The sequence below is a fragment of the Pseudomonas gingeri genome, from assembly GCF_013385425.1.
Classification (GTDB): domain Bacteria; phylum Pseudomonadota; class Gammaproteobacteria; order Pseudomonadales; family Pseudomonadaceae; genus Aquipseudomonas; species Aquipseudomonas gingeri_D.
Window position 1 is genome coordinate 286,605 of record NZ_JACAQA010000018.1, and the last position, 87,028, is coordinate 373,632.

Genomic DNA, 87,028 nt, shown 5'->3' on the forward strand with positions numbered 1-87,028 from the left:
CGGGTGCTCGATATTGCGCGCAAAGATAATCAACCCGCCGACTTGCGGCTGGCGCAACAACTGGCGATCTTCAGCCGTCAACCAGGTACCGGCGACGTCCACCATCAGGGAGCCTTGCAGGGCAGTACTCATAGGGAATCCTTGGACAAAAGTGCCCATTGCCCTCGCGGACCTGCACGCCAGGCGGCGACAGACAGGCACGGCAACACCTTGCCATGGACAGCGCCAGGCAAGCAGGAACGGGCAAGGGAGGCTTGGAACAAAAAGAAATCAGGCATGGGCGGCAGCTTAGCGGATCAAAGCCGGCGCGCCCACCCGTACCTTATCAAACCTTGGCAGCCGCAGCCGGTGCCGGTGTCGACTTGCTGCGCGGGCGCAATTGCGCCGCCGCCATGGAGGCATCGGTGACACCACTGTCGGCACGCATGCCGGCCGCGAGGAACGGCACCATCAGGCGCATGACCTGCTCGATGGAAGTATTGACCCCGAAGTCGGTCTCGGCAATCGCCCGCAAGGCCTTGATACCCGACATGCTGAACGCCGCCGCGCCGAGCATGAAGTGCACGCGCCAGAACAGCTCGATCGGTGGAATCCGTGGCGCGGCATCGTTGACCAACAGCATATAGCGTCGGAACACCTTGCCGTACATGTCTTCCAGATAACGCCGCAGGTGGCCCTGGCTCTGGCTGAAGGCCAGGCCCAGCAAACGCATGAAGATCGACAGATCGTTACCACTACGCGGTTGTACCACCAGCGCCTGCTCGACGAGGATTTCCAGCAGCTCTTCCAGCCCGGGCTTGACCTCGGGTTTGGCCTGGCGTCGCTCCAGCTCACGGTCGAGGCTGATGCAGAACGGGCCGAGGAAACGCGAGAACACCGCCTGGATCAGGGCCTTCTTCGAGCCGAAGTGGTAGTTCACCGCCGCGAGATTGACCCCCGCCTTACTGGTGATCAACCGCAATGAGGTCTCGGCGAAACCTTTTTCCGCGAACAATTGCTCGGCAGCATCGAGAATGCGTTCAACGGTTTCCGACTGGGCCATGGTTACTCCGCCTGACAAACACTTGTTTGAAACATACGTTTCAGCCCTGGGAATGTCAAGTCTGGCGGTCCGTTCGTGGCCCACCGGTCGAGCATTAAATCATACAAATCCTGGCCTGTAGCCATCCTCGGCGGCCATAGCCCGGAGACCGTCCGGCGGACACGAGAAAAAGGAGGATTGCCAAGCGCCTTGCACTGTATATAATCCCAGTCACTGTATAAAAAGACAGAGCGCTCAACATGATAAAACTGACGCCACGCCAAGCCGAGATTCTGGCCTTTATCAAACGATGCCTGGATGACAATGGTTATCCGCCGACCCGCGCGGAAATCGCCCTGGAGCTGGGGTTCAAGTCACCGAACGCGGCCGAAGAGCACCTCAAGGCCCTGGCCCGCAAGGGTGCGATCGAAATGACCCCGGGCGCATCCCGCGGCATTCGTATCCCCGGTTTCGAAGCCAAGAGCGATGAATCCACCCTGCCGATCATCGGCCGCGTGGCCGCCGGTGCGCCGATTCTCGCCCAGCAGCACGTCGAGGAATCCTGCAACATCAACCCGACCTTCTTCCATCCCCGGGCCGACTATCTGTTGCGCGTCCACGGCATGAGCATGAAGGACGTCGGCATTTTCGACGGTGACCTGCTGGCCGTGCACACCTGCCGCGAAGCCCGCAACGGCCAGATCGTGGTGGCGCGGATCGGCGACGACGTCACCGTCAAGCGCTTCAAGCGCGAAGGCAGCAAGGTCTGGCTGCTGGCGGAAAACCCCGAGTTCGCCCCCATCGAAGTCAACCTGAAAGACCAGGACTTCGTCATAGAAGGTTTGAGTGTCGGCGTTATTCGCCGCTGAAGGAGGCGTCATGCAATTCCAGCAAACCCCACAACATGCACAACTTTCCCTGTTCGAAGCGTTCATGGCGCAACCCCTCGCGCCCCTGCTCAAGGAGGTGGTCGAAGCCCCCTGGAGCACTGAGCCAGAAGTGTTCAGTGAACTGTCGTTGCGGGGCGCTGCCGGGAGTTGCCTGAGCCTGCTGGCACCGATCCTGCGGGAGTTGAGCCAGGATCAGGAGGCCCGCTGGCTGACCCTGATCGCCCCGCCAGCCAGCCTGACCCAGGCCTGGCTGCGGGATGCAGGGCTCAACCGGGAGCGGATTCTGCTCCTGCAACCCAGCAGCGCTCAAAACGCCCAGCAATTGACCTGTGAAGCCTTGCGCCTGGGCCGTAGCCACACCGTGGTCAGCTGGCTGAACCCGCTGAATGCCAGTGCGCGCCAACAGCTGATCAACGCGGCTCGCCAAGGCGATGCGCAAAGTCTGAATATTCGTTTGGGCTGACGGTTTGAACGGCCGTCAGGGCCGGTGCGGCATGCTGATCGCCCAGGGCTTCTCCAAGACAGAGAAACCGACCTGAAACGTCATCCAGCGTCGAACGAGCCTCGGTTTCAATGAAGAACCCGTGGCCCGCCGTCGTCTTTCTCGATTTCACCTTCGGCCAAACGCCCAGCCATCTGCACGCCGACGCTCAACATGGCCTTGGCCACCTCGACGTGCTGGCCCTGCAGGAACGCCTTGGCATCTTCGGAAAAGTTAAGGGTCACCAGAGAACCTTCGTCCTCGGCCCGGCGCAGCTCGATGCGGCCGTCCGGCAGCTCGACAATTTCTAGAAAGGACGTAGGCATAGTGTCAGTTCTCCACGAAAGGCCATTATTGTATCAGTCATCAACGGCACCTCGCAGGAGAACTGAAGCGCTTTCTTTACCACTTGATGAACATCTGACAGATGGAGACTACTTTTTTCAAAGAAAAAGGCGACAAAATAATCGCCCTCTGTTCATCCATATGCCCGTTCAATCACTCAGCACTCGTTGAGCCCATCGCGAAAACGGATCGCCAGCGCCTTCAGGTTCTGCCGCCAGCTCTCCAACTCCTCACGCCCCAGCTCGGGCGCCTCGTCCTCATCCAGGCTCACCGCCACGATCAACGGCTGCAACACGTCGCCCTTGACCTTCCTGGGGGCCTGGGGCGGCAGATACAGTGCAGCATGAGCACTGATCAAGCGGGCCAGCCAGGTCTGCGGGCCATGGGCCAACTCCACCAGCTCGGCCATTTCCGGAATGGCGATCGCCTCCAGCACTTCGCGGGTCAGCAGCAACTCGGCCCGCGGCGCGGCGGCCTGGGGCAGGCGGTAGAAGCCGGCAATCTCATGGCAGAGCCCGAGCAGCGCACCGTATAGATGAAACACCGCGGCTTCGCGCTCGGCCTGGATCAGCGCCAGGGCATTCATCGCCCCGCTCGTCTCGGCCTTGCCCAGGGCTTCCAGGGCGAGGCCGGCGTAAAAAATCTTCTGGTTGGTACGGGTATAGAGTTCGTTGGCCATGACGGCGCGCTCCAGGGAAAAAGGCCACAGGCAGGTCAGTCAGTTTCAGGGATCGACCAAGTTCGCCGCAAGCCAAAAAAGACAAAGGCCGCGTGAAAACCCAAGTTTTCACGCGGCCCCGGTGCTCACACCCGATCAGCGGATCAGGTGCTCAGCTTACGAGCGCTTGTCTTCCACCGTCCATTTGCCGCCGTCGTAGAACGCCTTCCAGCCGGTCGGCTTGCCTTCCACTTCGGTCTGCACGTACTGCTCCTTGGTCTTGCGACTGTAGCGAATGACCGATGGACGACCGTCCGGGTCCTTCTGCGGAGCATCACACAGGAAGTGGTACTTGGGATCGATCTCGTCCTTGTGGGGAAGGATCTCGATCACCAGCGGCGCGCGGGTTTCACGGTTTTTCGGGAACTGGCTGGCGGCCAGGAACAGGCCGGAAGCACCGTCACGCAGGATATAGGTGTCGTTGACCTTATCGCACTTGAGTTCCGGCATCTTCACCGGGTCCATCTTCGGCGGCGCCGCGTCACCGCTCTTGAGCAGCTTGCGGGTGTTCTTGCAGGTCGCGTTGGTGCACCCGAAGAATTTGCCGAAACGGCCAGTCTTGAGTTGCATCTCGCTACCGCACTTGTCGCATTCCAGGCTCGGGCCTTCGTAGCCCTTGATGCGGTAGCTGCCTTCTTCGATCTCGTAGCCGTCGCAATCCGGGTTGTTACCGCAGATGTGCAGCTTGCGCTTCTCGTCCAGCAGGTAGGCGTCCATCGCCGTGCTGCAGATCGGGCAGCGATGCTTGCCGCGCAGCACCAGGGATTCCGATTCACCCTCGTCGTCGGCGGCGATTTCATCCCCCGGCACCAGGTTGACGGTGGCCTTGCAGCGTTCCTTGGGCGGCAGGCTGTAACCCGAGCAGCCGAGAAACACGCCGGTGGAGGCGGTGCGAATCTGCATCGGCCGGCCACAGGTCAGGCACGGGATGTCAGTCATCACCGGCTGGTTGGCGCGCATGCCGCTGTCAGGGCTTTCAGCCACTTCGAGCTTTTTCTTGAAGTCGCCGTAGAACTCGTCGAGCACGTTCTTCCAGTCACGCTCGCCCTGGGCCACGTCGTCGAGATGCTCTTCCATGCTGGCGGTAAAACCGTAGTCCATCAGGTCGGAGAAGCTTTCCGAAAGGCGCTCGGTGACGATGTCGCCCATCTTCTCGGAGTAGAAGCGACGGTTGTGCAGCGCCACATAACCACGATCCTGGATGGTCGAGATGATCGCCGCGTAGGTCGAAGGACGACCGATACCGCGCTTTTCCATTTCCTTGACCAGGCTGGCTTCGGAGTAACGGGCCGGCGGCTTGGTGAAGTGCTGGGTCGGATCGAGCTGGATCAGCTTCATCACCTCACCCTGGGCCATGTCCGGCAGCACATCGTCGTCGCCCGGCTTGCTCATCTGCGGCAAGACACGGGTGTAACCGTCGAACTTGAGGATACGGCCCTTGGCACGCAGCTCGAAGTCACCGGCGGCGACGCTGACGGTGGTCGACAGGTATTGCGCCGGCAGCATCTGGCAGGCCACGAATTGGCGCCAGATCAGCTCGTAGAGGCGCTCGGCATCACGCTCCATGCCCGACAGCTTGCTCGGGTCGGTATTCACATCCGAAGGACGGATGGCTTCGTGAGCTTCCTGGGCGCCGGCCTTGCTGCTGTAGACGTTGGCGTTTTCCGGCAGGTACTTCGCGCCGAACTCGCCTTCGATATAGGTACGCGCCATCGCCACGGCATCAGCCGAGAGGTTGGTGGAGTCGGTACGCATATAGGTGATGTAGCCCGCTTCGTACAAGCGCTGGGCCATCATCATGGTTTTCTTCACGCCGAAGCCCAGGCGGTTGCTCGCGGCCTGCTGCAGGGTGGAAGTAATGAAGGGGGCCGACGGCTTGCTGCTGGTCGGTTTGTCCTCGCGCTTGGCGATGGTGTAGGCCGACGCCTTGAGCTTCTCCAGGGCCGCCATGGCCTGGGCTTCATTCAGCGGCTTGAACGCCTCGCCCTTCTCCCGCGCCACTTCGAAGCGCACCTTGGCGCCCTTGGCGGTGCCGAGGTCGGCGTGGACTTCCCAGTACTCTTCGGGGTTGAACGCACGGATCTCGCGTTCACGCTCGACCACCAGCTTCACCGCCACCGACTGTACGCGACCGGCGGAGAGGCCACGGGCGATCTTCGACCAGAGCAACGGCGAGACCATGTAACCCACGACCCGGTCGAGGAAACGGCGGGCCTGCTGGGCATTGACGCGATCGATATCCAGCTCGCCGGGCGCCGAGAAGGCTTCCTGGATGGCTTTCTTGGTGATCTCGTTGAACACCACGCGCTTGTAGCGGCTGTCATCACCACCGATGGCTTCGCGCAGGTGCCAGGCAATGGCTTCCCCTTCGCGGTCCAAGTCGGTTGCGAGATAGATGGTGTCGGCATCCTTGGCCAGGCGGCGCAGCTCCTCGATCACCTTCTCCTTGCCGGGAAGGATCTCGTAGCGAGCTTTCCAGCCGTGATCCGGGTCGACGCCCATGCGCGAGACCAGCTGCTTGCGCGCCTTCTCCTTCGCCGTCAGCACGGGGGCTTCGCCAACCGCCGCCTTGCCGCGCTTGGCAGCGGGCTCTTTGGTGGCACTCGCCGAACCGCTGGTGGGCAGGTCTCGGATATGGCCGATACTCGACTTCACCACGTACTGGGTACCCAAGTACTTGTTGATGGTCTTGGCCTTAGCCGGGGATTCCACAATGACCAGCGATTTGCCCATGGATCAGAAAATTCCTGAATGCTAGAAGTGAGAGGCGGCCTGCGCCTGACGCGGCACCGCTATATATAGTGGCTACAAGGTGAGGTCAAGCGCAGGGTTCTGCGCGACCTCTCCTCAAGGCCTTGAAAAAAGGCTCGGTTCAGCTTGCACCAAAGCAAAGCGCGGGACCTGTTCGCCGTCAACCTCGACCGACTCCAGGAACATGCTCAAGGGACGTACCCAAAAGCCGTAATCGCCATACAGGGCTTGGTAGAACACCAGTTCCTCGTCGGTCTCGGAGTGCCGCGCAACGTTGAAAACACGGTACTGCGGCCCCTTGTAATGCTGATAGAGCCCGGGTTCCAATTTCATGTATCGGCTCCTTACAAATAAAAATAAAAAAATTCGGAAAAACAAAAGCCGGGGCACCAGGCCCCGGCTTCCTTCGACGAGACGCTTAGACGCGTTCGAAGACGGTGCTGATGCCCTGGCCGAGGCCAATGCACATGGTGGCTACCCCAAGGGTACCGCCATTCTGCTTCATCACGTTGAGCAAGGTGCCGGAAATCCGCGCACCGGAACAACCGAATGGGTGGCCCAAGGCAATCGCGCCGCCGTGCAGGTTAACCTTCTCGTTCATCTTGTCGAGCACTTTCAAATCCTTGAGCACCGGCAGGGCCTGTGCGGCGAAGGCTTCGTTGAGTTCGAAGAAGTCGATGTCGGAGATCGCCAGGCCCGCACGCTTGAGCGCTTTCTGGGTCGCCGGTACCGGACCATAGCCCATGATCGCCGGATCCACACCCGCCACGGCCATGGAACGGATCACCGCCAAAGGCTGGATCCCCAGGTCCTGGGCACGCTGGGCCGACATCACGATCATGCACGAGGCGCCGTCGGTGATCTGCGAAGAAGTCCCCGCCGTCACGGTGCCGCCCTTGGGGTTGAACGCCGGCTTCAAGGCCGCCAGGCTTTCCAGGGTGGTTTCCGGACGAATGGTTTCGTCGTAGTCGAACACCTTCAGGAAGCCGTTCTCGTCATAACCCTGCATCGGGATGATCTCGTCCTTGAACTTGCCTTCCACGGTAGCCTTGTGGGCCAACTGGTGGGAGCGCACGCCAAAGGCGTCCTGCTGCTCGCGGGTGATGCCGTGCATCTTGCCGAGCATTTCCGCGGTCAGGCCCATCATGCCCGAGGCTTTCGCCGCGTACAGCGACATGTGCGGGTTCGGATCGACACCGTGCATCATGCCGACATGGCCCATATGCTCGACGCCGCCGACGACGAAGACGTCACCGTTGCCGGTCATGATCGCCTGGGCGGCGGTGTGCAGCGCGCTCATGGACGAGCCACACAGGCGGCTGACGGTCTGGCCGGCCGCGGTGTGCGGGATCTGGGTCATCAGCGACGCCATGCGGGCGATGTTCCAGCCCTGCTCCAGGGTCTGGTTCACACAGCCCCAGATCACGTCCTCGACTTCGTTCGGGTCGACCTTGACGTTGCGTTCCAGCAGTTTGCTGATCAGGTGCGCCGACATGTCCTCGGCGCGGGTGTTGCGGTGCATGCCGCCCTTGGAGCGGCCCATCGGAGTACGACCGAAGTCGACAATCACGACGTCTCTAGGATTCAAGCTCATATCGTTCACTCTCGCTCTAGTGTGGGCGCTTAACCGAAGAACCGCTGGCCAGTCTTGGCCATTTCACGCAGCTTCGCGGTCGGGTGGTACAGCGCGCCCAGGTCGGCGTACTGATCGGCCAGGGCCACGAATTCGGCGACACCGATGGAATCGATGTAGCGCAACGCACCGCCACGGAAGGGAGGGAAACCAATACCGTAGACCAGACCCATGTCGGCTTCGGCGGCGGTTTCGACAATACCGTCTTCCAGGCAACGCACGGTTTCCAGGCACAGCGGGACCATCATCCAGTTGATGATGTCCTCGTCGGTCACTTCACGCTGCTCGTAGATGATCGGCTTGAGCACTTCCAGCACCGACGAATCGGCGACTTTCTTCTGCTTGCCGCGCTTGTCGGTCTCGTAGGCGTAGAAACCCTTGCCGTTTTTCTGACCCAGGCGATTGGCTTCGTAGAGGGCATCCACCGCCGAACGGCGATCGTCCTTCATACGGTCCGGGAAACCTTCAGCCATCACGTCACGACCGTGGTGGCCGGTGTCGATGCCGACCACGTCCATCAGGTAGGCCGGGCCCATCGGCCAGCCGAACTTCTCCATGATCTTGTCGATACGGACAAAGTCCACACCGGCGCTGACCAGCTTGGCGAAACCGCCGAAGTACGGGAACAGGATACGGTTGACCAGGAAGCCCGGGCAGTCGTTGACCACGATCGGGTTCTTGCCCATTTTCTTGGCGTAGGCCACGGTGGTGGCGACCGCTTCTTCGCTGGACTTCTCGCCACGGATCACTTCCACCAGCGGCATCATGTGTACCGGGTTGAAGAAGTGCATGCCGACGAAGTTTTCCGGACGCTTGAGGGCCTTGGCCAGCAGGCTGATGGAAATGGTCGAGGTGTTGGAGGCGAGGATCGCATCTTCCTTGACCTGGGCTTCCACTTCCGCCAGTACCGCTTGCTTGACTTTAGGGTTCTCGACGACCGCTTCAACCACCAGATCGACGTGACCGAAATCACCGTAGGACAGCGTAGGACGAATGCCGTTGAGCACTTCAGCCATCTTCGCCGCGGTCATGCGACCTTTATCAACGCGACCGACCAGCAGTTTCGCGGCTTCCGCCAGACCCTGCTCGATGCCGTGCTCGTTGATGTCCTTCATCAGGATCGGCGTGCCTTTGGAGGCCGACTGATAAGCGATACCGCCACCCATGATACCGGCGCCCAATACGGCGGCCTGTTTCACGTCCCTGGCGATTTCGTCGTAGGCCTTGGCCTTTTTCTTCAGTTCCTGGTCGTTCAGGAACAGACCGATCAGGCTTTGCGCAGCCGAGGTCTTGGCCAGTTTCACGAAGCCGGCGGCTTCGATTTCCAGGGCCTTGTCGCGCCCGAAGTTGGCGGCTTTCTGGATGGTCTTGATCGCTTCGACCGGAGCCGGGTAGTTCGGACCGGCTTGACCAGCAACAAAACCCTTGGCGGTTTCGAAGGCCATCATCTGTTCGATGGCGTTGAGCTTGAGCTTGTCCAGCTTCGGCTGGCGCTTGGCCTTGTGGTCGAGCTCGCCGGAGATGGCGCGCTTGAGCAGTTCCAGAGCGGCTTCCTGGAGTTTTTCCGGAGCAACCACGGCATCGACGGCGCCGACTTTCAGGGCGTCTTCGGCACGGTTTTCCTTACCGGCGGCAATCCACTCGATGGCGTTGTCCGCACCGATCAGGCGCGGCAGACGGACGGTACCGCCAAAGCCCGGGTAGATGCCCAGCTTGACTTCCGGCAGGCCGATCTTGGCGCTGCTGGACATGACGCGGAAGTCCGCGGCCAGGCACATTTCCAGACCGCCGCCCAGGGCGATGCCATTGATCGCGGCGACAGTCGGCACGGCCAGGTCTTCGAAATCGCTGAAAATCTTGTTGGCTTCGAGGTTGGCAGCGACCAACTCGGCATCCGGCAACTTGAAGTTGTCGACAAATTCGGTGATGTCGGCGCCGACGATAAAGACGTCCTTGCCGCTGCTGACGATCACGCCCTTGACGGACGCATCAGCCTTGAGGGTGTCCACGGCCTGGCGCAATTCGCCTAGGGTTAGACGGTTGAACTTGTTGACGGACTCACCCTTGAGGTCGAACTTCAGTTCGACGATGCCACTTTCAAGAGCCTTAACCGTGATGGCTTTACCTTCGTAAATCATCAACTGATCTCCACGATATGGAAGCTGAACAGTACACGTCGGACGCGAGCGGATGGTACGGCACTGACGTTACCGTCGATGCTACGCCAAGCCGCCAGGCACACCCGCCAACGCGATAGTCGGGATTCTGTTTGGAGCCGTCTGATCAGACAAACGCTCAATTCATACGCCCGTTTGATTTGGGTGTGGACACCTTCACGGAATTCGCGGCAATTGTCAATTGCCGAAAACATTGCGAAAAAAACGACTTCCCGGTCATATTCCGGGCGTGAAAGCCCCCTGGGCACCTGGCTTTATGGCCGCCCATTCAGCGAATCAATAGTGTAGCGGCGAGCGGCCGATCCCGCCTTGCGTCAAGCCAGGGCCTTGAGCACCGCCGCGATGGCCGGCAAGGCCTGGGCATCGCCGCGCTCGCCCCAATACACGGCGATCATCTGCTTGTCCGCCTCGATCTTGTAGGCGTTGTCTGGCAACGTGCGCAAATGCGCCAGCAGCTTGTCATCGGTCAAGATTTCCCGCCATTGGTTGGCCCAGACTCCCGGGGCGGTCTGCCAATAGCACCAGCACGGGCTGTCGGCGCGCAGGCGCGGCCGATGGTATTGCGCACAGGGGCTCGGCGGCTCGTGAGGCAGCCAGTGCGGCCACTCCTGGGGCGCCAGTTGCATGCCCAGGCCGATGCGCCGCGCTTCCATGCGCACGGCCATCATCCCGCTCTGAAGGCGCGATGGACGCAACCAGGCCAGGGGACTCAATACCAGCGCGAGGATTGACACCACTATCCATACCGTCATATCTAACTCTCTCGATTCTTGATGAGCGATGGGTTCGCCGCCGAACCAATCCGCTTGAAACCAGCCATACTTAAAGCTAATGCGATCCTCAGGAGTGCCTTTCATGAGCTACGAACACATTCTGGTAGCTGTCGACCTGACAGAAGAATGCGACCCGGTCATCAAGCGCGCACGCGAACTGTCGGTCAGCAGCGGAGCCAAGCTGTCCCTGGTGCATATCGTCGAGCCCATGGCCATGGCGTTCGGCGGTGACGTGCCGATGGACCTTTCGCAGTTGCAGCAACAGCAATTCGACCAGGCCAAGGAGCGCCTCGATCGGCTGATCGTCAAATACCCGGAGGTCTCGCGGGACAACTGCCACCTGACCTACGGCCAGCCGCGCCAGGAAATCCACCATCTGGCCAAGGAACAGCATTGCGACCTGATCGTGGTCGGCAGCCATGGCCGCCACGGCCTGGCGCTGCTGCTGGGCTCCACCGCCAATGACGTCCTGCACGGTGCGCCCTGCGATGTGCTGGCGGTGCACCTGGTCAAACGCCCGACCTGATCCTACAGGTTCGCGCAAGTCATAAAATATCGGCAACACCAATAAAAAGCCCGGCCCCCACGCAAATGGGGCCGGGCTTTTTTTTGTCACTGGCCGATCATCAGGCGTCCAGCTCGGCCCAACGTTCCACCATCACTTCCAGCTCGACCTGGAGTTTTTCCAGCCCGGCGATGACCGCGGCGGTCTCCGCCGCCGGACGCTGATAGAACCTCGACTCGGCCATTTCGGCTTCAACAGCGGCAATCTGTTGTTCCTTGGCTTCGATTTCACCCGGCAACGCTTCCAGCTCGCGCTGCAATTTGTAGCTGAGCTTTTTCTTCGCCACCGGCTGTTCGACCGCTGCCGCAGGTGCCGGCGCAGCCGCCACTACCGCGGAGTTGAGCTCGGCCTTGCCGGATTTGTTCTCGGTCACACCGAGCAAACGCGGCGAACCGCCCTGGCGCAGCCAGTCCTGGTAACCACCGACGTACTCGCGCACCTTGCCCTCGCCTTCGAAAACCAGGGTGCTGGTGACCACGTTGTCGAGGAAAGCCCGGTCGTGGCTGACCATCAGCACGGTACCGCTGAACGTCAACAACACTTCTTCCAGCAACTCGAGGGTTTCCACATCGAGGTCGTTGGTCGGTTCGTCGAGTACCAGCAGGTTGGACGGTTTGCTGAACAACTTGGCCAGCAGCAGGCGCGCGCGCTCACCACCGGACAAGGCCTTGACCGGCGTACGCGCACGCTGCGGGCTGAACAGGAAGTCGCCCAGGTAGCTCAGCACGTGACGGCTCTGGCCATCGATGTCGATAAAGTCGCGACCTTCGGCGACGTTGTCGATCACGGTCTTTTCCAGGTCCAGTTGATGGCGCAACTGGTCGAAGTAGGCCACGTCGATGCGCGTCCCCTCTTCCACCGTGCCGCTGGTCGGCTGCAGGCCATTGAGCATCAGCTTGAGCAGAGTGGTCTTGCCGGTGCCGTTGGCTCCGAGCAGGCCGATCCGGTCGCCACGTTGCAGGACCATGGAGAAATCCTTGATCAGGAACGGGCCACCCGGGTGCGCGAAGCTGACGTTTTCCAGCACCATCACCTGCTTGCCGGACTTGTCGGCGGTATCGAGCAGGATGTTCGCCTTGCCGGTGCGCTCGCGACGCTCGCTACGCTCCACACGCAGGGCTTTCAAGGCGCGCACACGGCCTTCGTTACGGGTGCGGCGGGCCTTGATGCCCTGGCGGATCCAGACTTCTTCCTGGGCCAGGCGCTTGTCGAACAGCGCATTGGCGGTTTCCTCGGCCGCCAGCGTGGCTTCCTTGTGCACCAGGAAGCTGGCGTAGTCGCCGTTCCAGTCGATCAGGCCGCCGCGATCCAGTTCGAGGATGCGGGTGGCCAGGTTCTGCAGGAAAGAACGGTCGTGGGTGATGAACAGCACCGCGCCCTGGAAATCCTTCAAGGCTTCTTCCAGCCAGGCGATCGCACCGATGTCCAGGTGGTTGGTCGGTTCGTCGAGCAGCAGCAGGTCCGGTTCCGAGACCAGTGCCTGGGCCAGCAGGACGCGCCGACGCCAGCCGCCGGACAACTCGGCGAGGGTCTTGTCGGCCGGCAGTTGCAGGCGACTCAGGGTGCTGTCGACCAGGGTCTGCAAGCGCCAGCCATCGCGGGCTTCGAGGTCGTGCTGGACATGCATGAGCTTGTCCAGGTCGGCATCGGTGACGATGTTCTGGCTCAGGTGGTGGTACTCGGCGAGCAACGCGCCGACCCCGTCCAGGCCCTCGGCAACCACATCGAACACGGTGCGATCGTCGGCCAGCGGCAACTCTTGCGGCAACTCGCCGATCTTGAGGCCGGGCGCACGCCAGACGGAGCCGTCATCGGGCTTTTGCACGCCCTTGACCAGCTTCAACATACTGGACTTGCCTGTGCCGTTGCGGCCGATGATGCACACCCGCTCACCACGGGCGATCTGCCACGACACCTTGTCCAACAACGGCATGGCGCCGAAGGCAAGGGACACATCGCTGAATTTGAGCAGGGTCATGAGCTTCTCCAAAAACCGGGCGCGCATTCTACCTGACTTGAGCCTGGAGGCGGCCGGCAATTTTATCGGCACCTCGGTTCAAGATGACAATTGGTATCAAGTTACGTACGACAACCGGTAAAACGTTCTCCCACGGATGGCAAACAGCTAAGCTATTAGTAATCAGCCGCGGAATTTTCCACGGCTTGTCAGGTTTTATTTTCTCGGAACTCCCATGCGCAGCCGTCTGTTCAATTTTTTATCGTGTCTGCTTCTTTCTACCTGCGCCGTCCAAGCCGCCCAGGCGCTAGAGCTCTCCCAGCAACGCCAGTTTTACGATGAAGCCAAGCGCGCCCTCGCCAACGGCGACTCGGGCCCTTATTTCCGTTACCAGGATGCCCTCCAGAGCTATCCGCTGGAGCCCTACCTGGCCTACGACGAGTTGACCGCGCGCCTGAAAACCGCGAGCAATGCCGAGATCGAGCAATTCCTCGCCGCCCATGGCGACCTGCCCCAGGCCAACTGGATGAAGCTGCGCTGGTTGCGCTGGCTGGCCGAACGCGGCGACTGGCAGCCCTTCGTCAAGTACTACGACCCCAAACTGAATTTCACCGAACTGGACTGCCTCTACGGCCAGTATCAGCTCAGCCATAACCTGCGCGCCGAGGGCTATGCCACGGCGGAAAAGCTCTGGATGACCGGCAAGACCCAACCGAGTGCCTGCGACGCCCTGTTCAGCAGTTGGGCCGCCGATGGCCAATTGACCGAACAGAAACGCTGGCAGCGCCTGAAACTGGCAGCCGATGCACGCAACTATGGCCTGGCCAGCAGCCTGGCCAGCGGACTGACCACCCTTGCGCCCCAGGGACGCCTGCTGATCGACGTGGCGCAGAAGCCGGAACTGTTGAGCCAATCCTCGCGCTTCCTTCCGGCGGATGAGGCCATGTCCGATGTCGTCGGCCTCGGCCTGCGTCGCCTGGCTCGCCAGGACCCGGACAAGGCCATGCCCCTGCTCGACAGCTATGCCGCGAGCATGCACTTCTCCCGTGACGAAAAGGTTGCGATCGCCCGCGAAATCGGCCTGACCCTGGCCCGCCGCTACGACAGCCGCGCACTGGAGATCATGACCCAGTACGACCCGGAGTTGCGCGACAACACCGTGACCGAATGGCGCCTGCGCCTGCTGCTGCGCCTGGGCCGCTGGGAAGACGCCTACCAACTGACACGCCGACTGCCACAGGACCTGGCGACCACCAATCGCTGGCGCTACTGGCAAGCCCGCAGCCTGGAGCTGGCGGAACCGGAAAATCCGCAAGCCCTGGTATTGCTGAAGAACGTCGCCCGCGAACGCGACTTCTATGGTTTCCTGGCCGCGGACCGCTCGCAGACGCCTTACCAACTGACCAACCGCCCCCTGGTGCTCAGCGCACAGGTGATGAACAAGGTCCGCAATACCCCGGGCATACTCCGCGCGCTGGAACTGCATGACCGCGGCCAGGTGGTCGACGGGCGCCGCGAGTGGTATCACGCCAGCCGTCTGTTCAGCCGTGATGAAATGGTCGCCCAGGCCAAGCTGGCCTATGACCTGAAATGGTATTTCCCAGCCATCCGCACCATCAGCCAGGCGCAATACTGGGATGACCTGGATATCCGCTTCCCCATGGCCCATCGCGACACCCTGGTGCGTGAAGCCAAGATTCGCGGGCTGCACTCGAGCTGGGTGTTTGCCATTACCCGCCAGGAAAGCGCCTTTATGGATGATGCCCGCTCAGGCGTGGGGGCCAGCGGCTTGATGCAACTGATGCCGGGGACCGCCAAGGAAACCGCGCGCAAGTTCAGCATTCCACTGGCCTCGCCGCAGCAGGTACTGGACCCGGACAAGAACGTCCAACTGGGGGCGGCCTACCTGAGCCAGGTGCACGGCCAGTTCAACGGTAACCGCGTGCTCGCGACCGCCGCCTACAACGCCGGCCCCGGCCGCGTCAGGCAGTGGCTCAAGGGCGCCAACCACCTGGGCTTCGACGTGTGGGTGGAAAGCATTCCGTTCGACGAAACCCGCCAATACGTGCAGAACGTGTTGTCATACTCGGTGATCTACGGTCAGAAGCTCAACGCACCACAGCCGTTGGTGGATTGGAACGAGCGCTATTTCGACGACCAATAATCTGGTTTTGTAGGAGCCGGCTTGTCGGCTCCTACAGTGACCGCGCCTGTAAAACCCTGCTATTCGAGCACCGTCACCGGCATCCCGACTTCCAGAACACCCTGGCCGTCATTGACCAGGTTCTGCCCGAACATCACATCGCCGCCCTGCTCGCGGTAAGTCTTGAGGGTCGTCAAGGGCTCGCGGTCGGCACTGCGCTCGCCGGTCTGCGGATCGAGGGTGGTCAGGATGCAGCGGGAACAGGGTTTCACCACCCGAAACTCGACATCGCCGATGCGAATTCGCTTCCAGCCGTCTTCGGCAAAGGCATCGCTGCCCTCGATCACAAGGTTTGGCCGGAAGCGCAGCATTTCCAGCTTACGCCCGACCTTCTGCGACAGGTCATCCAGAGAAGCCTGGCCGATCAGCAGCAAAGGAAAACCATCGGCAAACGCCACCCGATCCTCTTCCTTGCCGTAGCCGGCCTCAGTGAGGCGGGCGCGCTCCAACGGCACATGCACCAGGCGGGTCGGCTTGCCGATAAACCCGCTCAGCCAGGCCGCCGCCTCATCGCCGGCATCCGGCACACGCAAGGTGTCGCTCCAGATGGTCACGCCACGCAAAGTGTCGTCCTTGCCGGGCAAGGCCACGTCCAGCGCCGAATGGCCGGGAGCACTCAGGGTCAGGCCGCAGGCAGAGTTCCACAGCGCCGACAACTGACTCATCTTGCCCACCGCGCGCTGGGTCAGAAAGCGCCCACTGGCCTCGTCCACCAGCATCCAGCGCCGATCCCCGGCCAGGCCCAGCTCGTCCAGCGGACTCTGGCGCAAGGCCTCGCCCCGGGCTGATTTCAACGGATATCGATACAGCGCGCTCAGACGCAACATGTCCAGCTCCCGGAGAGACAAAACAGCGATTCTACAGGAGGGCGGGCACGACGGCATTTTTGCGCTGGAACGCGATTTTGTGGGAGCTGGCTTGCCGGCGATGACGCCCACAAAATCAATGCAAGGCTTACCGACCTCATCGCCGGCAAGCCGGCTCCTACAGGTTCAGCGGTGTTTGCAAGTCCGCGGGGATCAGGCGTTATCCAGCATCAACCGCTGACGTACCACATCCACCAACTTGTCCGGCTGGAACTTGGAGAGGAAGTTGTCGCAACCGACCTTCTTCACCATGGCATCGTTGAAGCTGCCGGACAACGAGGTATGCAGGACCACATACAGCCCGCGCAGGCGAGGGTCGTTACGAATTTCGGTGGTCAGGCGGTAACCGTCCATTTCCGGCATTTCCGCGTCGGTGAAAACCATCAGCAGCTTGTCGGTCATCACCGCACCGCCATCCGCCCAGCCCTTGAGCATGTTCAGGGCCTTCAAGCCGTCGCTGGCGATGTGCATTTTCACCCCCAGTTGCCCGAGGGTATCGCGCAACTGGGACAGGGCCACGTTCGAGTCGTCGACCAACAGCACTTCACGGCCACGGGCCTGCTCCATGATCGGGTCGTCAAGCTTTTCACGGGACACCTTGGCGTTGTACGGCACGATCTCGGCCAGGACCTTTTCCACGTCGATGATTTCCACCAACTGGTCGTCCACCTTGCTGATGGCGGTCAGGTAATGCTGGCGACCGGCGCTGGTCGGCGGCGGCAGAATGGCTTCCCAGTTCATGTTGACGATGCGGTCCACGCCACCGACCAGGAACGCCTGCACCGAACGGTTGTACTCGGTGACGATGATAGTACTGTCGGGCCCCGGCACCAGCGGACGCATGCCGATCGCCTGGGACAGGTCGATCACCGGCAGTGTCTGGCCGCGCAGGTTGACCACGCCGCAGACAAACGGGTGACGCTGGGGCATCAAGGTCAACTTGGGCAGTTGCAGCACTTCCTGGACCTTGAACACGTTGATCGCAAACAGCTGGCGCCCCGCCAGACGGAACATGAGAATTTCCAGCCGGTTCTCACCCACCAGTTGCGTACGTTGATCTACTGTGTCGAGAATGCCGGCCATTAATGACTCCTGGGCTTGCTGCTGAAAGTGACATTGAATAGGTTATCGGCGGAGAATATCGGAGCTTGACCCTCCGGCCAAATACCTGCCAAAAGCATTGATGTCACATTAGCATCATGCTTTACTCAGTTCACCCCCTCCTTGTTGCCATGCGCGACCGCAAATGGCAGTCAGAGTTCCCCATACTAGGGGAATCCCCTAGTGACAATCAGGCCCAACCTGATATTCGCGATATCCAATAGCCATTAATGTGACGCCATTCTCATTGCATGAATGGAGTCAGGCTTTTGCTTTCGATTGCAGGACCTCGGCCAGACAGCCCGGTGAACACCTTCACCCATCGTGCTCAAGCCCTCTGGACCGCCGCTTCCGGTGAATTTCTGCGGACCTGCCCGCGGCGCTTTCGGGTGCCCGCCAACTTGCACCTGAGAACGAAATGCAATAGCTGTAATTCGAAACAATCAGAAACAGACTACAGACACACGCGCCCTGTCGGCATTAACTTTAAAACCGTTCGCCCCGTGCGACCTTCTATCGCCTGCCTATGCATTCAAGGAGATAAAGCATGCTGAACGGTAAAGAACGGCAAGCCAGCCTGCCGGAGTTCCTGGTCGAGGCCCAAGCCCTGCAAACGAAAATGCAGGAGTGCTGCCAGCACCTGGAGCTGATCCGCAACGACAAGGACGCCATCGATTGCCTTCTCGTCTCGCTGCACACCCTGGCCATCTGCGCGCAAGGCCTGGGCGTACGCTCCATGGCCCGGTTCTCGCGCCAGATCCACGCCCTCCTGAGCCAGCCCCAGGACCCGCTGAACCTGCATGAAGACGCCTTGCTGGCCCTGCGCAATTGCTTGACGCTGCTGGCCTGGCAAGTCGAATTGATCGACCCGCGTACCGGTCAACTGGGCCTGGACGACGACGAAGAGTCCGAACTGATCACCGCGCTCGCCATCCAGACCGGCCAATATGGCTCCGCTATCACCGAGCCCAGGACCTTCACCCTGATCACCTTCCCCGAACGATCCGTTTGAACCGTTCGCCCTCCTCGCGCCTTCGACCCGCCCTCTTCATACCTAAAAACGACAATAACAACTCCCCTCGAACTTTCAGGTTTCAGGCGATGGTTTTTTAATGCAAAAAGAATAACTAGCGTCTACGCGATAAAGCCCCCCGGAACAGCCATCGGGCTTCAGTTGGAGTAAGCTTGCCCAAGGGTATTTTGTGGAACAAACGTACGATAAAAGTTGACCGCTCGGACATATACCGGCCGAGAGCGACTGCTCCCGAATCGCGTGCTACCATGCCGTTTATTCGCATATGTACTTGTACAGCTTAGTAATTTTGTAAATAGATATCAAAATGACATCATTGCGCAAAGTTTCTCACCCTGACACTGTTTCACCTCGAACGCACACATTAAACCGTACCCGTTTTTCAAACTTGGCCTGTCGGTTGTCCTGACGGTCTACCCGTAGCGAACATTCATCGGCTCCATACGCTATGTACGCCAGCCTCAAGTCATTCAAGCCTTGGCTCCCGTCTCGAAAAAATGCCCGCCGGCTGACAGTCGTGCTATGCGTCAGTTCGGCCATCGCCAGCCTGCTCATCTACAGCACCTGTACAGGCTTCCCGACGGGATTGTTGATCCTCAACCTGGCCGCCCTGGCCAGCGTCTGGCTCCAGCACCGCGACGCCGGCACCTCCATCCAGTTCCAGCCGCAGGAACTGGCCGATCGCCTGCTCCAGGTGCAAGAGAACGAGCGGCATCGCCTCAGCCGCGAACTGCATGATGACATCGGCCAGTTGCTCACCGCGGCCAAGCTCCAGACCCAGTGGTTGCAACGGCGCTTGCCCGACGACCTGCAAAGTCACTGCGAGACCCTGGGCAACACCCTCGACGAAACCCTGGCCAAGGTTCGCGACGTTTCAGCCATTCTCAATCCCCGCCAGTTGACCAGCCTTGGCCTGGAGGCCAGTCTGCGCGCGCATTTGCTCAAGACCCTGGAAAACACCAGCGTGCTCTGGAGCCTGGAGTGTCACCAGCGGCTGACCGGCATCCCCGAGGAGATGGCGGTGACCGCCTTCCGCGTGACCCAGGAAGCCGTCACCAACATGCTGCGCCATGCCCAGGCGCGTAACCTGCTGGTGCGTATCCAGCGCTTGCCCGAAGGCTTGTCCCTGCACATCGCCGACGACGGCCAGGGCTTTTCGCCGGCGCGCAATCCCGGCGAGGCGGGCCAGCGCGGCATGGCCGGCATGGCTGAACGCATTGAACAGGCAGGCGGAACATTGACAGTCACCAGCGGACCCGGCAAAGGTACGCAGATCGAAGCACTGCTGCCCTGGGCGCCACGCGCCCTGGAACGCGCCAGCAAGAATAAGGCTCCATGACCTGCACCCTACTCCTGGTGGATGACCACTCACTGATCCGGGCCGGTGTCCGCGCCCTGGTACTGGATATCCCGGGTTACGCCGTGATCGGCGAAGCCAGCGACGGCGCGCAGTTGCTCGATGCCGTGGAACGGCTGAACCCGGACATCATCCTGCTCGACCTGTCCATGCGCGAAACCGGTGGCCTGGATGCCCTGCGCAAGCTCAAGGCGGTGCGCCCGCAGAGCAAGGTGCTGATCCTGTCGATGCACACCGACCCGCAATTGATCATGCAGGCCCTGGAAATCGGTGCCCACGGCTACCTGCTCAAGGACACCACCGCCACCGAACTGGCCCAGGCCCTGGATGCCCTGCGCGGCAACGAGCGCTACCTGAGCCCGGCCATCGCCCATACGGTGATCAACCAGGCCCTGACCCAGGTCCAGCGCAACCTGCCGGCCGAACGGAGCGCCAACCACAACCTGACCGGGCGTCAGTTGGAGATCCTGCGGCTGATCGTGCGCGGCAAGTCGACCCGGGAAATCGCCAATGGCCTGGGCCTGAGCATCAAGACCGTGGAAACCCACCGTTCGCAGATCATGAAACGGCTGCAGATCTTCGACGTCGCCGGCCTGGTGCTGTTCGCCGTGCGTGAGCAGATCATCAGCCTCGACGACTGAGCAGCGGTGAATCCTCCGGCAGGTGCACCCGCAGGGCCGCCGGACGGACCTCGAAACGCAGGCTGTCGCTGAGCAAGGGCTCACCGTCGAGATTGAGGTACAACCCCTCGGACACCTTGATTTCGACCCAGGGCAGGCGAGCCCGGACGAACAGGTTGTCCAGCCCCCAGCCACCGGCCATCAACTCGCGCAAGGTCGTGATCATCTCCTGGGGGGCCGGCAGGATGCTGATATCGAGCATGCCGTCGTCGACCAGCGCCTCGGGGCACAGCGGGTGCCCACCTCCCGCCTGGCGACCGTTGCCGATGCCCAATGCCAGCAGATCGCCCTTCCAGTGGAAATCCGGCCCCTGCAGCTCGCCATAGGCGACATGCAACTCACTGAAACGGCTGAGGCCGGTAAACAGGTAGGCAGCGCCTCCCAGCAGTTTTTTCAGATCTTCCGAAGTATTGGCGGTGACCAGGCTGCCAAAGCCGCCGGTGGCCATGTTGAGGAATATCTGCTCGCCGACGCCGCCAAGGTCGATCGCCCGCGCCGGGACCTCAAGCAACGCCAGGGCCTGGGCCGGCTCCAGCGGCACACCGGCCGAACGGGCAAAGTCATTGGCAGTCCCCAGCGGCAGCAACACCAGGCTGGCGTCCACTTCGGCATTGGCCAGGGCCTCGGCGACATCGCGCAGAGTGCCGTCGCCGCCGCCGGCAATCAACTGCCGATAGCCCAGCGCCAGCGCTTCGCCGACCAGGCGCCGGGCATCGCCGGCCTCCCAGGTCAGGCGCACCGCCAGGTCCCAGCCCTCGGCCCGCTTGCCCTCGACAGCGGCCCGCACAGCCTCGTTGAGGGCTTGTTTGCCATGCAGAATCAACAATGCCTTGCGCTCGTTCATGAGCCTTGTCTTCCTTCAACGTGACCGTGAAAGATGTTGACCGCGGCCGAAGCAAAAAGACTCTCGATCCATTGAATTTATCTGCTATTTATGTAGTCCTAATACGAAAGAATTAGTCGGATTTTTTTTACAATAAGCCGTCATTTGGCTGTGCAGTCTGCTGTTTCATGCGCTTTACTCAAACCCATAACACCCATAGCAGGAAGCAAACACGAAGCGTCAGGTCGATGAAAATCGCAAGACGACAGTAGGAGGACTCACTTGGATTGACGCTGTTCAATCTGCAAAATGATCAACCTTCAGGGATGGGGTCAGCGCAACAAAGCCTTGGTTTTTCTACTGAAACAACTGCCACGACATTTCGTAATTACCATTCACGATGGTAAGACGGGAGGGGTGTTTATGCGCCTGCAGCCGGTTGACAGCCTGTTACTGACACGACCCAGTATGGTCGAGTACTTCCTGTTCGGCATCCGCCTGATCCATGGCGTGACCGCGATGCTGCCGGGCCTGATGCTGCTGGTATACCTGGGCGAGCAAGATCCAACCGTCATCAAGAGCTACCTCACCCTGCTGCTGTTCTTCGGTTTCATCAGCGTGCTGATCTTCCAGGCGCTGGGCGTGTATGCCGAGACCATCTTCAGCAACCTGCTGCGTTTTCAACTCACACTCTTCGCCTGGTCATCGGCGTTCTGCCTGCTGCTGTTCATGCACCATGGTTTGTCACTGTTCAACTTCCTGACCAACACCGAACTGTTTATCTGGTTTATTTCAAGCCTGATACTGTTCGGTGTCGAACGCCTGGTTCTGCTGACCCTGTTCCAGCAACTGATGCAACGGGGGTTTTTCCTGCAGCACGCGGTTATCCTCGGCGCCACTGAAAACGGCCAGCGCCTGGCCGAATACCTGGCCCAGCACCAGGACATCCGCTCCGGGGTCATCGGTTTTATCGACGACCGCATCGGCCGCCTGCCCAAGACCCTGGTCAACCAGCCGCTGCTGGGCAACTCCAATGACCTGGAACGCCTGATCCGCGAAGAAAAGGTCACCCAGGTCCTGGTCGCCCTGCCCTGGTCGGCGGAAAACCGCATGGACTACATCATCCGCGAACTACGCCGCCTGCCGGTCAATGTGCTGCTGGTGCCGGACATGGTTGCCTTCCGGCATGCCCACAACCGCATCACCGAAGTCGCCAACCTGCCGATGTTCAACGCCTCCGAGGTTCCCCTGCGCGGCTGGTCGCCGATGTTCAAGCGCCTGGAGGACATGGTCCTGTCGAGCCTCGCACTGATCCTCTTGTCGCCGATCATGCTGCTGACGGCCCTGGCGATCAAAATCGATTCGCCGGGCCCGGTGCTGTTTCGCCAGAAGCGCTACGGCTACAACAACCGCCTGATCGAAGTCTTCAAGTTCCGCTCGATGCACCAGCACCAGAGCGATGCCAACGCCGAAACCCAAACCACCCGCGGCGATCCGCGGATCACCCGGGTCGGACGTTTTATCCGCAGAACCAGCCTCGACGAGTTGCCACAGCTGTTCAATGTTTTCATCGGCAGCATGTCGATGGTCGGCCCGCGCCCCCACGCCACGGCCACCAAGGCGGCGGGCATCCTGTTCGAGGAAGCGGTCAAGGAATACACCTCGCGCCACCGGGTCAAGCCAGGCATCACCGGACTCGCCCAGATCAATGGCTACCGCGGCGAAACCGACACCCTGGAAAAAATCGAAAAACGTGTCGAGTTCGATCTGGAGTACATCGAAAACTGGTCGATCTGGTTCGACCTCTACATCCTGTTCCGCACTGTCCCGGCAGTGCTCATGACCCGCGAGGCCTTCTGAATGGGCGTACTCATCCCCTGCATCATCGCCGGTGGCGCCGGCACCCGTTTGTGGCCGGTCTCCCGCGAGGCCATGCCGAAACCCTTCATGCGCCTGCCCGACGGCGAAAGCCTGTTGCAGAAGACCTTCCGCCGGGCCGCCGAACTGCCCGGTGTCCAGCGGGTACTGACGGTGACCAACCGCGAGGTGTTCTTCCGTACCCTGGATGACTACCGCCAGTTGAACAAGGCCGACGCGGCGCTGGACTTCATCCTCGAACCCTTTGGTCGCAACACCGCCCCGGCCATCGCCGCGGCGGCCTTGCATGTGGCCAGGCTCTACGGCGACGACGCGCAACTGCTGGTTCTGCCGGCCGATCACCTGATCAAGGACCTGGACGCCTTCGCCAAGGCGGTCGACAGCGCTCGACTCCTGGCCGAGCAAGGCTGGCTGGTGACCTTCGGCCTGGTACCGACCCACCCCGAGACCGGCTTCGGCTATATCGAGAAAGGCCAGGCCCTGGGCGATGAGGCGTTCCAGGTCGCCCGCTTTGTCGAGAAGCCCGATGCGAAGACCGCGCAGCAGTACCTCAATGGCGGCCGGTACCTGTGGAACGCCGGCATGTTCTGCATGCGGGCCGACGCCGTGCTGCGCGAACTGCGCGAACACGCCCCGGACGTCCTCGAGGCCATGACCGAGTGCCTGGCCCTCAGCCACAGCCGCGAAGGCAGCCAGGAACTTCAACTGGAACTGGATGGCAAGAGCCTGGCCCGGGCGCCGGACATCTCCATCGACTACGCCCTGATGGAACGCTCGCGCAAAGTCGCGGTGGTGCCCTGCCAACTCGGCTGGAGCGACATCGGTTCGTGGCAGGCGGTGCGTGAACTGACACCGGCCGATGCCCAGGGCAACCAGTGCAACGGCGAGACCGTGCTGCATGACGTCAGCAACTGCTACATCGATTCGCCCAAGCGCCTGGTGGGCGGCGTCGGGCTCAAGGACCTGATCATCATCGACACGCCGGACGCCTTGCTGATCGCCGACGGCAAACGCAGCCAGGACGTCAGGCTGATCGCCCAGGAACTCAAGCGCCAGGGCCACGACGCCTATCGCCTGCACCGTACCGTGAGCCGTCCATGGGGCACCTACACCGTGCTCGAGGAAGGCAAGCGCTTCAAGATCAAGCGCATCGTGGTCAAGCCCAATGCGTCGCTGTCGCTGCAGATGCACCACCATCGCAGCGAACACTGGATCGTGGTCAGCGGCATGGCGCGGGTCACCAACGGCGACAACGAGTTCATGCTCGATACCAATGAGTCGACCTTTATCAAGCCGGGCAAACAGCACCGGCTGGTCAACCCGGGGGTGATCGACCTGGTGATGATCGAAGTACAGAGCGGCGAATACCTCGGCGAAGACGACATCGTGCGTTTCACCGATATTTATGGACGGGTTCCCGTCGAAACCAGCAAGACCTGAGACACCTGAAACAGTAGGAGCACCCACATGCGCGGACCCGGGTCCGTCAAGGGGGGTAACCATGCATAAAGGGAAGACTGACCAATGAACAAACTCCTGCTGATCCTCAGTGTTTTATTAATCAGCGCGTGCAGCATACCGGCCAAGGTGGCATTACCGGATAACGACGTCCTGCGCGAAGGTCACCGGGCCGGCGACGCCCTGGCCGGCAAGCCGCTGCCGGACCAGCGCATCCGCGCCGGCGACACCTTGCGTATCGTGCGCAATACCGGTGAAGCGCCGTCCATTTCCGCCTTCACCGCCAACTCGATCTACGAACTGACGCTGTTCATCGTGATGAATGACGGCAGCTTTTCCTACCCCTATGTCGGCAACGTCAAGGCCGCCGGCCTGACCCCCCAACAACTGACCCTGATCCTCGAAGACAAGCTGAAGAATATCTACCAGGATTCGGCCCTGACGGTGAATATCTCCCAGGCCCCGAGCAACACCGTGTTCGTCGGTGGCTCGGTGCGCACCCCGGCCAGCCTGCCGGTGACCACCGTCACCACCCTGGAACAGGCCCTGATCGGCGCCGGCGGTCTGTTGCCGGTGGGCGACAGCCGCAATATCGCCTTGCTGCGCCAGGACGACGACGGTCGCTACAAGACCTACTTCTTCGACTATCGCGACACCATGCTCGCCGGCGCCAGCAACCGCGCACCGGTGCTGCTGCAACGCGGCGACGTGGTGTTCGTGCCCAAGTCCCATGTGGGCAACGGCATCGAGTGGGTCGACCTGTATCTGAACCAATTGATTCCCTTCCAGAAATCCATTGGCATCGGCGCGAACTACAACCTGAACAACTCCACCAGCACTGGCAACTGATCGTTAAGGACAACAGACATGATCAATATCCGCTCCTTCCGAGACTTGTTGCGCCTATTCTTCATCTTCAAGCGCGAAGTGAAAACCACTGTGCTAGTGACTTTCGTCGTCATCCTGCTGGGAGCCTTCCTGTTGCCCAACCGCTACGAGTCCACGGCCCTGCTGCTGGTCAAGCCGGGCCGGGACACCAGCACCTTGCCGATCGAGATCTCCGACCGCCAGGCAACTATTATCCCCAGCGCCCAGCGCGACCCGATCATCGATGAGGAACGCATCCTCACCGGGCGCCCGATCGCCCGGCTGGTAGCCGAGCAATACCTCGACGAGCTGTCCAGGGTACCGCCCCAGGAAGGCTTTATCGCCACCCTCAAGACCCTGGTCAAGAGCACGGTGCAGGGCCTGCTGGATGTCGGTCGCGGCCTGCTGCAACTGCTCGGTCTGGTGGAGAAGCAGACACCGGTCGAACGCCTCGCCGACCAGTTGACGAAGTACTTCAGCGTGACCCACGCCGTGGGCTCCTCGGTGATGGAAATCAGCTTCACCTGGAACGACCCGCAGGTCGCCCAGACCATCGTCAAGAGCTGGATCGAGCAGTATGAACAGGAACGCACCCGCACCCTGGGGCGTAAAAGCCTGTACGCCTTCTATGAAGGCGAAAGTACCGCGACCACCAAACGCATCCTCGACTACAAGAAACAGATCGAGGCCCATCTCAACGAGCTCGGAGCGGTGAGCATCGGCGAGCGCCTGAACGATATCTCGCGCAACCTCAACAACCTGCGCGGCGAGCACCTGAACACCACCCGTGCGGTGGCCTCGACCAAGAGCGGGCTGGACCGGATCAAAGCCCAGCTCGACAGCATGAAGAAAGAAATCAGCATCGGTCGGCAGATGAGCATCAACCCGGACCGCCAGGACCTGCAACAGCGGATCAACGCCAAGCAGATCGAACGCCAGGAAATGCTCCGCACCTTCAAGGAAGGCGCACCGCCGGTGAAGGCCATGGACAAGGCGATTGCCAACCTGGAAGACCTGCTCAAGTCGCAGAACGCGGTAGTCCAGCGCACCGATAACCTGGCGCCGAACCCGGTCTACACCCGCCTGCAGAACAGCTTCGCCGACCAGGAGGCCAGCCTCAGCCGCTTGCAGACCCAGGCCGCCCAGCAGGAAACCCAGCTCAACCAGTTGGAACAGGACCGCCGTCAGGCCCTGGCCCTGGAGCCGGAAATGGCCCGCCTGCAACGTGAACTCGATGCCGCGGAAAAGAGCTTCGCCCTGTACAGCACCAGTACCGAGAAAGCGCGGATCGACCGTGAACTGGACAAGAGCCAGATCAGCAACATCGCGGTGATCGAACAGGCCACCCTCAACGAAAGCCGGGTCTTCCCGAAAAGCCTGACCATGCTCTTGCTGGCCATTCCGCTGAGCCTGGGGGTCGGCCTGCTGGCCCTGTATTTCTTCTATCTGCTGGACCAGCGCATCCACGACGGCGACAAGATCGAGTCACGCTTCGGGGTCAAGATCTGGACCAGCCTGCAAGACATCAGCAACGGCAGCATCCAGCGTCGCACCGCGTTCACTGCCAGCATGTACCGGCTCTATGGGGTCCTGCCACTGGAACAGGTCGCCGAACACGGACTGGCCATCGGCCTGACCTCGGCCCGGCGTGGCGAAGGGGTCAGCTTCGTCATCGAGCACCTGGCCAACCTGCTGCAGGAACGCGGCCATCGGGTCCGCGTCGACGGCCAAGGCCCGGCGCATCCGGGGGAAATCCTGCTGCTCAATGCCGGCGCGTTCTTCTCCAACCAGGAAGCCTTCGTGACCCTGCGCCAGGCCGACCTGATCGCGCTGATCATCGAAGCGGAAAGCACCACCGTACCGATCCTGGAAAATGCCCTGTCGACACTCAATACCGCGTTCAAGCGCGTCGACGGCATCATCCTCAATCGCCGGCGTTTCGAGATCCCCGAGCGTGTACTCAATACCCTGGCCCGCATCCGGAGCCATGCCTGATGCATATCGCCCTGATAGCGCCCCTGCCACCGGAACAGAATGGCATAGCCGACTACGCCGGGCATCTGAAAGCGGCGCTGGAAAACCTCGGGGTGCGTGTCAGCACGCCCCTGGCGGGAGTGGGCAACGACCCGCAACGGGCCAGGGAGCTTGTAGCGCAGGCATCGTGGCAGGGCATCGATCTGGTCCACGCCGAAATCGGGGGCGGGCGCCTGGCCGAGTTCCATGCTTTGAAGGCCCTGCGCGCACGCTTCCCGGCGCTGCCGCTGACCGCGACCTTGCATGACCCGGAACGCCTGGTCTGGCGCCGCGAGCGCTTGCCCTGGCCGCTGTCGCTGGCCGCACGGCTGCCTTCGCCGCTACCACAGATGGCCACGGTGCTGGCCGATCCGCTGTGCCTGTACGAGGAGCGGCAACTGGCCCGCAGCCTGACCCGCCTGGTGACACTCACCCATTCGGGCGGCCATTGCCTGCGCCAGCGCATGGGGTTGCGCAACGAACAGATGGCAGTGATTGCCCACGGTAACCTGGCCATCGCGGCAAAGCCCCTGCCCGCGCTGGAGCCGCTGCGACTGCTGTACTTCGGTTTCATCTACCGCGGCAAGGGCATCGAAGACCTGCTCGACGCCCTGGCCATCACCTTCACCCAGCAACCGGCTTTGCGGACCCGCGTGCGCCTGACCCTGGCCGGGGGCAGCGAGCCGGAGATGGCCTTCGGCCCTTCGGGCAGCTATCTCGATCAACTGCGCCAGCACATCCAGAGCCTTGGCCTGCAAGACAACGTCGACTGGCAACTGGACCTGCCGGCCGCCGAGATCCCCGCCGTAATCCAGGCCCACCACGTGATGGTGCTGCCGTACCGCGAGTCGAGCAAACTCAAACTGCTGGGCAGCCTGCGCGGGACCAGCGGCGCGCTGTCCTGGGCCGTGGCCTGCGGACGCGGCGTCATCACCTCGGACGCACGTTCCTTTGCCGAGGAAGTGTCCCAGGGCAACGGCGTGATTTTCCCCCAGGGCAATGTCACGGCCCTGGCGACGGAGCTGAGCCACTTGTGCGCCAAGCCGGAACTGGCGATCAGTTGGGCCGAACAGGCCAGCGCGATCGGCGCACAGCGGGTCTGGAGCCACACCGCCGAGCGCTTCCTGCAGTTGTTCCAACAGGCCTGCGGAGGACATCAAGATGTGGCGTAGAGCCTTTTTATGGTTCCCGGCCCTGTTGCTGATGGCGCTCGCCGTCAGCCTGATCCCCTGGAGTCCCCAGGTCGCCGCCCAGACGACGCTCAAGGCGCCCCGCGCGGTGGAGTGGAAAAACTTTCTCGGGGTCAACGCCCAGTTCCAGTATTTCGATCCGGACATCTACCAGAAACAGATGACGCAGCTCGATGCACTGGGCCTGAACTGGGTGCGCCTGACCCTGCACTGGTTCATCATCGAACCCGAACAGGGGGCTTTCCAGTTCAGCGAACTCGATGCTGCCATGGCGGCGATGAAGAGCCATGGCTACAACACCGTCGCCTACCTGGTCGGCTCGCCGCCGTTCGCCAGCAGCGCTCCGGCCGGCACCCCGAGCAGCGACCAGTATCCACCGACGGACTTCAAGCTGTTCGCCTCGCGCATGGTCACCCTGGCCCAGCGCTACCCCCAGGTGAGCACCTGGCAGGTATGGAACGAACCGAACATCATCTGGCGGCCCAAGGAAGATCCCGCAGCCTACTACCAGATGCTGAGCACCACCGCCGATGCCATCCGCACCCAGGTGCCGGGCAAAGCCATCGCCACCGCCGGCGTCGCTTACTTCGGCCAGATGCACAGTACCCCCGGCTTGATGCTCGACGCCCTGTTGGGCCAGGGACTGGCCGGCCAGAACATCATCGCCGCCTATCACCCCTATACCCAATTCCCGGAAGGCGACGACGCCGCGGCCCAGGACTTCCTGCTCAGGGGCAATGCCATGAACAGCGATCTGCACGGCAAGGGCGTCACCCAGGTCTGGGCCACCGAATGGGGCTGGTCGAGCTATGACGGTCCCAAGGAAATGCAGGCACTGATCGGCGTCGACGGACAGGCCGACTACACTCTGCGACGCCTGGCACTGATGAGCGCCATGGACTACCAACGGATCTTCCTGTTCAACCTCAGCGACCTGGATCAGCGAACCACCCCGCGCGACCAGCATTACGGCCTGCTCGACCTCAACGGCGAGCCGAAACCGGTGTATAACGCCCTGAAGAACTTCCTCACGGTCACCGGCCCGGCCCTCCAGCCGGCCGACGCCCCGTCGTCGAGCAATGCGCCCGCCGACCTCTACAACATCACCTGGACCCGCAATGACGGCGCCCATGTCTGGATGTTCTGGAGTGCCAGCGGCCAGAGCCTGCAATTGCCCGGTGTGACCCAAGCGGCGCTGTTCGACCCGTTGACCGGCACCCAGACAACTCTGAGCGACAGCACAGCCATTACCGTGCCGCTGAAAACCAGCCTGCAGCTATTGGTGTGGACGCCATGAAAATCCTCTGGACCCTGCCCTACCTGCCCTGGCCCACCACCAGTGGCGGCAAGACCCGGCAATTTCACCTGCTGCGCAGCCTCGCCGCGCGCGGGCATCGGATTACCCTGCTGGTGCAATCGAAAACCGACGTCGACGAGGCTACCCGCCACGCCCTGGCGCCGATTGTCGAACGCCTGATCGTGGTCCCGCGACGCTCGTTACGCAGCCTGAAAACCCTGCTCGGCGTGCTGCTCGCGCCCTACCCGATGCTGGCCACGATCAACGGCCTGGCGCCGCAGTTGCAGGCCCGGTTGCGCACCCTGCTGGAAGAAGACTGGGACGTGATCCAGATCGAGCACAGCTACAGCTTCCAGCCCTTCGAACAACCACTGCTCGATGCCGGCAAGCCTTTTATTCTCACCGAGCACAATGTCGAGTCGGCCCTCGGCGCCGCCAGTTATGACCGCCTGCCAGGCTGGATGAAGCCCTTCACGCAATATGACCAGCGACGCTATCGGCGCTGGGAAAGCCGGGTGTTTCGCCAGGCCGCCGAACTGATCGCGGTGACCCGCGACGACGCCACGGTACTGCGCCAGCAGACCGGCAAGCCGGTGGCGGTGGTGGTCAACGGCGTCGACACTGGCCTCTATGCCGGCGTCCAACCCGACCTCCACGCCCGACGCCTGCTGTTTATCGGCAACTACGAATACAGTCCGAACCTGGACGCCGTCGAATGGGCCCTGGAGGAAATTCTCCCGGCCCTGTGGCTGCTCAATCCGGGGGTCCGTTTCGCCATTGCCGGATTCGGCTTGCCGGATGCCTGGCGCGCGCGCTGGACCGATCCGCGAATCGAATGGCAAGGTTTTGTCCCCGACCTGCGCACCCTGCAAAGCAAAGCCTCGGTGTTCTTCGCACCGCTGCGCCAGGGCGGCGGCTCCAAGCTCAAGGTGCTCGAGGCCATGGCCGCCGGCCTGCCGGTGGTCACCACCGGCCAGGGCGTGTCGGGACTGAAGGTCGAAAACGGCCAACACTATCTGGGCAGCGAGGACCCGCAAGCCCTGGCCCGGATGCTCGCCGAACTTCTCGAACACCCGTCGCGCCTGCACCAGATCGCCGAAGCCGGCCGGGCCTACGTCAAGGCCGAACACGATTGGTCCGTGGCCGCCGCACAACTGGAAGCGGTCTATAACCGCCTCCCCCACCTCAAGGAAGCAGAATCCGTATGCGCATAGGTCTGGATTATCGCCCGGCAGCGGGTTACACCCACAGCGGCATCGGCCGTCAGAACCTGGCCCTGGAGCAAGCCCTGCGCGCCCATCCCGAGGTGAGCCTGCAACTGTTCGGGGTAGCTCCGGAGGATCACCCGATCCGTCGCCGCGTCCACTGTCCGAAATGGGGCTCGCCCTTGTTCGGCGTACACCGTCTGCCGATACGCCTGCGCTTCGAGGCCGGCTTCCTGCCCGGCGCGTTGCGCGAAGCAGGGATCGAGGTCTACCTCTGCAACTTCAACATGGGCCTGCCGCCAGGGCGCAAGCCCGCCGGCATGCGTTATGTGCTGCAACTCCATGACCTGTTCCAGCTGACCCTGCAAAACAGCCACGGTTCGAAACTCAAGGAACGCGTCTACCGGGCCACCGACCGCCTCTCCATCGGCCATTCGGTAAAGGTCGCCGACCGGATCTGGACCCCATCGCAATACACCGCCGACGAACTGGTCAAGTTGTTTCCCGAAGCCCGCGACAAGGTCCGCGTGTTGCCCAACCTGGTCACCGGTTTCGTCGGTGAGGCCGCCGACATCAGCGACCTGCAAGTGCCTGAACGCTACTGGCTGGCCGTCGGCACCCGTGAGCCGCGCAAGAACATCCCCTGGTTCGTCAGCGCCTGGCACGCCGCCCGCCAGCAATCGCCGCAGGTACCGGAGTTGGTGCTGATCGGCGCCCCCGAGGACCTGCCCGCGTCGCTGCAACACCTGCCGGGCCTGCATTACCTGACCGGCCTCAGCGATGCACAACTGCACGGGGTGTACCAACAGGCCGAGCGTTTGTGGCAACCGTCTTATGCCGAAGGTTTCGGTCTGCCGGTGATCGAAGCCCTCAGCGTCGGCACCCCGGTGGCCGTCGCCAGCGGGTCGGCGCTGGACGAAATCACGCCACCGCACAGCCCACGCTTCTCGCCCACTGACGGCCCGGCCCTCAGCGCGCTGATGATCGGTCTGGCAGACGCCCCCGCCGAGGACCCCGAGGCACTTCGGACCTGGGCCGCGGGTTATGGCACCGCGGCCTACCAGGAGCGCTTCAACCACCTGATCGAGGAGCTGAAATAATGCCCTTGGCGCTGCCCATCGCCCTGTTGTTCGGATTGCTGTTCGGCATCCTCGCCTGGCTGCTGCCGCCGTTCAAGGTGGCGGTCGTGCTGGTCGCCATCGGTGGCGTGGTGACCATCATCCGCCACCCGCTCTGGGGCCTGCTGCTGTTCAGCGTGCTCGCCACCTTCCTGCCCTACTCGACGATCCAGATCGGCCTGCGCACCACGGTGTCCGAGGCCCTGATCCTGCTGGTCTGGGGCAGCGTGCTGGTACAAAGCCTGTTCAACAACCTGCCGCAAAAAAAGCCCCTGCTGCGCACCGAGCGCTGGCTGGTGGCCTTGATGTTGTTCAGTGCCTTTCCGTTTATCGTCGGCCAGTTGACGATCAACGCCGAAGGTAACGGCCTGGTGAACTGGATCCGCTGGCTGCTCAACCTGTCGGTGCTGTTCCTGGTGCCCCGCCTGCTCGATCAGCAAAAGGCTCGCGATCAGGTGGTCACCGGCCTGCTGCTCGGGACCCTGTTGCTGTTGCTGCTGTCGATCCCGGTGTTCCTCAAGAACGGCAGCGCCACCGGCATGACTCCGATCCTGGCCGCACTCGGCTATGGCAGCATCGAGGTGCTGGGGGACAGCCTGTCGGCACTGTCCAATCGCATGGGCTCGCCCTGGATGCACCCCAACGCCCTGGGTGGCGCCATGACCCTGCTGCTGCCATTGGCGTTCTGCTACGGGCTGGCCCGCCAAGGCTGGAGGCGCACGCTGGGCCTGGCGGTGGCAAGCCTGGGCGTGATCGGCCTGCTGCTCTCGGGCTCACGCGGGGCGCTGGTCAGCCTGCTGATCGTCCTGTTCTGGATGGCCCGCAAACGCGTGCCCTACGCCGGTCAGGTGATCCTCGCCGGCCTGGTGTTCGGCAGCCTGCTGCTGATGTTCTACCCGCCGTTGCAGGACCGTCTGCTGGGGCTCTTTTCCAGCAACGACGCCAGTACCAATGTGCGTTTCGACGAATACTCACACTTCCCCAACGCCATGGCCATGTTCCCCTTCGGCATCGGCTTCAAGGTCGAGCCGCCCGTGCCCGGCACCGGCCTGTGGGGTATCTCCAACCTGTGGCTGAACTTCATCTACAAACTCGGCGTGCCGGGTCTGGTCCTGTTTGCCGCGGTGATCTGGAGTTGGTGGAGCGACACCCGCTCTTCCCTGGCCGCCTTCCAGTTGAATGAAGACAACGCCATCTGGCTCGGCACTACCTGCGGCTTGATGGCGGCGCTGCTCAGCGGCTTCTTCGACCACTATTTCAGCTTTACCAATGTGCTGATCGCCCTGTTCTGGCTGATGCTGGGCCTGAACCTGCACGAAACACGGCGTCTCAAGCTCAAGGCCACCCCTCTGCCAGGAATCCACCCATGAAACACCGCATATTCCACTCGTTGAACCTGAGGCAGGCACTGCCCGAATACGCCGAGAAGATGGGCGTAGGGCTGGAGGAACTGGAAAGCAGCTACCAGTGGATGCTGGAAAACGACGTGTGTTTCGAACAGCCGCTCAAGGGCAATATGCTGTGTTTCATCAGCTACCTGAACATCGAATCGCGAATCGAGCCGCCCCTGGCCCGGCGGTTCTATGCCTTGCTCGGCCGCGAGGTCAAGGGCGAGCTGATCCCGTTGTACGGGATCAACTGGCCGACCCTGCGCGATCGCATGCTGCGCGGCTGGGAACTGGCCTACAACATACTCATCTGCAAGATTCCCAGCCATACGCTGAGGCTGCTCTGGTTGCGCGCGGGCGGGGCGAAGATCGGCAAGGGCTCGACGGTCTGGCGCAACACCGAGGTGCTGGGGGTGAACAACCTGCGCATCGGCAACGACAGCACCGTCGGCTGGCATTGCCAACTGGATGCCCGTGGCGGCCTGATCATTGGCGACCATGTGACCATCGCCTCCCACGTGCTGATCATTGCCGGCGGCCATGACATCCAGGCCCCGGAGTTCTGGGCGGTCGGCGGGCCGATCTATATCCGCGACTATGCCTGGATTGCCAGTCGCGCCCTGCTCTCGTTCGGTGCCGATATCGGCGAAGGCGCGGTGGTCGGTGGCCAGTGCGTGGTCTCCAAGCCGGTTCCGGCCTACGCCATCGTCGGCGGGCCGGACGCGGCGATCAAGGGCGAACGTTGCCGCGGCCTGAACTACAAGGTGGGCGGCAAAGGCCTGTTCACTTTGTTCCATTGAGCCGCGGGCATGCCTGACTCGAAACTGCTCGGTTCCACCCTGTGGCTGACCCTGGCGACCCTCACCGGCCTCGTCGCCGGGTTCGCCCGCGAGTGGCTGCTGGTCGCCGCCTGGGGCGCCGGCGGGCGCAGCGACAGTTTCCTGGTGGCGCTGTTCCTGCCCGAAGCCTTGCGCATGGCCCTGGCGGCCGGTCTGCTCAGCGCGGCGGCGCTACCGCTCTACCAACAACGCACCGCCACCGAACAAACCGCCTGGCTCGGCGCGATGGCCCCCCGGCTGCTGCTCTGCGGCCTGCTGCTGGCGCTGGTGCTGGGCGTCGGCTCACCATTATGGGTTCGGCTGATCGGACCGGGACTCGACAGCGACGGCTACGCACTGGCCGGGGCCAGTCTGCATTGGCTGGCCTGGTGCGCCCCCGGGTTTATCCTGCATGCCTTGTTCTGCGTGCCCTTGCAGGCTCGTTCACGCTTTGTCCTGGCCGGACTCGGCTCGCTGCTGTTCAACCTGCCGCCGGTGTTGTACCTGGCCTTCCTGCGCCAGGCCGCCACTCCGACCGGCCTGGCCAGTGCTTGCGTACTGGGCAGCCTGCTGATGCCGACGCTGCTGTTGCCGGCCTTGTACCGCGGCGGCTGGAAACCCTGGCAACTTGGCCACGCACCCGGCGCCGTCAAAGAACTGCTGCAACGCATCGGCCCGCTGCTCAGCAGCAACCTCGCCAGCCAGGGCCTGGCCCTGCTCGAACGCATGGTCGCGTCGTTGCTCGGCGAAGGCGCCGTGACCTGGATCAACCTGGCGCGCAAACTGATCAACCTGCCGCTGATCGCCCTGATGAGCCTGAACCAGGTGCTGCTCGGCCTGATGAGCGGCAGCCAGGGCAGCGAACGCCTGGACCTGCTGCGCAAGGGCCTGGCCAGCGCCAGCCTGCTGACCCTGCCCGCCGTGGTCGGGCTGATCGGTGCCGCCGGGGCCCTGGTCAGTCTGCTGCTGCCCCACCAGGCCGCCGACAGCCCGCTGCCGGAACTGCTGGCCTGGTTCTCGATCCCCCTGGTCTTCGGTGCCTGGAACGCCCTGCTCGCCCGCTACGCCTACGCCGCCGGCGACACCCGCCTGCCACTCACCTGCGAACTGACCAGCAGCCTGCTCAATGCCCTGCTGCTGGCGGTACTGCCGTATTTCCTCGGATTGATCGGCATCGCCCTGGCCGCCATCTGCGGGGTGATACTCACCGGCCTGCTGCTGATCCGCCGCCAACAGTTGCAAACCTTGGTACCGTGGCGCAGCCACGCCTTGCTGGGGTTGGCAGTGATGGTCGTGGCCGCGCGAGTCCTGCATCCGCTGCACGGCATCTGGCTGCAACTGGGCCTGAGCAGCCTGTGCAGCCTGATCCTGCTGATTGCCCTGGCGGCGTGGTTGCGCCCCTGGCGCGCCCTGCCCGGCTGAACCTGGAGACCGAACAATGTCGACCCCTCAAGTGGCCGTAGTGATTCCGACCTACAACGGACGCCGCGACCTGGAACGCCTGCTCGACTCCCTGGCGCTCCAGACCGCGACCTTCGACACCCTGATTGTCGACTCCAGCTCCAGCGATGGCACCTTCGAGCTGGCCTGCGCGCGCTGCCCACGGGTGCAACGCATCGACAGCAAGGACTTCAACCATGGTGGCACCCGCCAATGGATGGTCGAACACAACCCCGGCTACGAGCTCTACGTGTTCATGACCCAGGATGCCTACCTGGACGATCCCGACGGCATTGCCAATATCGTCCGGCCGTTTGCCGACGAGCAGGTCGGCGCCGTCTGCGGCCGGCAACTGCCGCACCTGGATGCCACCCCCCTGGCCGAGCACGCCAGGTTGTTCAACTACCCGCCGGACTCCCAGGTCAAGAGCCTGGCCGACGCCCCCCGGCTGGGCATCAAGACCGCCTTCATCTCCAATTCCTTTTCCGCCTATCGGCGCCAGGCACTGATGCAGGTCGGCGGCTTCCCGCAGCATGTGATCCTGTCGGAAGACATGTACGTCGCCGCGAAAATGCTCCAGGCCGGCTGGAAGGTCGCCTACGAAGGCAGCGCCCGTTGCCGGCATTCCCATAACTACAGCCTCGGTGAAGAGTTCCGACGCTACTTCGATATCGGCGTCTTTCACGCCCGCGAGCCGTGGATCCGCCAGCAGTTCGGCGGGGCCGGCGGCGAGGGCCTGCGCTACGTGATCTCGGAGCTGAAGTTCCTCGGCCCCGCCCGTTGCCTGGCCTGGCCCGGCTCACTGTGGCGCAATGCGGTGAAACTGCTCGCCTACAAACTGAGCCAGCAAGAGCGGCATCTGCCCAGGCGGCTGAAAAAGAACCTGGGCATGTACAAGCGCTACTGGGACAGCCCGCACGCCTGATTTGGCAGACCTTCAAACGATGAGGATTTTTCCGATAACCATCAGCGAACAACCCCAATTGACCCAGAGACGAAATAAGGCGAACTTCTTCAAGCTCTTTTTATCGAGCGAATAACACTCTGGACCTGAACCATCGAGGAAGCATATTCACATGGAAGTCGAGCTACAGCACTGCGCGGCACCGCACTTGAGCGCCGCGGCCCACGAGCCGGGCCATCACGACGCCAAACCGCAACGCCCGCCCCGCCATGACAAGGCCAAGACGATCCGTACCCCTGGAGGCGATGCTATGGAACCCCGAATCACAGAGCTGGAAACCCGCTTCGAATACATCCACCGTGACCTCAATGAGGTGCGCAACGATGTGAAATCCATCAAGGGCCGACTCACCTACATAGCCGGCGCCGCGGCGGTCATCGGCGCGCCCCTGGTCTGGATTGCCAACAATCGCATGGACCAGATCCTGCTGCTGCTGACCTCCTGACCTCCTGACCTCACCCGTTACCCGCGTCGCGCCGCCGGGGCGCGCCCGGGAACCTCGCGACCTCAAAGGTTGCGGCCAGCGCCGGGCGGGCTTACAGCGAAATCGGCTTACGTCCGGCAAACGAATGCGCCAGGGTTCCGCCGTCCACCAGTTCCAGTTCCCCACCCAGTGGCACGCCATGGGCGATACGCGAGGTGATCAGGCCTTTATTGGCCAACAGTTGGGCGATGTAATGAGCCGTGGCTTCGCCTTCAACCGTCGGGTTGGTGGCGAGGATGATCTCGGTAAAACTGCCCTGCTCTTCGATGCGCGCCAGCAGTTGCGGGATACCGATCGCTTCCGGACCGAGGCCATCGAGGGGCGACAGATGTCCCTTGAGCACGAAATAACGGCCACGGTAGCCCGTCTGCTCCACGGCATAGACGTCCATCGGGCCTTCGACCACGCACAGCAAGCTGTCATCACGCCGAGGGTCGGCGCACTGTGGGCAGAGGTCGTCTTCGGTGAGCGTGCGGCACTGGCGACAGTGGCCGACGCCTTCCATGGCCTGGCCCAGGGCCTGGGCCAGGCGCGAGCCGCCACTGCGATCACGTTCGAGCAGTTGCAGGGCCATGCGTTGGGCGGTTTTCTGGCCGACGCCGGGGAGTACCCGCAAGGCATCGATCAGTTGGCGAATCAGGGGGCTGAAGCTCATGGCAAAGGGTCCGACAGAACACGAGACGCGGTTTATAGCCGCGCCTCCAGCCAGCGTCCGGGGATCACGCTGGAACACAATTCCTTGTAGGAGCGAAGCTTGGTCCGGCGTCGTTCCGACGAAGAAGCACTCGGACCGCTAAAAGCTTCGCGGCGGTGCGGCGTCCCGACAAGCCACGCTCCTACAAGGTAAGGCAACTGGCGCCTTAGAACGGCATCTTGAAGCCCGGCGGCAGCTGCATGCCGGCGGTCATGCCGGACATCTTGTCCTGGCTGTTGCTTTCAATCTTGCGCGTCGCATCGTTGAACGCCGCGGCGATCAGGTCTTCCAGCACTTCCAGGTCTTCGTCCTTCAGGCTCGGGTCGATGCTGACGCGCTTGACGTCATGACGACCGGTCATCACCACGGACACCAGGCCGGCGCCGGATTGACCGGTCACTTCGGCGTTGGCCAGTTCTTCCTGCATCTTGGCCATCTTTTCCTGCATCTGCTGCGCCTGCTTCATCAGGCCGGCCATGCCACCTTTCATCATGGGAATCACCTCAAGAGTTACATGTACAAAGAGATGCAAGGCAAAGGCCTGGCATCGTTCAGTTATTAGCCCTGGACCACCAGGGCATCGACAGGTTCGATTGTATCGCCACGGATCACCGCACCGAACTGTTGCATCATCTGCCGGATAAGCGGGTCGGCATGAATCGACGCCACCGCTTCGTCCTGGCGTTCGTGGCGCCGACGGGAAGCCGCCTGGGCCGGGGTTTCCTGCTCGGGCTTGATCAGCTCGATGGTCAGCTTCAGCGCACGCCCGTGATACTGGTTCAGGGCGTCATTGAGACGGCGTTGCTGCGTGGCGTTGAACAAGGCGCTATGGGCCGGGTCCAGGTGCAGCAACCAGTCGTCACCGCTGACCGCCATCAAGGTGCAGTTGGCCGCGATGCTGCCGGTCATGCCAGAAACCGGCAGTTTCGGGAACAATTCCAGCCACTCCAGCGCCAGGCCGGTGGCCGGGGCCGCCGCGGGTTGCGGCTCGGGCTCCGGGGCCGGATCGGCGGCGTGCTCGCTGGCCAGTTCGTCGAGATAGCTGTAGGCCGAATCGATATCCGGCTCGATATAGTCTTCATCCAACGGCGGCTCGTCGTCCAGGTCCGGACCCGGCGTCGCGGCCTCCACCTGGGCGGGCGTCGGCTCGGGCAGGGTCGCGGCGACCCACTCGGGCGCATCCGGAACCACGCTGTCCGGCGTCGGCAGCGGCATGGCCGCCAGCTCCGGCTGTTCGGCGACGGTTTCCAGCACCGGTTCGACAGCAGGCTCCTGCAGTATTTCCTCGGGCTCGACCGGATCGTTCCACGGCAGATCCACGACCTCCACCGCCGGGACAACGGGCTCGGCCGGTGGCGGCGCGGCCGCCACGACAGGGGTCACCGGCACGGCTTCGACCGGCGCAGCAACGGGCACCGGTTGCGCGGCAATCGGCGCTGCCACTTCGGCAGGCGCAGCCGCTACCACCGGCGTCTCGGCAACAGCAGCGACCACGGGTGCCACAGGTGCGGCTGGCGCGGCAACGGCTGCGCCAGCCACACTCTGTGCGGAATCAACTGTGGCCTGGCTGATCCCCACTGGCTTTAGCGGCGGTCTCGGCGGCGCCGTACTGTCGGCCGGACGGAACGCCAGCATGCGCAGCAGCACCATCTCGAAACCGCCTCGCGGGTCTGGCGCCAGCGGCAGGTCGCGCCGGCCGATCAAACCCATCTGGTAATAAAACTGCACATCTTCGGCCGGCAGGGCCTGGGCCAGCGCCAACACCCGGTCGCGGTCGCCATGGCCATTGTCGACACCCTCCGGCAACGCCTGGGCGATCGCCACGCGGTGCAGCACATTGAGGATTTCCGACAACACGCCGTTCCAGTCCGGCCCCTGTTCGGCCAGATGCCGCACCGCTTCGAGCAGGGCCTTGGCATCACCGTCGATCAACGCCTGCAACACGTCGAAGACCTGGCCATGGTCGAGGGTACCGAGCATCGCCCGCACATCGGCGGCCATGACCTTGCCTTCACCGAAGGCAATGGCCTGGTCGGTCAGGCTCATGGCATCGCGCATCGAACCGTCGGCGGCGCGTCCCAGCAACCACAGGGCATCCTCTTCGAACGGGACGTTCTCGACCCCGAGCACGTGGGTCAAGTGCTCGACCACCCGTTCGGGGGTCATGTTCTTCAGGGAGAATTGCAGGCAGCGCGACAAAATCGTTGCCGGAAGTTTCTGCGGGTCCGTGGTCGCCAGGATGAACTTGACGTAGGGTGGCGGCTCTTCCAGGGTTTTCAACAGCGCGTTGAAGGAATGGCTGGAGAGCATGTGTACTTCGTCGATCAGGTAGACCTTGAAGCGCCCGCGGCTCGGGGCGTACTGCACGTTGTCGAGCAGTTCGCGGGTGTCCTCGACCTTGGTCCGGCTCGCGGCGTCGATCTCGATCAGGTCGACGAAGCGCCCCTCGTCGATCTCCCGGCAGACCGAGCAGGTCCCGCAGGGGGTCGAGGTAATGCCGGTCTCGCAGTTCAGGCACTTGGCAATGATCCGCGCGATGGTGGTCTTGCCGACACCGCGGGTACCGGTGAACAGGTAGGCGTGGTGCAGCCGCTGGCTGTCCAGGGCATTGATCAGAGCCTTGAGCACATGGGTCTGGCCGACCATTTCGCGGAACGAGCGCGGACGCCATTTACGTGCAAGAACCTGATAACTCATCGATAACCATCGCGTCGGGGAAGCGGAAGACCGCTAATGCTAGCGGAGCAGGGGTAAAAATGCATCCGGCATGGGATGCTAATCTGGTTAAGCTGCACTTTGTGCATGGATTGGCGGCCTTGTGATGCTCCCGCCGGAGAGTTTGATGCGTGCAGTTTTTTACGCCCTGGCCTTGATGACCGCCCCTGCTTTCGCTGCCCCGGCGCCGTTGCGCTTCTCCGTGGCCGACAGTTGGAGCATGCCGATCATAGAGATCGAGCACGGCCAACCGACCCAAGGTATTTTGTATGACCTGATGACCAGCCTGGCCCACCAGGTCGGCAGCCCGGCCGAGTTTCATGTGCTGGCCCGCGCCCGAGTGCAGAGCGCCATGGAACGCGGTGAAATCGATGTGCGCTGCTATGCCGCGCAATCCTGGCTACCGAACCAGTCCGGCGACTATATCTGGAGCATCCCCTTCCTCACCCAGCGCAACCTGCTGGTCAGCAAGGCCAGGCCGCCCAAAGCGATGACCCTGAAAGATCTTGAGCCACAACGACTCGGCACCGTACTGGGCTACTCGTACCCGGCCATACAGGCGCAGTTCGAAAGCGGTCGGTTCATCCGCGACGAGGCGCGCAATGAGCAACAGGTCCTGCAAAAACTTGAGGTCGGCCGCTACGCCTACGCCATCAGCAGCCAATGGGCACTGGACTGGTTCAACCAGACCCGCATGCCGGACCAACAGTTGCACGCGGTGACGGTCGTGCAGGAAGACGCCGTGGGCTGCTTTGTGCGCAACGACCCGGCCCTGCCGGTACAACGCATCCTCAGGACCTTGCTGCGCATGAAAATGTCCGGGGAAATCGACCGGACCATCCACCTCTATACCGGGCATGACGACCAGAGGGACGCGCTCGAATCAGGTGACACTGCGCCATAAGGCCGGTGGCTCGAACGCCTCGACCCAGGCCGGCACCTCGTCCGCCGACATCGGCCGAGCAATGAAATAGCCCTGCGCCACCTCACACCCCAGGCTCATCAGCAACCGACCATGCTCGGCGGACTCCAGCCCCTCGGCAATCACTTCCCGGCCAAACGCACGGGCCAGGCCGATCACCGCCGTGGTCAGGGCTAGGTCATCCTGGTCATGGAGAATATCGCGCACGAACGAGCGATCGATCTTGATGGTCTGGCTGGGCAGGCGCTTGAGGTAACTCAGGGACGAGTAACCGGTGCCGAAGTCATCCAGGGAAAAACGCACCCCCAGCGTCTGGCAGTCTTGCAGGCACTGGCTGACCCGCTGGATGTTCTCAATGGCCACCGACTCGATGATCTCCAGATCGAGCATATGCGGCGGCACCTCGGCGTGGCGCATCAGCAAGGCGCGCAGACGCTCGACGAAATCGCCACGCTGGAAATGCCGGGCGGCGATATTGAGGCTGACCGGCCACTCGTGCCCCGCCTGGCGCCAGGCCTGCATCTGCGCCATGACCTGGTCCATGACCCATTCGCCGATATCGATGACCACATCGGTCTGGGCCACCAGCGGCAGGAACGCCTGGGGCTGGAGCAGACCTTCGTGCGGGTGCTGCCAGCGCATCAGCGCCTCGAACCCGACCACGCTGCCGGTGCGCATATTGACCTTGGGCTGATAGACCAGGCGGAACTCACCATTGGCCAGGGCCTGACGCATCAATGCCACGGTCTGGTGAGTGGCCTTGACCTCCTGGTCCAGGGACACGTCGAACAAATGGAAACGATTGCGCCCACCTTGCTTGGCCAGGTACATCGCCTGGTCGGCATGGCGCAACAGGGTATCGGCGTCCTCGTCGTCGGAGGGAAACAGTGTCACGCCGATACTCGCATCCACATGGACGGTCTGGCCGAGTATCGAATAGGGTGCCGAAATGGCGCCGAGCACCCGTTGCAACGCGGCGTTCAGCTCCTCGGCGTCGTGCACATAACGCAGAATCAGCACGAACTCGTCACCCGCCAGCCGCGCCACCACATCCTCCCCGCGCATGATGCCGCGCAGGCGCTCCGCCACTTCCACCAGGAGCCGGTCGCCGCTGGCATGCCCATAGCCATCGTTGACCGCCTTGAAACCATCCAGGTCGAGCATGCAGACCGCCAGCGGAATGGCTTCGCGTCGGGAAAAATCCAGGGCCTGGTTCAGCAGGTCCGACAGAAACGCCCGATTGGGCAGGCCGGTCAGTACATCGTGCCCCACCCGCCACTGCAGGGTATGCAGCAGACGCAGCTTTTCGCTGACATCGAAACGGATCGACACATACTTGCGGACCTGCCCGGTGGCCTCATCCAGCAGCGGCACCATGGTGCTGTCGACCCAATACAGGGAACCGTCCTTGGCGCGGTTGCAGACTTCGCCTTTCCAGACCCGGCCCTGGGCAATGGTGCGCCACATATCGACAAAAAATCCGGACGGGTGGTAGCCAGAGTTCAAGATGCGGTGATTCTGCCCCAGCAGTTCATCACGGCTATAACCGGAAATCACACAGAATGGATCATTGACGTAGGTGATCCGCCCGTTCAGGTCGGTCTCGGAGAAAATGGCGGCGACGTCCACGACCCTGCGATACGTCTCATCCATGAATCAGCTCACCTGGGCGGCTAGAGGTTGTCCCGAATTCGCAGCACAACCGCGCCTGGCGGCATCGCCTGGCCGTACTTCGACGAAGATCAACTAGGATTAAATGAAGGCCATCATTGGCTGGGACAGGTATTTTTGGCTGTCCTGAGACAATGCGTTGTTCAGGGCTTATGACCGTCACGGCATGGGCACCCAAGAAATGCCTGGATTTCCCGTTTCACAAATATTTCACCGGAAACCGGATCACCAAATACCTGTCCTAAATGCTGATTCTACGAATTACATCACATTATGCAATAGAAGGTGATGAACCATGGCGTTGTCTAATGTAAAGATTTATCGTTAAGTTCTTGATTCTAAATGGGAATTGAGCGATGGAAATTTCAAGTTTGGGTACGGCCATCAGGCGCTACCGCAAGGTAGCGGGGCTAACTCAGGCTGAACTCGGAGAGAAAACCGGTTTTGACCCCAAAACCATCAGCCGCTTCGAAACCGGCAGTTACACCCCCAGCGTCGAGGCCTTGTTCCTGTTTGCCGATGTCCTGGGGGTGAAGCTTAAAGCCTTTTTCACAGATCTGGCTGACGAAGACGAGCAGCGTGCCTACCTGTTCGGCGTCATCCACAACGCTCCCCCGAAGGACCTGGGAAAGCTGATCGCGGCGGTCGATCTAGCCTTGTCCAAGCCTTAGTCTCACGCCTGTCTGTTACCAGGATACGCTCGCCAAATGGCTACACACTGCGCTGCCCCACCCCGCTGCTGCGGGGCTGGGCGGACACCGTGGCGGGTTGCCGCCGCCCTTCCAGATTGAGCGCCAGCACACTGCCCAGGACAATCGCGCCGCCGACCATCACCAGCACTGAAACCCCTACCCCCAGGACCAGCGCCGCCAACAGCATCGCCACGGGCGGAATCAGATACAGCGCAATGGACGAACGGCTTACCAGCGAATGGCTCAGCACATAGGCCCAGGCCAGGTAGGCCAGGGCACTGGGGAAAATCCCCAGCAACAGCACCGCGACATTGACCCGCAGCGGCGCCGCCACCACCTCCTGCGCCAGCCCCGGCGCATAGACACAGAGCAACAAGGTCCCGGCCCAGACCATGTAACACACCGTGGTCAGCCCGCTGTAATGCCCGGAATAGTGTTTTTGCAAGGCGAAATAAAGACTCCAGGACAGCGCCGCGAAGAGAATCAGCAAGGCCCGGGGATCGAACGTCCCCACCCCATGATCGCCCCAGACCACCACCAGGGCACCGGCCAATCCCGACAGCACGCCGAGCCAACGGCCGAGTGACACCGACTCCTTCAGCCAGAAAAACGCGATCAAGGTGCTGAACAGCGGCGTGGACTGCGACAGCACACTCCCCGCCCCCGGACTGACCCACTGCTGACCGTAGTTGAGGCTGATGTGATGGAGGAAAATCGCGAAAAAGCTCAGCGCAAACAACCAGGGCAAATCCCTCAGGCGTGGCAGCGCGATCCCCTTCAGCAGCGCGACCAGCGCCATGAACAGCGAGGCAATCAAAAACCGCAACAGCGCCAGGTGCCCGGGGCTGTAGCTTTCCAGGCCGATATGGATTCCCACGGGCGAGTAGGCCCAGCAGAGGATGACGACAGTGGTGGCCAGAGGGACTTTTAAAGCGGACAGGGCTTTCACGAGCGTGCGATATCCAAGATGATCCGAGGTGTGCGCACAGTCTCGAGCGGCCTGTCAGCCAGAACAATTGATCAATATTGAGTCGAGAATTCACCGGGAGTGAATCATGGAACTGGCGCAACTGCGCATGGTGAAAGCGGTCGCCGAAACCGGCAGCATCGCCCAGGCGGCGCAGCGACTGCACTGCGTACCGTCGAACATCACCACGCGGGTCAAGCAGCTGGAAAGCGAACTGGGTACCGACCTGTTTATCCGCGCCGGACGCGGCCTGAGCCTGAGCCCGGCCGGCACGGTATTCCTCGACTACTGCACGAAAATCCTCGGGCTGGTGGACGAAGCCAAGCGCGCCGTCGACGCCAACACCCAACCGTCGGGCCTCCTGCGCATCGGCGCGATCGAGTCCTGCGCCACCGTGCACCTGCCCGCGCTGCTGGCCGAGTATCAGCAGGCCTATCCCGGCGTCAGCCTGGAATTGACCACTGGCAACTGGTCACAACTGCTGGAAGACGTACGGCAACGTCGCCTTGATGGCGCCCTGGTCGCCGCCGATATCCAGCACCCGAAAATCGCCAGCAACGCACTTTACCGTGAACAGCTGGTATTGATCAGCGCCGCCGGCAGCGGTCCGATCCAGGAGGCCGCCGACCTGCGCGGCAAGACCTTGATCATGTGGCCCAACGGCTGCCCTTATCGCGCGGCCCTGAAAAACTGGGTGCAGCCCCATGACCCGCAGCCGGCCATTGCCAGCTATGCCAGCTGGGCCACCATCATCGGCAGCGTGCATGCCGGTGCCGGCGTATCCCTGGTGCCCGAGGGCATCCTGCAACGTTATGAGCAGTCCGCCAGGCTCGAAACCCACCGCTTCGCTGAACTGGCGCCGGTGGAAAACTGCTTTATCTGGCACAAGGAGACAACTCGCCATCCGGCTCGCGATGCGTTTGCCCGGCTGTTGCAGGAGCGCCTGGAACAGAGGGATCGCTGATCACTCAGCGGTTTTTTCATTGATCTGCGCGACAAGCTTTTCCAGTTGGCGCATCTCGACGACCAGATGGGCAGCGTTTCTCCCGAGAAAACTCCCATGCTCCACCAACAGCAGACCAACGACCTGCACGCCCTTCATGGCGCTGGTCGCTTCGGCCCAAGCGACTTTTTTCTCGAGTTTGGAGTGAAAACCCTCGCTGTCGGAGGGGCCCAACTTACCGACCACATTGCTCAACTTGCTCATTGAAAAAGGCTGGCTGAGCACTTTGCACTCGATCAGAAGGGCGACCTGCCCGGAGGGGTGCAATGCCAATACATCGATTTCCCCGGGTACTTTCTGGCCACTCTCGTGCTCCAGGCGAGACTCCGTGGCTTGCCAATATCCGGAATCACTGACCCCACCGGCTTTCCAGCCGGCCTTGCGGAGCAATTGCACCGCGGCATTTTCAAAAGGCTGCGAGACATGCACGCGAAAGGACTCATCGTCCACAGGAGCCCCGCCATAGCCCACGTAGCGGAAAACAGAGTGTTCAACAAAACAATTCACGGAGTCGACTATGGTCATGACGCTTGTGGAAAATGTCCTGTCATCAATCCGCACGACAGGCCGCTCGACCAACATGTTCGAGGGATAGCTCCTCACTCGGTCCGGGTACCAGGACTCCTGCCAAAAACAGGCTTCGAGAGACTGTTTCGCAAGCACGGGGTCATCACCGAAAGCATCGGTGACAATAGGCAGATCCTCGAATAGCACCACGCCGGCCATGCGCTTCGACCCGGTCGACTTGATGTGACGCACACAGGCCAACAACACCAGCCGGGCATTGAGCCCAATCCAGAATGCCGGGTTCTTTCCGGCCAGCGCAAAGACCGTTCCGGCAAACAATTCAATCGTGGTGGAGTCACGCCCCGACAGGACGAGAGAGACGGCCTGGGAAAACCGCAAGAGGTCCTTCCAGATAACCGCTTTCGAATGTTCAAGCGTTCTCTGGTTTTCACCGTAGGGCGCTGCCATGGCGTTCCAGCGCCCCAACAGCCGCTGGTCAGCCTTGTCTGAAAACTCGAATCCATGGGACCTGAGAGCGACCGCTTGAAAGTTGAAAACCTGGCTGCTCTCGTAGAGCTCTCTCAATTGCTCCCAGGCAATCGCCGCATTGACCAACTTGAGCAACTGGGCGGCGCTTCTATCAACGGCCAACGGTTCCTTGCGATTGGGCCATATGAGCGCGATCGTCGTTTTCAACGACGAGCCACACCAAGGCACCTTCTTGCGCCAGTTCTTCTGGCCGTAATAGAAATCGTCCACCGCCTCGATCAGTGCGGGAATGGCGAGTCTCGGGTCAACCCGGCGCGCCAGGGCATCCAGATCGTTCCTTGCCCATTCAATCGCCGACTGCCATTGCTCATCGCTCTGCAAGAGCCCCAGGCCTTGGGCGGCCAGGCTGTCCGACGTCCTGGAAAAGCAATGACGGCTCCCCGCGATGCTGGCTTTACGCAGCTTGTCGGCCAACTCGCGAGCCTGCTTGTAGATTCGTGAGGACGCCTGGAATGGATACCGTTCTCGTGCCATTTGCTGCCTCGCAATCCTGGCCAAAAACACGCTGTATCAATGGCACCAGAGTGCCACAAATCCATCGTCACACCACCCCAAGCCCCCTGAAAGCGACTACACGCCTTCTCTAGCGCGACCTTCGCCCCTTCAGCTATCCTGCCGACCAAATTAATTCAAAATGTAAGGGACTACGATGAAACATCATCTGCGCCAGCTATTGGCCGCAGTGGCGCTCAGCAGCCTCACTTTGCCTGCCCTGGCCGCCAGCTCTCCCGCTCCGGCGCCGACCGCCAGCACCCCGCCCCACCAAACGACTGAACAATGGCTGGCTACCCTCAAGCAGCAGCACGGTACCATTACCCTGCCCAGTGGCATTGCCACGCTGCAACTCAATGACGATTTCTACTACCTGTCGCCGGCCGACACCGAGCGTCTGCTGACCGAAGGCTGGGGCAACCCGCCCGGTCACAAGACCCTGGGCATGATCATTCCCAAGTCGACCAGCCCGCTGGCGGACAATGGCTGGGGCGTGATCGTCAGCTACAAGAACGACGGGCATATTTCCGACGATGACGCGGCCAAGATCGACTACGCCGACCTGCTCAAGCAGATGCAGGCCGATGATGAGGAAAACAACAAGGAGCGTCACAAGCAGGGTTATGCCGGCCTGTCGCTGCTGGGTTGGGCCGAGCCACCGAGCTACGACCAGGGCAGCCACAAGATGTACTGGGCCCGTGAGCTGAAGGCCGACGATGCGCAACAGACCACCCTGAACTACAGCATCCGCGTGCTGGGTCGCGAGGGAGTCCTGGAGCTCAACGCGGTGGCGGCGATGGCCGATTTGCAGACCATCAAGCTGGAAACGCCGAAGATTCTGGCATTCACCAACTTCACCGACGGCAACCGTTATGCCGACTATGACTCCAAGACCGACAAGCTGGCACCCTATGGGCTGGCGGCGTTGGTGGCGGGCGGTCTTGCGGCCAAGGCCGGGCTGTTCGCCAAGATCGGCGTAATGCTGCTGGCCCTGAAGAAATTTATCGTGGTGGGACTGGTGGTGGTTGCCGGGTTCTTCCGCAAGTTGTTCAAGCGCTAACCCTTGTGGGAGCTGGCTTGCCAGCGATAAACGTCAACGATGACGCGGAGCGCCTGACGCCCCGCTCTCTTGCGACGACAATCGCGCGAGCAAGCCCGCTCCTGTAAAAAACACTCTGAGCGTTTCGGCACAATGGCCGAGCGCAACGGCACAACGACCCGTTCAGTCCCTCAATACACTTGTATCTCCTCTCCCTACCAAGACGAGATCAGCATGAAAACCCGATTTCTCCTCACCGCCCTCACCCTCGGCCTGAGCCTCAGCGCCCAGGCCGCCGACTTCACCCTCACCAGCCGCGACATCGCCAACGGCAAGCCGTTGAGCAGCCGCGAAGTGTTCCAGGGCTTTGGCTGCGAAGGCGGCAACACCTCGCCTGAACTGTCCTGGCAAAATGCTCCGGCCGGCACAAAAAGCTTTGCCATCACCGTCTACGATCCTGATGCTCCGACCGGCAGCGGCTGGTGGCACTGGACAGTCGTCAACCTCCCGACTTCCACCCACGAATTGCCCTCTGGCGCAGGCAACCCTACTGCCAGCCAACTGCCCGCAGGTGCCGTCCAGGGCCGCACCGACTATGGTCAAGCAGGCTTCGGCGGCGCTTGCCCGCCGGCCGGCGATAAACCGCATCGCTATCAATTCACCGTCTGGGCCTTGAAGGTCGATAAACTGCCGGTCAATGAACAATCCAGCGGCGCCATGGTAGGTTACATGCTCAATGCCAACGCCCTGGGCAAAGCCACCCTCACCGCCCCCTACGGACGCTAGGAACCATGAACGCCCCCGCCGGCATCCAGCATCGCCAAAGCCGCATCGGCGCCAGTGTCATACAGGCGCGCCAGCCCCATGCACTGCAACGGGTGCCGATTTTCGTCACCACCCTGTGCCGTGTCCGCCAGGGCGAAAAGCTGATGGGCTGGGATGATCGGCAAATGCGCGTGGGTTCACGGCATCTGATCCTGATGCCGGCGGGGTGCGAAGTGGGGATCAGCAACTATCCCGGGGCACAGGGTTACTACATCGCCGATGCAGTGACCTTTCCCACGGAGCTGTTGCGGGCGTTCAGCGTTCGCTATAGCCAGCAGATCACCACACATCCTGGGCGAACGGCGACGCAGGAGCTCTGTGTACCGCTGGATAGACATACGACCCAGGCCTGGGAAAACCTGCTGGACTGCATCAACGCCGACTCGCCGGATGCCTTGCGCACCCATTACGCGGAAGCGGTGTTGTTGGCGTTGGCCCTGGGCGGTTGGGCCGGCCCGGTGCTACTGGACCGTCGAGATCCGCTGTGTGAGCGCGTGCAGCAGATTGTCATGAGCGATCCGGCACGGGACTGGACCGTTGCCAGTGTCGCAGAGCGCCTGAACCTTGGTGCGTCGACGTTGCGACGGCAGTTGGCGAACGAGGACGATAGCTTCAGCAATATCCTGGAGAACGTCAGGCTGGGGATGGCGTTGCAGTGGTTGCAGGTCACTCCGCGGCCCATCGGGGAAATTGCTGCGGCCAGTGGTTATGCTTCGGCTTCACGGTTTGCCGTGCGGTTTCGCAAGCATTATGGGTTGTCGCCGCGGGAGTTGCGGGCGGTACTTTAGGAACATCCGGTTATTCAAGCGTGGCGCAACACACTTAAACATTTTCGCATTCAGCTCTTGAACGCGGAAACATCTCATCATGCTTGATCACTTGTCCGCCCTCTACTCCATAAATACCATTCTCTCCATTCACAAAATACTACACACCCACTGGCGTTCTTCTTAATGCCGGGTATTTGTGCAACAGCTGGAGATCATTATGAACGGCCACAACCTGACTTTTAGGAACAATCCGATATGGTATGTCGCTCAGCGAGCGATAAACAATGTGTCGTGGTTTATGAAGGACCAAGCGAACAGCACGAACCAACAGCGAAACAGGGTTCTCAATACCGTCAAATCAGGCGCCTTCGACCTGCTGGGTGACGGGCAGGCGAAAGAAGTCATACTGGCACCAACCGGCAACCCCACGCATACCGATCCCTTGGTCACCGCCTACTGGTGCCCCTTTATTCAAGGCAATGTATTGCCTGGTTTTGTCGATATACCACGGCATAATCCACAGCATAATTTTGTATTCACTGCCGCCATGAACGGGTGCGCGCTGGTCACAACAACCTCTCCGGCCGGCAGCAACATGCTCAGGATTTATCATCACCAACATCCAGACAGCGCAACTATCAATCAACTGATCCTGGCCCAGGGACAATCCATTCTTTCCTGCATTGACGCCAGTGACTATTGCCGTAGCGACCAGAAATATCCTGCGCCCAACGCGTTCAACTTTCTGTTCTACAAAGAGGGCAAATGGAAGTATGTCGTGCAACCGCAAATTTTTAATATGCTGACCCATGAGGTGGCGCTGAATCCGGCCATGCAACCGAAGGTCGTGGATGTCTGATATAGCATTTTTCTCCCCACCCTTACCCCCCTGGACATCTCTGATATCACACGAGAGTCGTCAAACGAAGGTAACAGCCTTATAGAACATCCCGCCAGGTTCCGTGTGGCGTCCGGATTTGTGGCACGAGCCAGGGTGCCAAGGCTTCGGATCGAATCTTGAATTTCGGACGTGGAAAATCGAAGCGCCGATCTTGATCTGGCACTTTGACTGATATTCAGGGGGATAAGCTTTGATGGTGGGCGTTATGGAGGCAACCCCACCAGCCACACCCCGGCACACAATGTTCCCGCTGTGGCTGCTTCCTTCCGGATCTGACCAGGTTCACGGGTAATCGTTGCGGGGGGACCGATGGGGTCACCATAACGACGCCCGCCTGACGGCGAGCCGCGCCATTGTACCTAGATAACGAGAAGTTACAACCGCTTGGCGTCGATAAAAATTCGATGAGGGTCAAGTACTTGTCGGCGTCTGGTGTGTGGCGGTCCTCAGTGTGGATCAGGCCCAGCGGCCTGCCAGGGATGGCGGCGGTGGATTCACTGCCGTCATCGCCAGCAAGCTCGCTCCTACAGGGATAGGTCAGGCTGGTAGTGCTTGCTTGTCCAGCAGCTTATCCACACGACTCAAGGCCAGATCGACCAGGTGCACCACGCCCAAGGCCAGCTTGCGATTGGAACCCTGCAGGTTGTCCGCGCACTCGTAAGCCGTGGCTGAGGCGGACTGGAGGATTTCGTCGATTTGAGCCAGGGCGTCTTCGGTCGTCAGCTGTTCGCGTCGACGTCGCGAGACGTTGTCCGGTGGCAGTTCGTAATGGGCGAACGCTCGCTCAATGGCGAGTTGGCTGGCAAGAGACGACAGGTCTTCGGTTGGGGGATTGGGGGTGATCTTGAACATAGTGATGGTCCTAAGTTGCTGAGTGGGAGCCATCACCCGTTCGCTTGCACGCGAATTAGGGTGGCAGCTGTACGCAGGTGTGCAAGACCGGGGCAACATAGGAAACCCGGCAGATCCCGAAGATCTCCCGCGCACAGCCACCATAACGCCAGATTTCAGACACAGAGAATGACTGAAGGCGAGGAGCGACAGTGCGCCTGATGTTGCGAACCGGACTTGCACGTCCACATCACCGATTTTGCGGTGACGGAATGCAGACTAGCCGCCGGTTCGAACAGGCGCAACGGGCTGGGATTTTCTAGGAAATTTCAGGCAAGTGAAAGGGATCTTTCGACAACACCACACCGAGAATTGAGTGGATGCTGACAAGTAAGACTCATGCAGAAACATTGAGCCAACCTGGAGAATCTAACCATGCCCGCAAACACAGTAGTTTTTACTCACACTGACAAGCCCATCAAAGATGAAACGCTACAGTTCAAATCGCCAGAGCTGAGCACCAGCACCTTGAAGGCAATGAAAGAAGCCAGACAAGGTAGCTTGAAATCGTTCGACTCCATAGAGGACTTGATGGCGGATCTGAACGCAGAAGGATGATTTATCGAAAACCGGATGACGCGACCTTGCACTTCATCCAACTCGGCTCAAACAGCGAACTGGGCTTGTAAAAAAACCTCAGGACGCGACCTGCAACACCTCATCCGCCCGGCCACCCTCCTCCTGGATCACCAGGTGGATGAAGTGCAGCTTGGCGATGGTCGCCGGCGGTAGCACAAAGGGGTAGAAGTCCGGCTGTCCCATGCTGCGAGACAGTTCGTTGAGCATGCCCGCCAGTTCGATCCAGGCGTTGACGAACGACAGGAACGCCGGCCCCTCCGGATGTTGCGGGTCGTAGAGCGCGCTCAGGGGAAACGACGGGTAGTCGAAATCCGACTCCTTGGCGCTCATGCCAAAGCCCAGTGCCGTGTCCACCGCATCCATCATGTGCAGGTAATGCGCCCAGGTCTCAGCCCAGTCTTCCCAGGGATGCATGGTCGCGTAAGCGCTGACGAAGTGTTGCGGCCAGTCCTGCGGCGCACCCTGCTGGTAATGGCGCTCCAGGGCGTCGGCATAGCTGGCGCGCTCGTCACCGAACAGGCCGCGAAACGGTTCCAGCCAGTGACTGTTGGCAATCAGTCGATCCCAGTAGTAATGACCTACTTCATGGCGGAAATGGCCGAGCAAGGTGCGGTACGGCTCGCGCATCTGCACGCGGACTTTTTCCCGGTGTTCGTCGTCGGCCTCCTTGATGTCGAGGGTGATCAGGCCGTTGGCGTGGCCGGTCATGGGGGCCTTGCCCTCCAGGTCGACACCGACGAAGTCAAAGGCCAGGCCGCTTTCTTCGTCCCAGGTTTTCGGGATGACTCGCAGGCCCAAGGTGATCAGCTGGGCCACCAGGCGGCGCTTGGCGGTTTCGACCTTGCGCCAGCGATCCGGGTTTTCCGCGATGGACAGGTCGGGGATGGTCCGGTTGAGGGCGCACGCGGTGCACAGGGCGCTGCCGTGGGCGTAGGGAATTACCCAGTTGCAGGCGGCCGCGGTGTCGAGGTTGGCGCAGCGGCGGAACAGGCCTGCGTCGGGGTCGGTGTCCAGTTGCCAGCTCTCTGGGTAGGGGCCGGGTTGGAGGGATGACAGTACACTGCCCTGAGGCTCGTAGCCCAGGGCCGCGGAACAGGCCAGGCATTGGCTGTTGCGGAAGAATACCGATTGATCGCAACGGCAACGCCAGACCTTGCTGTTGCGCGAGGGCTCGCTGACGAAGGGCGCGGCGATGCGGGAACTGAGTTGTTCGAAGAACCGGTACATGGCGATCTCTCCAGGGGCCTGCCTAGACTAGATCATTGGGCATGGTGGTGGGTTCCCTGATGCGGGGAAGAAACATCGGCGGTCGGAACGTGGCTCGCCGCGGAAGATTTGGTGGCCTCAAGGGCCTCTTCGCGGGCAAGCCCTGCTCCTACAGTTTCGTGTCGAATGGAAGTTGTGTGTACGACATAGACCTGTAGGAGCAGGGCTTGCCCGCGAAGCTTTTGGCGGCCTCCAGGACGTCATCGCCGGCAAGCCGGCTTGTGTCTGGCGTGGAGGTTCAGACCTCGATGCCATGTCCTTTCAGGAACACCACGAATGCCTCTTCATCCAGCACCTTGAGCCCCAGTTCGTTAGCCTTCGCCAGTTTCGAGCCGGCACCCGGGCCCGCCACCACGCAGTGGGTCTTGGCCGAGACCGAGCCCGCCACCTTGGCCCCCAGGCTTTCCAGCTTGTCCTTGGCCACATCACGGCTCATCAACTCCAACGAGCCAGTCAGCACCCAGGTCTGCCCCGCCAGCGGCAAGCCTTCCACAGCCTTTTTCTCGCTCTGCCAATGCATGCCGAAATCACGCAGTTGCGCTTCAATCGCCAAGGCTCGCCGGGCATTCTCCGGCTGGGCGAAGAACTCACGCACGGCATTGGCCGGCTTTTCACTCAAGGTCTGGCGCAGATCCAGCCAGTCCGCCGCGATAACACCTTCGACCGAACCGAACTTGGTCGCCAGCTTTTCCGCCGCCGTCGGCCCCACCGAGCTGATATCCAGCTTGGCGATCAGTCCGCCCAGGGTAGTGCTGGCGGCAAACTCGGCGCCCAGCTCCCCCTGGTCCTGCAATTCCAGCCCACGCTCCAGCAGTTCCTTGATAACCGTGCGGTTGTGCTCGTCTTCAAAGAAGCTGTGGATCTCATGGGCCACTTCCATGCCGACATCCGGCAGGTAGGTCAGGACCGACGGCAGCGCCTGCATGACCCGCTCCAGCGAGCCAAGGCTACGCGCCAGAACCTTGGCCGTTTCCTCGCCCACATCGGGAATACCCAGGGCATAGATAAACCGCGCCAGGCTCGGTTTCTTGCTGTCGGCAATCGCTTCCAGCAGGTTGCGTGTCGACAGTTCGGCAAAGCCTTCCAGGTCGACGATCTGCTCGTATGCCAGGGTGTAGAGATCCGCCGGCGAGGCGATCAGCTTTTCATCCACCAACTGCTCGATGGTCTTGTCGCCCAGGCCTTCGATATCCATGGCCCGACGGGAGACAAAATGGATGATCGCCTGCTTGAGCTGCGCACCACAGGCCAATCGGCCGACGCAGCGATACACCGCGCCTTCGCTGATCGTCTCGCGACCCTTGCTGCGCTTGACCAGTTGCGTGCGTTCGACATGGGAGCCGCACACCGGGCAGCTTTCCGGGATCTGCACTGCTCGGGCATTGTCCGGGCGCCGTTCGGTCACGACCTGCACCACTTGCGGAATCACGTCGCCGGCCCGGCGAATGATCACGGTGTCGCCAATCATCAGTCCCAGACGGGCCACTTCATCCATATTGTGCAAGGTGGCGTTGGACACGGTCACGCCCGCGACCTTGACCGGCTTCAGTCGGGCCACGGGGGTGACGGCACCGGTACGACCGACCTGGAATTCCACGTCGAGCAGTTCGGTAAGCTCTTCCATGGCCGGGAATTTGTGGGCAATCGCCCAACGCGGTTCGCGGGCGCGGAAACCCAGTTCACGCTGGGACGCCAGGCTGTTGACCTTGAACACCACGCCGTCGATTTCGTACGGCAGCGCGTTACGCCGCTCACCAATGTCACGGTAATAATCCAGGCACTCACCAATGCCTTTCGCCAATTTGAGTTCGCGGCTGACCGGCATGCCCCAGGCCTTGAGTTGCTGGAGGTTGCCGATATGGGTGTCGGCAATCTCGGCGGACACCTGGCCCAGGCCGTAGCAGCAGAACTCCAGCGGACGGCTGGCGGTGATCTTCGAGTCCAGCTGGCGCAGGCTGCCGGCTGCGGCATTGCGCGGGTTGGCAAAGGTCTTGCCGCCGGCTTCCAGCTGCGAGGCGTTCAGGCGCTCGAAGCCGGCCTTGGACATAAAGACTTCACCACGCACCTCCAGGGTCGACGGCCAGCCGCTGCCGTGAAGCTTGAGGGGGATGTTGCGCACGGTGCGCACGTTGACGCTGATATCTTCGCCGGTGGTGCCGTCGCCACGGGTGGCGCCACGGACCAGGGCGCCGTCCTGGTACAGCAGGCTGACCGCCAGGCCGTCGAGCTTGGGTTCACAACTGTATTCAACTTCGGCGCCGCCACCGAACAGGTCGCCGGTCGGCAGGTCGAGGCCTTCGCTGACCCGACGATCGAACTCACGCATATCGGTTTCTTCGAAGGCGTTGCCCAAGCTGAGCATGGGGATTTCATGCCGGACCTGGGTGAAGGCCGACAGTGCCGCGCTGCCGACGCGCTGGGTCGGTGAATCGGCGCTGACCAGTTCCGGATGCTCGGCCTCCAGGGCCTTGAGCTCGTGGAACAGGCGATCGTACTCGGCGTCCGGAATGCTCGGCTCGTCGAGGACGTGGTAACGGTAGTTGTGCTGATCCAGTTCAGCGCGCAGCTCTAGAATCCGGGTGTGGGCGGCGGTCATGGAGTTCTCTCAAAAGCAAAAAGAGCAGCCGAGGCTGCTCAATATGTTAGTGCGGTAGGAGCCGGTTCGCTGGCGATGAGCGCAAAGCGCTCAGCCATTCAACGCTTCTGGGTCAAGGCGCGACGTTCGAACTCGACGATGCGCTGACGGTAGTGCTCGATGGTCTGGGCGGTCAGCACACTACGCTGGTCATCCTTCAGTTCGCCATTGAGCTCTTGTGACAATTTGCGAGCGGCGGCGACCATCACGTCGAACGCCTGCTTCGGATGACGCGGGCCCGGCAGACCGAGGAAGAAGCTCACCGCCGGGGTGGTGAAGTGGTCGATATCGTCGAGATCGAAGACACCCGGTTTCACCGCATTGGCCATGGAGAACAGCACCTCGCCGTTACCCGCCATGCTTTCGTGACGATGGAAAATATCCATCTCGCCGAAACGCAGGCCGCTTTCCAGAATATTCTGCAACAGCGCCGGGCCTTTGAAACCGTTGACGTCGCGGCTGATCACGCTGATCACCAACACTTCTTCCGCTGCCGGCTGTTCCTTTTCCTGACGCGCCGCCGGCTTGTTGCCTTCCTCGGGGAAGTCATCGTCGCGGCTGCTGAAGCTCGGACCTTCATCCAGGTCCAGGTTCAAATCGCCCTGGCTCGGCTCGCCGCCACGCTTGCCGCGCTTGGACGGCTTCTCGCGGCCTTCACGCGCCGGCATGCTCACGGACGGCAGGTCATGCTCGTCCAGCTGAGGCTCCTTGTGGGTGTCCAGCACACGGGCCGGGCCCAGCAATTCGGCGCTGGTATCCTCGTCCGGCAGGTTCGACAGGCTCCGGTCCAAACGGAACTTGAGCTTGCCCTTGCCACCGCGCATCCGGCGCCAGCCATCAAAAAGAATACCGGCAATGACTATGATGCCGATGACGATCAGCCACTCGCGCAGACCGATTTCCATGTAATCCCGTGCCTCTAAATAAATGGTTCTATGAAGAAAGGGCTGAAACCCCTTTAAAGCGTGGCGCCAACTCTATGTTCTGACAGGCATTTTTTCCCACGCACAAGAAAACTTGACATTAAATTAACACGACACAAGGAAACTTTACACCGTCTGTCGTACAGGCTTGCATTTATAAGTCCCCAAGGATCAGTGCTAGTTCCCACAATGCCCAAGGAAATCCCCTTACGCCTCGAATATCTTTGCCTCAACGGCGGACGATTCAGGCGTCCACCAGGGCCATGGCCTCCTCCACATCCACCGCCACTAGCCGTGAGCAACCCGGCTCGTGCATGGTCACGCCCATCAGTTGATCGGCCATTTCCATGGCGATCTTGTTGTGGGTGATATAGATGAACTGCACCGTTTGTGACATCTCTTTGACAAGTCGGGCATACCGTCCAACGTTAGCGTCATCCAACGGCGCGTCAACTTCGTCGAGCATACAAAACGGTGCCGGATTCAATTTGAAAATGGCAAACACCAGGGCCAGGGCGGTCAGGGCCTTTTCGCCGCCGGAGAGCAAATGGATGGTGCTGTTCTTCTTGCCCGGGGGCCGCGCCATGATGGTGACCCCGGTGTCGAGCAGATCATCACCGGTGAGCTCCAGGTAAGCGCTGCCGCCGCCGAACACTTTTGGAAACAAAGCTTGTATGCCGGCGTTGATCTGATCGAAGGTGTCCTTGAAGCGATTGCGGGTTTCCTTGTCGATCTTGCGAATCACGTTTTCCAGGGTATCGAGGGCTTCCACCAGGTCGGCGTTCTGGGCATCCAGGTAACGTTTACGCTCGGATTGTTGCTGGTATTCGTCGATGGCCGCGAGGTTGATCGCGCCCAATCGCTGGATGCGCGCGGCGATGCGTTCGAGTTCTTCCTCGGCTTCCTTCTCGCTGGCCTCGGCCGTCAGGGTGGCGAGCACGCCGTGCAGGTCGTAGCCGTCTTCCAGCAACTGATCCTGCAAGGTCTTGCGTCGTACGTTGAGGGCCTGCCATTCCATACGCTGCTGTTCGAGCTGGCCGCGAATCAGCTGTGACTGCTGTTCGGCCTGGCTGCGGCGTTTTTCGGCGTCACGCAACTCGCGGTCGGCGTCTTCCAGGGCGATCTGCGCGGTCTTGAGTTCGACGTCGACGCTCAGGCGCTTGTCGAGCAGTTCTTCGAGCTTGAGGCGCAGCTCTTCCAGCGGCGCCTCGCCCTCCTCCAGGTTCAGGCTCAGTTGCTCGCGTTTTTCGCTCAGGCGCTCGGATTGCAGTTCCAGGCGTTCCAGGGCCTGGCGGGTGGAATCATGCTGGGCCTTGAGGGAGCCGAGGCGCACCGCCAGTTGATGGGCATGGTCCTTGTGCTGGCGGGCTTCCTGGCGAACCCGATCGAGGCGCTCGCGCAGGCTGTCGCGCTGGGCCAGCAGCAACTCGCGCTGCTCGGTGTCGACGGCCATGGTGTCGAGGGCCTCTTGCAGTTGCAGGCGGGCCTCACCGACTTCTTCGTGTTCCTGGGCACGCTGCTCGCCCAGTTCGCCCTGCTCTTCATCGAGACGGGTACGGCGCAATTGCAGTTGCTCGGCCTTGGCCTTGCTGGCCGACAGCTTGGCCTTCAGCTCACCCTGCTGGCGGGCTTCGTCCTGCAGCAGACGGCGCAGATGCTCACGTCCGGTTTCCTGCTGGCGCTGGGTGGCGCGCAGGGTTTGCAAGCGGGTTTCGAGGCTGGCCAGGGTTTCTTCACGCTCTTCACGCTCCAGGCCCAGGCGCTGGATTTCCTGACCCCGGGCAAGCACGCCGCTCTCGGCCTCGCTGGCCCGACGCACCCGCAGGAAATGCCGCCCGACCCAGAAACCGTCGCGACTGATCAGGCTTTCCCCAGCCGCCAATTGACCGCGCAGGGACAAGGCTTGCTCAAGGCTTTCAACCGGCTTGACCTGACCCAGCCAGGGCGACAGATCGATATCCGCCTCGACCTTCTCCAGCAGGCTGCCCGGCACCCGGGTGCCGTCCGGCGCCGGGCTGAGCAGACGCAGGTCGCCCTGCTGGAAACCGCCGAGGTCGAGACCGGCGAAATCATCCACCAGCACGGCCTGCAAGTCGGCGCCGAGCACGGTTTCCACCGCCAGCTCCCAACCCGCCTCGACCTTCAAGCCCTCAGCCAGGCGCGGACGCTGCGCCAACTGCTGCTCACGCAGCCACTCGGCCGTGCCGGTGCCCGGATCGAGCGCCGCCTGCTGCAAGGCTTCGAGGGAGGCCAGGCGGCCATTGAGGCGCTGCAAGTCGCCCTGGGCCTGTTGCTGATCCTGCATGGCCTGCTGCAAATCCTGGCGCAGTTGCTCCAGGCGCTCGACCTGGCCTTCTTCGCTGGCCTGCAAATCTTCCAGGGTCTGCTCGCTCTCGGCCAACTGCTCGCTGAGTTCGAGGATGGCCGCGTCTTCCGGGTCCGCCGAGAGCAAGGCGCGCTCTTCGGCCAGACGCCGCTGGCGCTCGGCCAGACGTTCCATGCTGGTTTCCAGCTGCTGGATCCGCGACTGCTGGACTTCGGCCTGGCGCCGCGGCTCGGCCGAGCTCAGGTTGAAGTTGTCCCACTGTTCCTGCCAGCCGTGCATGGTGGTTTCCGACTCTTCCAACGCGGCGGCGGCTTCTTCGGCAGCGGCGCTGGTCACCTCCTGCTCGGGTTCGAGCATGGCCAGCTCTTCACCGAGGGTCGCCAGCAAGGTGCGGTCGTGACCCAGGTGCGATTCGGTTTCCAGACGGGCGCGCTCGGCTTCACGCAGATCGTCCTGCAACTGGCGCAGACGTTGCTGGCCATGCTGGATGCTCTGTTCGACCCGGGCGATATCGCCACCGACCGAATAGAAGCGTCCCTGCACCAGATTGAAGCGTTCGGACAGCTCATGGTGCCCGTCCCGCAGGCGCTCGATGCTGGCGTCGGCGTTGCGCTGCTCGGCCACCAGGGCTTCGAAGCTGATTTCCTGGTTGCCGATAATCGCTTCGCGCTGGCCGACCTGCTCGTTCAGTGCCTGCCAGCGCAGGGCCGACAGTTGGGCCTTGAGCTGACGCTCCTCGCCCTTGTATTCCTGATACTTCTCGGCCGCCTGGGCCTGACGGTGCAGGCGTTCGAGCTGGCGCTCCAGCTCTTCGCGCAGGTCGGTCAGGCGCGCCAGGTTTTCATGGGTGCGACGAATACGGTTTTCGGTCTCGCGACGGCGCTCCTTGTACTTGGAGATGCCCGCCGCTTCCTCGATGAAATTGCGCAGGTCCTCGGGCTTGGCTTCGATCAGCTTGGAGATCATCCCCTGCTCGATGATCGAGTAGCTGCGCGGACCCAGGCCGGTGCCGAGGAAGATATCGGTGATGTCCCGGCGCCGGCATTTGGTGCCGTTGAGGAAGTAGCTGTTCTGGCTGTCGCGGGTGACCTTGCGGCGAATGGAAATTTCCGCGTAGGCGGCGTATTCACCAATCAGGGTGCCGTCGGAGTTGTCGAACACCAGTTCGATGCTCGCCTGGCTTACCGGCTTGCGGCTGGTGGAGCCGTTGAAGATGACGTCGGTCATCGACTCGCCGCGCAGGTTCTTCGCCGAGCTCTCGCCCATCACCCAGCGGACGGCGTCGATGATGTTCGACTTGCCGCAACCGTTGGGACCGACCACCGCCGCCATGTTACTGGGGAAGTTCACCGTGGTCGGGTCGACGAAGGATTTGAACCCCGCCAACTTGATGCACTTGAGCCGCACGCTTAGTCGACCGCCAGGGCAGACAGGACGATGTCGCAGCTACGCTGGGCGTAATTGGCCAGGACCGTGCGGATCAGCGGCAGGTCGCGGGCCATGACGGCGGCCAGCAGTTGCGCGAACAGGGTCAGGTATTCGCTCATTTCCGCCTTGCGCCGCTCCAGCGCCAGGTAATAGGCGCGGCTCATGGCCGGCTGCAGGTTCTCGACGGTTTCCTGCAGGTACGGGTTGTCGGCGAACGGAAAGGCCGCGCGCATCACATTGAAGCTGTCTTCGACGAAGGTGCGGATATCCGCGTTCTCGAAGCTGGCGCTCAGGCGCTGCTGCAGTTGCAGAAACGGCGCGAGGTCGGCCTGCTCCTTCCAGCGTTGGGCGACGGCATTGCCCAGCAGGATGTACAACTCGCTCATCAGGGTGCACAGGCTCTGCACCTTGTGGGCGGTGAGCTCGGTGACATGGGCACCGCGCCGGGGCAGGATGGCAATCAGATGGCGGCGTTCGAGAATCAGCAGCGCTTCGCGTACGGAGCCACGGCTGACATTGAGCGCCAGCGTAACCTTCTGTTCCTGGATGCGCTCCCCGGGTTTGAGGTCGCCGCGAATGATGCGTTCGGCGAGGTGGTGAGCAATTTGCTCGGCGAGGCTGTCCGGCGCCTTGAACGTCATGGTTTTCCTTCAAAATCTTCGATCAGTGCAAGCGGCGCAGTGTAGCGCACTTGATACCGGGTGGCGCAGGGCTCCTGAGGCGGAATTTGGCACGAATCCCGCAATTATTTCAGCAGCTAGACTGGGAGAAAGCGCTCCATGCTTTCAATCGCGAGATTTTCCTGACCCTAAGGTCAGATATTTGTTGACCGAAAAGTCAGATATCACTAGATTCTGCCCATCGGTCAACAACAATAATGAGTCTGCGAGGCCTTCCGTGATCCAGTTTTTACTCAACCAGGAACTCCGCCGCGAGCACGCCCTGGACCCGAATCTGACGGTGCTCGAGTATTTGCGCGAGCACCTGGGCAAATCCGGCACCAAGGAAGGCTGCGCCAGCGGCGATTGCGGCGCCTGCACCGTGGTGGTCGGCGAGTTGCATTGCGACGCTTCGGGCCAGGAGCAGATCCGTTATCGCAGCCTCAATTCCTGCCTGACCTTTGTCTCGTCGCTGCACGGCAAGCAGCTGATCAGCGTTGAAGACCTCAAGCATCAGGGCCAACTGCACAGCGTGCAACAAGCCATGGTCGACTGCCATGGCTCGCAGTGCGGCTTCTGCACGCCGGGCTTCGTGATGTCGCTGTTCGCCCTGCAAAAGAACAGCGATGCCCCGGACAGCCACAAGGCCCATGAAGCCCTGGCCGGCAACCTCTGCCGCTGCACCGGCTACCGGCCGATCCTGGCCGCCGCCGAGCGCGCCTGCTGCAACAAGCCGGCCGACCAGTTCGATGCCCGCGAAGCCGAAACCATCGCCCGCCTCAAGGCCATCGCGCCGACCGAAACCGCGGAACTGAACAGCGGCGACAAGCGCTGCCTGGTGCCCTTGACGGTCGCCGACCTGGCCGCGCTCTACGACTCTTATCCGCAAGCCCGACTGCTGGCCGGCGGTACCGACCTGGCGCTGGAAGTCACCCAGTTCCACCGTACCCTGCCGGTGATGATCTATGTCGGCAATGTGGCCGAACTCAAGCGCATCGAGACCTTTGAAGATCACCTGGAAATCGGCGCCGCGACCCCGCTCTCCGATTGCTACGCCGCCCTCAAGGCCGAGTACCCGGACTTCGGCGAACTGCTGCAACGCTTCGCCTCCCTGCAGATCCGCAACCAGGGCACCCTGGGCGGCAATATCGGCAATGCCTCGCCGATTGGTGATTCACCACCGCTGTTGATCGCGCTGAACGCACAACTGCGGCTGCGCAAGGGCGACAGCACGCGCACCCTCGCGCTGGAAGACTATTTCATCGATTACCGGGTCACCGCGCGCCAGGACAGCGAGTTTATCGAAAGCATCATTGTGCCCCGGGCCGATGCCGCATGGCAGTTCCGTGCCTACAAGGTTTCCAAGCGCCTGGACGACGATATTTCAGCCGTCTGTGCGGCCTTCAACCTGCGCCTCGAAAACGGCGTCGTGGCCGAGGCGCGGATCGCTTTCGGCGGCATGGCGGCGATTCCCAAACGGGCCCGTGCCTGCGAACGCGCCCTGGTCGGCCAGCCCTGGAACCAGGACAACCTGGAACGTGCCTGCGCGGCGCTGGGGGAGGATTTCACTCCACTGTCAGACTTCCGCGCCAGCAAGGAATATCGCCTGCTCAGTGCTCGCAATCTGTTGCGCAAGTACTTTATCGAACTGCAAACACCGCACATCGAGACTCGGGTGACCGCTTATGTCTAACCCTCATGCCGTGGAAAAAACCCAGGCCGAGATGGCCGAACTGTTCGCCCGGGACCTGAGCACCGGCGTCGGTCGCAGCGTCAAGCACGACAGCGCCGACAAGCACGTGGCCGGCGAGGCGGTGTATATCGACGACCGCCTGGAATTCCCCAACCAGTTGCATGTCTATGCGCGGATGTCCGATCGCGCCCATGCGCGCATTCTCAGCATCGATACCGCGCCGTGCTATGCCTTCGAAGGTGTGCGCATTGCCATTACCCATGAAGACATTCCCGGCCTCAAGGACATCGGCCCGCTGCTGCCGGGCGACCCGCTGCTGGCCATCGATATCGTCGAATTCGTCGGCCAACCGGTGCTCGCCGTCGCCGCCCGCGACCTGGATACCGCACGCCAGGCGGCCATGGCCGCGGTGATCGAGTACGAAGACCTGGAGCCGGTGCTGGATGTGGTCGAGGCCCTGCGCAAACGCCATTTCGTGCTCGACAGCCATACCCATAAACGCGGTGATTCGGCCGCCGCCCTGGCCACTGCTGGACAACGTATCCAGGGCAACCTGCATATCGGCGGGCAGGAACACTTCTACCTGGAAACCCAGATCTCCTCGGTCATGCCCACCGAAGATGGCGGCATGATTGTCTATTGCTCGACCCAGAACCCCACCGAAGTGCAGAAGCTGGTGGCCGAGGTGCTGGACGTGTCGATGAACAAGATCGTGGTCGATATGCGGCGCATGGGTGGCGGTTTCGGCGGCAAGGAAACCCAGGCCGCCAGCCCCGCCTGCCTCTGTGCGGTAGTGGCGCGCCTGACCGGGCAACCGACCAAGATGCGCCTGCCCCGGGTCGAAGACATGTTGATGACCGGCAAGCGCCACCCCTTCTATATCGAGTACGACGTCGGCTTCGACAGCAGCGGGCGCCTGCACGGGATCAACCTGGAACTGGCAGGCAACTGCGGTTGTTCGCCAGACCTGTCGGCATCGATTGTCGACCGGGCGATGTTCCATGCCGACAATGCCTATTACCTGGGCGACGTCACCGTCAACGGCCATCGCTGCAAGACCAACATCGCTTCCAACACCGCTTATCGCGGCTTCGGCGGTCCGCAAGGCATGGTCGCCATCGAAGAGGTGATGGACAGCATCGCCCGGCACCTGGGCCTCGATCCGCTGGCGGTGCGCAAGGCCAACTATTACGGCAAGACCGAACGCAACGTCACCCATTATTACCAGACCGTCGAGCACAATATGCTCGAGGAAATGACCGCCGAACTGGAAGCCAGCAGCCAGTACGTCGAACGGCGGGAAACCATTCGCCGCTACAACGCCCACAGCCCGGTGCTGAAAAAAGGCCTGGCGCTGACGCCGGTGAAATTCGGTATCTCGTTCACCGCCAGTTTCCTCAACCAGGCCGGGGCGCTGGTGCACGTCTACACCGACGGTAGCATCCACCTGAACCACGGCGGCACGGAGATGGGCCAGGGCTTGAACACCAAGGTCGCGCAGGTGGTGGCCGAGGTGTTCCAGGTGGAAATCGATCGGGTGCAGATCACCGCCACCAACACCGACAAGGTGCCCAATACCTCGCCCACCGCTGCCTCCAGCGGTGCCGACCTGAACGGCAAGGCGGCGCAGAACGCCGCCGAGATCATCAAGCAGCGATTGGTGGAGTTTGCCGCGCGGCACTACAAGGTCAGCGAGGCGGACGTGGAATTCCGCAACGGCCACGTGCGGGTACGCGACCAGATCCTGACCTTCGAGACGTTGATCCAGCAGGCGTATTTCGCCCAGGTGTCGCTGTCGAGCACCGGCTTCTACAAGACGCCGAAGATCTACTACGACCGCAGCCAGGCCCGGGGCCGGCCGTTCTATTACTTCGCTTATGGCGCGGCCTGCGCCGAGGTCATCGTCGATACCCTGACCGGCGAGTACAAGATGCTGCGCACCGACATCCTGCATGATGTCGGCGCCTCGCTGAACCCGGCCATCGATATCGGCCAGGTGGAAGGCGGCTTTGTCCAGGGCATGGGCTGGCTGACCATGGAAGAACTGGTGTGGAACGCCAAGGGCAAGTTGATGACCAACGGCCCGGCCAGCTACAAGATCCCGGCGGTGGCCGATATGCCGCTGGACCTGCGGGTCAGGCTGGTGGAGAACCGCAAAAACCCCGAAGACACGGTGTTCCATTCCAAGGCCGTGGGCGAACCGCCCTTTATGCTGGGGATTGCGGTGTGGTGTGCGCTCAAGGATGCGGTGGCGAGCCTGGCGGATTATCGGGTTCAACCGAAAATCGATGCCCCGGCGACGCCGGAGCGGGTGTTGTGGGGCTGCGAGCAGATGCGTCAGGTCAAGGCGGAGCAGGTCGCGGTTGTCGAACAGACGACAGAGAGGTGTCTATGAACTACTGGATCAGCGCCCTCGCCGACCTGCAGAACCAGGGCGAGCCCTGCGTGCTGGTGACCATCATCGAAGAGCTCGGTTCGACGCCGCGCAATGCCGGTTCGAAAATGGTCGTCAGTGCCGCCGGCGCCTTCGACACCATCGGCGGTGGTCACCTGGAATACAAGGCCATGCAGATCGCCCGGGACATGCTCGCCAGCGGCCAGCAGAACACCCATCTCGAGCGTTTCAGCCTGGGCGCCAGCCTCGGCCAGTGCTGCGGCGGCGTCACCGTGCTGCTGTTCGAGCCCATGGGCCAGGTCCAGGCAGAAATCGCGGTGTTCGGCGCCGGGCATGTCGGCCGCGCCCTGGTGCCCTTGCTCGCCAGCCTGCCCTGCCGGGTACGCTGGATCGATTCCCGCGAGCAGGAGTTTCCGGCACAGCTTCCCAGCGGCGTACGCAAGATCGTCAGCGAGGAACCGGTGGATGAGATCGACAACCTGCCCGCGGGCAGCTACTGCATCGTCATGACCCATAATCACCCGCTCGATCTGGAACTCACCGCCGCCATCCTCAAGCGCAACGACTTCGCCTATTTCGGCCTGATCGGCTCGAAGACCAAACGGGTCAAGTTCGAACACCGCCTGCGCGAGCGCGGCTTCGACGCCAGCGTGCTGCAGCGCATGCGCTGTCCGCTGGGATTGGCCGAAGTCAAAGGCAAGTTGCCGGTGGAAATCGCCATCTCCATCGCCGGCGAGATCATCGCCACCTATAACGCGAATTTCGGCCAGCACAGCGCGAGCGCCGAACCTATTGCCAAACTGCTGCCGGCTTCTCGCCGCAGCCAGGCCACACACTGAGAAAGACCATGCCTTCGACCCGTACCGCCTACCGCGCCGCCCTCCTGCACAGCCTCGCCGATCCGGCCGAGGTCGGCATCGAGGCCTCCTATGAATATTTCGAAGACGGCCTGCTGGTGGTCGAGAACGGCCGCATCATCGCCCTCGGCGCCGCCAGCGAGCTGCTGCCGAGCCTGCCCGCCGATGTTGAAGTCATCCAGCACACCGACGCGCTGATCACCCCGGGCTTTATCGACACCCATATCCACCTGCCGCAAACCGGCATGGTCGGCGCCTATGGCGAGCAACTGCTGGACTGGCTGAACACCTACACCTTCCCTTGCGAAAGCCAGTTCGCCGACCGCGCCCATGCCGAGGAAGTCGCGGATATCTTCATCAAGGAATTGCTGCGCAACGGCACCACCACCGCCCTGGTCTTCGGCAGCGTGCACCCGCAATCGGTGGATGCTTTCTTCGAGGTCGCGGAGAAACTCGACCTGCGGATGATCGCCGGCAAGGTGATGATGGACCGCAACGCGCCGGACTACCTGACCGACACCGCCGAATCCGGCTACCTGGAGAGCAAGGCGCTGATCGAGCGCTGGCATGGCAAGGGTCGCCTGCACTACGCGGTAACACCACGTTTCGCGCCGACTTCAACGCCGGAGCAATTGACCCTGGCCGGCCAACTGCTGGGGGAATACCCGGACCTGTACATGCAGACCCACATCAGTGAGAACCTGCAGGAAGTGCAGTGGGTCAAGGAGCTGTTCCCGGAGCGCAAGGGTTATCTGGACGTCTACGACCACTACCAACTGCTCGGCGAGCGCTCGGTGTTCGCCCATGGTGTGCACCTGTGTGACGATGAGTGTGCACGCCTGGCGCAGACCGGCTCGGCGGTGGCGTTCTGCCCGACCTCGAACTTCTTCCTCGGCAGCGGCTTGTTCAACCTGCCGATGGCGGAGAAACACAAGTTGAATGTTGGCGTGGGCACGGACGTGGGCGGCGGCACCAGCTTCTCGATCCTGCACACGCTGAACGAGGCCTACAAGGTGATGCAGCTGCAAGGGGCACGGTTGAGTCCGTTCAAATCGCTGTACCTGGCGACTCTCGGCGGCGCCCGGGCGCTGCGCCTGGAGGACAGGATCGGCAGCCTGCAACCGGGCAGCGACGCCGACTTCCTGGTGCTGGATTATCACGCCACGCCACTGCTCAGTTATCGCCTGAAGCAGGCCAGGAATATTGCCGAGATATTGTTCGTCCTGATGACCCTGGGGGATGACCGGACGGTGAAGCAGACCTATGCGGCGGGGAACCTGGTGCATCAGCGCTGAGCGCACCCAGTCTCATCGACAACACATAACCTGTAGGAGCAGGGCTTGCCCGCGAAGCTTTTAGCGATCTCAAGGCCGCCTTCGCGGGCAAGCCCTGCTCCTACAAGGTCCGTATCGGTACACAGTATTGTGGCAAGGCAGAACCGGGCAATTGCCTACAGTTTTGCCGTGGACCGCCCCGGCTTCTTGGCCAGCAACAAGTGCGAGAACACCGCATGCAGGTCATCCGACGCACTCTCTTCATCGAGGTTGAGCTTGCTGTCGATATGGTCCATGTGGTGCATCATCAAGTCCACTGCCAGCACCGCATCCCGGGCCTCGATGGCATCGATCAACTGGGTGTGTTCATCGTAGGAACAGTGCGAACGATTGCCGCTTTCGTATTGGGCGATAATCAATGAAGTCTGCGACACCAGGCTGCGCTGGAAGCTGATCAGCGGGGCATTCTTCGCCGCTTCCGCCAGCTTGAGATGGAACTCGCCGGAAAGGCGGATCCCCGCCCCACGATCGCCACGGGAAAAACTGTCGCGTTCATCGTTGACCATCTGCCGCAACAGCGCCAATTCCTCAGCCGTGGCGTGCAAGACCGCAAGCTCGGTAATCGCCTTCTCCACCATGCGCCGGGCCAGGAACACCTGGCGGGCTTCCTCGACACTGGGACTCGCCACCACCGCGCCACGGTTCGGGCGCAACAACACCACGCCTTCATGGGCCAGGCGCGACAAGGCACGGCGAATGATGGTGCGACTGACCCCGAAAATTTCCCCCAGCGCTTCTTCGCTCAACTTGGTCCCGGGCGCCAGCCGTTGTTCGAGAATGGCCTCGAAGATATGCGCGTAGACGATATCGTCCTGGGTCCCGGTGCGACCGGCCTTGCCGGCACGCGGTTGTTTCTTGAGGGGTTGCAACTGTTCGTTCATGGTCACTCGGATCGGAGACGGCGGCGAATGGACCCCGACTGGCGAACGGCACAGCGGGTCACTGACAAGTAGCGCGTAAAAGCATGGCACATTGTACACAAAGCCGGGTGCCAACACGACTGTACGGCTGTTTGCCGCGCCGGCTGTATTGCAATCAGCCCGCACCTTTACGTTTAGTCTACCCAGACTGTTACCGCTTGTTTCCCTGTACAAGGAATGCCGTCCCATGACCGACCTCACCCAGGCACGCCTGCGCCCCTTGGCCGACACCTCACCTTCCGCCGTGGTCGCCGGTTTTATCGCGATGATGACCGGCTACACCAGTTCCCTGGTGCTGATTTTCCAGGCCGGGCAAGCCGCGGGACTGACCACCGGACAGATCTCCTCGTGGATCTGGGCGCTGTCGATCGGCATGGCGATTTGCAGCATCGGCCTGTCCTTGCGTTATCGCACGCCGATCACCATCGCCTGGTCGACACCCGGCGCGGCCCTGCTGATCACCAGCCTGTCCGGGGTGACCTACGGCGAGGCGATCGGTGCCTATATCACCTGCGCGCTGCTGGTGACGATCTGCGGCCTGACCGGCAGTTTCGAGAAGCTGGTCAAGCGCCTGCCTTCGTCACTGGCGGCGGCGCTGCTGGCGGGCATCCTGTTCAAGATCGGCAGCGAGATCTTCGTCGCCGCGCAGCATCGCACCGGGCTGGTGCTGGGGATGTTCTTCAGCTACCTGATCATCAAGCGCCTGTCGCCACGCTATGCCGTGCTTGCCGCGTTGCTGGTCGGCACAGCCGTCTCGGGCCTGTTGGGCTTGCTGGACTTCAGCGGCTTCAACCTGGAGGTGGCGACGCCGGTGTGGACCACGCCCTCGTTCTCCCTGGCGGCGACCATCAGCATCGGTATTCCGTTGTTCGTGGTGGCCATGACCTCGCAGAACATGCCCGGTATCGCCGTGCTGCGCGCCGACGGCTACAACGTGCCGGCCTCACCGTTGATCAGCGTGACCGGGATCGCCTCGCTGCTGCTGGCGCCTTTCGGCTCCCACGGGATCAACCTGGCGGCCATCAGCGCGGCCATCTGCACCGGGCCCCATGCCCATGAGGACAAGAACAAGCGCTACACGGCCGCCGTCTGGTGCGGGATTTTCTACGGGATTGCCGGGACCTTCGGGGCGACACTCGCGGCACTGTTCGCCGCGCTGCCCAAGGAGCTGGTGCTGTCGATCGCGGCGCTGGCGCTGTTCGGTTCGATCATGAATGGGTTGAGCCTGGCCATGAACGAGCCCAAGGAGCGGGAAGCCGCACTGATCACCTTTATGGTGACGGCGTCGGGGTTCACGCTGTTTTCGGTGGGCTCGGCCTTCTGGGGGATCGTCGCGGGGGTGCTGACACTGCTGATCCTCAATTGGCGCAAGGCCTAGATCCCAAAGCCCCACAAAACCTGTAGGAGCCCGGCTTGCCGGCGATGAGGCCAGCAAGTCTTGCGTCGATCTTGCGGACGCCATCGCCGGCAAGCCGGGCTCCTACAGGGAACGCATTCAACCGGGCCTGAAGGATCAGATCCGGAAATGCCCGACCATCCCCTTCAATTCCATCCCCAGCTGTGCCAACTCGATGCTTGACGCCGCGTTGCCCTGCATCGCCAGCGCCGACTGATCGGCACTGGCGCGGATGCTGGTCACGCTGCGGTTGATCTCTTCGGCCACCGAGCTCTGCTCCTCGGCCGCCGCTGCAATCTGCTGGTTCATCTGCTGGATCAGCGACACCGCCGCGGCGATGCTGCCCAGCGCGCTCTCGGTCTGCAACGCATCGCTGACCGCCAGCTTGACCAACTCGCCACTGCTCTGGATCTGATGCACCGAGGCCTGCGCGGCCGTGCGCAGGGCACTGACCAGGCGTTCGATCTCTTCGGTGGACTGCTGGGTACGCTTGGCCAGGGCCCGGACTTCATCGGCCACCACGGCAAAACCACGGCCCTGCTCACCGGCCCTGGCCGCCTCGATGGCCGCGTTGAGGGCCAGCAGGTTGGTCTGCTCGGCCACGCTCTTGATCACCCCGAGCACCGTGCCGATATTCTGGATTTCCGCGCTGAGGCTTTCGATACTCTGGCTCGCCGAACTGGCCGAATCCGCCAGTTGCTCGATCCGCTGCATGCTCTGGCGCACCACCTGCTGGCCGCTGTCGACCTTGTCGTCGGCGGTCTGCGCCGCCTGGGCGGCCTCTTCGGCATTGCGTGCGACATCGTGCACCGTGGCCGTCATCTGGTTCATCGCGGTGGCGACCTGCTCGGTTTCTTCCTTCTGGCTGCTGACTTCCAGATTGGTCTGCTCGGTAACCGCCGACAATGAATGCGCCGAGGTCGCCAGCTGCTCGATCCCGGCCTGCAGGCCGCTGACGATGCCGCTCAAGCCCGCGCCCATCTGCTGCATGGCCTGCATCAGTTGACCGATTTCGTCGCGACGCCTGACCTCCACCTTCCCGGTCAGGTCACCGGCGGCAATCTGCTGAGCTACCAGGATCACACTGCGCAACGGCGCAACGATCAGACGGGTAATCACCAGCGCCGCCACCAGCCCGACCAGCAAGGCCAGGGCCGACGAGCCGATGATCAGCAGCGAGTTTTTCTTCAGTTCGGCCTGCATCGACTGGTCTTCGGCGGCATAGGCCTGGTTGACCCGCTCGACCACCTGGGCCGCGCGCTCATGCAACTGTTGGTAAACCTTTTTTTCCTGCTCCAGCAGGCCGGTGTATTCGGTGAGCTTGTCACTGAAGCTGGCGATATGACCACTGACCTCGGTCAGCACCGTCTGATAGCCCGGGTCCTTGACCGAGGTCTTGAGTTCCTCCACTTGGGCCAGGGCCTGGTCGGCCTGCTCGATCTTGCCCTTGCTCTGGTTCTCTTCATTGCCTTTGCGGCTCTGGTCGAGGCGCACCCGGGCCTCGTTCATCGCCTGCAACATCAACTGCGAGACATGGCTGACCTGGCCGGCCTGCTCGACAAAATCCTTGCCGTCCTTGCCCTGGGAATCCTTGAGAGCATAGGTACCGTCATCGGACAAACCGGCCTGGAGCACATCCAGGTTGTTGGCCACGCTGGACACCGACCAACTGGCCATTTCCAGCGCCAGGTCCTTGGTCTGGGTCAGTTCGACGAATTCGTCGAACGCCTTGCGGTAGGCACCCAGGGCCTGCTCGACGTCGGTCATGACCGGCACGTTGGCCGCCGATTGCGCCTTGAGGACCTGCGCCTGCGCCAACAGGCCGTCAACGCCCTGATGCAGGGCATCGACGGTCTTGGGATCCGAACGCAGCGCATATTCCTGCTCCAGCAAACGCACCCGGAGCAATTGGCTGTTGAGCGAAGACATCTGCTTGAGCCCATCGAAGCGCAAGCTGATGGTTTGCAAGGACCAGACACCGATCGCCGCCACCAGACCGGTCAGCAGCAATACCAAGGCAAACCCGATACCCAATTTCTTGGCCATACCGAGATTGGCGAAACGTCCTTGCACGGCAGAAATCATGGCGCTTAATCCCCGATTAGAATGCTGAAGGTGCACACGCCCATTCAAGATTCATGCAGATTCGCAATCGGGACGGGTAAAGCACAAGCCTTTGGCGCCGGAATAATGGCCAAAAGCTACATCCGCGTCGCTTTCAGGATGGTCGAGGTCGATTCGGTGCCGCCCAACAGACGGAAGAACTTCTGCGCGCGCAGGTCCGAAGCATAGGCCACATTTATCCTCAGCCAGTCACTGTTTTTACCTTGCGGCATAAAGGCGTCGCCCGGTGCCAGCAGCACCCCCAGCTTGCGGGCCCGGGCCAGGACTTGCGCCAAGGGGTAGCCCGGGCTGCGGGCCCAGATGAACATGCCGCCGGCGGGCTCGGTGAACACTTCCCAGCCCGCCCTCTCCAAGGTGTCCAGGGTGGTGACCCGCTCCACGCTCAGGCGCTGGCGTAGCCGTTGCACCAGCTTGCGATAGGTGCCATTGGCCAGCAGCATGGCAACCACACACTCGGCAAAACGCGAGGCGCCGAGGCTGGTGATCATCTTCACTTGCGCCAGGCGCTGGATCAGTTCGCTTCGGGCACGGACGAATCCGACCCGCAATGAACTGCTCAGGGTTTTCGAAAAACCGCCCACGTAGATCACCCGCTGGGCACTGTCCAACGCGGCCAGTTGTACGCCGGGCCCGCTTTGCAGATCGCTGTAGATAGCGTCTTCGACAATCAGGAAGTCATGGGCCTGGGCCAACTGCAACAACTGCGTGGCCACCGCCAGGGTCAGGCTGGTACCGGTCGGATTATGGTAGAGGCTGTTGATGAACAGGCAACGCGGTCGGTACTGCTGCAACAGCCTGGATAACTGCTCCATGTCCGGACCGGACTGCGTACGCTCCACCTCCAGCAACTTGACGCCTTGCAGCGCGAGCAGTTTGTACAGATTGGCGTAGCCTGGTGTTTCCACCAGGACGCAGTCACCCGGCTTGAGCAGGTGACGCACCAGCAGGTCCAGCGCCTGGGTGACGCCATGGGTTGTCAGTATCTGCTCGGGTGCGCAGGCGATGCCCTTTTGCGTCAGGCGCTTCTGGATCTGTTGACGCAACGCCAGCAGCCCCTGGGGCGTGCTGTAGCTGAACATCCCGTGCATCTGCGTACGACTGACCTGGCGAATGGCATAGGCGATATCATCGCTCTCGCGCCAGCTTTCGGGCACCCAACCGCAGCCCAGCTTCAACTCGCCCAGAGGGTGCTCGCTGAAGGCCCCCCACTCCGCCTCCAAGCCTTCGTACCACTGCCGCTCGCCGTTGTCGCCGGCATCACCGTGGGCATCCGAGACAATAAAGGCCGAGCCGTTGCGCGGTGTCAGCACGCCCTGCGCCACCAGGCGCTGGCAGGCTTCGAGGACATTCGCCTGGCTGAGGGAGTTGTCCTTGGCCAACTGCCGAACCGATGGCAGGCGAGTCCCGGGACCCGCGCGCTGGCAGCGGATCCACTCGATCACGGCGTTGACGATTTGCTGCACGACGGGGACCAGCGCCTGCCGATCAATTTCCAAATCCATTCTGTTTGACGCTCCAACCCATTGTTATTTCTCGTTAAACAGTTAAACACAAAAGCCCGGGGGTCTTGCTTGCACAAAAAGCCTCTTCCCCCCGCCCTGGAAGGCCCGCCCGCCGGGCCCTGAAGACACCGACTGACGCGCGAGGGCGAATGTACCGACCGGATTTCCAACACCGGCGGACATAAAAAAACCCGCCATTAGACGGGTTCCTTGCAAAGGGGCTACGAACCGGGGCGAAGCGTGCGACAACTCAAATCGCGGTGGCTCCGCCGTCCACGGCCAGGGCGTGACCGGTGGTAAAGGCGGCACCGTCGCTGCACAGATAAAGCACCGCGCTGGCGATCTCCTCGACCTTGCCGATGCGCCCGACCGGATGCATGGCCGCGGCGAACTCGGCTTTCTTCGGATCGGCCTCATAGGCACGACGGAACATATCGGTATCGATCACTGCCGGGCAGACGGCATTGACGCGGATTTTCTTCTTCGCGTACTCGATGGCCGCCGACTTGGTCAGGCCGATGACGGCGTGCTTGGAGGCCGCGTAGATGCTCATCTTCGGTGCCGCGCCCAGGCCCGCCACCGAGGCGGTGTTGACGATCGCGCCGCCGCCCTGGGCCAGCATCAGCGGCAACTGGTACTTCATGCACAACCAGACGCCTTTGACATTGACGCCCATGATCGCGTCGAACTCATCCAGGGTGCCGTCGGCCAGCTTGCCTTTCTCGATCTCGATACCGGCATTATTGAAGGCGTAGTCAACCCGCCCATAGGCGTTCACCGCTTGGGCCATGAGGTTTTGCACATCGGCTTCCCGGGTGACATTGCAACGCACGAACACGGCATCGCCGCCCGCGGCGCGGATCAGCTCGACCGTGCCCTCACCGCCGGTAACGTCGAGGTCGGCAACGACCACCTTCAGGCCTTCGGCGGCAAACGCCTGGGCGGTCGCACGGCCAATGCCGGCCGCCGCGCCGGTCACCAGGGCTACCTGGCCGGAAAACGTCATGCTCATGGTTATGTCCTCAATGCAATACGAATGGGCTGCTGTGCTCTCAGTCTAGCCAGCGCGGCAACCGCCGCGGCAGCACTATCAGAAGCCCGGTTAATGGCTTATGCGTTGCAGTGATAAGGTTATGGGGACTTTCATCATTGAAGTGGATCACGCCCTATTCGCCTTGCCTGCAAAACTTGCTGTCTGCGCGATGAGGGTCTATCAACAAGACTTCATTGATCTTCGAGTGCCTGCCATGACCACCCAGAACAATCGCCAATTCCTGCTGGCCAAGCGCCCGGTCGGCCCTGCGACCCGCGAGACCTTCACCTACCAGCAAGTGCCGGTGGGCGAGCCGGGAGCGGGCCAGATCCTGGTCAAGAACGAATACCTGTCCCTGGACCCGGCCATGCGCGGCTGGATGAACGAGGGCAAGTCCTACATCCCGCCGGTGGGCATTGGCGAGGTGATGCGCGCCCTGGGTGTCGGCAAAGTCGTGGCGTCCAACCACCCGGGCTTTGCCGTCGGCGACCATGTCAACGGCGCCCTGGGGGTGCAGGATTATTTCCTCGGTGAGCCGAAGGGCTTCTACAAGGTCGACCCGACACTGGCGCCGCTGCCGCGCTACCTGTCCGCCTTGGGCATGACCGGCATGACCGCCTATTTCGCCCTGCTGGATGTCGGCGCGCCGAAAGACGGCGAAACCGTGGTGATCTCCGGTGCGGCCGGCGCGGTCGGCAGCATTGCCGGGCAGATTGCCAAGCTCAAGGGTTGCCGGGTGGTGGGGATTGCCGGCGGCGCCGAGAAGTGCCGGTTCCTGATCGACGAACTGGGCTTCGACGGGGCCATCGACTACAAGAGCGAGGATGTGGGCGCCGGCCTGAAACGTGAATGTCCGAAAGGCGTGGACGTGTATTTCGACAACGTCGGCGGCGATATTCTCGACACAGTGCTCACTCGCCTGAACTTCAAGGCGCGCGTGGTGATCTGCGGCGCCATCAGCCAGTACAACAACAAGGAAGCGGTGAAAGGCCCGGCCAATTATCTGGCGCTGCTGGTCAATCGCGCCCGCATGGAAGGCTTCGTGGTGATGGACTACGCCAGTCGTTTCGCCGCGGCCGGACAGGAAATGGCCGGCTGGATCGCCAAGGGCCAGCTCAAGAGCAAGGAAGATATCGTCGAAGGCCTGGAGACCTTTCCGGAAACGCTGATGAAGCTGTTCAGCGGGGAGAATTTCGGCAAGCTGGTGTTGAAGGTTTAAAGCAGGGCCGTCTCAGGTAGAACGCATCGCGAGCAATCGGGCATGCGCCGGTTGCTCGCGATAAGACCTTATCAGGCCAGTTCGGCCACTACCGCCGCCAACGCCTGGGCCGGATCGGCCGCCTGGCTGATCGGGCGACCGATCACCAGATAATCGGAACCGGCATCCAGGGCCTGACGTGGGGTCAGGATACGACGCTGATCGTCCTGGGCGCTGCCCGCAGGACGAATCCCCGGAGTCACCAGTTGCAAGCTCGGATGGGCACTCTTGAGCGCCGTGGCTTCCAGGGCCGAGCACACCAGGCCATCCATCCCGGCCTTTTCCGCCAACGCCGCCAGACGCAATACCTGCACCTGCGGATCGACATCCAGGCCGATACCGGCCAGGTCCTCGCGCTCCATGCTCGTCAGCACGGTCACGCCGATCAGCAACGGCTGCGGGCCGCTGCGCTGATCCAGCACCTCACGGCACGCCGCCATCATGCGCAGGCCGCCGGAGCAATGCACATTGACCATCCACACGCCCATCTCCGCCGCTGCCTTGACCGCCATGGCCGTGGTGTTGGGGATATCGTGGAATTTCAGGTCGAGGAACACCTCGAAGCCCTTGTCACGCAGGGTGCCGACAATTTCCGCCGCGCAACTGGTGAACAGCTCCTTGCCGACCTTGACCCGGCACAGTTTCGGGTCCAGTTGATCGGCCAGCTTCAGGGCGGCGTCACGGGAGGGGAAATCCAGGGCGACGATAATAGGCGTCTGGCAGGCGGACATGGGCGGGCTCTCTGGCAAGTCGAAATCGGCGCGCATTGTAGCGGAACCCGGGGCGGACCGGGACCCGGTGATCGGTAAATCTAGTCCCGATGCGCCATAAATGCCCGAGCTCGCACCAAAGCAAGTCGTAACCTTGGCGAACATCGGCGAAACGTCCTCGATACGACAGCTTTTCGCGGATAACGACGCGATCCTGGCGACTGGCACGTCCACTGCAATCTCCTGAACCGAGCCATATCCAAACCGTTCAGGGAGAAAACGTATGAACACACAACTCAAGCCCACGCTGGGCACACTGCACCTGTGGGGCATCGCGGTCGGACTGGTGATCTCCGGGGAGTATTTTGGCTGGAGCTATGGTTGGGGGACCGCCGGCACCCTGGGCTTTCTCATCACCACCTTGCTGGTGGCGACCATGTACACCTGCTTCATCTTCAGCTTCACCGAACTGACCACCGCCATTCCCCATGCCGGTGGGCCTTTTGCCTATAGCCGCCGGGCCTTCGGTGAACGTGGTGGGCTGATCGCAGGGATCGCCACCCTGATCGAGTTCGTCTTCGCCCCGCCGGCCATCGCCATGGCCATCGGCGCCTACCTCAACGTCCAGTACCCGGATCTCGACCCGCGCCTCGCCGCCGTCGGTGCCTATGTGGTGTTCATGGGCCTGAATATCCTCGGCGTCAGCATTGCCGCCACCTTCGAACTGGTGGTGACGGTGCTCGCGGTGGCCGAGTTGCTGGTGTTCATGGGCGTGGTCGCGCCGGGCTTCAGCTTCAGCAATTTCGTGCTCAACGGCTGGTCCGGCTCGAGCACTTTCAGCATCGACTCGATCCCCGGCATCTTCGCCGCGATCCCCTTCGCGATCTGGTTCTTCCTCGCCATCGAAGGCGCGGCCATGGCCGCCGAAGAAGCCAAGGACCCCAAGCGCACCATTCCCAAAGCCTATGTCGGCGGCATCCTGACCCTGGTGTTCCTGGCCCTCGGCGTGATGGTGATGGCCGGCGGCGTCGGCGACTGGCGCCAGTTGTCGAACATCAACGACCCGTTGCCCCAGGCGATGAAAGCGGTAGTGGGCAGCAACTCCAGCTGGATGCACATGCTGGTGTGGATCGGCCTGTTTGGCCTGGTGGCGAGCTTCCACGGGATCATCCTTGGCTACTCGCGGCAGTTCTTCGCCCTGGCCAGGGCCGGTTACCTGCCCGCCTACCTGGCCAAGCTGTCACGCTTCCAGACCCCGCACCGGGCCATCATTGCCGGCGGCCTGATCGGCATCGCGGCGATCTACAGCGACGGCCTGGTCAACCTGCAAGGCATGAGCCTGACAGCGGCAATGATCACCATGTCGGTGTTCGGCGCCATCGTGATGTACATCATCAGCATGCTCAGTCTGTTCAAACTGCGTAAAACCGAACCCAATCTGGAACGCAGCTTCCGCGCACCGGGTTATCCGATCGTGCCGGGGATCGCGCTGGTCCTGGCGGTGGTGTGCCTGATCGCGATGGCCTGGTTCAACACCCTGATCGGCCTGATCTTCCTCGGTTTCATGGCCGCGGGCTTCCTCTACTTCCTGTTGACCGGGCAATCGCGTGCCGCGGCGCCGGCCGATGCGATGCTGACCGGGCTTTAAGGGCTATTCGGATCGATCGGGCTTACAATGGAACCACCGAGAAATCTTTTGACTCGAAGTGGTAAGGGCCGACCTTGCGGATGAAATGCTCATCCGCAAACGGCCCATCTAGGAGAACCTTATGCCCTGGTATGCCTGGCTGATCATCGTCGTCGCCATCGGCTCCATCGTCGGTGGACTGATGATGTTGCGCGACACCGCAAACAAAGTGGAACTGACTGACGAACAGCGTCGGCGCGTCCAGGAACGAAACGCAGAGATGGACGCCCAGGACGCCAAGGATCGCTGATCGTCCATTCCCCCTGGTTATTTCTCCCAGTCCGCCTTGGCGATATGCAAGCCATGCAGGCCTTTATAGGCGGCTCGCTCAGGCGAACTCCAACCTTCGAGCAGTGACGACTCCAACCGATAGACCTCCACCCCCAACGGGCGACAGACGCTGAGCGGGTCCTGGGCTTCAGGGCCCCACATCGGCAGCGAAAGATCACCGCCCGGGCAGGTGGACAGCGCACACAGCAGATCGATTTCAGCGAAAAACTCCAGGTAATCGCCCTTCTGCGCCGGGCAGGCCTTCATGAAATACATGTCGTCGTGATTGAGCCCAGTGCACTGGAAGATATTCAGTACATCGTGGACATCGAATTCGGTCAGGCCATACGGCAGGACGGCGCGGGTCAGGTTCGAGTGACAGTGATGATGGAAGTCTTCCCCTGTCAGCATCTTGTTCACATACGGATCACAGCGCGTCCCCAGAAGATCATGCAGACGTCCGCCATGCTCGTCGATCCCGTAGCCGGCCAAGCTATCGTCGGTAATGGTAACCAGCGGACGGAGGAACGGCAGGTTCGACCAGAGCCGGTCATGGGTGCTGACATGGGCGCCTTGCAACTGACGGGTGCGGGCCGCCCAGAGACGCTCGCGCGGGTCGTTGGCATTCCAGACGTTGAAGTCACCGACCTGTGGGCCAACCGGCGTGGTCACCCGGAAGACGTGGCCGGCCGGCACCTTCCAGGCCCGCCCGGTACGAATTGGCACCTCGAACTGTTCGATCAGCGTACGAGCGCTCTTTTCCTCGCGAATGCGCTGGTAAAACGCGGTATCCACCTGCAAGGCCGAGCCTTTGCTGACCTGATAGGCGGCGGGATAGTCTTTGTACATGCTCAAGATCCTCGATCAGTGATGGGAAGGACGGCTTAAAAAGTCGAGCAGCATCTGCTCGGAATCGTCGAGGTACAGGCTCATCGCCTCCCCGGCGGCGTGCTTGTCACCTTCGGCAAGCAGGTCGTGGATATAACGGTCACGCGCCAGCCAGGGCGCTTGGAAACGCTGCTCATCGGGAGCCGAACAAAACACCAGGCGCAACTGCGCAACGATATTGGTAAAAAACTCGTCGAACAGCGGACTGCGCATCAAGCCGACGATATGTTGATGAAACGCCAGGCTGTGGGTGCCCAGGGCCCGCCAATCCTCGCGCTCGCGAGCCAACTCGGCGGCCTCGATAGACTCGAGCATGCGGTCGGACTGGTATTCGCGCAGGGGTTTGCTCAGGGCGATGGCCTGCTGCTCCAGGGTGCGGCGCACCTGGAACAGATCACGCACCTCCTCGACGCCCAGGCGGCGCACCATCACGCCCTTGTTCCGGACGTAACGCGCCAGGCCTTCCTGGCCGAGCCGATGGAGCGCCTCGCGAATCGTGTTGCGCGAGGCGTTGTAGGTATTGACCAGATCGTTCTCGACCAGCGGCATGCCCGGTAGCAGGCGACCGCCGATGATGTCGGCGCGCAGCTCCAAGGTAATCTGGTCGGCCAGGGACAGTTGTGTACTCATGATCATCACCTTGGATTGTTCAACAATCGTAGAGCAATGGGTAATCACTATTCATGCCAGATCCTTGGTTTCGACTTTTCCCCATTAGCGGTATGCGCCCTTGAAAAAACATGACAAATCGCCTACATGTCACGGTTATCATGGCTTAACGATTCGGAGAGCCCGCCATGCGGTATTCACAAGACCACAAAGCCCAGACCCACGAACGCATCATCCGGGAGGCCGCCGCACGCTTCCGACGTGACGGTATTGGCGCGACCGGCCTGCAACCCTTGATGAAGGCGCTGGGGCTGACCCATGGTGGCTTCTACGCGCACTTCAAATCCAAGGATGAGCTGGTGGAGAAGGCGTTGCAGGAAGCGGCGGCCGAACTGGATGTGCATTGCGATACGCTGTTCAGCCAGGACAAGCCGTTGCAGGCCTTCATCGACAGCTATCTGTCCGAGTGGCACCTGACCACCCCCGATCACGGCTGCCCGCTGCCGACCATGTGCCTGGAGCTGGGACAGCGAGGGGAGCCGAGCCCGACGACGGATACAGTGATCGAGTCGCGGCTCAAGCAGGTCGAAGACGCACTGGGGTCAGGGCCGGACGCGCAGGATCAGAGCATTGTCATGCTGGCGACGCTGGTGGGAGCCCTGGTGTTATCCCGAAGTGCCGAGGACGAGACCCTGGCACAAAAGATATTGGCGGTAACGAGAGCACACTTGAAGGATCAGGTGGAGTAAAACGCCGCTTTACGCCCTGAGAAGAGGCCGATCACTGGAAAGGCCTCTTCATCCCGCCGGAGCGTATTCAGTTGATATCGAGCTTGTCGCGATTTTTGTCGAGCAACGACTTGCCGATGCCTTTGACTTCGAGCAACTCATCCACCGACGAGAATGGGCCATTCGCCTCACGATAGGCGACAATGGCCTGGGCCTTGGCCTCGCCTATGCCGGAGAGTTCGTGCTGGATGGTTTGGGCATCGGCGGTGTTGAGGTTGAGCTTGCCGGACGTGGCGCTTGCCGCCGGGCTTGAGGCGGCAACAGACGAATCGGTCTTGGCGGGCGCGGTCGGCGCCGCATTGACCACGCCGGTGATACCCAGCAGCAGGGTGAACGCGAGGGAAGAGAGAAAGCTTGTACGCATAAGTGACACTCCATGACATCGTAAGAGGAAAGCAGCTTTTCCGAAGCTGCTTTCCAAACCTAGATGATGGGTCTCTCCTGTCAAAAATCACGTCATTACCAAGTGTGTAACGATCAGGGATCCATACGGCGCTGCTGGTAAATCCAGTCGACAATCTCACCGTCGGGGGCGTAACCGCTTACGGTATCGCGCAACACTTGCCGTACACGAACGTAATCATCGCCCTCAACGGCGGCCATCAATTCATACAGCCTGGACTTGAGTGCATCCCATGAAAGCATATCTTCATGGGCACTCATGATCATCGGATGCTCGGTCGCTTCGACGTTGTCACCGATCAGCAACTCCTCGTAAAGCTTTTCACCAGGCCGCAACCCGGTGAACTCTATCGCGATATCACCATGAGGACTCTTGTCCGTGCGCACACTCAAGCCGGAGAGATGGATCATCTTTTCAGCCAGTTCGACAATCCTCACAGGCTCGCCCATATCCAGAACAAAGACGTCGCCGCCCTGCCCCATCGAGCCGGCCTGAATGACCAACTGGGCCGCCTCTGGAATAGTCATGAAGTAACGCGTGATCTTCGGGTGGGTAACGGTCAGCGGCCCGCCTGCTTTTATTTGCTTGTGGAACAGGGGAATGACAGAGCCCGAGGAGCCGAGCACATTGCCGAAGCGGACCATGGTGAAGCGGGTCTTGTTCACTCGCGATATATTGGCCTGATCGCCAAACAACACCGGAGCCAGCTCACGACTGAGGGCCTGGAGCGTCATTTCAGCCAGGCGCTTGGTACTGCCCATCACATTGGTTGGACGCACCGCCTTGTCGGTGGAAATCAGCACGAAGTTGGCAACACCCGACTGCAAGGCGGCTTGTGCGGTGTTCAAGGTACCGATCACGTTGTTCAGTACGCCTTCGGCGATATTGTGCTCAACCATCGGAACGTGCTTGTAGGCCGCTGCATGGTAGACCGTCTCGACATGCCAGGTTTTCATAACCGAAAGGAGCTTGTCCTGGTTACGCACGGAACCCAGGATCGGTAGCAAACGCACCGACAACGACTCTCGAACAACCCGCTGCTCAAGCTCGGAGAGGATGCTGTAGAGATTGAACTCGCTGTGCTCGTAAAGCAGAAGCGTGGTAGGACGAAGCGTCAGAATCTGTCGGCAAAGCTCGGAACCGATTGAACCGCCAGCCCCCGTCACCAACACCGAACGCCCCCTGATGCAGCGCTCGAGCAAATCTTCCTGAGCGGGAACCGTATCGCGCCCGAGCAAATCCGCGATATCGACTTCCTGGATATCGTCGACCTTGACCCGTCCACTGGCCAGGTCCATGAAACCCGGCACACTTCGAACATGCAGTGGATAACCTTCCAACAGGGCGAGTATTTCACGACGTCGGCCACGGGAGGACGACGGAATCGCCAGGAGTATTTCCTGCGCGCCCGTGGCATCGATCATTTGCTGGATATGCTTGGGCTTGTAGACTTGCAAGCCAGCAATATTGCGGTCGGCAATGCCGCTGTCGTCATCGATAAAAGCAACAGGCCGCATGGCACGCCCCATACGCAACGCGACAACCAGTTGATTCCCCGCCGAGCCGGCTCCGTAAATGGCGACCTTGAGCAGACCATCATCACGATTGGTGAACGGCATATGCTGCGCGGTACCAAACCAGTCACCGAGGAAGTATTGGCGCATGGCAAGCCGTAGCCCACCCACCATGACCAGGCTCAGCCACCAATAGTTAAAGATGATCGAACGCGGAACAACCACCTGATGGTTGCTATAGAGATAGACAACCACCCCAAGGATCAGCGCCGAAAGGCTCACTGCCTTGACAATGGTGATCAACGCGTCATTGCCGAAATAACGCATCACCGCCCGATAAAGGCCGAATCGAATGAAAAGAGGAATGGCGACAACCGGAGCGGCAATAAATAGCCAGCGGTGCTGGGTAAATGGATTGATCAGGTCACCCACCCCCAAACGCACGACAAACGCCATCCACAGCGCTGCCCAGACCATGACGATATCGGTGAGCACCTGCAGAACGCGCTTCTGTCGGCGCGGAAGACCTACCAAATAGGCTCGTATCTTATCCATAACCCCTCTATAGCTTACCTGCAAAATATCATCGTCCTGGATCGACCATCACCCAACCCTGCTACAGGCCAGGACAGATTAAACAACCTTCTCCAACTCACCCGCATGAAATCTGACAGCAATAAACACCAAAGGAGCATAGGCCAACAACATACCGGTGAGACCGTCCACCACAGACAAGCCAACACACAAGCCGATGGGCAACAACCAGACAATATTGATCCCGAGTACAGCCAGGGTCACGGGTAAATGACGCCCTACCTGACGCGAGGCAAATTGATAGGCGTGGCTGCGATGGGCCTCATACACCTTGTCTCCACGGAGCAGTCGACGTCCTAGCGTAAACGTCGCATCGACGATAAATACGCCCAGCAAAATCAACCAGACCCACAGCAAATGAGGCGAATGCCAAGCGGCATGGAGAGAAAGCCCTCCCAGCATGATGCCTAGAAAACCGCTGCCTGCATCGCCCATGAAAATGCGTGCGGGTGGAAAATTCCAATAAAGAAAGCCGGCAACGGCCATTGCCAGGCACAACGGAGCCCACGCCAACCTCTCATACCCGCCCAGCTCATAGACAAGACAAGCACCGAGGCACACAAAAATAGCCTCGACACTGGCAATCCCGTCAATTCCGTCCATGAAATTATAGAGATTAAGCATCCACACCAGGTAAAAAGCCGCGAGGATATGCCCCAGCCAGCCCAAATTGACCTCCGCTCCAAACAGATTGAAGGCGGGGGCGCCGCCCAAGCAAAGCAGGATCCAAACGGAGGCGGAAAAATGAGCCAATAGGCGCCAACGAGCCGCTATATGCCCATGATCATCGAGAAACCCCACTATCGCGACAACGCTACCGGCTGCAAAAAGCGCCCAAAACACCGACCCGGGCATCATGCCCAACCAGACCAGAACCGGCAATGCGATCAGGAAACCGAGCACGATCGCCACACCGCCCCCCCGCGGCGTCGCAACAGAATGTGAACTACGCCCATTGGGGACATCCATCAAACTGCGAGCCAACGCATATCGGCGTAATGCACCGGTCAACAATAATGAGGAGACCAGTACGAACACGCACAGCAGCAAAATCATCATCTAGTTCAAAATTCCTGAAACATTGGCCACAAACAAGCCAAGGTAAAGAGCGAAGCCCGCGAACTCAATCCGCTATTCTACGCAACATCGCAATAGCGCGTCAGGCTCTGCCTGCCTGCAAAAGGCATTGGAAGCTCGCGGTCGGTGTCGAATCGCCCGTAGCCATGTGATGAGGCCAGCCTTGCCATAAGCCGCTGGCCGTCGAGGTGCCGAGTCTCAAGGTAAGTCTGTATCGCTCAGTTCAAAGGGGCGGGGCAGGAAAACGAATGGGCATTAAGCCTCGGAATGATCAAACACCAGACCCTCAACCATTCGTGAAGCCATGGCGCAGGAAAAATGTCGATAACGAGGCAGGCAACTCGCCATTGAAATGGCCAAGCTCAAAAAAAACCACCGGAATGCTGACGGCTGATCGATGAAAACAGTGATCTGCGCCAGACAAGCCGGCAGGCGCTCGACTATCGCTACGACTTTTCAAGGATCCAGGCGTTCCGCCAGGAGAATCTGTGGAGCACGCGCTTTTCATCAACCCACTTGCTCTCAGATGCTCGTGCAGGTGCCCTCCCCTGTTTCAGGTCACTGACTGATTGCAGTATATTGCCACCCGGCCGATATAAAACTTCATGACGTATTCAACGGACCGCCCCTTTATGACCGACGCCCCCCCTCCCACTTGTGATGTGGCACGCCAGTCAGGTGACACCGGAAGACCGCCAGCAGTTGCTGAGGCAGAAGCCGATCACCCTCTGGCTGACCGGCTTGAGCGCCTCGGGGAAATCGACCCTGGCCTTTGCGTTGGAACGACGTCTGCTGGATAAGGGGCAACTGTCTTTCGTACTGGATGGCGATAATGTTCGACATGGGCTTAATAGCAATTTGGGATTCAGTGCCGAGGATCGCGCGGAAAATATCCGCCGTGTAGCAGAAGTGGCGAAATTGATGAACGACGCGGGGCTCATTGTCATCGCAGCCTTTATTTCGCCTTTCACCCAGGATCGTGCACTAGCCCGGGCAGTCATCGGCGCTGAGCACTTCCGCGAAGTCTATGTCAGTACCTCATTGGGGGTCTGCGAATCCCGCGACCCGAAAGGTATGTACAACAAGGCCAGATCGTGCAGCCTGCTGAATTTCACCGGAATTTCTTCACCTTATGAAGCCCCCGAACAGCCACACTTGAGGATCGACACCCAAAACGTGAGCCTGGGCGTCGGTGTGGAGCAACTGCTGGCTTTGATCAACAGCTCGTATTAAACACCGGACCGCGCCGCCGGTTGGGGAGATGCTTCGGTGCCAGCTTTTGGGGGGAGCGCTTCGGCGTCAACCCAAGCAGCGCACTTGAGTGCGTTATCCGGCGCAGTGCGCTGGCTCACACATTGGAATTTATCAACTACGGAGACAACGAATAGTGGATTTTCCGAAGAGCGTGCCGAACGTCGGTTTGGTCGGTGGGAAGTTTGTAGATGAGAATCTGGTGACAGATAAGCCCGGATCGTTGATCACGGCTCAGTGGGGTAATGCGGTTACCGCTGAGATCCTGGGTGTAATTAATGAGGCTGGGCTGACGCCCGATGAAGGCGATAACGGGTAGTTAAGGAAGGCTATTTGGATATTGTTTCAAAGACAAAGCCAGCCGCCGAGACGGAAACGACGGCGGGTTTAGTTAAGTTGTCCAGCGAAGCCCTGGTAATTGAAGAGGTCGACGACACAACTGCGGTCACACCGAAGAAGCTTCTGCAGAAATTCGCGGCTTATATCGGGCCGGCAACAGAGCCCGCTTTCGGTTGGGTCAAGGTCGCAACGCAGGTGCTAACAAATGCTGGTGTCGATGATTCGACGATGGTCACACCGAAAAAACTAGCGACTGCTGTCCGGGGGCAGACTCTGACTGCCTTTACAAGGGCTGGCGCTGCGCCTTCTTTCACGCTGTCCCCTGTGCCCGCAATCACTGCATACGCAGTGAACCAGCGCTTTCAGGTGACGTTCAACGCCGCAGGAACGGCTCCGACGCTGAACGTGTCTGGTGTTAGGCTCTGTACGAAAACCTTC

At 61.5% G+C, this 87,028-nt stretch carries 73 protein-coding genes, 1 other RNA gene and 3 pseudogenes (1 of these 77 running past the window's edge); 40 read left to right on the top strand and 37 right to left on the bottom strand.

The genetic code is table 11. The features are described from left to right. Positions 1-120: the 5' portion of a beta-N-acetylhexosaminidase gene (gene nagZ, locus HX830_RS21565; RefSeq protein ID WP_177102616.1), read on the bottom strand. The gene continues 879 nt to the left of window position 1, outside the view; only the first 120 of its 999 coding nucleotides appear in the window; it begins with the start codon at positions 118-120; its stop codon lies beyond the left edge, outside the window. Between the two features lie 205 nt (positions 121-325). Next, entirely contained in the window at positions 326-1,042 is a 717-nt protein-coding gene (locus tag HX830_RS21570; protein ID WP_103496731.1) for a TetR/AcrR family transcriptional regulator, read from the bottom strand. A gap of 239 nt (positions 1,043-1,281) precedes the next feature. Here HX830_RS21570 and lexA point away from each other — a divergent pair, with 239 nt between their 5' ends. Next, positions 1,282-1,890 (top strand): transcriptional repressor LexA, encoded by a 609-nt coding sequence (gene lexA, locus HX830_RS21575; protein ID WP_103496730.1) that lies wholly within the window; start codon positions 1,282-1,284, stop codon positions 1,888-1,890. Positions 1,891-1,900: 10 nt separating this feature from the next. Continuing rightward, on the top strand, positions 1,901-2,374 hold the full coding sequence (sulA, locus tag HX830_RS21580) for an SOS-induced cell division inhibitor SulA (protein WP_177102491.1): 474 nt from the start codon (positions 1,901-1,903) through the stop codon (positions 2,372-2,374). 107 nt (positions 2,375-2,481) lie between these two features. On the opposite strand, the gene HX830_RS21585 is transcribed toward sulA, so the two are convergent. The 7 genes from HX830_RS21585 to HX830_RS21615 all read right to left on the bottom strand — a co-directional run bounded on the left by HX830_RS21585 (position 2,482) and on the right by HX830_RS21615 (position 10,768). Next, on the bottom strand, positions 2,482-2,718 hold the full coding sequence (locus HX830_RS21585; protein WP_100939176.1) for a hypothetical protein: 237 nt from the start codon (positions 2,716-2,718) through the stop codon (positions 2,482-2,484). A gap of 176 nt (positions 2,719-2,894) precedes the next feature. Continuing rightward, positions 2,895-3,416 (bottom strand): DUF6586 family protein, encoded by a 522-nt coding sequence (locus HX830_RS21590; RefSeq protein ID WP_103496728.1) that lies wholly within the window; start codon positions 3,414-3,416, stop codon positions 2,895-2,897. A gap of 156 nt (positions 3,417-3,572) precedes the next feature. Next, positions 3,573-6,188 (bottom strand): type I DNA topoisomerase, encoded by a 2,616-nt coding sequence (gene topA / locus HX830_RS21595; RefSeq protein WP_177102493.1) that lies wholly within the window; start codon positions 6,186-6,188, stop codon positions 3,573-3,575. 114 nt (positions 6,189-6,302) lie between these two features. Continuing rightward, positions 6,303-6,539: a DUF1653 domain-containing protein gene (locus tag HX830_RS21600; RefSeq protein WP_100939173.1), complete on the bottom strand. Its 237-nt coding sequence runs from the start codon at positions 6,537-6,539 to the stop codon at positions 6,303-6,305. An 85-nt stretch (positions 6,540-6,624) separates the two neighbouring features. Continuing rightward, entirely contained in the window at positions 6,625-7,800 is a 1,176-nt protein-coding gene (gene fadA, locus HX830_RS21605) for an acetyl-CoA C-acyltransferase FadA (protein WP_103496726.1), read from the bottom strand. 29 nt (positions 7,801-7,829) lie between these two features. Continuing rightward, positions 7,830-9,977 (bottom strand): fatty acid oxidation complex subunit alpha FadB, encoded by a 2,148-nt coding sequence (fadB, locus tag HX830_RS21610; protein WP_103496725.1) that lies wholly within the window; start codon positions 9,975-9,977, stop codon positions 7,830-7,832. 353 nt (positions 9,978-10,330) lie between these two features. Then, positions 10,331-10,768, bottom strand: coding sequence for a hypothetical protein (locus tag HX830_RS21615; protein ID WP_177102495.1), 438 nt, complete (start codon positions 10,766-10,768; stop codon positions 10,331-10,333). 103 nt (positions 10,769-10,871) lie between these two features. Between HX830_RS21615 and HX830_RS21620 the strand changes: the two genes are divergently transcribed. Further along, positions 10,872-11,315 carry a universal stress protein gene (locus HX830_RS21620; protein ID WP_103496722.1) on the top strand — a complete coding sequence of 148 codons (444 nt, stop codon included), beginning with the start codon at positions 10,872-10,874 and terminating at the stop codon, positions 11,313-11,315. A gap of 100 nt (positions 11,316-11,415) precedes the next feature. Here HX830_RS21620 and HX830_RS21625 read toward each other — a convergent pair whose 3' ends face one another. Continuing rightward, positions 11,416-13,332 (bottom strand): ATP-binding cassette domain-containing protein, encoded by a 1,917-nt coding sequence (locus tag HX830_RS21625; RefSeq protein ID WP_177102505.1) that lies wholly within the window; start codon positions 13,330-13,332, stop codon positions 11,416-11,418. A 214-nt stretch (positions 13,333-13,546) separates the two neighbouring features. Between HX830_RS21625 and HX830_RS21630 the strand changes: the two genes are divergently transcribed. Then, complete coding sequence (locus tag HX830_RS21630) at positions 13,547-15,475, top strand: transglycosylase SLT domain-containing protein (protein ID WP_177102513.1); 1,929 nt, start codon at positions 13,547-13,549, stop codon at positions 15,473-15,475. A gap of 59 nt (positions 15,476-15,534) precedes the next feature. On the opposite strand, the gene HX830_RS21635 is transcribed toward HX830_RS21630, so the two are convergent. Together HX830_RS21635 and HX830_RS21640 are read right to left on the bottom strand one after the other, a co-directional pair. After that, positions 15,535-16,341: an MOSC domain-containing protein gene (locus HX830_RS21635; RefSeq protein ID WP_177102515.1), complete on the bottom strand. Its 807-nt coding sequence runs from the start codon at positions 16,339-16,341 to the stop codon at positions 15,535-15,537. Between the two features lie 192 nt (positions 16,342-16,533). Further along, positions 16,534-17,463 carry a chemotaxis protein CheV gene (locus HX830_RS21640; RefSeq protein ID WP_103496718.1) on the bottom strand — a complete coding sequence of 310 codons (930 nt, stop codon included), beginning with the start codon at positions 17,461-17,463 and terminating at the stop codon, positions 16,534-16,536. Between the two features lie 565 nt (positions 17,464-18,028). On the opposite strand from HX830_RS21640, the gene HX830_RS21645 reads away from it, so the two are divergent. The 3 genes from HX830_RS21645 (at position 18,029) to HX830_RS21655 (ending at position 20,512) form a co-directional block, all read left to right on the top strand. After that, entirely contained in the window at positions 18,029-18,493 is a 465-nt protein-coding gene (locus tag HX830_RS21645; protein ID WP_103496717.1) for a hypothetical protein, read from the top strand. A 469-nt stretch (positions 18,494-18,962) separates the two neighbouring features. Beyond that, complete coding sequence (locus tag HX830_RS21650; protein ID WP_177102517.1) at positions 18,963-19,853, top strand: sensor histidine kinase; 891 nt, start codon at positions 18,963-18,965, stop codon at positions 19,851-19,853. Continuing rightward, a complete protein-coding gene (locus HX830_RS21655) occupies positions 19,850-20,512 on the top strand; it encodes a response regulator (RefSeq protein ID WP_177102519.1) in 663 nt (220 codons plus the stop codon). The genes HX830_RS21650 and HX830_RS21655 overlap by 4 nt, the downstream gene beginning before the upstream one ends. Here HX830_RS21655 and yegS read toward each other — a convergent pair. After that, complete coding sequence (gene yegS, locus HX830_RS21660) at positions 20,496-21,395, bottom strand: lipid kinase YegS (protein ID WP_103496714.1); 900 nt, start codon at positions 21,393-21,395, stop codon at positions 20,496-20,498. The two genes, HX830_RS21655 and yegS, sit on opposite strands and share 17 nt — an antisense overlap. Positions 21,396-21,797: 402 nt before the next feature. Here yegS and HX830_RS21665 point away from each other — a divergent pair, with 402 nt between their 5' ends. The 13 genes from HX830_RS21665 (at position 21,798) to HX830_RS32195 (ending at position 37,455) form a co-directional block, all read left to right on the top strand. Next, positions 21,798-23,234 carry an undecaprenyl-phosphate glucose phosphotransferase gene (locus HX830_RS21665; RefSeq protein WP_152737310.1) on the top strand — a complete coding sequence of 479 codons (1,437 nt, stop codon included), beginning with the start codon at positions 21,798-21,800 and terminating at the stop codon, positions 23,232-23,234. Continuing rightward, positions 23,235-24,692 (top strand): mannose-1-phosphate guanylyltransferase/mannose-6-phosphate isomerase, encoded by a 1,458-nt coding sequence (locus tag HX830_RS21670; protein WP_177102521.1) that lies wholly within the window; start codon positions 23,235-23,237, stop codon positions 24,690-24,692. It begins immediately after the preceding gene. Positions 24,693-24,776: 84 nt separating this feature from the next. Continuing rightward, positions 24,777-25,559: a polysaccharide biosynthesis/export family protein gene (locus HX830_RS21675; RefSeq protein WP_103496711.1), complete on the top strand. Its 783-nt coding sequence runs from the start codon at positions 24,777-24,779 to the stop codon at positions 25,557-25,559. An 18-nt stretch (positions 25,560-25,577) separates the two neighbouring features. Continuing rightward, positions 25,578-27,572, top strand: a complete 1,995-nt coding sequence (locus HX830_RS21680) for a GumC family protein (RefSeq protein ID WP_103496710.1) — start codon at positions 25,578-25,580, stop codon at positions 27,570-27,572. After that, on the top strand, positions 27,572-28,762 hold the full coding sequence (locus tag HX830_RS21685; protein WP_152737308.1) for a glycosyltransferase: 1,191 nt from the start codon (positions 27,572-27,574) through the stop codon (positions 28,760-28,762). The genes HX830_RS21680 and HX830_RS21685 overlap by 1 nt, the downstream gene beginning before the upstream one ends. Then, on the top strand, positions 28,752-30,077 hold the full coding sequence (locus HX830_RS21690; RefSeq protein WP_152737307.1) for a cellulase family glycosylhydrolase: 1,326 nt from the start codon (positions 28,752-28,754) through the stop codon (positions 30,075-30,077). Before HX830_RS21685 ends, HX830_RS21690 begins: the two co-directional genes overlap by 11 nt. Continuing rightward, complete coding sequence (locus HX830_RS21695) at positions 30,074-31,291, top strand: glycosyltransferase family 4 protein (protein WP_103496707.1); 1,218 nt, start codon at positions 30,074-30,076, stop codon at positions 31,289-31,291. The genes HX830_RS21690 and HX830_RS21695 overlap by 4 nt, the downstream gene beginning before the upstream one ends. Continuing rightward, positions 31,282-32,382 (top strand): glycosyltransferase family 4 protein, encoded by a 1,101-nt coding sequence (locus HX830_RS21700; protein WP_152737306.1) that lies wholly within the window; start codon positions 31,282-31,284, stop codon positions 32,380-32,382. The genes HX830_RS21695 and HX830_RS21700 overlap by 10 nt, the downstream gene beginning before the upstream one ends. After that, positions 32,382-33,770, top strand: coding sequence for an O-antigen ligase family protein (locus HX830_RS21705; RefSeq protein ID WP_152737305.1), 1,389 nt, complete (start codon positions 32,382-32,384; stop codon positions 33,768-33,770). Before HX830_RS21700 ends, HX830_RS21705 begins: the two co-directional genes overlap by 1 nt. Continuing rightward, positions 33,767-34,588 carry an acyltransferase gene (locus tag HX830_RS21710; RefSeq protein ID WP_152737304.1) on the top strand — a complete coding sequence of 274 codons (822 nt, stop codon included), beginning with the start codon at positions 33,767-33,769 and terminating at the stop codon, positions 34,586-34,588. Before HX830_RS21705 ends, HX830_RS21710 begins: the two co-directional genes overlap by 4 nt. 24 nt (positions 34,589-34,612) lie before the next feature. Further along, positions 34,613-36,028 (top strand): lipid II flippase MurJ, encoded by a 1,416-nt coding sequence (locus HX830_RS21715; RefSeq protein ID WP_177102618.1) that lies wholly within the window; start codon positions 34,613-34,615, stop codon positions 36,026-36,028. Positions 36,029-36,044: 16 nt separating this feature from the next. Then, on the top strand, positions 36,045-36,971 hold the full coding sequence (locus HX830_RS21720; protein WP_103496703.1) for a glycosyltransferase: 927 nt from the start codon (positions 36,045-36,047) through the stop codon (positions 36,969-36,971). Positions 36,972-37,122: 151 nt separating this feature from the next. Then, positions 37,123-37,455 (top strand): hypothetical protein, encoded by a 333-nt coding sequence (locus HX830_RS32195; RefSeq protein WP_247263002.1) that lies wholly within the window; start codon positions 37,123-37,125, stop codon positions 37,453-37,455. A 91-nt stretch (positions 37,456-37,546) separates the two neighbouring features. Here the strand turns inward: HX830_RS32195 and recR are convergent, their stop codons facing one another. The 3 genes from recR to dnaX all read right to left on the bottom strand — a co-directional run bounded on the left by recR (position 37,547) and on the right by dnaX (position 40,885). Further along, positions 37,547-38,149, bottom strand: coding sequence for a recombination mediator RecR (recR, locus tag HX830_RS21730; protein ID WP_100939148.1), 603 nt, complete (start codon positions 38,147-38,149; stop codon positions 37,547-37,549). A 205-nt stretch (positions 38,150-38,354) separates the two neighbouring features. Beyond that, on the bottom strand, positions 38,355-38,681 hold the full coding sequence (locus tag HX830_RS21735) for a YbaB/EbfC family nucleoid-associated protein (protein ID WP_100939147.1): 327 nt from the start codon (positions 38,679-38,681) through the stop codon (positions 38,355-38,357). A 65-nt stretch (positions 38,682-38,746) separates the two neighbouring features. Then, positions 38,747-40,885, bottom strand: coding sequence for a DNA polymerase III subunit gamma/tau (dnaX, locus tag HX830_RS21740; RefSeq protein ID WP_177102523.1), 2,139 nt, complete (start codon positions 40,883-40,885; stop codon positions 38,747-38,749). A gap of 145 nt (positions 40,886-41,030) precedes the next feature. Here dnaX and HX830_RS21745 point away from each other — a divergent pair, with 145 nt between their 5' ends. Next, on the top strand, positions 41,031-41,807 hold the full coding sequence (locus HX830_RS21745) for a substrate-binding periplasmic protein (RefSeq protein WP_177102526.1): 777 nt from the start codon (positions 41,031-41,033) through the stop codon (positions 41,805-41,807). Here HX830_RS21745 and HX830_RS21750 read toward each other — a convergent pair. Then, positions 41,787-43,478: a putative bifunctional diguanylate cyclase/phosphodiesterase gene (locus HX830_RS21750; protein WP_103496700.1), complete on the bottom strand. Its 1,692-nt coding sequence runs from the start codon at positions 43,476-43,478 to the stop codon at positions 41,787-41,789. The genes HX830_RS21745 and HX830_RS21750 overlap by 21 nt on opposite strands. A 374-nt stretch (positions 43,479-43,852) precedes the next feature. Between HX830_RS21750 and HX830_RS21755 the strand changes: the two genes are divergently transcribed. Then, positions 43,853-44,167, top strand: coding sequence for a helix-turn-helix domain-containing protein (locus HX830_RS21755; RefSeq protein ID WP_103496699.1), 315 nt, complete (start codon positions 43,853-43,855; stop codon positions 44,165-44,167). Positions 44,168-44,207: 40 nt separating this feature from the next. On the opposite strand, the gene HX830_RS21760 is transcribed toward HX830_RS21755, so the two are convergent. Continuing rightward, positions 44,208-45,137 carry an EamA family transporter gene (locus HX830_RS21760; RefSeq protein ID WP_177102528.1) on the bottom strand — a complete coding sequence of 310 codons (930 nt, stop codon included), beginning with the start codon at positions 45,135-45,137 and terminating at the stop codon, positions 44,208-44,210. Positions 45,138-45,243: 106 nt separating this feature from the next. On the opposite strand from HX830_RS21760, the gene HX830_RS21765 reads away from it, so the two are divergent. Then, on the top strand, positions 45,244-46,119 hold the full coding sequence (locus HX830_RS21765; protein WP_177102530.1) for a LysR family transcriptional regulator: 876 nt from the start codon (positions 45,244-45,246) through the stop codon (positions 46,117-46,119). Here the strand turns inward: HX830_RS21765 and HX830_RS21770 are convergent, their stop codons facing one another. Continuing rightward, the gene (locus HX830_RS21770) at positions 46,120-47,628 is read right to left on the bottom strand and encodes a hypothetical protein (protein WP_177102532.1); all 1,509 of its coding nucleotides are present in this window, start codon (positions 47,626-47,628) and stop codon (positions 46,120-46,122) included. A 235-nt stretch (positions 47,629-47,863) separates the two neighbouring features. Here HX830_RS21770 and HX830_RS21775 point away from each other — a divergent pair, with 235 nt between their 5' ends. From HX830_RS21775 to HX830_RS21790, 4 genes are all read left to right on the top strand, one after another. Next, the gene (locus tag HX830_RS21775; RefSeq protein WP_177102534.1) at positions 47,864-48,766 is read left to right on the top strand and encodes a DUF2167 domain-containing protein; all 903 of its coding nucleotides are present in this window, start codon (positions 47,864-47,866) and stop codon (positions 48,764-48,766) included. Between the two features lie 213 nt (positions 48,767-48,979). Beyond that, positions 48,980-49,531 (top strand): kinase inhibitor, encoded by a 552-nt coding sequence (locus tag HX830_RS21780; protein WP_177102536.1) that lies wholly within the window; start codon positions 48,980-48,982, stop codon positions 49,529-49,531. A gap of 5 nt (positions 49,532-49,536) precedes the next feature. After that, entirely contained in the window at positions 49,537-50,358 is an 822-nt protein-coding gene (locus HX830_RS21785; RefSeq protein ID WP_177102539.1) for a helix-turn-helix transcriptional regulator, read from the top strand. Positions 50,359-50,557: 199 nt separating this feature from the next. Beyond that, positions 50,558-51,199, top strand: a complete 642-nt coding sequence (locus HX830_RS21790; protein ID WP_103496688.1) for a hypothetical protein — start codon at positions 50,558-50,560, stop codon at positions 51,197-51,199. Positions 51,200-51,456: 257 nt separating this feature from the next. Here HX830_RS21790 and ffs read toward each other — a convergent pair. Both ffs and HX830_RS21800 read right to left on the bottom strand, forming a co-directional pair. Then, positions 51,457-51,553, bottom strand: an RNA gene (gene ffs, locus HX830_RS21795) — signal recognition particle sRNA small type. A 225-nt stretch (positions 51,554-51,778) separates the two neighbouring features. Beyond that, positions 51,779-52,093, bottom strand: a complete 315-nt coding sequence (locus HX830_RS21800; RefSeq protein WP_177102541.1) for a DUF6124 family protein — start codon at positions 52,091-52,093, stop codon at positions 51,779-51,781. A gap of 414 nt (positions 52,094-52,507) precedes the next feature. Between HX830_RS21800 and HX830_RS21805 the strand changes: the two genes are divergently transcribed. Further along, on the top strand, positions 52,508-52,690 hold the full coding sequence (locus HX830_RS21805) for a hypothetical protein (RefSeq protein WP_177102543.1): 183 nt from the start codon (positions 52,508-52,510) through the stop codon (positions 52,688-52,690). A gap of 78 nt (positions 52,691-52,768) precedes the next feature. On the opposite strand, the gene HX830_RS21810 is transcribed toward HX830_RS21805, so the two are convergent. From HX830_RS21810 to HX830_RS21830, 5 genes are all read right to left on the bottom strand, one after another. Further along, on the bottom strand, positions 52,769-53,938 hold the full coding sequence (locus HX830_RS21810) for a zinc-binding metallopeptidase family protein (protein WP_177102545.1): 1,170 nt from the start codon (positions 53,936-53,938) through the stop codon (positions 52,769-52,771). Between the two features lie 277 nt (positions 53,939-54,215). Beyond that, positions 54,216-56,573: an NAD-dependent DNA ligase LigA gene (gene ligA, locus HX830_RS21815; RefSeq protein ID WP_177102547.1), complete on the bottom strand. Its 2,358-nt coding sequence runs from the start codon at positions 56,571-56,573 to the stop codon at positions 54,216-54,218. A gap of 98 nt (positions 56,574-56,671) precedes the next feature. Next, on the bottom strand, positions 56,672-57,517 hold the full coding sequence (gene zipA, locus HX830_RS21820) for a cell division protein ZipA (protein WP_152737290.1): 846 nt from the start codon (positions 57,515-57,517) through the stop codon (positions 56,672-56,674). 262 nt (positions 57,518-57,779) lie between these two features. After that, positions 57,780-61,268, bottom strand: a complete 3,489-nt coding sequence (smc, locus tag HX830_RS21825; protein WP_177102549.1) for a chromosome segregation protein SMC — start codon at positions 61,266-61,268, stop codon at positions 57,780-57,782. Positions 61,269-61,270: 2 nt separating this feature from the next. Further along, complete coding sequence (locus HX830_RS21830; RefSeq protein WP_103497392.1) at positions 61,271-61,930, bottom strand: GntR family transcriptional regulator; 660 nt, start codon at positions 61,928-61,930, stop codon at positions 61,271-61,273. 256 nt (positions 61,931-62,186) lie between these two features. Here HX830_RS21830 and xdhA point away from each other — a divergent pair, with 256 nt between their 5' ends. From xdhA to guaD, 4 genes are read left to right on the top strand one after another with little or no spacing between them, the layout of a single operon-like run. Continuing rightward, entirely contained in the window at positions 62,187-63,641 is a 1,455-nt protein-coding gene (xdhA, locus tag HX830_RS21835; protein WP_103497391.1) for a xanthine dehydrogenase small subunit, read from the top strand. Next, positions 63,634-66,036: a xanthine dehydrogenase molybdopterin binding subunit gene (gene xdhB, locus HX830_RS21840; protein WP_177102551.1), complete on the top strand. Its 2,403-nt coding sequence runs from the start codon at positions 63,634-63,636 to the stop codon at positions 66,034-66,036. The genes xdhA and xdhB overlap by 8 nt, the downstream gene beginning before the upstream one ends. Next, positions 66,033-66,875 carry a xanthine dehydrogenase accessory protein XdhC gene (xdhC, locus tag HX830_RS21845; RefSeq protein ID WP_152737286.1) on the top strand — a complete coding sequence of 281 codons (843 nt, stop codon included), beginning with the start codon at positions 66,033-66,035 and terminating at the stop codon, positions 66,873-66,875. Before xdhB ends, xdhC begins: the two co-directional genes overlap by 4 nt. An 8-nt stretch (positions 66,876-66,883) precedes the next feature. Next, positions 66,884-68,188 carry a guanine deaminase gene (gene guaD, locus HX830_RS21850; RefSeq protein ID WP_152737285.1) on the top strand — a complete coding sequence of 435 codons (1,305 nt, stop codon included), beginning with the start codon at positions 66,884-66,886 and terminating at the stop codon, positions 68,186-68,188. Between the two features lie 155 nt (positions 68,189-68,343). Here guaD and HX830_RS21855 read toward each other — a convergent pair whose 3' ends face one another. Continuing rightward, complete coding sequence (locus HX830_RS21855) at positions 68,344-69,108, bottom strand: GntR family transcriptional regulator (protein ID WP_152737284.1); 765 nt, start codon at positions 69,106-69,108, stop codon at positions 68,344-68,346. A gap of 226 nt (positions 69,109-69,334) precedes the next feature. Between HX830_RS21855 and HX830_RS21860 the strand changes: the two genes are divergently transcribed. Further along, a complete protein-coding gene (locus HX830_RS21860) occupies positions 69,335-70,525 on the top strand; it encodes a benzoate/H(+) symporter BenE family transporter (RefSeq protein ID WP_177102553.1) in 1,191 nt (396 codons plus the stop codon). 135 nt (positions 70,526-70,660) lie between these two features. Here the strand turns inward: HX830_RS21860 and HX830_RS32580 are convergent, their stop codons facing one another. The 4 genes and pseudogenes from HX830_RS32580 to HX830_RS21875 all read right to left on the bottom strand — a co-directional run bounded on the left by HX830_RS32580 (position 70,661) and on the right by HX830_RS21875 (position 75,181). Further along, positions 70,661-71,542 carry a methyl-accepting chemotaxis protein gene (locus tag HX830_RS32580; protein WP_371317537.1) on the bottom strand — a complete coding sequence of 294 codons (882 nt, stop codon included), beginning with the start codon at positions 71,540-71,542 and terminating at the stop codon, positions 70,661-70,663. Between the two features lie 27 nt (positions 71,543-71,569). After that, positions 71,570-72,628, bottom strand: a pseudogene (locus HX830_RS32585) (methyl-accepting chemotaxis protein); the annotation flags it as partial. A gap of 116 nt (positions 72,629-72,744) precedes the next feature. Continuing rightward, positions 72,745-74,169, bottom strand: coding sequence for an aminotransferase-like domain-containing protein (locus HX830_RS21870; protein WP_177102555.1), 1,425 nt, complete (start codon positions 74,167-74,169; stop codon positions 72,745-72,747). Positions 74,170-74,419: 250 nt separating this feature from the next. Beyond that, positions 74,420-75,181: an SDR family oxidoreductase gene (locus HX830_RS21875; protein WP_177102557.1), complete on the bottom strand. Its 762-nt coding sequence runs from the start codon at positions 75,179-75,181 to the stop codon at positions 74,420-74,422. 235 nt (positions 75,182-75,416) lie between these two features. Here HX830_RS21875 and HX830_RS21880 point away from each other — a divergent pair, with 235 nt between their 5' ends. Beyond that, on the top strand, positions 75,417-76,421 hold the full coding sequence (locus HX830_RS21880) for an NADP-dependent oxidoreductase (RefSeq protein ID WP_103497383.1): 1,005 nt from the start codon (positions 75,417-75,419) through the stop codon (positions 76,419-76,421). A 71-nt stretch (positions 76,422-76,492) separates the two neighbouring features. On the opposite strand, the gene pyrF is transcribed toward HX830_RS21880, so the two are convergent. Continuing rightward, the gene (pyrF, locus tag HX830_RS21885) at positions 76,493-77,191 is read right to left on the bottom strand and encodes an orotidine-5'-phosphate decarboxylase (RefSeq protein WP_177102559.1); all 699 of its coding nucleotides are present in this window, start codon (positions 77,189-77,191) and stop codon (positions 76,493-76,495) included. Between the two features lie 262 nt (positions 77,192-77,453). On the opposite strand from pyrF, the gene eat reads away from it, so the two are divergent. Continuing rightward, entirely contained in the window at positions 77,454-78,818 is a 1,365-nt protein-coding gene (gene eat, locus HX830_RS21890) for an ethanolamine permease (RefSeq protein ID WP_152737280.1), read from the top strand. 121 nt (positions 78,819-78,939) lie between these two features. Beyond that, the gene (locus tag HX830_RS21895) at positions 78,940-79,107 is read left to right on the top strand and encodes a DUF2897 family protein (protein ID WP_103495866.1); all 168 of its coding nucleotides are present in this window, start codon (positions 78,940-78,942) and stop codon (positions 79,105-79,107) included. A gap of 17 nt (positions 79,108-79,124) precedes the next feature. Here the strand turns inward: HX830_RS21895 and HX830_RS21900 are convergent, their stop codons facing one another. Then, positions 79,125-79,976, bottom strand: a complete 852-nt coding sequence (locus HX830_RS21900; protein ID WP_177102561.1) for an urea carboxylase-associated family protein — start codon at positions 79,974-79,976, stop codon at positions 79,125-79,127. Between the two features lie 15 nt (positions 79,977-79,991). Beyond that, entirely contained in the window at positions 79,992-80,645 is a 654-nt protein-coding gene (locus tag HX830_RS21905) for a GntR family transcriptional regulator (RefSeq protein WP_177102563.1), read from the bottom strand. Between the two features lie 167 nt (positions 80,646-80,812). Between HX830_RS21905 and HX830_RS21910 the strand changes: the two genes are divergently transcribed. Further along, complete coding sequence (locus tag HX830_RS21910; RefSeq protein ID WP_177102565.1) at positions 80,813-81,373, top strand: TetR/AcrR family transcriptional regulator; 561 nt, start codon at positions 80,813-80,815, stop codon at positions 81,371-81,373. 67 nt (positions 81,374-81,440) lie between these two features. On the opposite strand, the gene HX830_RS21915 is transcribed toward HX830_RS21910, so the two are convergent. The 3 genes from HX830_RS21915 to HX830_RS21925 all read right to left on the bottom strand — a co-directional run bounded on the left by HX830_RS21915 (position 81,441) and on the right by HX830_RS21925 (position 84,982). Further along, positions 81,441-81,776, bottom strand: coding sequence for a ComEA family DNA-binding protein (locus HX830_RS21915; RefSeq protein WP_177102567.1), 336 nt, complete (start codon positions 81,774-81,776; stop codon positions 81,441-81,443). 113 nt (positions 81,777-81,889) lie between these two features. Then, a complete protein-coding gene (locus tag HX830_RS21920) occupies positions 81,890-83,884 on the bottom strand; it encodes a polysaccharide biosynthesis protein (protein ID WP_177102569.1) in 1,995 nt (664 codons plus the stop codon). Between the two features lie 78 nt (positions 83,885-83,962). Continuing rightward, on the bottom strand, positions 83,963-84,982 hold the full coding sequence (locus HX830_RS21925) for an MraY family glycosyltransferase (RefSeq protein WP_177102571.1): 1,020 nt from the start codon (positions 84,980-84,982) through the stop codon (positions 83,963-83,965). A gap of 678 nt (positions 84,983-85,660) precedes the next feature. Between HX830_RS21925 and cysC the strand changes: the two genes are divergently transcribed. From cysC to HX830_RS21940, 3 genes and pseudogenes are all read left to right on the top strand, one after another. Then, a complete protein-coding gene (gene cysC / locus HX830_RS21930) occupies positions 85,661-86,233 on the top strand; it encodes an adenylyl-sulfate kinase (protein WP_177102574.1) in 573 nt (190 codons plus the stop codon). Continuing rightward, positions 86,230-86,388: pseudogene (locus HX830_RS21935) on the top strand (phage tail protein); the annotation flags it as partial. The gene cysC and the pseudogene HX830_RS21935, both read left to right, overlap by 4 nt. Before the next feature lie 196 nt (positions 86,389-86,584). Beyond that, positions 86,585-87,028 (top strand): annotated as a pseudogene (locus HX830_RS21940) (hypothetical protein); the annotation flags it as partial.

Coding starts and splice junctions, on each gene's coding strand:
- HX830_RS21905 (WP_177102563.1), bottom strand. CDS start 80,645: ATGAGTACACAACTGTCCCTGGCCGACCAGATTACCTTGGAGCTGCGC.
- HX830_RS21785 (WP_177102539.1), top strand. CDS start 49,537: ATGAACGCCCCCGCCGGCATCCAGCATCGCCAAAGCCGCATCGGCGCC.
- HX830_RS21570 (WP_103496731.1), bottom strand. CDS start 1,042: ATGGCCCAGTCGGAAACCGTTGAACGCATTCTCGATGCTGCCGAGCAA.
- yegS (WP_103496714.1), bottom strand. CDS start 21,395: ATGAACGAGCGCAAGGCATTGTTGATTCTGCATGGCAAACAAGCCCTC.
- guaD (WP_152737285.1), top strand. CDS start 66,884: ATGCCTTCGACCCGTACCGCCTACCGCGCCGCCCTCCTGCACAGCCTC.
- HX830_RS21860 (WP_177102553.1), top strand. CDS start 69,335: ATGACCGACCTCACCCAGGCACGCCTGCGCCCCTTGGCCGACACCTCA.
- HX830_RS21720 (WP_103496703.1), top strand. CDS start 36,045: ATGTCGACCCCTCAAGTGGCCGTAGTGATTCCGACCTACAACGGACGC.
- fadA (WP_103496726.1), bottom strand. CDS start 7,800: ATGAGCTTGAATCCTAGAGACGTCGTGATTGTCGACTTCGGTCGTACT.
- ligA (WP_177102547.1), bottom strand. CDS start 56,573: ATGACCGCCGCCCACACCCGGATTCTAGAGCTGCGCGCTGAACTGGAT.
- pyrF (WP_177102559.1), bottom strand. CDS start 77,191: ATGTCCGCCTGCCAGACGCCTATTATCGTCGCCCTGGATTTCCCCTCC.
- HX830_RS21750 (WP_103496700.1), bottom strand. CDS start 43,478: ATGGATGAGACGTATCGCAGGGTCGTGGACGTCGCCGCCATTTTCTCC.
- HX830_RS21615 (WP_177102495.1), bottom strand. CDS start 10,768: ATGACGGTATGGATAGTGGTGTCAATCCTCGCGCTGGTATTGAGTCCC.
- HX830_RS21695 (WP_103496707.1), top strand. CDS start 30,074: ATGAAAATCCTCTGGACCCTGCCCTACCTGCCCTGGCCCACCACCAGT.
- HX830_RS21910 (WP_177102565.1), top strand. CDS start 80,813: ATGCGGTATTCACAAGACCACAAAGCCCAGACCCACGAACGCATCATC.
- HX830_RS21675 (WP_103496711.1), top strand. CDS start 24,777: ATGAACAAACTCCTGCTGATCCTCAGTGTTTTATTAATCAGCGCGTGC.
- HX830_RS21735 (WP_100939147.1), bottom strand. CDS start 38,681: ATGATGAAAGGTGGCATGGCCGGCCTGATGAAGCAGGCGCAGCAGATG.
- cysC (WP_177102574.1), top strand. CDS start 85,661: ATGTGGCACGCCAGTCAGGTGACACCGGAAGACCGCCAGCAGTTGCTG.
- HX830_RS21870 (WP_177102555.1), bottom strand. CDS start 74,169: ATGGATTTGGAAATTGATCGGCAGGCGCTGGTCCCCGTCGTGCAGCAA.
- HX830_RS21625 (WP_177102505.1), bottom strand. CDS start 13,332: ATGACCCTGCTCAAATTCAGCGATGTGTCCCTTGCCTTCGGCGCCATG.
- sulA (WP_177102491.1), top strand. CDS start 1,901: ATGCAATTCCAGCAAACCCCACAACATGCACAACTTTCCCTGTTCGAA.
- topA (WP_177102493.1), bottom strand. CDS start 6,188: ATGGGCAAATCGCTGGTCATTGTGGAATCCCCGGCTAAGGCCAAGACC.
- HX830_RS21780 (WP_177102536.1), top strand. CDS start 48,980: ATGAAAACCCGATTTCTCCTCACCGCCCTCACCCTCGGCCTGAGCCTC.
- HX830_RS21600 (WP_100939173.1), bottom strand. CDS start 6,539: ATGAAATTGGAACCCGGGCTCTATCAGCATTACAAGGGGCCGCAGTAC.
- eat (WP_152737280.1), top strand. CDS start 77,454: ATGAACACACAACTCAAGCCCACGCTGGGCACACTGCACCTGTGGGGC.
- HX830_RS21790 (WP_103496688.1), top strand. CDS start 50,558: ATGAACGGCCACAACCTGACTTTTAGGAACAATCCGATATGGTATGTC.
- HX830_RS21900 (WP_177102561.1), bottom strand. CDS start 79,976: ATGTACAAAGACTATCCCGCCGCCTATCAGGTCAGCAAAGGCTCGGCC.
- HX830_RS21925 (WP_177102571.1), bottom strand. CDS start 84,982: ATGATGATTTTGCTGCTGTGCGTGTTCGTACTGGTCTCCTCATTATTG.
- HX830_RS21680 (WP_103496710.1), top strand. CDS start 25,578: ATGATCAATATCCGCTCCTTCCGAGACTTGTTGCGCCTATTCTTCATC.
- HX830_RS21670 (WP_177102521.1), top strand. CDS start 23,235: ATGGGCGTACTCATCCCCTGCATCATCGCCGGTGGCGCCGGCACCCGT.
- HX830_RS21655 (WP_177102519.1), top strand. CDS start 19,850: ATGACCTGCACCCTACTCCTGGTGGATGACCACTCACTGATCCGGGCC.
- zipA (WP_152737290.1), bottom strand. CDS start 57,517: ATGGAAATCGGTCTGCGCGAGTGGCTGATCGTCATCGGCATCATAGTC.
- HX830_RS21920 (WP_177102569.1), bottom strand. CDS start 83,884: ATGGATAAGATACGAGCCTATTTGGTAGGTCTTCCGCGCCGACAGAAG.
- HX830_RS21830 (WP_103497392.1), bottom strand. CDS start 61,930: ATGACGTTCAAGGCGCCGGACAGCCTCGCCGAGCAAATTGCTCACCAC.
- HX830_RS21685 (WP_152737308.1), top strand. CDS start 27,572: ATGCATATCGCCCTGATAGCGCCCCTGCCACCGGAACAGAATGGCATA.
- HX830_RS32580 (WP_371317537.1), bottom strand. CDS start 71,542: ATGCAGGCCATGCAGCAGATGGGCGCGGGCTTGAGCGGCATCGTCAGC.
- HX830_RS21700 (WP_152737306.1), top strand. CDS start 31,282: ATGCGCATAGGTCTGGATTATCGCCCGGCAGCGGGTTACACCCACAGC.
- recR (WP_100939148.1), bottom strand. CDS start 38,149: ATGAGCTTCAGCCCCCTGATTCGCCAACTGATCGATGCCTTGCGGGTA.
- xdhB (WP_177102551.1), top strand. CDS start 63,634: ATGTCTAACCCTCATGCCGTGGAAAAAACCCAGGCCGAGATGGCCGAA.
- HX830_RS21705 (WP_152737305.1), top strand. CDS start 32,382: ATGCCCTTGGCGCTGCCCATCGCCCTGTTGTTCGGATTGCTGTTCGGC.
- HX830_RS21775 (WP_177102534.1), top strand. CDS start 47,864: ATGAAACATCATCTGCGCCAGCTATTGGCCGCAGTGGCGCTCAGCAGC.
- HX830_RS21855 (WP_152737284.1), bottom strand. CDS start 69,108: ATGAACGAACAGTTGCAACCCCTCAAGAAACAACCGCGTGCCGGCAAG.
- HX830_RS21810 (WP_177102545.1), bottom strand. CDS start 53,938: ATGTACCGGTTCTTCGAACAACTCAGTTCCCGCATCGCCGCGCCCTTC.
- HX830_RS32195 (WP_247263002.1), top strand. CDS start 37,123: ATGGAAGTCGAGCTACAGCACTGCGCGGCACCGCACTTGAGCGCCGCG.
- HX830_RS21875 (WP_177102557.1), bottom strand. CDS start 75,181: ATGAGCATGACGTTTTCCGGCCAGGTAGCCCTGGTGACCGGCGCGGCG.
- HX830_RS21630 (WP_177102513.1), top strand. CDS start 13,547: ATGCGCAGCCGTCTGTTCAATTTTTTATCGTGTCTGCTTCTTTCTACC.
- HX830_RS21895 (WP_103495866.1), top strand. CDS start 78,940: ATGCCCTGGTATGCCTGGCTGATCATCGTCGTCGCCATCGGCTCCATC.
- HX830_RS21645 (WP_103496717.1), top strand. CDS start 18,029: ATGCTGAACGGTAAAGAACGGCAAGCCAGCCTGCCGGAGTTCCTGGTC.
- lexA (WP_103496730.1), top strand. CDS start 1,282: ATGATAAAACTGACGCCACGCCAAGCCGAGATTCTGGCCTTTATCAAA.
- HX830_RS21805 (WP_177102543.1), top strand. CDS start 52,508: ATGCCCGCAAACACAGTAGTTTTTACTCACACTGACAAGCCCATCAAA.
- HX830_RS21650 (WP_177102517.1), top strand. CDS start 18,963: ATGTACGCCAGCCTCAAGTCATTCAAGCCTTGGCTCCCGTCTCGAAAA.
- HX830_RS21585 (WP_100939176.1), bottom strand. CDS start 2,718: ATGCCTACGTCCTTTCTAGAAATTGTCGAGCTGCCGGACGGCCGCATC.
- HX830_RS21665 (WP_152737310.1), top strand. CDS start 21,798: ATGCGCCTGCAGCCGGTTGACAGCCTGTTACTGACACGACCCAGTATG.
- HX830_RS21880 (WP_103497383.1), top strand. CDS start 75,417: ATGACCACCCAGAACAATCGCCAATTCCTGCTGGCCAAGCGCCCGGTC.
- HX830_RS21765 (WP_177102530.1), top strand. CDS start 45,244: ATGGAACTGGCGCAACTGCGCATGGTGAAAGCGGTCGCCGAAACCGGC.
- HX830_RS21635 (WP_177102515.1), bottom strand. CDS start 16,341: ATGTTGCGTCTGAGCGCGCTGTATCGATATCCGTTGAAATCAGCCCGG.
- HX830_RS21915 (WP_177102567.1), bottom strand. CDS start 81,776: ATGCGTACAAGCTTTCTCTCTTCCCTCGCGTTCACCCTGCTGCTGGGT.
- HX830_RS21640 (WP_103496718.1), bottom strand. CDS start 17,463: ATGGCCGGCATTCTCGACACAGTAGATCAACGTACGCAACTGGTGGGT.
- dnaX (WP_177102523.1), bottom strand. CDS start 40,885: ATGAGTTATCAGGTTCTTGCACGTAAATGGCGTCCGCGCTCGTTCCGC.
- HX830_RS21800 (WP_177102541.1), bottom strand. CDS start 52,093: ATGTTCAAGATCACCCCCAATCCCCCAACCGAAGACCTGTCGTCTCTT.
- HX830_RS21690 (WP_152737307.1), top strand. CDS start 28,752: ATGTGGCGTAGAGCCTTTTTATGGTTCCCGGCCCTGTTGCTGATGGCG.
- HX830_RS21620 (WP_103496722.1), top strand. CDS start 10,872: ATGAGCTACGAACACATTCTGGTAGCTGTCGACCTGACAGAAGAATGC.
- HX830_RS21710 (WP_152737304.1), top strand. CDS start 33,767: ATGAAACACCGCATATTCCACTCGTTGAACCTGAGGCAGGCACTGCCC.
- xdhC (WP_152737286.1), top strand. CDS start 66,033: ATGAACTACTGGATCAGCGCCCTCGCCGACCTGCAGAACCAGGGCGAG.
- HX830_RS21590 (WP_103496728.1), bottom strand. CDS start 3,416: ATGGCCAACGAACTCTATACCCGTACCAACCAGAAGATTTTTTACGCC.
- HX830_RS21755 (WP_103496699.1), top strand. CDS start 43,853: ATGGAAATTTCAAGTTTGGGTACGGCCATCAGGCGCTACCGCAAGGTA.
- fadB (WP_103496725.1), bottom strand. CDS start 9,977: ATGATTTACGAAGGTAAAGCCATCACGGTTAAGGCTCTTGAAAGTGGC.
- HX830_RS21745 (WP_177102526.1), top strand. CDS start 41,031: ATGCGTGCAGTTTTTTACGCCCTGGCCTTGATGACCGCCCCTGCTTTC.